This window comes from Butyrivibrio sp. XPD2006 (genome assembly GCF_000420865.1).
In the GTDB taxonomy this organism is placed as follows: Bacteria; Bacillota; Clostridia; order Lachnospirales; family Lachnospiraceae; genus Butyrivibrio.
In genome coordinates this window covers 57,672-173,014 of sequence record NZ_ATVT01000007.1, presented here as the reverse complement: position 1 = coordinate 173,014, position 115,343 = coordinate 57,672, and the positions used below count along the sequence as shown (strand labels likewise).

Genomic DNA, 115,343 nt, shown 5'->3' with positions numbered 1-115,343 from the left:
AGGGGAGAGCTGATAATGCAGGAGGATTTTCATTATTATGCTACATATTGCGCGGCATATCTGGCGGGCTATTCGCATGAGGAGAGCCTTGACATATGCTACTGCGCTCAGTTTGTAGATCTGTGTTCGGTTACCTTTTTGTCCAAGATAAAGGCTCCTACAAAAGCAGCCACCACTCAGCTTCAGCTGGAGATGATGGATGCCAGGACAGATATCATAGGACTTCAGGACATAACAAGGATCTGGGCATCATTTCATTTTCTTCCAAGAGATCTTTATGCAAATAAAGCAAAGCGCTCAAAAAGGTATATGAGCAAATACAGACTTATCTGCGGGCCAAACGGAGACCTTATTGAAAAGACCGTAAGGCTTGCATCTGGTAAGTCTCTTCAGCATGCGGGAATTGCAATGCATGTTTTGGCAGATACCTGGGCACATATGTATTTTGCCGGGACTCCTTCTCTTGTCATCAACAATATCGACAGGTCTTTTTACGAAATACTGGAAAAAGACGGAGAGGAGTACGCAAGGCTTATCAGATTCAGGCACAATCCTTCTGCTCCCGATGATATTGAAAAAGGGCTGTATACAAACAGTTTGTTCCAGACCAATGAAAACTCAATCATGAACCTTGGCCATGGCAGAGCGGGACACTTCCCCGATTACTCTTTTGCCAAATATAAATACATGCCTGCCTGGGGCGATTACATGGAGGTCTTAAAGGATAATCCTTCAGATTACGAAAAGGCATTTACGCAGATGGTATATGCACTCAGATACTTAAGGGGCGATGTGGACTCTTTTGAAAAAGACACCTATGACACCTCTGTTATGGAAAAATACGGCGACAGGATCAGGGGAATCATCAGAAAGAGACAGCTAAGTGCCAGTGAGGACTGGAAGAGCTTTGGAGAGGAACTCTCGGGCGAGATTATAGAAGATTTTGATATTACAAAATATGAAGATGAGTACGAGCTGATACCGGATGACTCCAAGAATAAATCCTTCATAGGTAAATTCATTGAAGGAGCCCTTCAGCAGAAGGGAATGGTGACGGATGAGATATCAAAGGCCGGCATAAATCACGCCGGATTTGTAATACCTATAGAACTTGATCTGAGGAAATCGGGATGACAAAACTACAGAAACTAAGAACTGCAGCATTTGGCATAATTATGGTCATAACTTCAGTTATCCTGGCAAGATATCCCAGGGATGCATATAAATATATAATTGTCTTTATGGCTACGGGCCTTTTTATTTCGGGAGTCGAAACCCTTATCTATTACTTTACCATGGCAAAATACATGGTAGGAGGTAAGCTTATCCTGTACAGAGGCGTAGTCCTGTTTGACTTTGCACTTGTTACAGGGGCACTGGCAGATGTTCCGAGGATTTATGTGCTGATATATCTGGCTGTGATCCATCTTTTCTCCGGACTTGTGGAGATACTGAGGTCAAATGAGGCCAGGGACAACGGCGGAAAATCCTGGAGACTTAAACTGTTTCATGGCCTTGTAGATGTGGTGGTCGCTATAGGTTGTATAGTATTTGCCAGAAGAACCAATACCGCAGTATATATGTACTGCTTTGGTATATTCTATTCCGGGATCATCAGGATAATTCAGTCTTTCAGAAAGACGACTTTTGTTTATATAAGATGATTACAGCCGCTTACCTTATTGAGGGTAAGCGGCTTTTTTTGTGAGCAAAAATATATAAAAAGAGGCTTGGATTTTATAAATACAAGAGGAGAAGACAATGATAGAATATATTCAAAAACGTTTTTGGGGGATTTTATGAAATACAGAACTCTTGTTGCAGATGATGAACCTATGATAAGAAGAGGCATCGTCAGTTTCCTTAAGGCCTATGATGATTTTGAAGTTGTGGCTGAGGCGGAAGACGGTGAGATGGCTCTTGAGAAGTCCAAATCAACAGTTATCGACGTGTTCTTTGTGGACATCAACATGCCCTTCCTCAACGGACTGGATTTCATAAAAGAGCTTAAAAAGCTCTACCCTCAGGCACTTGTTGTGATAATAACCGGGTATGATCTCTTTGAATACGCGAGAAAGGCTGTGGGCCTTGGAGTTTTTGATTATGTACTTAAGCCTCTTATGGAGGATCCTTTCGATGAACTCATTGGAAGGATCAGGGAGGCGCTTAGTAGGCGCAGCGGCGAAGAGATGGAAAAGAAGTACCTGGAATGGGCCAGGGACAAGATGATCGAGAGCAGAGATCTGCTTGTGGCTGAGCTTGTAAAAAAGATAATTGACGGAAGACTCTCGGAAGATGAGATATCTCAGGAGTGTAATTACTTAAACTTAAGGATTCCGGAGAACTACTCTATGATCCTGGTGAGGATGGACACAAGGCCCACCGAGGAACTGAACGGAGACTGGAACGATGATCTCTTGTATTTTGTATCGGAAAACATTGCGCTGGAGATGTTTGCATCACTTGCCCTTGAGAGCAGATGCCGGGATGAATCGGGAAATCTTGTGCTCATAACAGGCCGGATGGATGACAGCGTACTTGCTGAAAAGGCCGATGAGTACATTACTTATATCTCGGGAATACTTCCTGTAAAATGCGTTATTGAGACAGCTCAGGGATCGGGATTTGGTTCCATAGCCGGAACATATCAGGAAGCACTGTCGCGGGCTTCAGAGAACACCGGATTTTCTTCTATAATGGAATCAGTGCTTGAACTTATGCAGGAGAACTATTCAAGAGAGGAGTTCTCACTTCAGGAGGCGGCAGACAAGGTAGGACTCTCAGTCCCGTATCTTAGCCGCATATTCAGAAAGGAAGCAGGATGTACATTCGTTGATTACCTCACAAATCTCAGAATGCGAAAGGCTAGTATCCTTCTGCATGATGAGGAGATGAAGATCTACGAAGTTGCTGAGAGCGTCGGTTACACGTCACAGCAGTACTTCAGCCTGGTATTCAAGAAAAAACTGGGAATCAGCCCGGCAGAGTACAGGCAATCAATTAAAGATAATAAGTGAATTTGCTGCAACCTATCTGCCCCGCAGATTAGGGATTGTAGCACAAAAAAAGAAGGATGTAACGGCTGCCCGAGCGCCAAAAAGCGGCGCTCAGCGTACTGTCCGCTGCATCCTTCTTTTTTTGTGCAATCCCTGTGCTGCGGGGCATAACTGTTCCGACTCAATGAGAAAATGTCACCTGCTTCCCCAAAGTCAAAAAAGTATAAACTTCGGACAAATCAGTCTAAATACTTTTAAGTTTTCCTCCTCTAGAATAAAGCATGTAAACAACGAAAGGGCCTGAAGGAAAGGGCCAAATAAGGAGGATAATATGAAGAAAAGATTAGTTAGTTCGATTCTGTGTGCAGCTATGGTTGCTGCTACAATCGCAGGCTGTGGAAGCGCTGCTCCCGAGACTGCAGCTACAACAGCTCCTGCTACAACAGTAGAAGAGACTGAGACACCCAAGGCAGATGCGCCTGCTACAGATGTAGGAAGTGAGAAGCTTGTAGTCGGCTTTGCACAGATCGGACAGGAATCCGGATGGAGAGATGCTGAGACAATGTCAATCCAGACATATGCATCTGAGCACACAGATACAGTTGAACTTAAGTTTGCTGATGCTCAGCAGAAGCAGGAAAACCAGATCAAGGCTATTAAGAGCTTCATAGAGCAGGATGTTGATGTTATCGGACTTGCACCTGTTGTTGAGACAGGATGGGATCAGGTTTTTGCTGAGGCACAGGATGCAGGAATCCCTATCATTCTTCTTGACAGAACAGCTGATGTAGATGAGAGCCTTTATGCTACATTTATCGGTTCAGACTTCATCGAAGAGGGTAAGGAAGCTGCCAGGCAGATGGCTGAGCTCATCGGTGGAAAGGGTAAGATCGTAGAGCTTGAGGGAACAGTCGGTGCTTCTGCTGCTACAGACAGAAAGACAGGTTTCGACGAAGAGATCGCTGCAAACTATCCTGATATTGAGATCGTTGCTTCTCAGACAGGTGATTTCACAAGAGCACAGGGTAAGGAAGTTATGGAGTCATTCCTTAAGTCAAATCCTGACATCGTAGGCGTATATGCTCACAACGACGATATGGCACTTGGTGCAATCGAAGCTATCAAAGAAGCAGGCCTTAAGCCCGGCGAAGATATCGTGACAGTATCTGTTGACGGTGTTAAGGGAATCTTTGAGGCAATGGTAGCAGGCGAGGCTAACTGCACAGTAGAGTGCAACCCTCTCCTTGGACCACTTTTCTTTGAGACAGCTGCAAAGCTTAAGAACGGTGAGAGCGTTGAGAAGTGGGTTAAGTCAGTTGACGGTGTATTCACATCAGATATTGCTGCGGACGTTATCGATTCTAGAGCTTATTGATCAGTAAAGAGTTAGTAAGAATAATCCGCTCCGTTACACTTCGGAGCGGATTTTTTAAAGGAGGAGAAGGGTGAGCGGTCAGACAAAACTCTTAACAATGGAAGGCATATCCAAGACTTTTGGAAAAGCGGTTATTGCCTTAAATAACGTACAGTTCGAACTTGAGGCCGGAGAAATCCATGCTCTTCTGGGTGAGAACGGTGCAGGAAAATCCACACTTATAAAAGTACTTACGGGTGTTGAGGAGAGAGATGAGGGAGAGATTTTACTTGAGGGGAAAAAGATCCATCCCAAATCTACAAATGAGGCTCAGCAGGTGGGAATCTCAACGGTTTATCAGGAGGTAAATCTTTGCCCCAACCTGTCTGTTGCAGAAAATATCTATATCGGAAGAGCTCCGAAGACAAAGATGGGAGCAATTGACTGGGCAGCTATGAGCAGAGATGCAAAAGAGCTACTTAAGAAATTTGATCTGCACCTTGATGTAAGTAAGAGGCTCGACAACTATTCCGTAGCCATTCAGCAGATGGTTGCCATAGCAAGAGCCAGTGATATTCAGGCCAAGGTGCTTATATTGGACGAGCCGACAAGCTCTTTGTCCAAGGTGGAAGTAGATAAGCTCTTTGAGATCATGCGAAGACTTAAAGCAGAAGGCATGGGAATCATCTTTGTAACCCATTTCCTTGACCAGGTATATGAGGTTACAGACCGGATCACAGTCCTTAGAAACGGCACTTATGTAGGTACATACAAGACTGCTGAACTTCCAAGAATGGAGCTGGTATCAAAGATGATCGGCAAGGACTACGCTGTCCTTAACCAGTCTCTTAAGGAAGGTCAGGTAGAAAAAGAGGGAACAAAAACAGGCGATGAGCTGATTTCCATGAAAGGTGTATCACATCAGGGAAGCATAACCGGAATGGACCTCTCAATCGCAAAAGGAGAGGTGCTTGGTCTTTCAGGCCTCCTTGGCTCGGGAAGATCGGAAACAGCAAGAGTACTGTTTGGAATAGATCAGGTAAATAGCGGTGAACTGTATATCAATGGGGAAAAAGTGCACCTAAAGCACCCTATCGATGCTATCAGAAAAGACCTTGCATTTTGCCCTGAAAACAGAAAGACCGAAGGAATTATCGGGGACCTTTCCATCAGGGACAATATGGCACTGGCTCTGCAGGCTAAGAAAGGTCTCTTTAAAAAGATATCCAAAAAAGAGGCTCAAAGAATCGCAGATGAGTACATAGAAAAACTCGAGATAAAGACACCGGATGCGGATCAGCTAATAAAGAATCTCTCCGGAGGAAATCAGCAAAAGGTAATCCTGGCAAGATGGCTGGCTACCAATCCGCAGCTTCTAATGCTGGATGAGCCCACAAGAGGTATCGATATCGGTACAAAGGCTGAAATCCAGAAGATAGTAATAGACCTGGCAGCACAGGGGATGGCTGTACTCTTCATATCATCAGAGCTTGATGAGGAACTCAGATGCTGCAGAAGGATCGTTGTGTTAAAAGACATGGAGAAAGCAGGCGAAGTAGTAGGAGATAACATCTCAGAGGGAGCTGTAATGCAGATCATGGCAGGAGGAGAAAAGTAATGAAAAATAAGCAGTATAAAATAACGCAGAATCAGGCATTCTGGCCTGTTATCATTTTCCTGACCATCATATTGTTTAACACTGTTATGACAAGGGGAGAATTTCTTTCAATCTCCATTGTAGACGGTCACTTCTACGGCAGGATCATAGATATATTCAGAAACGGCGGTAAGCTGATGATCCTGGCAGCAGGTATGACCATGGTTCTTGCTACAGGTGGAACCGACATATCGGTAGGTTCGGTCATGGCCATAAGCGGAGCCATAGCCTGCAGTATCATAAGAGGCAACCTTCTTCCGGGGCTTGGAGGAAGTGTGGCGGCTGCAATTATCTTTGCTGTGTGTGCAGGAATATTATGCGGACTCTGGAACGGATTTCTGGTAGCGCAGATAAAGATCCAGCCAATCGTTGCAACCATGATACTTCTTGTTGCAGGAAGGGGAATAGCACAGCTTATCACCAGCGGAAAGATCATAACCATCAATTCCGATGCGTACTATTTCATCAACGGCGGGTATATTTTGGGACTCCCGTTCCCGCTGTATATAGTTCTTTTCCTTGTCGGAATACTGCTGCTGTTCGTCCACAGAACATCCTTTGGACTCTTTCTTGAGTCTATCGGCTGTAACTCGCTGGCTTCAAAGTTTGCAGGTATCAAGGTCAACAGATACCTTCTTGCAATCTATACAATTTCCGGAGCATTTGCTTCAGTTGCAGGTCTTATAGAGAGCGCGGGAATCAAAGGCGCAGATTGTAACAATGCAGGTCTTAATATTGAGCTTGATGCCATTTTGGCGGTTGCCATCGGCGGAACCAACCTTATGGGCGGAAGATTTTCAATATTTGCCAGCGTAATAGGAGCACTTATAGTACAGAGTATCACTACAACAGTTCTTGCACTGGGAGTGCCTGCAGCATACATCAGGGTTTTAAAGGCTCTTTTGATAATCGTTATATGCCTTTCCCAGTCAGGCAAGTTTAAGGTGCTTTTTGGCAGAAAGCTTGAAAGTAAGAAGAAGGAGGCAGTTGTACTATGAAGGAAAAACTGCGCATCAAAAACATATCACTTACCATGACAATAGTTCTTTTCCTGGTCATGTTTATATTCGGCTCTGTCAGGTACGAACATTTCTTTTCATTGTCAACATTCCTTAATCTGTTCAATGACAATGCATATCTGATGATTGCCGGAATCGGAATTACATTTGTGCTTATTACAGGCGGAATCGATATTTCCATTTCATCAACGATTGCTTTTACCGGAGTGTTTATGGCATACAGCCTGCAACGTGGGATTCCTTCCTATGTGGTGATACCAATGGCACTTATAATCGGTATCGTAGTGGGTGCGGTTCAGGGAAGTCTGATCCATTATTTCAGACTTCAGCCCTTTATCGTTACACTTGCGGGACAGTTCCTTATGAGGGGACTCTGCGTAGTAATTAGTGAGGCTTCCATACCGATCACAGATCCGTTCTTTAAGTTTATGGCACTCGGCAGGATACAGATAAAGCTTGGGGACTCCAAGGCACTAAACGGGAAGATATACTATTACGTTCTCATCTTTGTGGCGGTCCTTCTGATAGGTCTTTATGTGCTTAAAAAGACACCTTTCGGAAGAGCAGTGTATGCCATCGGAGGAAGCGAACAGTCTGCGGAGCTCATGGGACTGAATGTTGCAAGAACCAAGATTGGAGCGTATATTATAAGCAGTTTCTGCGCATCACTTGCAGGTGTCGTATTCAGTTTCTATACACTGGCAGGATATGGTCTGCAGAACATGGGAATGGAACTGGATGCCATTTCTTCAGCGGTTATAGGGGGAACACTCCTTACAGGAGGTGTTGGTTCCGTATTCGGAACAGCTGTTGGAGCAATGATCCAGGGAATTATTCAGACAATTGTTACTTATGAGAATCTCAATACATGGTGGACCAAGGTAACTATCGCAGGTCTTCTTTGCTTCTTTATTGTGGTTCAGAGAATTATAGCTGTAAGGGCTGAAGCCATGAAGGGCAAAGAGCTGGCAGCAGCGTAAAATATACCGGTACAAAATGGGGATGAGAGTGATGAATATAAGAAGAATAGGATCCGGAATAACCAAGATACGTACAAAGCTGATCCTGTCTCAGATATTCATTGCCCTCATCCCTTTTGTGCTTCTTGGAATCGTCGGCGGACTCTTTTCTATAAGGGAGGCCAGGAAAAATGTGACGCAGCGCACCTCCCAGACCGTCACACAGGTAAGCCAGACACTGGATACCTATATGGAAGATCTTGAAAAGCTTGTACTTACCGTATCCGATGAGATAGAAGCTTCGGATCTGGGACATGACTGGGAGACTGAGACCTTGAGAGTCAGAAGCTCAATGCAGAGCATCATGGGAAGATACGATGAGATCGCAGGTATGCTGTATGCGGATTCACAGGACCGTTATATCAGCACCGGCATCACCAGGATATCCAGGGACTCTTTTCAGAAAGAGAACTGGTACAAGGCTGCTCTTGAAGATCCTGACAGGATACATATGATCAGTACGGTCACAGGAAGGAACATTGCTACAGATGTTGGATATTCGGTGGACGATGTCTTTTCCATAGTAAAAGCAGTTAAAGATAAGAAAACAGGTAAGGTTGAGGGAGTCCTTCTGATGGATATAGGGCACAGTATCATATCCTCAGCAATAACTGATTCTCAGCTTGGCGCTGAGGGATTTGTCTTTGTCCTTGATGAAGAGGATCATATGGTCTACACTCCGATAAATCCTGTGGTTTACAGAATTAAGCCGCAGTGGCTTACGGATGAGGATGAGACTCTCACTGTGAATATCGGCGGCGGAAGATATCTTATCCGCTACAAGACATCAAACAAGACGGGATGGAAGACGGTCAGCGTCAAGTCATACGATGAACTCATGGGTGACTTTAACAGGATGATAGGTATTTTTGCGGTCATTCTTGTAGCAACGCTTATCCTTGTTCAGTATCTGTCCGTCAGGGTTTCCGATAATATCACAAGGCCGATAAAACATTTAAGGGACCTTATGATGCAGACTGAAGATGGAAATCTGTCTCTTAGATTTGAGAGTGAGGGACATGATGAGATTGCGGATCTTGGCATGAGCTTTAACCACATGATAAAGAGGATCCGTGAGCTTTTGGACAGAGTAAGACAGGAGGAAGATCTTAAGAGAAAGGCTGAGCTTAAGATTGTTCAGGAGCAGTTCAAACCGCACTTTTTATATAATACACTGGATACCATTAACTGGATGGCAAGGGAACATGGGGCAAAAGACATTGTCAGTCTCGTCGATGCACTGACAAACGTGTTCAGGATAAGCCTAAGTCACGGCAAGGATTATATTACCATCAGGGAAGAGATTAACTATATATCCAGTTATCTCTATGTTCAAAAGACAAGATATGAAGATAAGCTTTTATTTGAAATAGATGCCGATGAGGACTGCATGCAGAGGCAGGTGCCCAAACTAATTCTGCAGCCTCTTGTTGAGAATGCCATCTATCATGGAATCAAATTAAAGAGAGGTACCGGACATATCGGGATATCTGTTCACAGAGTGGATGACAGGATTTGCATGACTGTTGAGGATGACGGCAAAGGAATGGATGAAAACACCAGGGATTCACTGCGGGATCTTTTAAGGACCGGGGAGAGGACCGATGACGTAAAGGTGGATGACAACCAGAGCTTCGGACTTTTCTATGTAAAAGAAAGACTCCAGCAAAGATACAGGGATAATTACAGCGTTGAAGTTGAAAGCACTCAGGATATAGGTACAAGGATATCCATTTATATACCTTTTTTTGAAGAGGAGAGCATGTCGATTTGACAAAGGTTATAAAGACAAAATGGCACATATTATGTGTGCTGGCGATGGTGCTCATAATGGCGATGACCATTGGGGGCTGCCACTTTATTCCGATAAGTGACGGCGGAAGCAAAAAGGGCGTTGCGTCAATAATAGGAGTTTCCCAGGCCAATATGCGCGAAGAGTGGAGAGTGGCTCTTATTAATGAGCTCAGGGAAGAGACTGCCAAGTATGAGGATATCAGGATTGTCACGACAGATGCCACGGGAAGTGCAGCCAAGCAGATCCAGGATATAGACAATCTCATAGGCTTTGGAATGGACCTTCTTATCATTTCGCCCTGTGATGAGAAAATGATGGGCGACAAGATAAAAGAGGTATACGACAGCGGGATTCCTGTAATTGTTATGGACAGGGCTGTCGAGGGATTTGATTACACCCTTTACATAGGTCCCGACAATGAAGTTATCGGGCAGCAGGCCGGCTCATACATCATTGACCTTCTTGGAGAAAAGGGTGGAGATGTTGTTGTGCTTCAGGGAAATCCAGCATCTGTGCAGGGAACCGAGAGGCTGTCCGGCTTTAAGAGCGCTATTGAGAAGGCTTCGGGGATAAATCTCCATGAAGTGTATATGGGAGCGGAGTCCAAAGACGCTGCCTACGATATGGTGATAACTGCCAGGAAAATCGTAGAAGAGGCAGACATCATTTTTACCTACAGTGATAACATGGCTCTTGGAGCATGCGATGCGCTGCGGGAACTCGGCCTTGAAAGCAAAGTAATGATAGTGGACTGCGACGGCTTTAAGGGAGCAGATGAAGGCATTGATCTGGTGTCGCAGGGAAGGCTTAAGGCAACAGTGTCATGTCCTATCGGAGGCAAGGAAGCTATTGATTACGCATTATCCATCCTTAATAACGAGAGCGGTGTTCCCAAACAGGTCATACTCAGGAGCAACATCATAGACAAGGGCAACGTGGAGGAGAACCTAAACCGCATCAACGCTGACACTGTTGATGACGGTCGTAAGATAAAAGTGGGCTATTCCCAGGTCGGACAGGAGAGTAACTGGAGACTGGCAAATACCAAGTCTATTGAGGAGTCAGCCAAGGACTTTAATATTGAACTGCATATGGAGATTGCCGATCAGTCTCAGGAAAAGCAGTTCGAAGCCATAAGGTCTTTTATCAAAGAAGGCGTTGATGTTATAGTTGTCTCTCCTGTTGTTGAGACCGGATGGGATGAGGTTTTAAGGGAGGCTAAGGCAGCAGGCATTCCTGTTATAATGTCTGACAGAAACGTACTCGTGGAGAACAGGGAAGAGAATCTGACTACCACGTATCTTGGCGCTGATTTCGTCGAAGAGGGGCGCAGGGCTATGCGCTGGGTCAGAGACAATGTTGATGCGGGTGACGGTGACAAGCACATTATGGAGATCATGGGAAATGTCGGAGCATCTCCCACAGAGGAGAGAGACAGAGGCTTCAGGGAGATTCTGGCTGAGAACCCCGGATACGATATTACATATTCCGCGTACGGTGATTTCACTTTTGATGGTGGCAGGAAGGTTGTACGTGAATATCTTGAGAATAATGAGTGGGACATTGACATTATCTTTTCCCAGAATGATGACATGGCGCTTGGAGCCATTGAGGAGCTTAAGGCTCATGGAATTAAGCCTGATGATGACGTGAAGATAATCTCAGTTGATGCGACAACTGAGGCTTTTGAGGCTATGGTCAGGGGAGAGCTCAGCTGTGCTGTTGAGTGTAACCCGATCATCGGACCACAGCTCATGAAGGCCATAAGGGACCTGTGTAGTGGCAAGCAGATGCCGTTCCGTATCATCACGGATGAGAAGGTTTATGACCAGAGCGTGGCAGAGGATTACATAAGAAAGAGATTGTATTGATATGATAATTAATACCGGACAGAGGACCGATATTCCGGCTTTTTATCCAAAGTGGCTGGCAAACAGGTTTAAAGAGAAAGAAGTGTGTGTCCGAAACCCGTTTAATCCCGAACAGGTCAGCAGATACAGGCTTAGTCCCGATACTGTGGATGTTGTGGGATTCTGTTCCAAGAATCCTGCACCCTTTTTTGAGTATATGGATGTGATAAGGGACTACGGCCAGTACTGGTTTGTGACAATAACGCCCTATGGCAGGGATATCGAGCCCGGAGTGCCCGATAAGCACAAGATTCTGGAGGACTTTAAGGCACTGTCGGGGATGGTTGGCATCAATAGTATTGGGTGGAGATATGACCCGATACTGGTTAATGACAGGTATACGGTTGAGTACCATTTAAGAGCTTTTGAGCAGATGGCTGCTGCGCTTGACGGGTATACCCGGACTGTTGTTATAAGCTTTATCGATCTTTATGAGAAGGTCAAAAGAAATTTCCCCGAGGCCTGCGCGGTTTCAAGAGAGAATAAACATTTTCTGGGAAAAGAGATCATAAAGATTGCCGGAGAACACGGCATGGTGGTAAAGCCCTGCGGAGAGGGAGAGTTCCTTTCGGAGTACGGCGCTGACTGCAGGGGCTGCATGACGGTGGAGACATACGAAAAGGCAATCGGAGCAAAGCTCATTGTTCCTAACAAAAAGCCTGCCAGAAAAGAATGCGCCTGCTACCTTTCCGGCGACATCGGCGCCTACGACAGCTGCGGACATCTCTGCAGATACTGCTACGCCAACAACGACACAGAGGCAGTTAAGCGTAATATGAAGCTCCACGACCCGGACTCACCCTTCCTTATCGGCGGTTATCGCGAAGGAGATATAATCCACGACGTCGAGATGAAATCCTACATCGACAATCAACTGAGCCTTTTCTAAAAATAAGTGGTATAATATAGACAGAAATTAATATTTTTTCTTTTTGGGAGGGCAGGATTATGGCGGATTTAGAAAAGATCGAAACTCGTGTCACAAAAGAAGAGGAAATATACGCTGACCCTGAGAAGGCTGCATTGTTTGCAGATGATATCAGCGAAAAGGAGATAAAACCGGAAATATCAAAACAGTCTACGGTTGTTTTCACAGAAAAAGAGCGGTTCTGGGAAGGAATGAAATAAATAAAGAGTAATAACTGAATATAGGATAGATTATCAAGGCTTCGGAGTGATCCGGAGCCTTTTTTATAAAAATTTGATAACAGGTATTAACAATTAACAGATGTTAACCGATAATAATAATGAAATAGAAAAAGGGGGACTATTATGCCAAAAGAAGAGATGCTTCCAAGTGAAAGTGAATGGATGATCATGGAGACGCTTTGGAGATGCGGGCATGATCTTACCTCTGCGGAGATAGCTGATGCACTGCCAAAATCTTCCAAGATGAACCAGAGGATGGTAAGGGTTTTGATAAACAGGCTGTGCAAAAAAGGAATGCTTAAGTTTACTGTCGATCCCGATGATGCCAGGGTTTATCACTACAGTGCTGCAAGAGGCAGAGATGAGTGCAGGAGAGCCAAGAGCAGCGCTTTTGTGGAGAATTATTTTGAGGGAAACAGACTCTCAGCCGCTTTTACTTTGTTGGAGGGAGGCAAGCTCTCGGCGGAACAGATAAAAGAGCTTGAGGACATCCTCAAAAAAGCCAGGAAAGATATATAAGTCTCATGGATGAGCGAGGTAGCAGTTATGCAGGGAATGCAAATGTTCTTTGAACAACTGCATATGGTCTTTGAATTTGTATGCGTTTATTATTCGACCATACTTGGTTTTTGTGCGATCATATCGTTTTTTGTAATGGGAATTATTATGGCCTTAAGGAGCAGTGTGTTTGCCGGGCATGTCTTTGGCAGAGCTGCTTTGTGGTGCATGCTGATTCCTGTTTTATTTTGCGGAAAACTAAGAGCCTATTTCGAGACAAGAATTGGAGTGCATACCATATTCAGGTGGTATAGCTTTTTGTCAGAGCATAGATGGATATGCGCAGTGTATATGGCTGGGATTATAGCATTTGCAGCACTGCTTATTTATAGGCGCGTCAGACTAAAACGCCTTATCAGGTTCATGACCGATTCAGAAGATCATTTATCCGTGTACCCTGTCAAAGTGTTTGCGGGGAAAACATCGTCTTTCTGCTTTGGATGCTTTAAGCCGGTTATTGTAGTGCCGGATAGCTTACAAGGTGCAGAAAGAGGCGTTGTGATAAAGCATGAAGAGACGCATATAAAGCTCGGACATCTGTGGATATTGCTGGCTTACGATATACTGCGGACTCTCCTCTGGCCCAATGCTTTGCTTCATTTAGGTGTTCGATATTTGAAAAGAGATCTCGAAGATATTTGTGATCTGGTGACGATACAGAGAAACAACATCAATACGGGATTTTACGGGCGCGTAATTCTCGACTGTGCAAAAGACATGTCTGATAGCGGGAGAAAGGTTGGATATGAAAGCGGAATGTCTTTTACCACGGATGATAATTACAGGGCCTTGAGAAAGAGACTTGAGCTGATAGTAAGGGAAAGGGCATACAATCCGAAAGCTGTGCTGAGCGGGACTGTAATCCTAGTGATGGTGGTTTGTGCTGCGATCGGACTTATAAAGGCTAATTCCTATAAGAGAACCAATGACATGGGACAGGTCTGTTCCATGTGTTATACAGGCGATCCGGACTCTATATTTGTAGATGATGACCAGACTATTGTGACATATTATGACGACGAGTATATATCAATAAACGCCCAAGCCCTTCTTGAGCAGTACCCTGAAGCCAAGAGTGGCGATGGATGGTTCTATTTCTCAGTGGGTGGCTACTACAAAATCCCGGGAATCGGTGGCAGCGTAAGCTGGGGAGAGCTCAATGCAAAAGATATCAACGAGAACATCATCATTATCCCCAATCACTCAGACATCGACATCTTTGAGCGCCTCATCATGTGGTTATGACCCCTGGGGACGGAGGTAAGGGATCATTTTTTGAATCCTCGGAACAGGAGGTGGTTACGTGAACGGATGGGAAGTTACTGTGAGTGGCAACACAACTCATTACAGAAAAAGACTTTATGATGCATATGGTAATCATGTCGGAACCATCGGAATCTGCAGACCTACCAAGCAGACCGGTAAGAAAAAGAAGCCTGCGCTGTACAGCTTTAAGCAGGTTTCATCCCAGGTTTTGCAGGCCAAGACCTCCACAAAAGCCATGCAGGTATCAAACAGTATCAGGGCTAAGATAGGTCTTTTGAAAAAGCAGCTTAAGAACGGGGATGTGGATGAAGAAGAGGTACTGCGGGCAATCCTTCACGCAGAGATGGTTCAAAGAGCATGTGATAAGAAAAAGAAGAACCTGAAAATGGAAGAAACTGCAGAGAGAAATATCAAGGCTGAGGAGGAAATGCCTGTAGAGCCGGAGGAAGCGCCGGATGAAGCAGCCTCGGAAGAGGAGATAAAAGAGCTTGAGCAGGCCGAGTTTGAAGCCCTTATGGAAAAGTTGGAGCTCAGCGCCGATGAGATGATGGAAATGGCGGAAGAGACGGTAGAGCTGGACGAGGAGCTTGATGAAATGGCAGAGGCACTTTCAGGATCCATGACGCCGGAGGACTTAGAGCAGCTCAAGGTCAAGCACAGATCGGATGAAGCCAGAGACATATTGAAGGCAGATCTAAAGTATTTGAAGGCACTGTTTGACAGGCTCCAGTCGGAGAAAGAAAATGCAGGAAAAAGCTCTTTTGCAGGAGCAGGGGCATATGACAGCGGAGTGATGCTATCGCTGGGAGGTGTGGACATGACAGTGACAGATGCAGGAACGACAAGCGCACCGGCAGAAACAGGCGGTACGTTTGATATAGAGGTGTGAGATATTTTTTTTGATAAATAGATTAACAGATGTTAACAAATACAAGGAGGTAACATTTATGAGCATAGGAATCAACACAAATTATGGAACGAATAATTTAGTTGGCATTAGTGGTAATACCGAGCCGGCGTGGATCAAGGATGATGATAAGGAAAAGGAGAAAGCATCTTCTGTCGCACAGCCGGGAGTTATCTATGAAAAGCAGGATGCCAATGCGCAATTGGCAAAGAGCGAGAAGGATGACGAAAAGGCTATCTATAAGAAGTCCAAAGAAGACCGGGCAGCTATAGTCCGGCAGCTCAAGGCCGCCGAGGAGCAGCAGAGAAACAATCTGATCTCAATTGTGCAAAAGACGCTGCAAGGCCAGGTGGGAGCTTATGGAACAGCCAAGGGTGATGACTTCTGGAGGCAGCTTGCAGGAGGCAACTTCAAGGTTGATGCTGCGACTAAGGCTCAGGCGCAAAAAGATATTTCAGAAGACGGCTATTACGGCGTAAAGCAGACTTCCCAAAGGCTCTTTGATTTCGCATCAGCTCTTGCCGGCGATGACGTTGACAAGATGAAGGAGATGCAAAAGGCCATGGAGAAGGGCTTCAAGCAGGCAAAAAAGACCTGGGGAAGAGAGCTTCCGGCAATCTGCAAGGAAACTTTGAATGCAGCAAACAAGCTGTTTGAGGACTACTACAGCTCAAAAGAGAAAGGAACAGAAGTATGAAGATTGCAGGCCTATCCGATAGGTACCCGGTGACCGGGAATGAATTAACCCGGAAGAAGCCAAATACAGTTAAAGAGTATTCTAACTATCTGACGCAGAAATTCGGGTGTCTGACTCCGGGACCAAATTCAGCTGTCTCTGTCACGGGTGGACTTCTAAAAAAGGCTATGGCAGACGAGAAGACAGGCGCATGGCTTGAAAGAGAGCTGGCGAAAGCCCCGGATTACATCAAAGCAGCTCAGGAGTCCGCAAAAGCACATGGGGCTACACTTAAGTCTGTAACTATCGAATTTGGTGAAGAGTACAGCACTATGTGCACACTTACTGTGACGGATGGCGGGGGAAACGATCATGAGATAGACAAATGGCTTGAAAGGGTTAAAGAGAAAAAAGCTGAGCAGAAGAAAGCGGAAAAGAGGCTTGAGAAGGAACAAAAAGCCTTGGAAGCGCAAGGAAGTATGCGTTCTATGGAGATACATGGAAAAGACTTAGAGGACCTGACCAAAAAGTTATCCGAAAGGTTGTTTGAACAAACGCAATTTAATTCATTTGGAAATTTTGATGCCAGAGCCTGAGGAAGCTATTCATGACATTAAAGAATCTATTGGTGACATTTCTATAAGCTGCGAAAGCTTTTTTGCCGATATAACAGATAAGGATAATTGTCAGTAATACACGGAGGTGATGGTTATGACTGGAATAAATATTTCCTCGCTTGACAGGCAGGTAAAAGACATTGGTCAGGAAATCTACGCAGCAAAACAGCAGCGAGATGAGATGCTTGCTAAGTCTGCGCCTGAAAGCAAAGCCGGTGGTTTGCAGAAAGCCATCCATGAAAAACTCAGTGACAAATCAAACGTGGCTTTTGGTGACATGGCAGCTACGCTTTCTATCTCTGCGCTTGGAGCTGAAGAGCTCGAAAAAGTCAGGGATTCCTGGAATAACCATCCGGTGAGTTCCTTATATAATACAGAGATTCCGGTTAGCAAGAATGCAGAAGGTGCGTACAAGATAGGCGGAGTTTCTTTTACCGAAGAAGAATTTACTGCGGCAAGGGAGCTTGTGACGGATACAAGCAGTCAGCTCAAGACCGGATACCTGAGCTACAGGGACTATGCCAAGATGGAAGTGGCGCAGAAGGTCGTGGATGAGCGTGCTGCTAAAGGCTTTAGAGCAGAACAGGCGCAGGTGATCAGCCGGGCTATGAAAGATTACAACAATGGTCTGGTGGAAAGACAGAGTGAAATGCTTTCGGGCAGATCCATACGTACAAATGAGGATCCTGCGTCGGATAGATTCTTTGGCGTGGAAGTTCTTGTACCGGGAAGTGCTACTGACGATGGAAGCCCAAGATATGCCAGTACCGACATTGCTACTGATAAGGAGCTGATAAAGACACTCCGCGACAGCATAAAGTCAGTGGATATTACAGGCAGAGACGCTGCTTCTGAGCTTAAAGCTTTGTATCAGAATATTATGAAGCCCGTATATGGTGCTCAGTACCCATTCCAGCGAGAATCGGATGTTAATGATGCTTTGGACAGAGATCTGAAAGAGCTTATTGCGCTTATAGATTTAGAGAAGTGATATGTGAGATTTGCTCATGAAAAAATGAGCCCCTGACTCCGTCCCTAGGGACCAAAATGAGCCTCGGGACGGAGTCAAGGGACCATTTCGGAGGTAACAGATTATGAGGATACAGCAGAACCCCTTTCAGGGAAATGATAATACACAGATAATTTCAGGCGCTGCAAATGCTCAGAATAAGAATGGCAACATGAATTCGATTTCCGGCGCAAACTTAAAGGGCGAGAGCCTTATTGCTCAGCGTCAGGGGCTTGCAAGGAAACAAGCACTTAAGGTTGTCTCCGATGCCTTTGGCGGCGAGAAAAAGCTCGATGCGCAGATGCAGGGAATTAAGGATGAGATTAAGCGTCTGCAGGACGTGATTAACGAGAAACGTTCTGACACCAGGGACAATGATGCCAGGTTAAAAGAGCTACAGGAACAATATGGGATTGATCCTGATAGCGAGGAGAATAAGAATCTGGAGCAACTTGCCCTTAAAATGAATTACTCCAAAGACGGGCTATCCGATGAAGAGAAGGGAAGGCTGTCAGAGTATCAGCAGCAGGCTCTTTACTACGTGGCGAAGAATCAGCAGAATGAGCTTGATATCGATCAGGCCAAAGCACAGCAGGCCGGAAATGTCCAGGGATATGCAGATATGAAAAGAGAGCGTCTCAAATCGCAGGATATGCTCAAAGCACAGGATGCAGCTGAGGAGATCATGGAGGCATCGAATGATGAGACGATAGCTCTTTTGACACAGGAAATGATCGAGCATGTGGATGAAGAGCAGAAGGAGCGCGAAGAAGAGACAAAAGAGGCTGCGGAAAAGAAGAAAGAAGAGAAGAAGGAAGAGGCGAAGAAGCTGGAAAAAGAGGCTATGCAGCAGGAAATGATAGAGAACATCAAGGAACATGCTGCTGAGAGCCAGAGGACGAGCGCCGATGCAAAAAGAGCTATCGCACGGCGTGAGCGAGCTGAAGCAGAGCGGATGGATGCAGAAGGCGCTCAGAAGACTATTATTTCTGAGGGTGCTTCCATGGAGGACACACAGAATGCGGTCAATTCCGAGATTACCAATATTCTCAATAAGCTCAGCCTTCTTTCGAACGACGTAAAGGGCAGTGCAATAGATAATCAGATATGAGCCCCGGGGATGGAGTCAGGGGACCAAAATCAAGGATGCGCATTATTTCAATGGAGTGAAAACATTGGAATGATGCGCTTTTTAATTGTCCATTCGTAACATGAAAATAGCTATTCATGACATGGATAAAGCCTACGCAAATGTTCTGATGCTATGATTTATGCATAAACAGACAAGAGGATGAAATATGAATAAGTACAGTATAGCAATTTGTGATGATGAAGAGCCAGTGAGATGTCTTTTACGCGAATGGACAAGGACAAGTACACCCGGGGCAGAGGTTAGGGAATACTCGGGTGGCAAAGAGCTGCTAAGGGATATCGATGAAGGCCTTAGGTTTGATGTGTTGTTCCTTGATATTGCCCTGGAGGAGAGTGATGGCTTTGAGACAGCAAAAGAGCTGGAAAAGAAAATAGAGGCAACCGGTAAGAGTATGCGCGCTTCGAGGCCTCTTATCATTTTTGTTACCGGAATCCCTGACAGAATGGGAGATGCGTTTGAGGTAAAGGCTTTTGATTATCTGATAAAGCCGGTTTCAAAAGATATATTTGAGAGTGATCTGCATCGTGCAATTGAGGAGCTGAAGAGGCTTGATGCACAGCTTATATGCGAAACTTCATATCACAACAAAGAAGATTTCATCACAGTTCAGATCGGAAAAGAGTCTGTGACTTTGAGGGTAAAAGACATTCTCTATGTTGAAAGCTCCGGCAGAAAAGCAGTAGTGCGTATGAAGGATAAACGCTATGAAATCTACAGACAGATGTCCGGACTTGAAGAGGAACTTGGAAAAGAATTTTTCAGAATCCACAGGGGATATCTGGTTAATATGGAGCATATTAAAGGGTACTCGAGGTCTGAGGTTCAGGTAGATAACGGGGATTTACTCATCATCTCCAAATATAAATACCAGGAATTTGTAAAAGCATATATGGATTACATATCCTAAAAAGCGGAGGGGTTATGACCGAAGAACAGATAAGGATAGCTCAGCAGTTATACGGAATGATCATGATTCTTATCAGGGGAGCGTTTCTGGGATTGTTTCTGGATCTTTTTCTGGAAAAAGAGATATTGAACAGAGCAAAGATAATTATGATATCAGCAGTCATGACTGTTATCGGGCTAATTCTCTTTGCCATACCGTTCTCCACAAGAGGACTGTACAGCCTCATCGGACTTATCGTCATAGCCATAGTCTTTTGGCTGATCAATCCCAAAGTGCTGCCTCACTCGATATTTGTTTTCTTTTTGTGGAACAATGTCTTTTACGTATGGTATCTTGCAAACTTCGCAATCTTCAATGAAATTACAGATAAGATCACAGGAGCAATTGATTATTCAAAGGAAGGTGCCATAGAGCGTTTGTGGCTTTGGATGTTTGCGCTTATAGTGGCGCAGATTGTCTTTATGGCACTTACACTTTTGGGCGAATATCTGGTAGTAAGAAAACTCTGTCAAAAGAAATATGACATGTCCTGGACGGAAGCTCTTTATCTGTCAGTTTATTCGGCGGTCTCGTACATTATCTGTTACATGATTGCCGATGTCATGGTTGTTCCTTTGGAAAAAGAGGTATTCTTTTTATTGGACGAAAAGAGAGGAATGGTATTTACACTTCCTCTGCTTGCACTGCTACTATTCATAGGCGAGATATCTGCCATTGCTATCTGGCAGAGGTATAGACGGCTCAAGGAAGAGGAACTGCGACTTCAGGAGGAACTTAAACAGCAGGAATTTATCAGGAAGAAGATAGAGTACACAGAAAAATATCATGACCGTATCAGGACGCTCAGGCATGATATGGCCGGAAAACTAATGATACTAAAGAGCTTTTTGGAAAATGAAAGATATGAAGATGCTTCGAAGTTTCTTGGTGAAATGAACATAGAACTGAGCACGAATAGCATGCAGAATTCTACAGGAAACGCAGTCACCGATATAGTGATAAACGAGGCAGCAGGTCAGGCGGACAATCTAAAATGTGAATTTCGGGCGGACTTCTCTTTTCCCAAAGAAAGTGGTATTGGCGCTACAGACGTGGGAATCATATTGAATAACCTGCTTGACAATGCACTGGAAGCTGTGACACTGATCCCGGAAAACGAAAGGTACATAAAACTAACGGGAGAGTTTAAGGAGAACTTTTTCCTGATTAGAGCCGAGAACTCTTTTGACGGAGTGCTGAAAAGAGATGTGGATGGCAATTTAGTGAGCAGGAAGAGACAGCAAACCGATGGAGAGCTTCATGGAATTGGGCTAAAGAGTATGATGAGTATTGCGGATAAATATCTTGGGACAATGGATATCAGTTCAGAGAATAAGGTATTCAAGGTCAGAGTTATGCTCCAAAGCAGAGAAGATGACTATTCACTACATTAAAATGTCCGTTGATGCATCAGCTATTTATCCGGATATATTCATAGTCGATACCTGTAATGTAACAGTAAAGCGCTGGAAGTGTGAGGTGAACAGAATATGAAGATAGCGAGTAGTGATGTTTATTCCAAGGCAAATTACAGCTATCAAAAGGAATTGAAAAGCAGCGGCGCAGGGACAAGCGGATTTTTTGCAGGAATAGTAGAAAAGCATGTAGAGAATGAAAAGGCGGATTATCAGGCAACGGGCAGGATCACAACTGAGGATGGCAGGGAAATCAAGGTGGATGTAGATGTTGCAATGGCGAGGAAGAAAGAGCGCGATACATTTATTGCAATGTCTTCACCAATGGATAGCCTCTTTGACCCACTGATAATAAATACTGGGCAGCAGGCAACTTCACTTAGTGATAAGAAATTTAAGTTTGACCTGGATGCTGACGGAAAGCAGGATGAGATTTCCATGACAAAGGCAGGAAGCGGATTTCTTGCTCTTGATAAAAATGGAGATGGCAAGATAAATGATGGCACGGAGTTGTTTGGTGTTAAGAGCGGTGATGGCTTTAAGGATCTTTCTGAGTATGACAGCGATGGCAATGGATGGATTGATGAGAGTGACGAGGTCTTCGAAAAGCTGCAGGTTTGGAGTAAGACCGATGATGGAAAAGAGGAATTAAAGAGCCTTAAGGAATCGGGAGTAGGCGCGATTTATCTGGGTGCTGAGGATACTGAATTTACAATAGACGGGACGGATGGCGCCCTCGATGGAAAGGTAAGAAAGACCGGCTTTTATCTGAAAGAAGACGGTGGAGCAGGAACTATACAGCATGTTGATCTTGCCATAAAGGGCAGGGAGCCCGAGCTTTTGAGCGCAGCTGAGAAGCTTGACGAATTGCTCGAGAAAATGCGAAGTGAGCGATCTTCGAGAAGGCGGAATAGTAATAATGATAACGCAAGGCGCAGAGCACAGAGAGCAGCAAGGCAAAAGAAGCAGATCGAGGAATGCCAGAAGCGCAAGGAACTCAATAAAGAACTAACGGATAAGGCAATCGAACATAGAAAAATGTTGTACAGTCAACAAAAATGAACCCTGGAGACGGAGTCAGTGGTCCATTTTTGAGCCCTGGGGACGGAGGTGAGGGACCATTTTCAAAATTTTCTGAAAATGGTCCCTCACCTCCGTCCCCAGGGCTCAAAATAGTATAGAATAGATTGTATATAGATGTAGACTTAAAGGGAGGATCAGGCATGCAGATTTCAGACATCGATAACGGCAAGGCATTTGATTGGGGAAATACATCAAAAGACTATGCTAAATACCGTGACATTTATCCTAAGGAGTTCTATGAGTGCATTCTGGATATGGGACTGTGCAAAGACGGCCAGAAAGTGCTTGATATCGGGACGGGAACAGGAGTCCTTCCGCGCAATATGTATAGGTACGGCGCTAAGTGGATTGGGACAGATATCTCGGAGAATCAGATAGAACAGGCAAAAGAGCTTGCAGATCAGCAGGGGATGGACATTGAGTTTTACAAATGTCCTGCGGAAGAAGTCAGCTATCCGGACAATACGTTTGATGTCATCACCGTGTGCCAGTGCATCTGGTATCTGAATGCTGAGATAATAACTGACAGGTTTGCAAAGATGCTTAAACCCGGAGGAAAGCTCCTTATCCTGTATATGGGATGGCTCCCATACGAAGATCCGATTGCCGGTAAGAGTGAGGAAATCATCCTAAAGCACAATCCGAACTGGTCCTCTTACGGAGATACTGTTCATCCGGTTTATGTTCCGGATGCACTATTGTCATCTTTTGACTTGGTGAAAAGAGATGAATTCAGAGTCGATGTGTCTTTTACCAGGGAAGGGTGGCATGGCAGAATGCGTGCGTGCAGAGGAGTTGGAGCGGCTATGAATGAGCAACAGCTTAAGGCTTGGAATAACGAGCATATGCAGATGCTTGAAGAAAATGCTGGGGAAGAATTTGTGGTTAAGCACTATGTGTCTTTTGCGGAACTTCAGGTGAAAAAGAGATAATCAGAGATGAAGTTTGAACTGGACTTGCCGGCAGGGCGTGAAGCTCTGTCGGTTTTTTGTTATAATAAACATGACATACAGATGTCATGTTTGGATTGATATCATATATTCAGAGAGCAGGAAGAGAGCAAAAATGAAGATAGACAGGCTGATCGGGATACTGTCCGTGCTGCTTCGGCAGGAGAAGACTACAGCTCCGGAGTTGGCAGAACGGTTTGAAGTATCAAAGAGAACCATAAACAGAGATATAGAGGATCTGTGTAGAGCCGGGATTCCGATACAAACTACCCAGGGCGCCAACGGCGGAATCAGCATCATGGATGGATACCGGATGGACAGGACTCTTCTTACGTCAAAAGATATGCAGATGATCCTTGCGGGACTCAGGAGCCTTGACAGTATCAGTGGCAGCAGGTACTACGGACAGCTCATGGAAAAGATCAGTGCAGGTTCATCTGAGTTTGTGAGCGGCCGTGATTCCATTCTAATCGATCTCTCGTCCTGGTACCGGGATACGCTTGCTCCCAAGATAGAAACTATACAGAGCGCTATTGAAAACAGGCACATACTGACCTTTAAGTATTACAGCCAGACCGGAGAGAGCAGTCGTAGGATTGAGCCATACTATGTGGTGTTCAAGTGGTCCAGCTGGTACGTTTGGGGATGGTGCCTTAAAAGAAAGGACTTTCGCCTGTTTAAGTTAAACCGAATGGATAAGGTGGGGGAGTCGGCTGCTGAGTTTAAGTGCAGAAGCGTTCCTGCACCGGATCTATCAACTGAAAAGGTGTTTCCGGGTGGAATAAAGGTGAAAGCTCTTTTTACAAAAGACGTGAAGTGGCGCCTGGTAGAAGAGTTTGGCCCTGAGTGCTTCAAAGAGCAGGAGGACGGAAGACTGCTGTTTACGGCGGATTACACGGATATGGAGAACCTTGTGACGTGGATTTTGACCTTTGGAGAAAAGGCAGAGCTTCTTGAACCGAAGGAGGCGCGGGAGAGGCTGGCTACAATTGTCAGGAATATGAATGATGTTTATAAGGAGGTTAAAAGATAATGAGGCTTGATGGATTTGGACTTTTGGTGGAAGACATGGGGAAGATGGTCAGATTCTACAGAGATGTTCTGGGATTTGAGATAAAAGAGGCAGAGGATACCTCCAATGTGTATCTGGTTAAGGATGGGACTCTTTTCCTGCTGTACGGAAGAGGGGACTTCGAGAAGATGACAAACAGGAAGTATGAGTATGTCAAAGGACTTAACGGACATTCTGAGATTGCACTCTATGTGGATACCTTTGAGGAGGTTGATGCTGCATTTAAGAAAGCAGTAGAAGGTGGCGCAACAGTGGTGCTTGAGCCTGAGCTTGAGCCCTGGGGCCAGAGAACCTGCTACATTGCAGACCCGGAAGGCAATCTAATCGAAATCGGCTCCTGGAACAAACCCTACGAAGAGAAGGATAAATAATGGTCCCTGGGGACGGGGGTTAGGGGTCATTTTTTGGCCTTTGGGGACGGAGGTTAGGGACCATTTTGTGGCGAGGATAAAACATGGCATTTGACTATAAAAAAGAATTCAAAGAATTTTATATGCCGGCATCAAAACCTGAAATTGTAACTGTGCCTAAGATGAATTATGTTGCCGTCCGCGGTACGGGCGACCCGAATGAGGAAGACGGTGATTATAAAAGAGCAATTGGTATGCTTTACGCAATTTCTTTTACCATCAAGATGAGTAAAAAGGGTGACCATAGAATTGAAGGATATTTCGATTATGTAGTGCCTCCGCTTGAAGGCTTTTGGTGGCAAGATGGAATTGAAGGCGTGGATTACGCGCAAAAGGAAACGTTCAACTGGATTTCTGTGATACGGCTTCCGGACTTTGTGACAAGAGCTGATTTTGACTGGGCAGTTGCAGAGGCGACGGAAAAGAAAAAGCAGGATTTTTCAAAGGTGGAGTTTATGATTTTGGAAGAGGGCCTCTGCGTCCAATGCATGCATGTCGGACCATACGATGATGAGCCTGCTACAGTTGCGATGATGCATGAGTATATGGAGAAGCAGGGATATGCGCTGGATATCACAGACAAAAGACTTCATCACGAGATCTATTTGAGCGATGCCAGAAAGGTAGCACCTGAGAAACTCAGAACTGTGATCAGACATCCTATAAAACCTAAGGAGGGTTGAACATATGGAATTCATCCGTGTGACAAAAGATAATCTGGAAGAAGAGCACATTTGCTGTGCAATCTCAAACAATAAGGACGTGCAGGTGTCATCCAAGAAGGCTTGGCTGGCAGACAGGTTTGATGAAGGGCTTGTCTTTCTGAAAAGCGCAGAGCGAGGCAAGTGTTTCATTGAATATATTCCTGCTGAGTATGCATGGGTCCCGATTCAGGCGGCCGACTTCATGTACATTGACTGTCTGTGGGTTTCCGGTTCGCTTAAGGGACATGGATACTCAACGGAGCTGCTTGATGCATGTGTCAAGGACAGCAAGGAGAAAGGCAGGGCAGGATTGTGCATTTTGTCTGCTTCGAAGAAAAAGCCGTTCCTGGCTGATCCTAAGTTCCTTACATACAAGGGTTTTAAGGTTTGCGATGAAGCTGACAATGGGATCCAGTTGTGGTATCTGCCTTTTGCTGAAGGCAGCGTGGCACCACAATTCAAAGAAAGCGCAAGGCATCCGCATACAGATGAGACGGGCTATGTTCTGTACTACACGAATCAGTGCCCGTTCAATGCTAAGTATGTACCGGTGCTGGAGCAAACTGCCTCTGAACATAATATCCCATTCAAGGCAATTAGGATAACAACCAGGGAAGAAGCGCAGAACGCACCGACGCCGATTACAACTTATGCATTTTTTTGCGACGGTGAATATGTCACCAATGAGCAGATGAATGACAAAAAGTTTTTGAAGCTGGTAAATGAACCCTAGGGACGGGGGTTAGGGACCATTTTACTCAGACGTTTTACTGTTGTTTCAGAAATGTCCATTAACCTTGCAACCTGTTTAACAGTTAAACCCAAGTTTCTCAACTTGAAGACCAGTCGGTTTCGTTGTGTTTTGTCAAGATTGTTCACTTCAGATGTTGAAGACAGTTTGGATGTAGATAAAAATAAATCCAAAGCTTTTTCATCAGTAAAAAAGAGCTTTTGTTTCTTGTGATCATCAGCGAATAATTCGTCCTCGGCTGGACCTGATTCTTTTGAAAAGAACTTGTGAAGCTCATGTCTGGAACCTGCGATGCTGTCAGCAAGGTCGGTATCAATCAGAGCACTCTTTTGACCATAATACACGTTGTAACTGCTCCAACGATATTCTGAAGGATAACGGCATATGTTAGCCTTGACTGGATTATCGTGAATATACACAAGAGCTGCAAGAAAGGCTCTTTCGTTTTCAATTGTCGTGCTACGGTAACGATCCTGAAAAAGATGTCCTGTACGCAAATATTTATTGTTATACCATTTAACAAATTTTGCCCCAAGGCTTTGGAAGAAACTTGGAAGCTCATCCGAAGGAGAATTTAACAATAAGTGGATATGATTGTCCATTAAACAATATGCATATATCTTAATGTCATATTTCATTTTGCAATCGGAAAGAATATAGATAAACTTTTGATAATCAGAATCTTCTTCGAAGATAAGATGTTGATTAACAGAACGAAGTATGATGTGATATATGCCGGTCGAACTCAAAGTTCTGGGTCTTCTTGGCATTTTTCACTCCTTTGTTCACAGAAGAATTCTGTGATTGATTTATTTAAAGATGCATTATACATTTGTTGAAAAAGAAAAGCAATACATAAAGTAAAAATGGTCCCTACCCCCCGTCCCTAGGGTTCATTTTTTGGCCCAGGGGACGGGGGTTAGGGACCATTTTACGGAGGAGCACGATGCACTTTGTTGAGGCAAAAGGAATACTGACAGAAAATCATGGACGCCATGGAATGAATATTTATCGTGGATGCACTCACGGATGCATATACTGTGATAGCAGGAGCAAGTGCTATCAGTTCAAGCATCCCTTTGAAGATATAGAAGTTAAGCGTAACGCGCCGGAGTTACTTGAAAAGGCGCTCAAATCCAAAAGGCAAAAGTGCATGATAGGAACCGGGGCTATGTCGGATCCGTATATGCACTGCGAAGAGGAACTGAGACTTACCAGGAAATGCCTGGAGATTATAAGACAATATGGATTTGGACTGGCAATCCAAACAAAATCTGATCGCATCCTCCGCGACATAGATATTCTGGATGAAATAAACCATAGCGCCAAATGTGTAGTGCAGATGACTCTCACTACCTACGATGATGATCTGTGCAGGATTTTGGAACCCAATGTCTGCAATACCAAACGAAGGATAGAAGTCATTGAAGAAATGCAGAAAAGAGGCATTCCCACGATAGTATGGATCACACCGATTCTTCCGTTCATCAATGATACCCGGGAAAATATCACAACTATACTTAGCGAGTGCGTTCGCGTAGGTGTTAAAGGCATCATTGATTTTGGCATGGGGCTGACGCTGCGCGAAGGCGACCGGGAGTACTACTACGCAGCTCTTGATAAGCATTTCCCGGGAATGAAGGAGCGTTACATAAGAACCTACGGAAACGCCTATGAATTACCGAGCCCTAACGCAAAAGAGCTGTTTAAGATCTTTAAAAAGATTTGCAATGAAAACAACATCATGTCGAGACCGGAAGACTGCTTTCAGTATATGAATGAATTACCCGACAAGTACGAGCAGATGAGTTTGTTTGACTTGTGAAAATGATGTTTTTTATAACGATTACATATTTACTTAATACAATTTTTATAATCATTTTGTATAATTATAAATAGTGTAGCCGTTGTAAGAAATTTCATGTTTCAATGTGGAGGTATGTCATGAGTGACAATTCGTCTAAAAAAGCAGGCGCATCACCTAAGGCAATCAGTGCCAAGATTTCTGTACTGTTTGTTGCAATGCTTATTATCACAATTTTGGTTGCTGAGGGAATCATTTTTTCTCTTGGTTATTCTATGATCAAGGACCTTATTTACAATTCTTTGGAAAACGAGGTTTCTGTAGATGCCAGTAAGGTAAACAGAGAACTCAATTCTACATTCTATTACCTTAATGCTGTAGCAGATGCTGTTGAGCAGAATGAATTTGCCTCCAATGAAGAGCTGATGGGATATCTTGCGGGAACAGTCGGAAGATATGCACTTCTTCCGACCGGTACGTATGTAATGCTTAATGATAAGACATTTTTGTATCCGGCTGATCCAACATATGAAATAGAAGATTGTACAGAAAATGTTATGTACAAGGAAGCAATGACGTACACTAACAGCTGGTTCTATTACTATGATGTTCCTTACTTTGATAAGGTTACAGGTGGGCTATGTGCATCTGTTATAAGACGTGTTCATCTTAAAGATGGCAGAGAAGGTGCATTTGCAGCAGATATGTTCTTATCCAGCGTTCAGGAAGATCTTGGTAACGTTAAGATATATCAGACAGGCGGAGCCATGATGATCACAGGTCAGGGGCTTTTGCTTACTTATAAAAATGCAGAAGCTTGCGGAAGTAATGTGGCAGATATTAAGGATGACCCATTCCTTACCGCTATTGGCAAGTATGTAGCAACAGAAGCGGGAAAAGAAACTCATGAAGTAGTTAATACTAAGATAAACGGAGAACAGTATTATCTTGCCGCTTCCCAAGTAAGCGGAACAGACTGGTTCGTAATTGCATATGTTAAGCAAAAAGAGGTACTCTCAGCACTTATCAGCCTTGTTGCAATTCTTGCGGTTGTCACAGTTATTGCAGTAGCTGTTGTGATCATTGTAATGAACATAGTTCTTAGAAAACTTATTAAGAACCCTGTTACAAGCCTTACAGGTAATATTGAAAAGATTTCAGGCGGTGACTTTACTGTTGATATTTCCTCCAACGGAAATGATGAGATTGCTTATATGAACAATGCTATGGGCAATTTCGTCAATGGTATGAGGACGTCCCTGAGTGAGATAAAAGATGTTTCCGGCAGACTTCTTGATGATGCACAAAATTCCAAGAGTACAGCTGAAAATCTTGAGGGAGCGGCTAATGAGCAGTCAGCCAGCATGAATCAGATCCGTGAGAATATTGAAAACATGGCTAAGGCTGTAAATGAAGTTGCAGAAAATGCTACAGTTCTTGCTCAGACAGTTGCCAATGTAACAGAGCAGGAAGAGCAGATAGAAGAAACCATGAATGAGCTTGTAACAAAGGCTGATTCCGGACAGCATGAGATGGCAGGCGTTGCTAATGGAATGAACGATATAGTTGATTCCATGAAGGATATGGCGGATGCGGTTTCAAGTGTTGATGAGGCAGCTGAGAAGATCAATCAGATTGTTGACCTTATTAATTCCATTTCTTCGCAGACAAATCTTTTGTCACTTAATGCAAGTATTGAGGCTGCAAGAGCCGGAGAAGCAGGAAAAGGCTTTGCTGTTGTTGCTCAGGAAATCGGTCAGCTTGCTCAGAACTCCGCAGATGCCACAAAGCAGATTGCAGATATTATCAAAGACATGTCTGCAAGAGTTCAGCAGCTTTCGGAAAAATCCGAGACCAATACTCAGATGATCAACTCAAGTGCAGAATCTGTCAATAATGCTGCTTCTACATTTAAGGAAATCACACAGCAGCTGTCAGAAGCCAATGATACACTTATTACAATGGCAGGACAGATGGAAAAGGTTAATGATGTAGCAACAAATATGGCATCAGTTTCTGAAGAACAGTCAGCATCCACTCAGGAGATCGCCGATAATGTTGAAAGAGTTACAGAAGCAGCCAGAGGAGTTGCATCATCCTCAGAGCTTGTTGCAAGTGCAGCGTCCTCAGTATCGGAGGCAGTTGATACCATTAACGGAAACCTTGAGAGATTTACAATTCAGTAAAACAGACGATGATTTCAGCTTAACAAAAGATCCGCGGCATTTGTCGCGGATCTTCTTTTGTACCAAAACTTTCCAATCAGGAAAAAAATATCTTTATAAACTCGAAAAACAGTGTATTAATATAGATAGTTCCTTCTTTTAGAATCATTTATAGAAATGATGAAGATTGGAAGGGACTTTGAAATGAAAGACAAAAAGATCACATACAAAGAGATATGGAAAATCCGAAATTGCAGGAAACTGCTGGCATCAAATCTCATTAACAGATTTGGAGACTCGATTGATAGTATCGCATTTACCTGGCTTGTTTATCAGATCACGGGAAGTGCAGCATGGTCAGCGCTTATATTCGGACTTAATCAGCTTCCCGGCATATTTGTACAACCATTGGCGGGACCTTTTGTAGAGGGCAGGAATAAGAAACGGATAGTCATTGTTACCGACATCTTGCGAGGTCTTACAATTTCAGCATTTGTGGCTTTGTATTATATGAATTTGGTGACACCTGTTCTTATGGCTGCGTTCACAATGCTCATTACAACCGTTGAGTCTTTTAACATACCTGCTTCCTCTGCATTTATTCCGAAACTTATAGATGAGAAACATTATGCGACTGCAACCGGCCTTAACATGACTGCTTCAAAGATATTTGAACTTATAGGAATGGGAGCAGCGGGCGTTATCATTGCTTCACTGGGCGCCGGATGGGCAATGCTCATCGATGCAGCGACATTCTTTATCGGAGCGGCTATCATCGCAACTATCGAATATAAGGGATGCGTGCTTAAAGACAAAGCTATAGAAAACCAGAGCTATGGAACCAAATTTACGGAAGGCTTTAAATATCTCATAGGTAATAAGACAGTACTGTATTTTTGCCTGCTCTGTGTTTTACTTAATTTCATGCTGACACCGCTTAACGGCTTTCTCGCGCCGATCGCTTCAGAAGTTTACGGCATGGACAGTAATTTTATGAGCATCTGCGTAATGCTCATGTCGGGAGCTACGATCATTGCATCACTTGTAATGCCTAAGGTTATCGAGAAGTTCTCTTTTGACTTTCTGGCTATTATGCTGGGATCTGTCATAGGCCTTACCTGCGCAGCACTTTCGATGGGAGGTTTTGTAAAAGGAAATGCAGTTGGAGCATACATGCTGGGAGGCGCATGCTTTATAGTGCTTGGCTTTACTTCAGGCCTTCTCTCGGGCTGCCTTAATGTCACTTTTGTAAAAGCAGTGGATCATGACTACCTCGCCAGGATCGGAGCTGTGTTTAATGCAATTGCCGTCGCAAGTGCCCCTGTTGCTACTTTCATAGTGGGAATACTTGCAGTGTCGATGAGCGTAGCAAAGATCGTTTTTTGCTTTGGCATATTTGGAACACTTATGTTTATAGGGCTTTTCTTTTTCCGAAATCAGAAATCATCAATAGGAGTTTTAGGAAATGAGACATAATCTCTGCGAGAACATCAAGAAATATCGAAAAGACAAAATGCTTACGCAGGAACAGCTGGCTGAGGCGGTTGGAGTAACTGTGGGCACGGTGTCGAAGTGGGAGAACGGGAACTGCATTCCTGACATATCAATGATCATGGAACTTGCCGATTTCTTTGAGATTTCTGTAGATGTCCTTGTTGGTTTTGATACTCCTGCGAAAAAAGTCCCGGAGATGCTAGAGAGGATCAAGGAGCATTACAAAAAGCATGAGATGGATGAAGCTATTATGGAGTGTTCCAAGGCACTGGCCAAGTATCCCAACGATTTTGAGCTCCTTATGATTGCTGCGAACATTCGCTATGTGCTTTGGTATGAGACCGGCGATGAGTCAATGCGGAATCAGGCAAAAGAGCTTTTTCAGAAAGCCAAACTTAACATCCCGGATGACAATCAGAAAAACCGCCATGAATTTGCAATTCTTCACGATCTTGCTGCGCTTGAAAAAGACAAAAAGAAGAAAATCGAGCTTTTGGAATCAATTAACATAAAGGCAATCTGTGACGCGGAAATAGGGGAAGTCTACCGCGATAACAAAGACAATAAAAAAGCTTACGAGCTCTTTTCCGAAGGACTTTATATCAGAAGTATGGATGTGATAAATGTCACGGGGCGCTGGATCGGGCCGCTTATCGATGAGAAGAAGTATGATACTGCCCTTGAACTGATCCTGTATTCTGAGCACATATTGAAAACTCTTTACGAAGAAGATAGAGGCAGCTTCGGGACGAAAATGCTCTCGCACCTGGAGGTGATCAAGGCAGTCGTATACGAAATACTTTCTGAGCATGCTGATATGAAAAAGTCTGTGGACACTGCGATCAGATATGCAAAAGCTTTCGACGAAGCGCCTGCCTATGAACTCAGAAAAGGTGCCAGGTTATGGCTTGGTAAATCGACTAAGGACAATGCTGTTGCTTTCGATGATCAGGGCCCGTCTGCCATAAATGCAATTGAGAATCTGGTAAAAGACTTTGAGAAAGAACACAAGGGCGCCGGAAGGGCGGCAGCGAAAAATGTGCATAAGTACTTGATGGAGAAGGCATATCGATAAAAGGTATGTCTTTTTCTTTTGCTATTGACAATACGCAATGTGTATAATAATATGTGTATACGCAATGAGTATAGAAGATGGATTGAATATTGGCCAAAGGGGGATTGAGGATGGATAGTAAGGATTATCTTATAGAATTAAGAAACAGCACAGGAATGTCCAGGAAGGAGTTCTGCACATATTTCGATATACCGTATCGCACGCTTCAGGACTGGGAACTGGGAAATAGGAAGATGCCGGATTATCTCCTAAGATTGATGGCATATAAGATTGAAATGGAAAAACTTGCGAGGAACAATGAGGAAAATAAAAGAAATGGAGATTGATTATTAGTGGAAAGATTTGATTTAGAAAAACTTGAAAATGCAATTATATATGTAGAGCGCATTGCTGAGGGTAAGAATCCTGTAAATAATACTATAGCTGATAGTGACGACGTGATGAATGATCCCATTATTATCAGAAGCATGTTTTTTATAAAAGATGTACTGGTAGAACTCAAGAATAATAACGGAATTATTGGGAAATCTAAAGGTAGTAAGAAAAAGGAATTCCCGATTGAAACTCTTTCTGACTTCCAATATGTTGAGGTTAAGACAATTACAAGACTGACTGAACAGCTGAATTCCGGAATTGATGAAACGGTATACAAGAAATTATCATACAGGCCAATAACAGACTGGCTTAAGAGAAATGGTTATCTGATCGAAACAGAAGATACTAGGCTTGGCAAGAAAGTTACTTTCACCACAGAGAAAGCTCAGGCTGTAGGTATTACGCATTCGCTTCAGACCAGTATGAGCGGAAACTCATATTACAGAGTTGTATATGATAAAAACGGACAGGAATTTGTTGTACGGAATTTGCCGTCAATGCTTTGAGTGGTTCTTGCTCTGAGTGCTTTATGATTGACTAAAAATTGAGATTATGTTATATATAGCATAAAGAAAGGAGGCGGGCATATATGAGTGATTTACAAGAACTTACCAATGAACTGATGCAGGATCCTGATTTTAAAAAGGAGTATGAAGCGCTTCAGCCGGAAATGAATATAACAAGAGCTATATTAGATGCGCGTATACGAGCCGGAATGACGCAAACGGAATTGGCGGAGAAAAGTGGTATTAGTCAGGCTGATATATGCCGTCTCGAGAAGGGAACAAGGAATCCAAGTATCGCTCTTTTGAAACGCCTTGCGGATGCGATGGACAGTACTCTCAGGATAGAGTTTGTTCCGAAAAAGCTATAGTAAAGAACTATGTATATCATTTGCCTTCTAATACTGCATATGTTAGTATTAGAAGGTCTTAAATATACAGAAAGAACGCTTTGCGTATAGGTGAAGAAATGTTTATCAGATAATTTGGCTTAGGTGAACACGATGTTTTTGATAGCTGCTTACTGCAGCTGTTTTGTGTACGCTTAATCTGGATTATCATGCATTTCATGTCCTATGATATAGGTCTATTTGTGTGAGTCTATTTTGCGTATGCAGAATAGGCTTTTTTGTTTGCAGTGGCAGATGAAACGGGAGGAATTTGATGACAAACAGAAAAATCAGGATTATTCCTTTTGATATGAAATATCTTGAGGACTATTACAAGAACTTTAACGAGGAGATTACCAAATATCAGTGGCCTGACCCCTTTGAGACCATTGAGGATGCAAGAGCCCTTCTTCAGGATTTTCTTGATGAGATGGAAAAAGAGGAAACTCTTGTTTTTGCCGTTGTTGATACTGATGAGAGATTCGTCGGAAGCGTCGAAACGCACGGGCTTTCAGGAGACTGCCCGGAACTTGGAGTGTGGATCATAGAATCCGAGCAGGGAAAGGGCTATGCGTATGAAGCGCTGAAATACATTTTGGACTATGCTAACAGTAAGTACGGCAAGACAGAATTTTTCTACGAAGCCGATGTTCGAAATGCAGGTAGTAACAAGTTACTGAGCAAATTCGCTGACAGTTACGAGATTGAAGCTCTTGATACGGAGGAGCTTGTAACGGATTCCGGAAAAGAGCTAAAACTTCGGGGGAATAGGTTGACCAGAAAGGGGATTGCATGAATTATTTTGTTGAAGGATTACAGGGAAGTGGCAAAAGCACACTTGTAAGGCGGCTCTCGGAGAAGTATCATGACTACAAGGCTGTTTGCGAGGGCGATTATTCTCCTGTGGAGCTTGCGTGGTGTGCTTATGTTGATAAGAAAACTTATGCAGGAATCCTTGATAAGTACAGCGATATCCGCAGTGAGATCATGGAAAAGAGCTATGAAGAAGACGACCACATAATCATCTGCTACACTAAGATCATTACTGACATCCCGGGATTTCACAAGGATCTTGAAAGGTATGAAATTTATAACGGGAATCTTGCACCGGATAGTTTCAGAGAAATTGTTCTAAGAAGGCTTCGGAGCTGGAGCGGAGATAAGTATATTTTTGAGTGTTCTCTTTTTCAAAATATAGTAGAGGACATGATACTGTTCCAAAAATGCAGCGATCAGGAGATTATTGATTTTTACAGGAAAGTGAAAGAAGCTCTTGCCGGCAAGGAATATCAGATCATGTATATCAGGACCGATGACATAGCATCAAACATTGATGTTATAAGGAAGGAAAGGTCGGATGACAAGGGGAATGAGATGTGGTTTCCGCTGATGATGAGCTATTTTGATAATTCTCCTTATGCCCGGGAAAAGAACTTGTCAGGACCAAAGGCATTACTTGACCATTTCAGGCACAGGCAGGAGCTGGAACTTAGGATCTGCAGAGAAGTATTTGAGGGGAAATACTTGGAACTCAAGTCAAAGGAATATTAAAGAAGGTATAGCTAGGTATGCTTACAATTACGAAAGAACAGGGAACTGGAGCGGGCTCTTGGCCGTTTTGCCAAATTCAATGACTGCAAGAGTTTTCAGAAATGATATATCAAAATTCGGAGGAGAGATTGTGACTTATACAGAGATATTCCGTGAGATAGGTAGCATCATGGAGCATGATTCCGCTACATATCCTGATTACGGCGCGGGGGAATATGAAAAGTACTCAGTAATGATAACCAACGACATGGACAGAAAAGAGTTTGTTCATGCTGTTCAGCAGTATTTGGCAGGGTTTAAGGTTTTTGCCCATATTGGCTTTTCAGATGCTGAATTGAAGAACGCCCACTTTTCTGTTATGCGATACGAAGATGTACTTTATGTTACAGAGGCAGATGGTGAAACCGGACTTGTTCCGGGAGACAGAATAACGAAGATTGACGGAATGACTATTCCGAAGATGGCAGATAAAGAAAAGATCATGCTCATGGGTGAGTCTTTGGAACGTCAGGGTATGCTGTGGCCGGCGGTCATTAAGTTTTATAGCACCTTGACGGTAGAGCATGGGGATGGATCCTGCGCAGAGATTCCGGTTAGACTTGGAACAAAACCCGAACCGGCAGAGAGCTATTATTATAAAAGTTATGATAAGGACACTCTGTATTTAAGACTGGCAGATTTTGTTGATGCTGAGGCTATCAGTAAATTGTATGACGAATGCAGGCAGCAGCTCGACAGCTGCAGGAATCTGATAATTGACGTCCGTGATAATGGTGGAGGGGCTGATGGAGCTTTTTTCCCGCTTTTCGAATACTGCTTTCCTGAGGGCGAGCCTGTAAGTAAATATATCAGGCAGGAGTATCCGATTGCCATAAACTATTCAGCAAGAAACTGCGATGACAGACGCAGGCTCCTTAAAAGCTTTTTTGGAGATGCGATTCCCGATGATCTGAAGCCGATGGTTGATAAGATGCTGTCAGACCTTGAGGAAAAATACGGGAAAGGTCTGATTGAGGAGAAGGATGAACCACCGCTTGATATGTGCGGAAGAAAGGATCCCGAAAGGGTCTTTGTCATTACTGATGAGAGATGCGGCTCCTCGGGAGATGCTTTCGTGGAAGCAATGTCTTTTTCACCGAAGGTAACCGTAGTGGGCAGGCCGACAAGTGGAATCACTGATTATTCCAACGTAAATATGGTTGAATTTGGTGACTTTAAGCTGACTTATCCAACCTCCAGAGATACACGGATCGATCATGGCAAAGGCCTTGGTCAAAAGGGTGTTCCGGTTGATGTTTATATACCGTGGAAGCCTGAGAATATCGGAAAAGACGTTGAACTTGAATATGTTCTGGATCAGATAGAAGCAGCAAGAGCATGATCTTTTCTGAAAAGATGATATTGGAGGATGTTTAAAGCTATGGGAAGAGTAGTTGCCATCAGTGGTGGGGAACTTGATACTACTGAAAAACTAAATATATACGCACTAAAGCTATCCGGAAAGGAAGCACCAAATGTGCTGTTTATCGGGACAGCCAGCATGGATTCGGATGGTTATTTCATAGGCATCAAGACTGCATTTGGCAAGCTGAATTGTAATGTAAAAAACCTGCCGTTGACTAAGGGTGAGCTGAGCTCTGATGAAATCGACAGCAGACTTGAATGGGCTGATGTTATTTATGTAGGTGGTGGCGATACAAGAACAATGATGGGAATCTGGAAACAGCATTCATTGGATAAGAAGTTAAAAGAAATATATGAGAACGACACAGCTGTTTTGACCGGCCTCAGTGCAGGTGCCATATGCTGGTTTAAATCCGGACACAGTGACAGCGACAGCTTTACCGGAGGCGAAGATTGGAAATACACGATTGTGGATGGAATGCTGGGAATATTTCCATATTGCTTTTGCCCTCATTACAATGAGGAGGGAAGAGAATCTTTTGACATAATGATCTCAGACACCGAGTATGACGGACTGGCTCTGGAAAATGAAACTGCATTCGTGGAAGCCTCCGGGCAGCAGTTTATTATTGGATCGCGCCCAGGTGCAAAAGCATGGCTGTTTTCAGATCATACAAAGAAGGAGCTGGAAGTGATTCCTGTTGAAAAAATGGTCCCTTGACTCCGTCCCCAGGGACCAAAAAGGAGCAAAGATAAATGATAAGAATACTATTCGTCTGCCACGGCAGGATTTAATGCCAAAGCAAAGAATGGCGGAAATAAGCCATTTGTGGGCAGAGTAGTATCTGATTTACACCTTGTTTACACCTTTTAAGGTGAACTACTCGATGAATGATGAGAGCACTCTGTGTGATGCAGAGTGCTTTTTCTTAGGTTAGTAGCAAATAAAGTAGCAAAAAGAGAACAGATATGATGCCTAACTATTTTATAGATAAACTATTTAATTACATCATCAATTGCTTAATTGCATCATTTTCGCAAAAATGATGCAATTAACGTTGACGATGAGTATAATGAGTGTTATTATTTAAATGCATCATTATATCCGCTTATGAGTAAATTGATGTATAAATGAGGATATTAAAATGAGAAATTTTGATTACAGTAAAAAATGGGAAAAACTACTGACACCGGAAATAGTGGCACTTCTTACACAGATTCATGAGTATAAAGGCGAGCAGTCTCTTTTTATAGAAGCGAAGGCAGATACGCTGACACAGCTTGTGGAGATTGCAAAGATTCAGAGTACAGAGGCATCCAACAAGATTGAAGGTATCTATACTTCCGATGCGAGACTGAAAGCACTAGTTAAAGATAAGACTACGCCTAAGACGAGAAACGAGCGCGAAATAGCCGGATACAGGGATGTGCTTAATACAATCCATGAGAGTCATGATTATATTTCGATAAGACCAAATATGATCCTACAGCTTCATAGAGATCTTTATAAATTTGAAGGTTATGATATTGGCGGAAAGTATAAAGCAGCTGATAACGTTATTGAGGAAGAGGACGAACATGGCAACAAATTTGTAAGATTCAGGCCGGTTCCTGCATGGGAAACGCCCGAGGCAATCGAGAATCTTTGTAATGAATTTGACAAAGCTCTCGGGATCGGAACAATAGATCCGCTTCTTCTGATACCAATGTTTATACTGGATTTTTTATGCATCCATCCGTTTAATGACGGCAACGGAAGAATGAGCAGACTGCTTACATTGCTGACGCTGTATAGGGCTGGATACATCGTAGGAAAGTACATCAGTATCGAGCATCTGATTGAAAAGACTAAAACATCATATTATGAGTGCCTGCAGGAAAGTTCTCTTAACTGGCATGAGGAAGAGAATAATTATGTTCCGTTTGTACAGTATATGCTTGGTGTTGTAGTGGCCGCATACAGAGATTTCTCTGACAGAGTAGAGACATTGGTTGCAAGCGGACTTTCAAAACCGGAGCGCGTGGCTGAATTGATAAAAAATACTTACGGCGAGATCACGAAGTCGCAGATCATGGAAAAATGCCCTGACATAAGCCGCATAACTGTTGAGAGGGCACTGTCAGAACTTCTGTCATCGGAAAGCATAATAAAGATTGGTGGCGGCAGATATACAAAATACGTTTGGAACAGAGATAAGGAATAAAGGAGAACGATAATGACCGGAGAACTTGGTAATAAGATTGATAGTTTGTGGGAAATCTTTTGGAACGGCGGAATCACAAATCCGCTCGATGTTGTTGAGCAGATGACATACCTCATGTTTATAAAGGATCTGGATGATACAGATAACCTCCGCGCAAAGGAAGCTGCCATGCTTGGGCTTTCTTACAAGAGCATATTTGCAGATGAAGTTGAGATCGGAGACCGTAAGGTTGATGGTAATCAGCTTAAGTGGTCTACCTTCCACGACTTCCCGGCACAGAGAATGTATTCAGTTGTCCAGGAATGGGTATTCCCTTTTATAAAGAATCTTCACGGAGACAAGAACTCTGCCTATAGCAAATACATGGATGACGCAATCTTTAAGGTGAACACTCCTTTGATGCTCTCCAAGATTGTTGATGCTATGGATGAAATATATTCCATGATGGAAGAACTACACCAGACAGACATCCGTGGTGATGTATATGAGTACCTTCTTTCTAAGATTGCTCAGTCCGGTGTTAACGGCCAGTTCAGAACACCGAGACACATCATCCGTATGATGGTAGAGATGATGGATCCGAAGCCTACAGACTTTATTTGCGATCCGGCTTGCGGAACTTCAGGATTCCTTGTTACCAGCGGAGACTACTTAAGAGAAAAATACAAGAAGGAAGTACTTCTTGATAAACAGAACAGAAATCATTTCATGAACGACATGTTCCATGGATATGATATGGACAGAACCATGCTCCGTATCGGTGCCATGAATATGATGACTCATGGAGTAGAAAATCCGTTTATCGAGTATCGTGACAGTTTGTCTGACCAGAACCCTGATAAGGATATGTATTCCCTTATTCTGGCAAATCCACCGTTTAAGGGCAACCTCGATGCAGATACCGTATCAACAGACCTTCAGAAGGTATGTAAGACCAAGAAGACAGAGCTTTTGTTCCTTGCGCTGTTTGTAAGAATGCTTAAGATTGGTGGAAGGTGTGCTTGCATCGTTCCTGACGGAGTACTCTTTGGATCTTCCAATGCTCATAGGGCTATAAGAAAGGAAATCGTAGAAAATCAGCGACTTGAAGCAGTAATCTCTATGCCCTCCGGTGTGTTTAAGCCATATGCCGGTGTTTCTACAGGAATACTTATCTTTACTAAGACAGGACATGGCGGAACAGACGATGTATGGTTCTATGATATGACTGCTGACGGCTTCAGTCTTGATGATAAGCGTACTGAAATCAAGGATAACGATATCCCTGATATCATCAGCCGCTTCAAGAATCTTGAAGCTGAAAAAAACAGAAAACGTACGGACAAGTCCTTTATGGTTTCCAAGAAGGAAATTGCTGATAATGATTATGATCTCTCTATTAACAAGTACAAAGAAGTTGAATATGTAGCGGTAGAGTATCCGCCTACATCAGAGATTATGGCAAATATCAGAGAAATTGAGAAGCAGATTAGCCAAGAAATGGATGAGCTTGAAAAACTTCTTACTGTGTAACTGTAGTGTCCTTCGGGACAAGAATAAATTGAGATTTGTAGGGATGATCGATGGAAAAAATACTATTAGAAGATTGCTGTGAAATACTGGATTCGATGCGTGTTCCAATTACATCATCCGATAGAGTTGAAGGTCCATATCCATATTATGGAGCAAATGGGATTCAAGATCACGTAGCAGAATATATATTTGATGATGAACTTGTACTTCTTGCAGAAGATGGTGGGAATTTCGGATCCAAGGAACGATCTATAGCATACAGAGTATCAGGAAAGTGTTGGGTTAATAATCATGCTCATGTACTTAAACCCAAAGACGGCTTAGACGTTGATTATTTGTGCTATTCTTTAATGTTTTATGACGTGGGAGGCATGGTTAATGGTGCGACAAGGCAAAAGTTAACACAAGCAGCTATGCGTCAGATGCTGATACCCAAGAGATCAATAACGGAACAGCAGTACATTGTTAAGCTGCTTGGAAAAGTTGTTTCAATAAAAGAAGAACGTAAGCATCAGTTAGAAGAACTTGATAACCTCATCAAAGCCCGATTTGTCGAGCTCTTTGGTGATTTGGAAAAAAATGATAAAGGATGGGATGAAAGACCGCTGTTGGATGTATGTAATCAATTAAAGAGATATCCGACATTTTGTAATATGGATTATTTGGAACAGGGGACAAGGGTTATCAGAATCGGCAACATTCTTTTAGATGGGCACATGGATGCAGATGATAATAACTATGTTTTTGTGTATGACACTGTTAATGAGGACTTTCCGGATACAGTAATATCAATAAACGATATAGTCATGGCTGTACGAGGAGATGGATCAGCAGCAAAAAGAATAGGAATTATCCAAGAAGAAAAACTAGTAGGTGCGAATATTAGCCCTAATCTTATAAGGATTCAAGCAAATTCAGGGGTGGTGGCACCATTGTTTTTATTTCATTATCTTATTAGCGAAGTTGGACAAAAAAGGCTTGATTCGTATGTAAATAAGACTGCTAAGAAAAATATTGCTGCTAAAGATATAGCCAAAGTTAAGACACCTGTCCCAGAGATGAGGCTACAAAATGAGTATGTTGAGTTCGTAAAACAAGTCGATAAATCAAAAGTTGTAGTACAGAAATCATTAGACGAAACACAGAAACTATTTGATAGTTTAATGCAAGAGTATTTTGGTTGATCAAAATGAAAAAAAGAGAACACTATGTTCCCAGAATGGTTTTAAAGAATTTTTGTATCGAAGATGAACCGGGTAAATGTTGGGAATATAATCTACATAATAAATCTTTTTCAAAGAAGAGGATTGAAGAACTATGTGCACAGAATTATCTATATGAGATAAGAGATGATAAAGGTGACTTTTTTTATGACAAAGGGAAAAATGCAGTAGAGAATGGCTTTGGCCAACTCGAATCAGAATTTACTCCCTTTCTAGACACTCTTATAAACCGGCTAGAGTATGAGAATACTCTTACAATTTCAAATAATGATTTAGAGTTATTGTATACTTGGATTTCTTTTTTACTGATACGCAATCCGATAATATTTCATGCTTTACCGTTTGCCGCTAAAGAGATAGGGATAAACATAGAAAATAAGCTTAGTAAATCATACAGCTTTATTGAAGTGATGCCGTATTTATTAGAAAGATTCACAAACGACTTAAAAAACGGGCATATAGAATTCTATAAAGCAGTTAACGAGTTCAATTTTGTGATGTCAGACATACCAATAATAATAAAAGAATTTCCGTTACATCATTATTGTTATTATCCATTATCCTCGAGATTTGCTATGGCCATAAAAAAACCAGTAACTGTTGTTACAGACATTCATAAATGTAATGTTAAAATGCTTAATAATTATGAAGTGATGAAACGGAATTATATGATGTTTGACGCCTTGATGAATTCTTATGAAAGTGATCTTGCTTTTGGGAATTCACTGATAGCAAACAATGAAATTGTTTTAAGACAAATGATATTGCCCGGTGTTTAATTTGAGATTTGTAGGGATGATAGATGGATGATATTAAACGTGTTCGGCTAGGTGATATTGCTGAATTAATAACTAAGGGAACTACTCCAACAACATTAGGATTCGACTTTCAAGATGAAGGTATTAACTTTTTAAAAATAGAGTGTTTTGATGAAAACGGTAGCTTTCTTCCTAAAAAGGTAGCTTTTATTTCTGAAGAATGCAATGAGAAACTAAAAAGATCTCAGCTTAAAGCAGGTGATGTTTTATTCTCTATAGCCGGAGCTATAGGAAGAGTGGCAATTGTTACTGAGGAAATGCTCCCTGCCAATACAAATCAAGCGCTTGCAATTATCAGAATTACTGACGAAAATGTATACCTGCCATATATCAAACTGATTTTAACGTCACCGATTGTAAAAAAGCAGTTTGAAAAGAAAAAGCAAGGAGTAGCTCAGCTTAATCTTTCACTTAAGGATATAAATGAAATAGTAATTCCATTACCTGATAAAAAGAGACAGATAGAGTATGCAGAGCTATTTGGCAAGCTTTATGGTGTCATTACTTTAAGAAATACACAGCTATCAGATATGGATAACATCATCAAAGCCCGATTTGTCGAGCTCTTTGGAACACTGGATAATCCGGCACAAGAGTTTGCAAAATCAACATTAAAAGAGCTTTGTAATAAAATAACAGATGGAAAGCATGGGGGATGCATTCAAGAAGACGGGACTGGGCGTTATTTTGTTGGAGCACGAGAGATTTTCGATGATGAGATTCATTATGATACTGCGCCTCAGATAAATACTGAAGAATTTGAAAAAGATTATAAACGCTGCAATGTTGATATTGGCGATTTTTTGATAGTAAATACTGGAGCAACGATAGGAAAATCAGCTATTGCTTCCGATGCCAGAACAACACATACACTTTTACAAAAAAGCGTGGCTTTGCTTAAAGTAAAACAAGATGTACTGAATCCAGTCTTCCTAAAATGGTGTTACAGGGTTAATACGAAGATGTATTTGGTTGAAAGTGCCTCAGCGCAACCGAATCTATTACTATCAAAGATAAATTCAACGGTTATATATGTGCCGGATATAGATTTGCAAAATCGATTTGCAGATTTTGCAAAACAAGTCGACAAATCAAAAGTTGTCGTACAGAAGGCTTTGGATGAAACACAGACACTTTTTGATAGTCTGATGCAGGAGTATTTTGGATAGGAGCAAACCTATGACACAGAAACAACAAGTCATTGAAACCATGAGGAATAATGGTGGATATGCTACATTTCAACAATTGAATCGCTTGATGGATTTCAGTACTTGGAAAACAAAGACGCCGCAGGCGAGTGTAAGGCAGATTGTTCAAGTTAATAATGAATTTTTCAGGATAAAACCGGGACTTTGGGCTCTTGCGGATTTCAAGGAGGAAGTGCTACGAAAATTTGATATCCAAGAGAACAATAAGGATAACGATGAGATTTTTACACATTCTTATTACCAGGGAATGATAGTCGAGCTTGGAAATATGCATAATTACAGGACTTATGTTCCGAATCAAGATAAGAATCGATTGTTCTTGGAAAAGCGATTGTCTGAGATCACAACGGAAACTGAACTTCCGCCATTCACTTATGAAAGTATTACAAGCAGGGCAAAAACGGTGGATGTAATCTGGTTTAATGAACGCAAAATGCCTTGCAGATTCTATGAGGTCGAGCATTCAACGAACATCTCTAACTCTTTGGACAAATTCTATGAACTTCAGGATTTTCGCGCTGATTTTTATATTATTGCAGATGAGAGCAGGCGCAGGCAATTTGAATCGCTTATGGAACGATCAATGTATAGCAGGATTGTTAAATATGTGAAGTTCTTCAATTATGATAACCTTGCGATGCAATATGAGAGGGAATGCTCTCTTGCAAGCATGGATAGGTTATAAATACGAGGTATGCCATTGGAGAACCCTTAACAAAGCTATGTGCTAATGCCATTTCTAACTGGGAATCAAAGAATAACAAAAAGAGATAACGGATTGTGTGTTTTACAATTTCTGCAAGTATTTCAATGGGAGGTAGCTACATGACCAATTTCGATTATTTGAAAAAGGAGCCGAAGTTTGACACGTTTTCAGATGTGGCTATTGCGGCTGAGAAAATATTATATATAGATTCTACCTCCTGCATCATAAACTGCCGCAGGGCGATGGAGTTTGCAATAAAGTGGATGTATTCGGTCGATGCTTCCCTATCTATGCCTTACCAGGATAATCTGATAAGTCTAATGAGCACAGAGGAATTCAGAGATATCATCGATGAAGACCTTATGAAACGTATGGATTTTATTCGTAAGATGGGTAACAATGCTGCTCATTCCGGTAAGAAGATTACGGAGGATCAGGCGATTCTTTGCCTTGAGAATCTGCAGATTTTCTTCGATTTCGTATGCTATTGCTATGCTGATGAATACGAAGAGCATACCTTTGACAAGTCTTTACTTGCAAAGGATGAAACGGAGCAGATTAAAAAAGATTTCCCTGATGTTGATATAGAAAAGCTGATTGCAGAGAATTCGGCACTGAAGAAAGAACTGACATCACGACGTGAAGAACAGGCAGAAACCTATGTTCCAAAGCCGCTGGATCTTTCCGAGTATAAAACACGAAAGATTTATATTGATGCCATGCTTATGGATGCCGGATGGAAAGAGGGCTCCGATTGGATCAATGAAGTAGAACTTCCGGGAATGCCAAATAAATCTGAAGTCGGCTATGCGGACTATGTTCTTTATGATAATTCACATAAGCCACTTGCCGTTGTTGAAGCCAAGAGAACCTGCGTTGACGTATCTAAGGGACGCCAGCAGGCAAAGCTTTATGCAGATCTTTTGGAAAAACAATACAAGAGAAGACCGTGCGTTTTCTTAACCAATGGTTTTGAAACAAGAATTATTGATGGACAGTATCCGGAGAGAAAGGTTGCCTGCATTTACTCCAAGGCAGACCTTGAAAAGATGTTCAATCTCAGAAGGATGCGGACATCCCTTGATCATATAAATGTAGATAAGAAGATCGCTGGACGATACTATCAGGAGGCTGCCATTAAGGCGGTATGCGACAGCTTTGATAAGAAGAATCGCAGAAAAGCCCTTCTTGTCATGGCGACAGGTTCCGGTAAGACAAGAACTGTAATCGAACTGTGCCATGTACTTCTTGATGCAGGATGGATTAAGAATATCCTTTTTCTTGCTGACAGAACATCTCTTGTAACTCAGGCAAAGAGGGCGTTTGTGAACAACTATTCATCCCTTTCAGTGACAAACCTTTGTGAAGAGAAGGATAACTATAATGCTCACTGCGTTTTCTCTACGTATCAGACTATGATGAACTGCATTGATTCTGTAAAGGTTGAGGATCAGAAACTGTTTACCAGTGGACATTTTGACCTTGTAATATGCGACGAGGCGCACAGGTCCATTTATAACAAATACAGAGATATCTTTACATACTTTGATGCTCCACTGGTAGGCCTTACGGCTACACCTAAGGATGATATCGATAAGAATACATATGAGATATTTGAATTGGAACCCGGCGTTCCTACATACGGTTATGAACTCGGTCAGGCTGTAACCGACGGATATCTTGTTGATTTCTTGTCTGTAGAAACTAAGCTTAAGTTTATAGAACAGGGAATCGTGTATGCGGATCTTTCCGAGGAAGATAAAGCAATTTATGAAAGTACCTTTGAGATGGAAGACGGAGATGTTCCGGAAGCCATAAGTTCATCATCGCTTAACTCATGGATTTTTAACGAAGATACCATACGCCAGGTACTTCACACCGTTATGACAGAGGGTATTAAGATAGATTATGGTCAGAAGCTTGGTAAGACGATCATTTTTGCAAAGAACCATGACCATGCGGAGAAGATTCTTGAAATCTTTAATAAGGATTACCCGCATTTGAATGGATTTGCTCAGGTAATCGACAATAGGATCAACTATGCCCAGACTCTTATTGATGAGTTCTCTGAGCCTAATAAGCTGCCTCAGATTGCGATATCTGTTGATATGATGGATACCGGTATCGATGTACCGGAAGTATTAAACCTTGTCTTCTTTAAGAAGGTAATGAGCTATGCCAAGTTCTGGCAGATGATTGGACGTGGTACCAGACTTTGTCCGGGGCTTATTGATGGAGAAGACAAGAGCAAGTTTTACATTTTTGATTTCTGCGGCAACTTTGAGTTCTTCCGCATGAGCAAGGGAAAACCTACTGCTAATATGATTGCGCTTCAAGGAGCAATCTTTAATCTGCAGTTCGAGATTACATATAAGCTACAGGATCTGGAATATCAGGTAGACAGGCTTATAGCATATCGTAATGCTTTGGTAGAAATGATGACCGGTAAGGTGCAGGAACTTCCGCGTGAAAATTTTGCGGTAAGGCAGCACCTGAAATATGTTGACTTGTATTCAAATGAGGCGAATTATCAGACTCTGACGTATGAAGATACTTTGATAGTACGTGAAGAACTTGCTCCTCTGATTCTACCGAACGATGACGATGCGAGTGCGGTACGTTTCGATGCACTTATGTATGGCATAGAACTTGCATACCTTGTGGGTAAGAAATACGGAAAAGCCCGCAGCGATTTGTATAAGCGCGTTAGGGGTATAGCCAGCGTTGCAAACGTACCGGAAATAAAGGTGCAGGCAGAACTTATCGATAAGATACTTCATACGGATTACATCGATAACTGTGGCATTAATGAGTTTGAGGAAATCAGAGAAAAACTTCGTAATCTTATGAAATATATTCCTCATACTAAGCTTCGTTATGACACAAACTTTGAGGATGATATCCTTGATGTTTCCTGGAATGAGTCGGAACTTGAGAACGATGACCTGAAGAATTACAAGGCAAAAGCAGAGTACTACATCCGTGAACATCAGGATAACGAGGCAATTAAAAAACTTAAGTCCAACATTCCTTTGTCGCACGACGATATAGAGGCATTGGAAAAAGTTCTCTGGTCTGAGCTTGGCACAAAGGAAGAATATGAGCAGGAGTACGGTTCTAAGCCTTTGGGTGAGCTCGTGCGTGAGATCGTTGGACTTGATATGAATGCGGCCAAAGCGGCGTTTTCAGAGTACTTGGAAGGCGCTAATCTTGACAGCCGGCAGATATACTTTGTTAACCAGATAGTTGAGTATATCGTACATAACGGTATGATGAAGGATCTGTCCGTGCTTCAAGAATCTCCGTTTACGGATCAGGGAAGCGTGGTCGAGATATTTACAGATATTAATGTCTGGATGGGAATTCGGAAGATTATAGAAAGCATAAATGATAACGCAATAGCAGCGTAAGAATACAGAGCGGATATGAATGGAAAAATGTACTGGGGTCTGCGAAAAACTATACAGAATATAGTGTTTCGGGTAAAAAAGTTAATATACTGTCTGATTGATGGTACTACGGGGATAAGTGAATACAAACCTTTCAGACAAAGGGTAATCAAGGATTCCTTGCTTGAGATAGTTAAGGGATTGCTGATATCGTCTGTTGTTTTGGGGACGGATTATTACTTTGTAAAAAAGGGTATATTGTCTGTTGTAGACAATACTATTTTCGCTCCTTTCATAATAGGAGGCATTGGTATTGCAGGGCTGATTCTCGGTTTGTATTGTTCTAATGTGTCTACAATTTTTTCTACAAGATATGTGAATGCTCCGAGATGTATTTCAAATGCATTTCAAGATGACAGGTTAATTAGAAAATGTGTATCTGGAATAGTTGATTATATTGCTTTCGGGATAGTTATCCTATCAGCAACCATGATAAAGGCGAGGATCAGTTGGATAGTGGTTATTTCATCTGCAGTATGGTCAGTTGTTGTGATTGTATCCTACAGTATTGCAGGGAATAGAGCGTACCAGCTATCTGATGTTTATAGCATTGCCGATGACTCTAATCGCATACTTTATCGGATTGTAACCAAAAGATTACATCAAGCGATGTTTTCAACAGATGCCAGTTTTCAAAATTATTTTATGAAGGCAACTGAGAAACAGATAGATATTTTGAAAGCAATCCAAAAATATGGTGAGCATCTGGGCGGAAACGACCATACAACCTTGACTGAGTTCATGTGCAAGAACCTTGTGATTGTTTCTGTATATTGGAGAAATAAAAAAGATATAAGCAGATTATCTATGTGGTTCCGTGATACTCCCAAATATCAGAAATGGCATATGACAAATGATTCTGAATCTTCATTGGCTTTACGAACGGGAACTGCATTAAGGGCAAAGGGAGAACATGATTATTGGTGGTTTGAAAATGAATTATTCTCCATAAATCGAGCTTCAGTTAGAATTCTTACTGAAAGTCAAGATTATTCATCGCTATATACTTATCTGCTTGCAGTTGATGGAATATGTAGAATGGCTATTGAGAGTAAGGAGGCAAATTATTATGTGGCACAGGTGGATGCACTAAGACAGGCAATTGAAGATAGTGTGCCTAAAGAGAAGATAAATGAAGAAATGAGAAAAACATTTGCGGGTTTGGTTGAAATAATTTCCTTACTTTATCTTAATTTGATTCTTGAAACAAGCAAATTGTATCAGGAGTTCAATTTTCAGTCGATAGTTTCATCAGTCTTGAAATCTATTGATAAAGGTTGTGATTATGAGAAAAGCATAGTTCTTCGGAGAAGAGGAAATAAAGAATTTTACGAAAAAGTAATCACGGTAATAAAAGTTGAGGGAAAGAGAATTACTCCAGACTGGGTTATAAAGCAACAAGTCGCAAAGGAAGAGTACGTATATTTGAATTCTTTGCTGGATATTGTTCGAGAAGGGCTTGATCATGCATTCGGTTTAGGGAAGCTATTCTCGGATAATGAATTATACTTTGAAGCTTGCATCATTTTTACAAGGTTTTATGAGTATGAGTCGAAACTATCCAGATTTATATATGTTGTAAATAATCGAAAGTCGGAACTTGAAGAATTTCATATTGATAATGCACTGCTTTGGGATAACTTTCGCTTAAAACAGTTACAGGAAACTATGGCGGAATGGAAAAAGAAAACGCCAACATTACTTTCTGAGTGTTCATGCCATTTTGCTTTAGATAATTGGAAAAACAGCGAAGATTTCCCTGATTTTCTCGGGGAAAGCTACAACCATATCTGCGAGGATGCGGTAGATGCTATTATTTGCAATGATATAGAACAGTTTTCGGTAGATTATGAAAATCTCTCAAAAATAATGCTTTTGTATCAGGAGTATATTAGATCTGACTTTGTGAAGAAAAACAACCTATATAGGGCAGAATATGCTTATTACATGTTTACTTCCCCAATTGTTGAATGGGCTCAAATTGGAGGACTTGCAATTTTATGGGGCGAGTTTCATGGCAATATGGAATGGAAGAATCGTGTGTCAGATGGCTCCGATGCAATATTTGTAAAGAATGGGGAAAAGAGTAATCTTCCAGAGAAACTCATTGAGTATATCCAAAATAGAAATAGTTTTATGATGGGAATAGGAAGTAGGGATATCCTTGAAACAGGGTGGCAGCTGAATGTTGCGAATGCTATTAGAGAAAGCGGTATGTGCGAGACGGAATACGGTATTTATGGTTCGGTATTAAAGACCGATAGTAAACTTTTGAAAGCTTTTTGCTCAAATATTATGGATTTGGGCTTTACTACTGATCCGGCAGAGGTGTTCTGGGTAATGTGTGTCAATCCGCATCTTCCTTCGGAAAAAAGATTTAAAACCACAAATTCATGGGATGAGGTAATGTTGGATGTTTAGTGATCAAAGCAGATTAAAAAGAAAGTACCGCTCGCCTAAGAATAGTATTTATTCGCATCGCTTTTTTAATGATTTAGCCTCCAGGTATTCTTTCTTTTTGGGTAAAAAAGGAGAAAATCGAGATTTTTTTACATTTGAGCCCAATGGATGTAAAATAAAGAATCTTTTAAAGGGACGATACCACTACTACAGTAGCTATGATATTGAACAGATTGTAAGCAGAATTGCCTATAGCCTTATGGCATATGGTAAAGCGTATTTTTATATTCATCCTGAATATTCGATAAAGAAAGCTGATGACGGAACGACGACACAGGTTCTTTCATCATTTGAAATTGGGGAAATAGAGGGGATTATAAAAAAGAGGACTAAAGAAGGCATTGTATTTTGCCAGAAAGGGTTTAATTCTGATGTTAAAGAAATTAAGATGATTAAAAATCAACTTGTAATACTGGATATAAAGGAATTGGGGTTTTCAAAGAGGTATTTTCCTGGTGTTTTAAGAAAACTGTCTAAATGCGATATTACTGCCAAAAGCACGGATATGATTACCAACCATTCAGATGTTTATGATTTCATGTATCATTCTGAAAGGAAAAAACTTGCTGAACTAAGAGCTATAAGAAAAATCGGTTGGTCATTTGGGGCTGAGAAACTGTCGAATAGTTACATCATGTACAAGAAGATTCAAGAAGACGAGTTAAGGCTTCGTTTTCTTGAGTATATAGTTAAGAAAATCAATGATGGCTTGCACGAATTCTTAGGTGATAATTCAGGAGAATTAGTAGCACATATTAACAGAAAAGAGTATAGGCAACTTTGGAATGACTATAAAGAGGGAAAAATAACGGGCACGGAATTGACAAAGATTTTGTTTAGAGAATAGTGGTTGTTAAGCCCTGATAAAACAAGGAAAAACGATATGATTAAGATACTATTCGTCTGCCACGGCAACATTTGCCGTTCAACAATGGCAGAGTTTGTAATGAAAGACATAGTTAACAAACAGGGGCTGTGGGATGCCTTCCACATAGAATCCTCCGCAACCCACACGGATGAGATCTGGAATGGAACGGGAAGCCCGGTATATCCGCCGGCGAGAGCCAAGCTCAGAGAACACGGGATCGGTACCCCGGACAATGAGCTGGGCGTCAGCGCAAAGCGCGCGAGGCTTACATCCAGGACAGACTATGACAAGTTTGACTATATTATAGGTATGGACTCGGCCAATATGAGGAACTTAAACGGACTCTTTGGCGGAGATCCGGACCACAAGCTGTACAAGATGCTGGATTTTGCAGACAGGGACGGGGATGTGGCAGACCCCTGGTATACCGGGAACTTCGATGCCACCTGGCGAGATGTTTCTGAAGGGTGCCATGGTCTGTTCAGGAGTATACTCAGTGATCCCGATATGGCAAAAGAGCTCTCTGACTATGTCACGGACGACGATGAAACCTCAGATACCGAATACAGAAACTCAGGCATCAACTACGATGACTTCCCGAGGGGGTAAATACACATATACGTAGTTATCTATACTACATTGCTTTACTACGATGAATTATGATATGCTACTGTCTATGTTTGGAAACTGCAAATTTCAAACGTATGGCAGTAGCATATTTTGTGCGCAAAAACGGAAACGCATTTTGCTTGGAGGAGATTACAATGGCAGTAAGGATAATAACGGATTCGGCAAGCGATATATCGCAGGAGAGGGCCGGGCAGTGGGGAATCACGGTAATGCCCCTGAAGGTCAGATTTGGTGATGAGGAGTTTTTGGACGGCGTAACACTTTCTTGTGCGGACTTCTACAAAAAGCTAATAGAAACAGATGAAGTACCAAAGACCAGTCAGATAACACCTTATGATTATTCACAGAAATATCAGAAGGCTGAGGATGCAGGAGATGAGCTTATCTGCTTTACACTCTCATCCGGAGTATCGGGTTCATACCAGAGCGCATGTATGGCCGCCGATGATTTCTCTGAAAACATCTATGTTGTAGATACCAGGCAGTTCTGCATATCTGAGTACATTATTGTTCAGAGAGCGGTGGAACTTAGGGACAAAGGCCTTTCGGCAAAAGAAATCGTGGAGACCATTACGGAAGAGATGAAGCGCGCGCATGTCATCGCTGTTTTTGACACACTTGAATATCTTAAACTCGGCGGAAGACTTTCCTCGGCAGCAGCTTTTGCAGGGAATCTGCTCATGATAAAGCCGGTAATTACAATAGAAGATGGAGAGGTCAGAGTAATCGGCAAGGCAAGAGGCTCCAGGAACAGCCACAACATGCTGATCGAGTTTGTAAACAAGACAGGTGGTATCGACATGGATATGCCTGTATGCCTGGGATACACCGGATTTTCAGACGAGATGCTCAAAAAATATGTAGAAGATTCCAAGTGCCTTTACGAGGGACACGAAGAAAAGCTTCAGTATGCCACTGTTGGAGCCACTATAGGAACTTATGCAGGACCCGGAGCAATTGCACTTGCCTACTTCGAAAAACCGTAAACTGTGGTAAAATAGATTCAGTGTTTTAATTCGATTTTTTTGTTGGAGGAGGGTATTCATGTTAAGAGATAACAAGATTTGGGTTGCCAACACAGAAAACGGGGAGAATGTATTTCTTTTACCCAGGATGGCCAATCGTCACGGCCTTATCGCAGGTGCAACCGGAACAGGTAAAACAATCACTTTGAAAGTCCTTGCTGAGTCTTTCAGCGACATGGGAGTTCCTGTATTTCTTGCAGACGTTAAGGGTGACCTCTCAGGTATGGTAGAGGAAGGCAGAGACTCTGAGGATATGCAGAAGCGTATCCAGAAGTTCGGTCTTGCAGAAGCAGGATTTGAATACAAGAAATATCCTGCAACTTTCTGGGATGTGTTCGGAGAGCAGGGAATTCCGCTCCGCACTACAATTTCTGAGATGGGACCGCTTCTTTTGTCAAGAATTCTCGGTCTTAACGATCTTCAGAGAGATATTCTCACAATTGCTTTCAAGATCGCTGATGACAATGAGCTTCTCCTTATAGATACCAAGGATTTAAAAGCTCTTCTTAACTATGTTTCGGAGAACAGAAATGATTTTGCTGCAGACTACGGCAATATCAGCCCTGTATCGGTAGCAGCTATTGTAAGGTCTATCGTATCTCTGGAGATGTCAGGAGCAGATAAGTTCTTCTTTGAGCCTGCACTTGATATTCATGACTGGTTTGCAACAGGCTCTGATGGCAGAGGAATGATCAACATCCTCGATTCCACAAGCCTTATCAATAACGGAACACTCTATGCAACCTTCCTTCTTTGGATGATGTCAGAGCTCTTTGAGACACTTCCTGAGGTGGGAGACCTTGATAAGCCCAAGATGGTATTCTTCTTTGATGAAGCACACCTTCTCTTCAAGGATTCACCCAAGATGCTTATGGACAAGATCGAGCAGGTAGTCAAGCTCATCAGATCAAAGGGTGTTGGCATCTACTTTGTAACACAGAATCCGAGGGATATCCCGGATGGCGTTCTTGCTCAGCTTGGTAATAAGATCCAGCATGCGCTTCATGCTTATACTCCTTCCGATATGAAGGCTGTTAAGGCGGCAGCTGATTCATTCCGTGAAAATCCTGCATTTAAGACTGCAGATGTTATCCAGGAGCTGGGTACAGGAGAGGCTGTTATTTCATTATTAGATGAGACGGGAACACCTTCTGTATGTGAGAAAGTTAAGATTCTTCCTCCACAGTCTCTTATGGGCGGAATCGATTCCTCCACAAGAAACCGTGAGATCAACGGAAGTAAGCTCTACGACAAGTATTTTGAACCACATGATCCTGATTCTGCTTATGAATTCCTTGAGAGAAAGGGAATTGCTGATGCCAAAGCCAAGGCTGAACTTGAAGCTGCAGAGGCAGAGCGTAAGGCAAAAGAGAAGGAAGAGGCCGCTGCAGCTAAGGCTGCCGAGAAGGAAAAGGCAGCAGCTGACAGAAAGAAGAAACAGACAGCCAAGACAATCGGTAACTCAGTTGTTGGTACGGTCGGACGTGAAGTTGGAAAGACTGTCGGCGGAACTTTCGGAAAGTTCGGTAAGACATTGGGTGGAAACCTTGGTGCAAGCCTTGGAAGAGGACTTTTCTCAACTCTGTTCAAGTCATGATATTAAGGCTCAAATATTAAAATTTTAAAAAATTGTAATAATTCAAAATTAAAAAATCGCTTATTTAGTGGGTGATAAAAATCAAAACCACTAGATAGGCGATTTTTTTGTCCCCCACTTTCCACCCACTTCTGAAATGCTGATAAAACCTGAGAAAAGGCTATTGTTAAATGGCATTTTTTTGTTTATAATGGTTTCAGGTGGTAAAAAGTGTTAAAAAGTGGTAATTAGTGGTATAAAAAGTGAGAGCTGCGTTTAAGGGAGAATACAGCCATTCCATCGATGCTAAGGGAAGGCTCATAGTTCCAGCAAAGTTCCGTGAGCTTCTCGGTGATCAGTTTGTGGTGACCAAGGGGTTTGACGGATGCCTTTTTGTGTTTGCTCAGGAAGGCTGGGACCAGTTCGAGGAAAAGCTCCAGGCACTTCCGATGGATAAGCCGGAAGCCCGTATGCTGGGACGTTTCTTTATCTCAGGTGCCATTGATGCAGAAGTGGACAAACAGGGAAGAATTCTTTTACCATCAAATCTCCTACAACATGCCAAGATTGAGAAGGAAGCTGTTATTGCCGGTGTAGGTAACAGGGCTGAAATCTGGAGCAAGGCAGAGTGGGAGAAGGCAAGTACCTTTGAAGATATCAATGGAATCGCTGCTAAGATGAGCGAGTACGGATTGAGTATTTAAGCCTATGGAATTCAAGCATTATTCGGTACTTCTTAATGAGTGCCTAGATAATCTGAATATAAAGCCTGACGGGATATATCTCGACGGAACCCTTGGAGGAGCCGGGCACTCTTTTCATATTGCGGAAAGACTGACAGAGGGCGGACATCTCTACGGGACCGATCAGGATGAGGATGCTATAGCAGCTGCGACGAAGAGGCTGGAGCCCTTTGCTGACAGAGTCACGATCATCCGTGACAACTATGAAAATGCAGTGACAAGGCTTAAAAATCTCGGAGTAAGCGGCGTAGATGGGATTTTGCTTGACCTTGGAGTATCATCCTTCCAGCTTGATAACGCTGAGAGAGGCTTTACCTACAAAGAAGACGTTCCTCTGGATATGAGAATGGATCAGAGACAGACCCTGACGGCCAGAGATATTGTAAACGAGTATTCGGAAACAGAGATATTTCATATTATAAGAGACTTCGGCGAAGACAAATTTGCCAAGAACATAGCTAAACATATCTGCATTGAAAGGCAGAAGGCACCTATTGAGACCACGGGACAGCTGAACGACATAATAAAGGCTGCCATTCCGGCCAAGATGAGAGAAAAGGGAGGACATCCTTCCAAGAGAACTTATCAGGCTATCAGGATTGCTTTAAACAGAGAACTGGATGTGCTTCAGAATTCTCTGGATGGATTCATCGATTTTTTGAATCCGGGAGGAAGGCTGTGTGTGATTACATTCCATTCGTTGGAAGACCGCATAACCAAGAACAATTTTAAAACCAACGAAAATCCTTGCACATGCCCGCCGGACTTTCCGGTATGTGTATGTGGCAAGAAATCAAAAGGAAAGGTTATAACAAGAAAACCTATCCTGCCAAGCGAAGAGGAGCTGGCGGAGAACAAGAGATCTCAGAGCGCTAAGCTCAGAGTATTCGAAAAAACAATGTAAAAAGGAGGTGTGAACATGGCAAGAAGTGAATATATACGCGGAACTACCGTAAGAAAGCCAAACAGAGTTCGTAGAGACATGCCTTACCATGTTCATGAGACCGGAAGGCAGCATAAGAGACATAACATGAGCCTTGGCTATCTTCTGTTTTTATCATTGGCCATGGTGCTTATGGTGGGCACTCTTGCATGGTACATTTCTCTCCAGTCACAGGTTAAGAACAGCGTTAAAAACATCGCTGCACTGGAGAGTCAGTTAAATAATTTGAAACAGGACAATGATGAGGCGTATAATAGAGCCAATGGCAACGTGGACCTTGAGGAAGTGAAGCGTATTGCCATACAGGAATACGGCATGACTTATGCTACAGAAGGCCAGGTCGTAACGTATTCCGATGGTGGTGGTAACGATTATGTAAGACAGCTTGCACCAATCCCTGAGGTTGGGAAGAATTAGCGGACCATCATCATGAGTTAGTTTGGAAGGAAATGAAATGGTTTAATGAAACGCAGAAGATCGGGGAACGTTCAGAAATTCACAATAGGAATGAAGAAAAAGCTGGTAGTACTTTTTGTATTGGTACTACTGGCTTTCGTTGGGTTAGGGGTAAGACTTATCTATATAACCAAGAATAACGGTGAGGAGTATGAGAAGCAGGTTCTTTCTCAGCAGCAATATGACTCGACTGCGCTGCCTTTCAGAAGAGGAGAGATACTTGATGCCAACGGTACAGTGCTGGCTTACAGTGAGAAGGTTTATAATGTTATCCTTGATGCCAAGCTTCTTTTGAGAGACGAGAAATTTGTGGATCCCACAGTTAAAGCCCTTGTCAAGGAGTTCAGCCTTGATGCGGGAGAGATAAGATCATATCTGTCTGATCATCCGACATCACAGTATTATATATTGGCCAAAAAACTTTCATATGATGAGATCAAGAATTTCCAGGATATGATAACTCCCGGAATGGATGGCTACGACGCCAATATCCAGGGAATCTGGTTTGAACCAAGCTATATCAGGAAATACCCGAACGGCTCGCTGGCCTGCGATATCATCGGATTCACATCCAGTGACAATAACGGTATGTATGGTCTTGAGGAGTATTACAATAATACGCTTTCGGGAACCATGGGAAGGGAGTACGGCTATCTGGATGAGGATTCAAACCTTGAGAGAACCACAATTCCCGCAACTGACGGAGACAGCATCGTTACCACAATAGACGGTAACCTTCAGAATATAGTAGAGAAGCATTTAAAAGAGTTTAACGATCAGTATGCCAATAACTTCAGGCAGGGTAACGGCGCCAACAATGTGGGCTGCATCATGATGGATGTCCATACGGGCGATATCCTTGCTATGGCGAGTTATCCGAGCTTTGATCTTAACAATCCCAGAGATACTGCAAATCTCATCGGAATGCCTGCAGTGGATGAGAAGGGTAACAAGGTCAAGGGAGAATCGGTGTTTGACTCCGGAGTTTATATTACAGAAGAGATGCTTTCAGAGTTTACCGATGAAGAACTCTACCAGAATTACAACGCTCTTTGGAAGAATTTCTGTATCTCAGATACATACGAGCCCGGATCTGTAGCTAAGCCGTTTACTGTTGCGACAGGACTTGAGAGCGGATCTATAACGGGTAATGAAGTATATAACTGTACAGGTAAGCTTGATGTCGGAGGATGGGAGATCAAGTGTCATAACACATATGGTGACGGACAGGTTTCTGTGGAAAGAGGCGTCGAGATTTCCTGCAACGTTGCTATGATGTATGTGGCTCAGGCAACGGGAATCAGTACTTTTACCAAGTTCCAGAAGGATTTCGGGTTCGGACTCAAGACCAATGTGGATCTTGCCGGAGAAGCAAGAACTGAGGGTCTCACATACAGTGCAGCCAACATGACACCTACCGATCTGGCCACGAACTCGTTCGGACAGGGTTTTAATGTGGATATGATCGAGATGATCACCAGTTTCTGCTCACTTATAAATGGTGGATACTACTATGAACCTCATGTGGTGAAAAGAATTGTATCCAGCAGCGGAGCAACTATCAAGAACATTGAACCAAGGGTTTTAAGACAGACAGTATCACAGAGTACATCTGACAAGATAATAGAGTATTGTAACCAGGTTGTTGCCGGAGCGGAAGGTACCGGTAAAACCGCAAGGCCTGCAGGCTACATGATAGGCGGCAAAACGGGAACGGCGCAGACTCTCCCTCGTGGAAACAGGCAGTATGTTGTTTCGTTCATGGGATATGCTCCCGCCAATGATCCTGATATTGCAATCTATGTAGTCGTTGACAGATGCAATGTCCAGTATCAGGATGATGCCAAGTTCGCCACGAGAATAGTAAGGGCGGTCCTTACAGAGGCACTTCCTTATCTCAACTATCCTATGACTGAGGAGCTTTCGGAGAAGGAACAGGCTGAACTTGCAGAGCTGCGTGAGCAGATGGTTACAACAGCTACTGCTGAGGGAGAGGAAACAGAAACTGAAGCAGAAGGCGAGGAGGAGACATCGGAAGAAGAAACCCAGCCGGAGGAGGAAACTGCCGAGGCTGCAGAGCAAAGTACAATATGGGAGTCATTTGACGTAGATCCTGCAACGGGGTATTATATTGACCCGAACACAGGTGATCTTATCGATCCGGAAAGCGGACATGCTTTTGGAGGAGATGATTTGCCTGATTTTGGCTCAGAGAGCATATTTGAGCCTGTTCCGGATGGTAATGGTAACTAAAGCGTTATGAAAACGGAGAATTTGTTATGGACAGTTATGTTTTAAGGACCCTTCTTCCTGTTGCTGTATCTTTCTTTATCGCAGTACTGATCGGCCCTAAGGTAATTGAAATGCTGCGAAGGCTCAAGGCCGGACAGACAGAGCGTGTGGAGGGACTTGAATCTCACCAGAAAAAGACAGGTACGCCTACTATGGGAGGTATTATCTTCCTTATACCGGTCGTTATTATAGGAATCTTTTACGGAAGAACTCACAAAGAGGTCATTCCTGTGCTGATCCTTACAATCGGATTCGGCATAATCGGTTTCCTTGATGACTATATCAAAGTGGTGAGAAAACATAACCTTGGACTTCGTGCCTGGCAGAAGATTCTCGGACAGTTTATCGTGGCAGTGCTTTTTGCTCTGTACGTTGAGAACTTTACCGATATTTCACTGGCAATGAAGGTTCCTTTTACGGATATTGTTTTGGATTTTGGATTTTGGAATATACCTGTTTTGTTCTTTATTGCGCTTGGTACAGCCAATGGAACAAACTTTACCGATGGTGTTGACGGTCTTTGCGCTTCTGTTACAGCTGTTGTTGCTGCGTTTTTTGCAGTTGCAGGAATGCACTATGGCGCCACAGGTGCTGAGGTAATGTCAAGTGCCATGGTAGGAGCGCTTTTGGGATATCTGGTCTACAACGTATATCCCGGTAAAGTAATGATGGGAGATACCGGCTCTCTTGCAATCGGAGGATTTGTGACCGGTGTGGCATATGTTATGCAGATGCCGATATTTATTGCTATTGCCGGATTTATATATGCTCTTGAAGTAATCTCTGTTATCATGCAGGTTTCATACTTTAAGATCACACATGGTAAAAGAATCTTCAGAATGGCCCCGATTCATCATCACTTTGAGAAGGGCGGATGGTCTGAGACCAAGGTGGTAAACGTATTTACAACAATAACAATTTTGCTTTGCCTGCTCTCTTACGCGGGTCTTTAACAAGTTATAGCTTATTATAAAGAGGTTTTTGGTATGAAGGCAGATTTAGAAGGAAAAAGAGTTCTCGTAATAGGTTCCGGTTTATCGGGAGTAGGGTCTGTGAACCTTCTTCATAAGGTCGGAGCTGTTCCTGTGATCCTTGAAGAGAACACAAAGGTTACGGAAGATGATATAAGAGCCAAGCTTCATGATGGAGACAAGGCCACTGAGATCATCATCGGAGAGATTACGGATGAAGTGCTTGATACAATCGCACTTACTGTTCCAAGTCCTGCTGTTCCCCTTGATGCACCTACAGTAATGCGCATAAAGGGCAAAAATATTCCAATCTGGAGCGAGATTGAGCTTGCTTATAACTATTCCAAGGGAACAATGGTAGCTATTACCGGAACAAACGGCAAGACGACCACCACGACTCTTGTGGGTGAGATCATGAAGGCTCATTATAATTCTGTCTATGTTGTGGGCAATATCGGAGTGTCTTTTGCCGAAAGCGCTCTTGAGATGAAGGATGATACTGTGATAGTCGGAGAGATAAGCTCCTTCCAGCTTGAGGCAGTGGATAATTTCCATGCCAAGGTGTCGGCGATACTTAATATTACTCCGGACCATCTCAACAGACATCATACAATGGAATGCTATGTCTCCATGAAGGAGAATATTACCAATAATCAGACTACTGATGATACCTGCGTGCTTAACTATGACAATGAGTACACAAGGGACTTCGGAAAAAGATGTCCGGCGAGGGTGGTTTTCTTTTCAACAAAAGAGAAGCTCGAAGACGGATTCTATCTTGACAATGACGAAATTATCATGGCGACGGCCGGAAAGCCTATGTCTATCATGAACATTCATGATATGAACCTGGTGGGACTGTGCAACGTTGAGAATGTGATGGCTGCTATAGCCATGTCGCTTGCCATGGGAGTTCCGCTTTCTACAATTCTCAGTGTTATCAGAGATTTTAAGGCTGTTGAGCACAGAATTGAGTTTGTAGCTACCAAGAGAGGTGTTGATTACTACAACGACTCCAAGGGCACCAATCCCGATGCTGCAATCCAGGGTATACGAGCTATGTCAAGGCCTACAATTCTCATCGGTGGCGGTTATGACAAGGGCAGTGAGTACGATGAGTGGATAGAGAGCTTTGGAGATACTGTTAAACTTCTGGTACTCATCGGACAGACAAAAGAAAAGATAGCAGAGTGTGCACAAAAGCACGGCTTTACTGATTATGTATTCAAAGATACCTATGAGGAAGCTCTTGAGTTCTGCACAGAGAGTGCACAGCCCGGAGATGCGGTTCTTCTTTCACCTGCATGTGCAAGCTGGGATATGTTCCCGAATTACGAGACCAGGGGCAAGAGATTCAAAGAGTACGTAAACAAGATTTCTGAGTAAGGAGTTACAGATTTGGAGAGACCTGCGTTTTTGAGAAGAGAAAGAGAAGAGTCCTATATAGACTACAGCATGATTTTCATCATACTGTTTCTTTTGGCGTTTGGACTTATCATGCTCTATTCGACCAGCTCATACGAAGCAAATCTCGACTTTGGCGACTCCGCTTACTATTTCAAGCATCAGCTTATTCCGTCTCTTATGGGACTGGCGGGAATGGTTGTGCTTTCCTACATCCCGTACAAGATTTACTACAGGCTGGCAATGCCAATCTACATGGTGGCTGCAGCACTTCTCGTCGCCATCATTCCTTTCGGTAAGACTGTTAACGGTGCCAAGAGATGGATCATCATTAAGGGTGTATCGATTCAGCCTGCTGAGGTAGCCAAAGTGGCGGCTATCATCTTTACGGCGACCATGATCATCAAACTGAAAAAGAACCTTACAACAGGAAAAGGTTTTTTGACAGCGCTTGCGTTCCCTGCAGTACTTGCGGGAATGGTGTATACAATCACAAGAAACCTGAGTTCTGCCATTATCATTATGGGAATCACGGTAGTCATGCTGTTTATCTCAACTCCCGGCTACAGAATGTATATCGCTGTGGCGCTGGCTCTTGCGGCTTTTGTTGCGGCGTTGGTTGTTATTATTGCCAATTCTAATCAGACAAGTGGTATGAACTACAGATTTGAGCGTGTTCTTGCCTGGCTCGATCCGCAGGCTCATGCTTCGGGTAAAGGTTTCCAGACCCTACAGGCGCTCTATGCAATAGGCTCCGGCGGAATATTTGGAAAGGGACTTGGAGAGAGTATGCAGAAGATGGGATTTATCCCTGAGGCTCAGAATGACATGATCTTCTCCATTATTTGCGAAGAACTTGGGCTCTTTGGGGCGATAGCTGTTATGCTTATGTTCCTGCTTCTGATATGGAGACTTATGGTTGTGGCCAACAATGCGCCTGATATGTTCGGAGCGCTTTTGGTAATTGGAGTTATGGGCCACATCGCAATTCAGGTTATCCTGAATATTGCGGTTGTCACCAATACTATCCCAAATACAGGAATTACACTGCCTTTCATCAGTTACGGAGGATCTGCTGTTATCATCCAGCTGGCTGAAATTGGAATTGCGCTGAATGTGGCGAGAAATATAGGCAGAGAATGATCACAATATGGCAAAGAGGAAGAGAAGAGTTAAAAAGAGGCGTATAGAATACAGACCGTCGCTGAGGGAGAGAATTGAAGATTTTCATCCCCTGAGGGATTTTCATCCTGTCAGGGACTTTCATCCGATCCGCGGACTTATCAGAGCTATGAGAATGCATAAAAGCCTGTATATCATAGCAATTGTACTTCTGGTCATTATTTTGGCCGGTGGTATAGCCTATAAATATATAAACGATAATTACACGGTTACAAACATATATGTCACAGGGAATACACACTATACCAACGATGAGATCATTGATATGGTTCTGGATGATAAAGCCAGCCATAACTCCCTGTTTTTATCACTAAAATACAGAGACAAGAGCATTGAGGACATTCCTTTCATTGAGAAGGTGGATGTGGATATAGTATCCAAGGACACCATCAGGATAAATGTTTATGAGAAGGCTATTGCCGGATACTTTGCACATTTGGGCAGATATATGTACTTTGACAGGGACGGAATAGTGGTAGAGAGCTCCTATGAGACCTCTGACGATGTGCCTGAGGTTATGGGGCTGAGCTTTGATTACATTATCATGTACGAGAAGCTTCCCACTCCAAATGAAGAGATATTCGAGGAAATTCTTGATATCACACAGCTTTTGTCCAAATATAACCTCAGAGCAGACAAAATCTTCTTTGACAGTGAATATAATGTGTATTTGTATTTTGGCGGAGTTGAGGTCAGTTTGGGCACCAGAGACTTCATTGACGAGAAAATTATCCAACTTCAGTACATTTTACCTGAGCTCGAAGGAAAAACTGGTATTTTGGAAATGAAAGATTTTGACGACAGTACAAAAAACGTCACTTTTGAAGAGAAAAATCAATAAATTGTAGTAAAAATGGTGAAAATTTTATCTAGAAAAATGGGTTGATAATTGGTTTAAAAAATTATATCATAGCTATTAGGAGTCTATGAGGTATATGAAGGAGGAGTTGTTTTGCTGGAGATTAAGTCTAATGAAGCAGAAAACGCCTGCAAGATCATCGTCGTTGGGGTTGGCGGTGCAGGTAATAATGCTGTAAATAGAATGGTAGATGAAAATATTACCGGTGTTGAATTTATCGGTATAAATACAGATAAACAGGCACTTCAGCTCTGCAAGGCACCTAAGCTTTTGCAGATCGGTGAGAAGCTCACCAAGGGCCTTGGAGCAGGCGCTAAGCCTGAGATCGGTCAGAAAGCGGCTGAAGAGAGCGCAGAAGAGATTTCTGCAGCACTTAAGGGTGCAGACATGGTATTCGTTACCTGTGGTATGGGTGGCGGAACAGGTACCGGTGCAGCTCCTGTAGTAGCCAAGCTTGCCAAGGATATGGGTATCCTTACAGTTGGCGTAGTTACCAAGCCTTTTAGTTTCGAGGCTCGTGTTCGTATGCAGAACGCTATGCTCGGAATTTCCAATATCAGAACAAATGTAGATACACTTATCGTTATCCCTAATGATAAGCTTCTTCAGATTGTTGACAGACGTACAACAATGCCTGATGCTCTTAAGAAGGCTGATGAGGTTCTTCAGCAGGCCGTACAGGGAATCACAGATCTTATCAATGTTCCTGCTGTTATCAATCTTGACTTTGCCGATGTATCTACAGTTATGAAGGATAAGGGTATTGCCCACATCGGTATCGGTAGCGGCAAGGGCGATGACAAGGCAACAGACGCTGTCAAGATGGCTGTTGAGTCACCTCTTCTTGAGACTAAGGTCAACGGAGCTACTGATGTTATCATCAACATTTCCGGTGACATCACCCTTACAGATGCATCCGATGCATCTGAGTATGTTCGTCAGCTGGCAGGAGATAACGTAAATGTTATCTTTGGTGCTATGTATGATGAGAGCAAGACAGACACATGTACCGTAACAGTTATTGCTACAGGTATTGAGGATAAGATTAACACAACTAACAACCAGGCAGTGCTTCAGGCACAGAATGCTGCAGCAGCTAAGGCTGCTCAGACAGTAGTACAGACCAATACAGCTACTGTAACACCTAATCCTACAGTTCAGCCTGTTGTTACTCCTATCACTCCTGTACAGCCTACAATATCAACTATTGGAACACCTGCTTCAGACAATCAGCCTGCTACATCATCAGCTACAAGGCCGCTTTCTCTGAACAGACCTACCAATATCACAAGTACTGTAGAGCCTAAATCTCTCAAGATACCGGACTTCTTACAGAGAAAATAATTCAGAAATATGATGCCCTCTGCGTAAGCAGAGGGCTTTTTTTCGTTTAATTGCAATAATGTGTAGAAAAAGGCGATAAACCATGCTACAATAATTTGTGGAGTGAAATAGTTTTTATACAATATGCGGTGGACTTATCACTATTAAACGGAGGGAAACTTATGAAATGCCCATTTTGTGGGAAAGATGACACTAGAGTAATTGATTCAAGGCCTGCAGACGAGAACACTTCCATCAGACGCAGAAGGGTCTGCGATTCATGTGGTAAAAGGTTCACAACGTATGAGAAGGTCGAAACTATTCCGCTTATCGTTATTAAGAAGGGCGATGTAAGAGAACCTTATGACCGCGCCAAGATTGAAGCCGGCGTATTCAGAGCATGTCATAAGAGACCTGTAAGTGCAGAACAGATTACCAAGATTGTTGATGCTGTAGAGACAGAAGTATTCAACATGGAACAGAAGGAGATTCCGAGCCGTGCCATCGGTGAGATTGTCATGGACAAGATGAAGAACCTCGATCCTGTTGCTTATGTACGTTTTGCCTCAGTATACAGGGAGTTCAAGGATGTCAACACCTTCATGGACGAGCTCAAGACCGTCCTCAAGAAGGAAGCAGAGGGCACCATTACCGACACCACAGACAAAAACACACCGCTTCTCAAAGATCACTGATCCTATCGCCCCGGACATTTTCCGGGGCTTTTTTATTCCTTGACTTTTAGGGGGAGGGGCTTTATATTGTAGAATGTGATATGGCTAAGGGCCATATCTCGTAATTAAATATCGAGGAGGATTTAGACATGATGAGAAAAAGCTTTAGAAAGGTTAGCGTAAGCTTTTTGCTGATCGTGTTGACAACGCTGACTATTGCATTGAGCGGATGCTCAAGCGACAAGGCAGGAGATGATTCTTCTAAGATTACAATCGGAATACCTCAGGACATTGACAGTCTTGACCCCCACTATGCAACAGGGGCAGGAACTAAAGAGGTGCTTTTCAATGTGTTCGAAGGTTTGGTTAAACCTGACGAAAATGGTAATCTTAATCCTGCTGTAGCCAGCGAGTACACGATCTCAGATGACAACAAGACCTATACTTTCAAGCTGAGAGACGGAATCAAGTTCCATGACGGAAACGCAGTTACAGTAGAGGATATCAAATATTCTTTAGAGCGTAACATGGGCGTAGACGGCAGTGAGCCCCTGATCTCTTCTTTTTCCAAGATTGAAAGTGTGAATATTGTTGACGACAAGACAGTAGATGTTGTTTTGAACGAGGAGGATTCAGAGTTCCTTACTCAGCTCACAGTAGCTATCATTCCCGCTTCAAACACAGACCCTGCTACAAACTGCATTGGTACAGGACCATACAAGTATGTATCAAGCTCACCTCAGGAGAACTTTGTTGTTACAAGGTTTGATGATTACTGGGGAGATAAGGCATTTATCAAGGACGTAACATTCAAGATTGAGTCAAACTCAGATGCAGTTGTTATGGACCTTAAGGGCGGTTCAATCGATATGTATGCCCGTATTACAAGCACACAGGTTTCACAGCTGGATGACCAGTTTGAAATCTATGAGGGAACAATGAACCTTGTACAGGCTATGTACATCAACAATGCTGAGAAGCCTTTTGATGATGTAAGAGTTCGTCAGGCTCTGTGCTATGCAATCAACCCTCAGGAGATCATGGACTATGTATCTGATGGTGCCGGCACTGAGATCGGAAGTGCTATGTTCCCTTCATTTACCAAGTATTTCATGCCTGAGCTCAATGACACATACAATACAGATACAGCTAAGGCTAAAGAGCTTCTGGCTGAGGCCGGATATCCTGACGGATTTGAATTCACTATCACAGTTCCTTCAAACTACACACAGCATGTAGATACAGCACAGGTTATTTCAGAGGAACTTAAGGCTATCGGTGTTACAGCCAACATTCAGGAAGTTGAGTGGAATACATGGCTTTCAGATGTTTATTCAGACAGGAAGTATCAGGCAACAGTAGTCGGAGTTGATGCTTCAACACTTTCAGCATCATCACTTCTTGCAAGATATGCATCTGATGCAGGAAGAAACTTTGTAAACTTCAACAGCCCTGCATATGATGAGGCTTATGCAAACGCTCAGAGCACATCTGATGACGCTGCTAAGACCGAGTATTACAAGGAATGTGAGAAGATTCTTTCAGAGGAAGCAGCAAGTGTATATATTCAGGACCTTCCTGAGTTTGTTGCACTGAACAAGAAGTACACAGGATATGTATTCTATCCTCTTTATGTACAGGATATCAGCAAGATCAAACTTGCAGATCAGTAATACAGTAGTTTAAAAACTTAGATAGGCGAGGAACGCATATGAAATACATCATTAAAAAGCTTGGAATGATGATAGTTACCTTATTGGTGGTTTCTATATGTGTTTTCCTCGCCTTTAATGTTATTCCGGGAGATCCTGCCCTCAGAATGCTGGGTACGGAGGCATCACCGGAACTTGTAGAACAGACGAGACAGCAGATGGGACTTAATGATCCGCTGCTGGTCAGATACGGAAGATGGTTTATAGCTTTTATTCAGGGAGATTTCGGTACATCCTACAACTACAAGGTACCTGTAAAGGGCATGATCAGCAGTAAGATTCCAATCACACTGACCATGGCGATTATAGCGTTCCTTCTCACAATTTTGATATCAATTCCCCTGGGGATATTTACGGCTAAGCATGAAAATGGTGTTCTGGACAGGATAATCATTGTAATCAACCAGATCATCATGGCAATTCCGCCGTTCTTTTCCGGAATACTCATAACCTTTATCTTTGGTATGATATTCAGATTATTTACCCCCGGAGGCTTCGTTTCATATACAGCTGATTTTGGTAAATTCCTGCAATATCTCTTTTTCCCATCTCTTGCGATAGCACTTCCCAAGATTGCCATGACGGTCAAGATGTTAAGGGGCAGCCTTATCGATGAAGCCGGCAAGGACTATGCAAGAACAGCTTACAGCAGAGGAAACAAGACAGACGGAGTCTTGTACAGACACGTCCTTAAAAATGCCATGATACCGGTCATCACATTTCTTGGAATGGCTCTGGCGGACATGGTTGCAGGAAGTATTGTAATAGAGCAGGTATTCAGTATTCCGGGTATCAGCAGAATACTGCTTACAAGTATCAGTAACAGAGATTATCCCGTTGTAGAGGCGATAATCATGGGAATTGCCATAATTGTTTTACTGGTTAATTTCCTGGTAGATGTGATCTACCGCATTGTGGATCCAAGGATAGGTATGGAAGATGAGTAAGGCCGGACAGGATTTAAAAAGAAATATAAAAGACAATCCCTATCTGCTGTCAGGCGCCATAATCACCGGAATAATGGTGCTGGTTATCATAATCGGCGTTTTTTGGACGCCTTATGATCCTACGGCAATGAATTCTGCTGACAAGCTTCAGGGTATGTCCTTAAGGCACCCTATGGGCACTGACAACATGGGAAGAGATGTCCTAAGCCGTGTTATGTACGGTAGCAGGATCACGCTTCTTATAGCAATAGGAACAGTGGCCATCGGCTCTGTCGTTGGAACAATTATCGGTGCTCTGACAGGGTATTTCGGCGGAATGTTTGATGAGGTAACGATGAGGATCATTGATGCTCTTTTCGCCTTCCCCAGCATTCTTCTGGCACTGGTCATTGTCAGTGTGTTCGGAACAGGATGGGTACAGCTTCTGATATCTCTCGGAATAGCATTTGTTCCGAGCTATGCCAGAATTGTAAGAGGAGAGGTGCTCCGCTGCAGAAACATGGATTATGTTGAAAATGCCAGACTCCAAGGGGTTTCCAATCTTCGAATGATATTTGTCCATATCCTGCCTAATATCAAGGGAGTTATGGCTTCTTCAATAATGATAGGATTTAACAACGCAGTACTGGCTGAGGCAGGACTTAGCTATCTGGGAGTTGGATCACAGCCTCCGTATGCCAGCCTCGGCAAGATGCTATCTGATGCACAACAGTATATGTTTACTACACCCAGCTACGTTCTTTGTCCCGGTATTGTGATAGTTCTGATGGTTCTGGGATTTGCGTTTCTGGGAGAGGGAATCAGCAGATGGAAATAATTCTTGATGTAACCGATCTTCATATAGAATTTCATGATCATGAAGCACCTGAAGTTGCTGTGGAAGACTTTGATCTCATGCTGGGAAAAGGTGAGATCGTAGGTATTGTTGGTGAGTCCGGAAGCGGAAAGAGCATGAGTGCACTGGCAATTGCAGGTCTTCTTAACAGAAAGAGCCTGACAAAGAGTGGCAGGATCATGTTTGACGGCCATGACCTTCTGACTTGTGACAGAAAAATATTAAGGTCATATCAGGGAGATGAGATATCCATAATCTTCCAGGAGCCAATGACAAGTCTTAATCCTGTAAAGAGGATAGGATGGCAGGTGGAGGAGCCTCTTTATATCCACCACCCCGAAGTCACAAAGGCCGAGAGGAAGCAGCGTGCCATAGAAATGCTTAAGGCTGTCGGACTTGATAATGCTGAGGATGTATATTTTATGTATCCTCATGAGCTTTCGGGCGGTATGAGACAGAGGGTAATGATAGCTGCGGCCATGATTGGAAATCCCAAGATCCTGATAGCGGATGAACCCACAACAGCTCTGGATGTAACGGTACAGGCCCAGATAGTGGAACTGCTCAAGAAGCTCAATAAGGAGATGGGCACTTCCATCATATTCATTTCACACGACTTAAGCCTTGTGAACCAGATATGCCAGAGAGTCATAGTAATGCAGAAGGGCAATATCGTTGAATCCGGAAGGACTGTTGATGTATTTTCAAGGCCGAGGGATCCCTATACCAAGAAGCTTATAGCAGCAATTCCCAAGATCGATCTTAGCGAAGACAGGTAATTTTTATGGATAGAGATGAGGTTTTAAGAGTCAGTAATCTGAATGTCTTTTATAAGAACAGGAAGCGAAAGCTCTTTTCCAAAAAGAAAAAAATACAGGCTCTCTTTGATGTAAGCGTATCGATGGAAGAGGGAGAGGTTCTGGCAATAGCCGGAGAATCCGGAAGCGGTAAATCCACACTTGCCAGGGCTATTGTCGGCATCAACAAGGACTATACCGGCGAGATATGGCAGAAGTATGAGAGGCCGCAGATGGTCTTTCAGGACCCGTACAGCTCCCTTAATCCGGCCAAGAAGATAGGCTGGCTTTTGGAGGAACCCTTAAGAGTAGATAAGACCAGGGATTGGACCAAAGAAGAGATTGCAGAGCGGGTTAAGGAAGTTATGGAGGATATTGAGCTTCCCTTAAGTATGCTGGACAGATATCCGGCACAGCTCTCAGGCGGACAGAGACAGAGAGTCTGCATAGGTATAGCTCTTATGAGATCTCCCAAGCTCCTTATAGCGGATGAGCCGGTTTCTGCTCTTGATGTAACCATTCAGGCACAGATATTGGAACTGCTTGAGAATCTTCATAAGAAGCATGGTATTTCCATTATTTTCATATCCCATGACCTCAGAGTCGTCTACAAGATCAGCGATCATGTCATGATCATGAAAAACGGAAGAGTAGTGGAATACGGTGCCACCAAAGAGCTTTACAGAAAGCCTCAGGAAGAATATACCAAACAGCTGTTAAAAGCTGCTGGGATTGCATGATTTTTTATGTTAAAATGGGTTAAGTTTTTAGGGGACATATCCGAAATATAGACTGATAGGATATGATTGAACTTGATTAGAAGTTTGAAAGGAGGCGTATACTATGGCATTAAACAGTGTTAATTCATTTGTTTCCGGTTATAATGCATATAATATTCCCTCTGTCAAAGATAATCCCCAGATAGCACCACAGCCCGAGCTTAAGCAGCAGCCTTCTCCTCAGCAGCAACAGCAGGAGAGCAAGGGGCTTGATCTGACTGTAACACCTGCCAGAGAGAACGCATCCATCGAGAATGTGGCGATTTCCTTTGGCCAGTACGACAGTTCGTCTCTTGATTTCTACAGTGATATGGGACTTGCTTCAAGGGATATGAAACAGGCAATCTCAGGAATGCAGAAAGACCGCATTCTTCATGAATATCAGTACTTTGTAGGAGGCAAGGACCTCACAGGCAAGCCAAGCAACATAATAGCCGGAACAGAAGATGGTATCGTAATCAAACTTTGATAAACATGACAGTATGTATCCCCGTCACATATAAGTGGCGGGGATTTTTAAATTTTCAAAAAAGCTTCATCGTGGTAAAATGTAGGTTGGTATGTTAGGGGAAAAAATAAAAAAAGACAAACTCAATAAATATCACGCACTTGTTTCTGCGGCCTGCATTTTGGTCATGTATCTGGCTGTTCTTGTAGTGTGCCAGATTACGCCTTTTGGTGAAAAGACATTTCTCATGTTTGATCTCAAGCGCCAGTATGTGGATTACTATGCATATCTGCGCACGGTGTATTCGGGCAAAAACAGTGTGTTTTACTCTTTTAATGCAGCACTTGGCTCAGGCACTCTGGGCTTCTTTGCGTATTATCTGACAAGCCCGTTCCTATTGATATTATCCCTGTTTAACAGAAGTATAATGCCTCTCGGAATTACAGTTGTGATCGGTATCAAGCTTATGCTTGCTGCGGTTATAATGGATCTTTTCCTGCAGAGATTTATTGTGGATGTGACGGGTGTTTCACCCACAGCAACAGAAAATGCAACGGTCTATATCGGCGCTGTTTCCTGGGCTTTTTCCGGATTTCTTTTTGCCCACAGCATGAACATGATGTGGATGGATGTAGTTATGCTTCTTCCGCTCTATATTTGGAGTCTGGATCGCCTGTTTAGAGAAAACAAAAAGCTGCCCTTCATTGTCACATTGTTCCTGATGCTGATGCTCAACTATTACATCACTTATCAGGTGATTTTGTTCACTGTGTTCTGGACCATAGCCGATCTGATTGTACGTAAGGACAGGCATCCCTTTGCTCAGATAGCAAAGGCTGTGTTTTCGGCACTTATATCCGTTCTGCTTTCGGCTTTCGTAATGGTACCCACATTCCTTGAACTCATGGACAGCCCCAAGGATGTAACTCTTCTTGGAATGAAGCTTACAGGTAATAACCTCGGCCTGCTTGATATTTTTTCCAAGCTTCCGACATTTTCCTATGATTATATAGAGGCAAGGTTTGGATATCCTCAGATTTTCTGCGGCGTTTTGGCGCTGTTTATGATACTTTTGTTCTTTTTCTGCAAGGAGATTTCTCTGAGGCAGAAACTAGGGTATCTTGCGCTGTTTCTGGTCTTTGGAATATCCTTTAGCCGCGACATCATAAATCTTGTGTGGCATGCAGGAATGGAGCCGTCGGGACATCCTTACAGGCAGGCTTTTATGTGTGTGTTTCTCATGATAGTCTGTGGATGCAGCGCTCTGGCCAAATTGGACAAGGAACTGTCGGTTCTTAAGACGGTTATAGCCGGTGCAGTAATTCTGGGATTCCTTATTCTGCTCAGAAGAGGATATTACGACCATTTCTCTGATATCACATGGTATGCCAATCTGGCTCTGATAGCGGTTTATATGATCATCCTTTTGGGATTTGCAATGCTTTCCAAAAAACAGAAGAAGGTATCTGTATTGATCATTATTCTTATTGCGGTTAATATGGCAGACCTTTCTGCAAATGCAGCATATACTTATTATTGGCAGTCTATGAAGTGTGAGAACGCTGCTGAGTACAAAGCAACCATATCCAAGACTCAGGAGGCTGTTAAGTCTGTTAAGAGCAGCGAGGATAACACTGTTCTGTACAGAATGGAGAATTTAAATCCAAGACAGCAGAACGATGCATTTCAGTATGATTACAACGGTATCACTCAGTACAGCTCCGCAGGACTTGTTTATGTCAGGTACTTCCTTCAGAGACTGGGACTTAATGATGACGGACTTTATACTCATTACGGCCATGACAATACCGAGACTCTGGATTCACTTCTCGGAATCAAGTACATCATGACAGACGGTACATATCAGGTTCATCCGGGCTATGAGCTTACTTTTGACGGCGATGAGAAGGTTTACAAAAATCCATATGCCCTTTCGGCGGCTGTGTTTACAAACGGATTTAACTATTCGGATATCTGTGATATAGAGAACAACATTCCTGAGGCATCTATGGAACATGTACCTCAGAAGGATGCATTTTCTCTGCAGGAGGATATCTATGGAAGACTTCTGGGAAAAGAGGTATCTATTTTTAAACCTGCTGAGGTGGAACAGAGTGATATGTATATGGCTGACGACAAACCTCGTTACGACTACAAGGTCACAGCAGCCATGGACGGCGAACTGTACTTTTACCTGGACGGGCTTATTAATGCAGGAGAGAGTCTTTCTATACTTATAGGTGATGAGTTCCTTACCACGTATGGTAATGCTGCCTGTGTTAAGATATTAAACCTTGGCTATCACAAGGCCGGTGATGTGATCTCTATGACTGTTCAGGGAGAGGCGACGGATGACAACTTCGGAAGAGCTATATTTGTTACCGAAGATACCGGGGCCTTAGAGGCAGCATACAATGAGTTATCTGTCAGAAAATGTGATGTTAGGGTAAAGTCTTTCTGGAATGAAATGAATATAACTGTTCCGGAAGGTGCTGATGGCATTTTCCTTACAGTCCCTTACGAAACAGCATGGAAGATTACGGTTAACGGCAAGAAGACAGAGGCGATCGCAGTTTATGATTCTTTTACATACATTCCTCTTAATGGAATAACCGGTGAATGTCATATAAAGATGGACTACGTCTCAAAAGGACTTTTTGTCGGCATAATCCTGAGCGTTATCGGTGTTCTGCTTTTTGTATATGTAGTGATATCCGAGAAAAAGAGGGCTGAACTATGAGTAAGATAAAAGGCCTTCTTATAAGATTGCTTGTATTAGTTGCTTGTGCCGGTGCGCTTGTATTAATAGAGAAGATTGACAGCAAGCAGAAGAACCTCAACGATACGTATTTTATGTATGCAACAGTGGACGGACACAAGATACAGGTTCATGAACAGGATGGAAGTTACTATCTCTTTTTACCGGGCTACGTTTCGGAAAAAGACATTAAGCTTTCTGCGGAGGCTCAAAAACACGACATAAAAATAATGAAGTCTGGCGGTATTGCTACCGTCTATATCACCACCAATTCGGGAAACCTTGATAAGGTTCTTGCCAACAAGGATTATAAAGAATCCGGCAAGATAACAGTGGTCGATGAAAACGGCATACAAAACGTCAATCTTGGCCTTGATTATATCAAGGGAAGAGGCAACTATTCCTGGAATACCTGGGACAAGAAGCCCTTTAAGATAAAGCTCTCCAAAAATGCTTCAATACTTGGTATGGGAAGCGGCAAGGATTATGCTCTTATCGCCAATGCTTCCGATGCGACACTGATAAGAAATGATATTGCAAGAAAGCTTGAGGTTGCTGTGGGTATACCTTATGCCACCACTGGCAGATTTGCGGATCTTTATATAAACGGTGATTATATGGGCAACTACTACATGTGTGCAAGCATAGAGGTAGGAGAAGAACGTATAAATATCACCGATATTGAAAAAGACCAGTCCAAGGTCTTTTCCCGACTTAATCAGGAAGCATTTGAGGTTTATGAGACAAGGAATATGAAGGGTTGGAAGCTTCCGGAGGTTGTCTCGGATATCTCAGGCGGATACCTGGTGGAGAGAGAATTTGTCGACAGGTATAACCTGGAGTATGATGATTTCAATAATGGATTTGTTACTGACAATGATGAGCATTTCATAGTTCTTTCTCCAAAGTATTGTACAGCCGGTGAGATAAGCTATATTACACAGTTTTTCAATGAAGCTGAAAAAGAAATACTAAGCGCTTCACCATACGGGAGATACATAGATATTGAGTCTTTTGCTAAGAGATACATGGTAGAGGAGCTTATAAAGAACTATGACGGTGGAGTCAGCAGCGCGTATTATTATAAGGATAAAGACAGTGTTGATGAGAAACTCTATGCCGGTCCCGGATGGGATTTTGATATGAGCCTTGGCAACTATCTTGACTGGATGGAGTTTGCTGCGGATGATGCCACAGGAATTACTGAGCTTTATCTCTCGGAGCATAACAGCATTTATTATAAGAATATGCTGACCCATGAGGAGTTTAATGCACTTGTTCATGAGTTTTATAAGGACTATGCTCTGGATTATATGAATGAGCTGGTTGAGAGCGGAATTGATGAGTACCGCGACAGGCTTTCTGCTTCTGCTGAGATGGACAGTATAAGATGGGCTTACATGTATAAAGAGTGGGGGTATTCCACGGGCGATAGTATTCATTATGAAGAACTCAAAGATTTTATAAAAGAGAGAGTCGCCTTTTTGAGCGGAGAATGGCTTGAGTAATGTATTACAGAGTTGAAGACAAATACATTGTCTACGATGATCAAATTGCATATTTAAGAGAGCGCCTTAAGGATATCATGGAGAGGGACTCTCACAGCCAAAACGGAAGTTACCTGATCCGAAGCATCTACTTTGACGACATAAGGAATAGTGCACTGTATGAGATAGAGTCCGGAATTGACGACAGGACCAAGATCAGGATCAGGAGTTACAATGCAGATGACTCATTTATAAGGCTTGAGGAAAAGAGTAAAAAGAGCGGATTTACACACAAAGAATCTGCTATGATTTCGAAGGAAACTGTAATGGGCCTGATAGAAAATCCTTCACTGGCTCAGGCGCATCAAGCTTCCGGATATCTTTTGAAGGAGGATGGATTTCTTTTCCGCAAGGTCTATGCGAGCATGAATACAAGGCTGCTCCACCCTGTGAACATCGTGGAGTATGAGAGGGAGGCCTTTGTCGAGAAAAACGGAAACGTAAGGATAACCTTTGACAGGAACATCGGAGCGTCGACGGATGTCGGAAGCTTTTTTGATAAAAATATAAGAGCTGTTCCTACCATGGAGGCCGGAGCACATGTACTGGAAGTTAAGTACGATGAACTTTTGCCGGATTACATCAGAAAGATAGTAGATTTCGGCTCGCTGCAGAGATGTGCTTTTTCAAAGTACTATTATGCAAGACAGATTAAAGAAGGAAATGGAGATATATTATGAGTTTTCAGGATGCTATTAAAAAATCGGTAATGGAAGGTTTTGCTGCCAATGATATTCCGGTAAGCCAGATAATATCAATTCTTGCTGTTACATTTGTAATCGGACTGTATATTTACCTGATTTACAAGCTGGTGAACAGAACATCAATCTACAGTAAGAACTATCATATATCAATGGCGATGATATCTGTTATAACCGCAGGTATAATCATAGCGATGCAGTCCAGTATTGTTATATCTCTCGGTATGGTCGGTGCGCTTTCCATCGTTCGTTTCAGAACAGCAATCAAGGATACCATGGATCTTTTGTTCCTGTTCTGGTCAATAGGAGAGGGAATTATCTGCGGAGCCGGTCTCTTTGAACTGGCTATAGTCGTTGCGATCATGGTTACAATAGGCCTTTTGCTGCTTCAGTTTATTCCCACGAACAGAAAACCCTATGTACTTATTGTTAACAGCAGCGATACGGACGGAGAGGATGATATCATCAAGGCAGTTTCCGCACATTCCAAAGGCTATAAGGTCAAATCAAGAAACCTTAAGAAGACAGGGCTTGATATGATAATTGAAGTAAGAACAACTCAGGAAAAAGAGCTTTTAAAGAGCCTTAACAAGATTGAAAGTGTAGACAATACCTCACTCCTTACACAACAGGGAGAAATAAGGATCTGACCGGGACATAAGAAAACCACCTGCCGATGCAGGTGGTGTTTTTTTGGGAGGAGGGGTTGTCTAGTGGGGAACCAGACAACCCGTGTATGAAAAAAAGTATTGTTGGGGGTTCAGAAGTTGTTTCCTTCTGATGAGATTATAATAACGGGTAAATTTTGCCAAATTGTGTCAGAACTCTAAAAGAAATATAACGTATTATTAAAACAAAAATAAACGTATTTTCTTTTCATTTTATGGTATCTGAGATTGCAATAATGTTTCGTTTTGCCCATAAATAAGCCATTTTGGGTATGGTCTTTTTATTAACACTGAAATACTATTATGGTAGATGGGAGTATTATAATTTCGTTTCACAAGGTTTGCGGACACTTAGTTTCGCAAGAAGGAGGCAACATGAGTAGTGTTTCAGCAATTTCCGGTTACGGTAACTACTCAGCGTATTCCGTCATTTCAAATGGTGGTCAGTACACACAGGCTGCCCAGGGAGCATCAGAACTTGCTATTCAGGAAAAGACAGAAGCTCAGGTAAGAGGGCTTGAAGTAGGTAAAGAGAATCTTGAATCTGCAAAGTCTGCTCTTAATATTGAAGACGGAGCCATGGAAGGCATCACTGATTATCTTCAGAACATAAAGGAACTTTCAGTTAAGGCTTCGAACGGTACTTTATCTGACGATGATAAGAAGTCAATACAGTCGCAGATCAAGGAGTACCTTAAAGGTATAAATGACAGCGCTAACCAGGCTAAATACAATGAGAAGGATCTTTTAAACGGCACTACCGGTGATCTTAAGATCGCAACCGACAGCAACGGTTCACTCGTAAATGTATCAACTTACAACAGCACTACAAAAGCTCTTGGAATTGATGATTACGATGTGACCAAGGAAGACTTTGATATGAGCAGGATCGACGAAGCACTTGAAAAGGTTACTGCTAACAGAAGTAAGGCCGGTTCCGAAACTAACAGTGTTGAGCATGCACTGACATACAACTCACATGCAGCCATGGAACTCAACGGATATCAGATGGATAAGGAAGAGGACAACTCCATGAGAGCTGTAATCGAAGCCAAGCAAAAAGAGCTCATGGATACATATCAGAATACTCTTCTGGCTCAGAAGATGAAGAATGATGAGCAGCAAGCCATGAACATTTTTGCATGACCGTCTGACAAAATGGAAATCAAAAAAGTGTCCGCCCCGGAAAGACAAGTGTCTTTTGGGGCGGTTTTCTTGATTTATATTAATCAGTTGTAGCGATTTTATGGTCAAATACTTGACATAAAGTAATATAAATTCTACACTAAACAAGGCTTGCACGTTTCGTTTTTTGAAGCGTGTGTAATAGGAGATTTATCTTCAGTGCAATGACGTACGGGCAAGTATGTGATTGCATTTATTTTGTTATAATTTAGCGATTTAGCACGTTGAAGTTGCAACGCTTTGTGGGGATAAATATTTTATTGCCGTAACAATTATTTATTAACAGTTTGGAGATGCTATGAATACTAAGACATTAATGTACGTAGTAAAGAGAGTTCTGCTTGCAATCGTTACAGTTTGGGTAGTTATTACTGTTACCTTCTTCGTAATGCACGCAGTTCCTGGTGGCCCATTTATCGGCGAGAAGGCCGTAAGTGAGTCGGTTATGAAGGCTATGGAAGCCAAATACGGACTGGATAAACCACTTGGTGTCCAGTACCTTACATATCTTTCTGATGTTGTTACCAAGTTTGATTTTGGCCCATCACTCAAGCAGAAGGGTAGAAGTGTAAATGACATTATCTTTGATGGAATGAAGACATCAGCCAAGCTCGGTCTTATCGCTGCAGTAATTGCCCTTATAAGCGGCGTTATTCTGGGATCCGTTGCTGCTCTTCGCAGAAACAAGATAATCGACAGAATTATCATGATCATTACAACAGCATTCGTTTCAATGCCTTCATTTATTATGGGATCTCTTTTACTGATTGCATTTGCCATAAATCTTAAGTGGTTCCCGGCAAACGGAGCTTCCAAGAACGGACTTGTTCTTCCTGTTCTTACATTATCACTGTATCCTATGGCTTATATTACAAGGCTTACAAGATCTTCGATGCTTGAAGTTCTTGGACAGGATTACATCAGAACAGCCAAGGCTAAGGGTGTATCCGGAATGAAGATCATTTTCGGACATGCACTTAAGAATTCACTGATTCCGGTTATTACATATTTCGGACCTATGCTTGCAGGTATCGTAACAGGTTCCCTGGTTGTAGAGCAGATATTTGCAGTTCCCGGAATAGGAAGAGCTTTCGTAAACAGTATCACAGGTCGTGATTATCCGCTTATCATGGGCACTACGATCGTTCTTGCAACACTTATCGTAATCATGAACCTTGTAGGCGATATTATGTATAAGGTAGTTGACCCGAGAATTACACTCGAATAATTTCCGCAGAATATAGATTAGGAGAAATAGAAAATGGATATCAGCAAGTTAAGTGCACAGGTTAATATGGATGATTTCATCCCTGCAACCGATGAAGAAAAAGAATATATGGTGCAGATGCGTCCTTCATCTACATTCTTTAAGGACTCTGTAAAGAGACTTCTTAAGAATAAGGTTGCGACGGTTTGCTTCTTTATTATAGTAATAATAGCTCTGGCAGCTATATTTATCCCGATGTTCTGGCCGTATTCCTACGACAGCATGCTGGGTATGACCCCCGGTAAGCCAGTAGACAACAGCTTCAAGGACCTTCGTCCTTTTGAGTACGGTAAGTCAGAGCTTAAGAGGATTGAGGCCGGTGAGTCTGTTGTACCTCATATCTTTGGTACAGACTCTCAGGGTCGTGATTACTTTATCCGTGTTGTATACGGAACACGTATTTCACTGGCAGTTGGTTTCTTTGCCAGCCTTATCGTACTTATTATCGGTATGACTATCGGATCTGTAGCCGGTTATGCCGGAGGAGCCGTGGATCTGGTCATAATGCGAATAGTCGACATCATATATTCGCTGCCTGACATGCTGATGGTTATTCTTTTGTCATCAGTGCTCAAGGTGGTGATGGAAGGTGCTTTGGACGGAACAGTCCTGGCTAAGATCGGTTCCAACATCATAAGTTTGTTCATTGTCTTTGGTGTACTGTACTGGGTATCAATGGCAAGACTTATAAGAGGACAGATTTTATCACTGCGTGAGCAGGAATACGTACTTGCGGCTGAGGCTGCAGGCGCTAAGGGAAAGTGGATCATTTTAAAGCATCTTATTCCTAACTGCTTCTCAGTTATCATTATTTCAACAGCACTTCAGATCCCCAGTGCGATCTTTACCGAGAGTTACCTTTCATTCCTGGGACTTGGTGTAAATGCGCCTATGCCTTCACTTGGCTCACTTGCTTCTGATGCGCTCAACGGAATTTCATCTTATCCATACAGACTGATCATTCCGGCAATTGTTATTTCACTGATCGTTCTTTCACTGAACCTTTTCGGTGACGGACTTCGCGACGCATTTGATCCTAAGCTTGATACTTGATTCGGAGGCAATATAAAAATGAGATTATTAGAAGTAAGAGATCTGCATACCTCATTCTTCACAGATGCCGGTGAGGTAAAGGCAGTTAACGGTATATCTTTTAACCTGGACAGGGGTAAGGTACTTGGCATCGTTGGAGAGTCCGGAAGTGGTAAGTCAGTAACCGCATATTCAATCATGCAGATTCTGGCAGGAACAGGTAAGATCGTATCAGGATCTATCAAGCTTGACGGACAGGAGCTTGTAGGCGCCGGTGAAAAAGTTATGAAGACGGTTCGCGGAAATAAGGTTTCCATTATTTTCCAGGATCCCATGACATCACTTAATCCTACTTATACAATTGGACATCAGCTGATGGAGGCAATTCTCCTCCATACAGACAGAAATAAAGAGCAGGCCAGAGAAAGAGCTATTGAGATGCTCAGGCTCGTAAACGTAAACGAACCTGAAAAGAGAATGAATCAGTATCCACATGAGTTCTCAGGCGGAATGAGACAGCGTGTTATGATCGCCATGGCTCTTGCCTGTGAACCGGATATCCTCATTGCTGATGAGCCTACAACAGCGCTTGATGTTACTATTCAGGCTCAGATCCTTGACCTTATGAAGTCACTTCAGGAAGAGCTTGGAATGGCCATCATCATGATAACTCATGACCTTGGAGTAGTAGCTCAGATGTGTGACGAGGTTATTGTAATGTACGCAGGTTCTATCTGCGAGCAGGGAACTGCTGATGAGATTTTCTACAATCCATGTCACGAATACACAAAGGGACTTCTTCGTTCAATTCCTACAGAGGGTAATGACGGTCAGAAGCTTGAACCTATCACAGGTACACCTATTGACCTCCTCAATATGCCCAAGGGATGTCCTTTTGCACCCAGATGTGATAATGCCATGAAGATCTGCCTTCGCGAGAGAGCAGAGCGTATGCAGATTAATGACGATCATGCGGCAGGCTGCTGGATGAATGTTAAAAAGCAGATGGAAGGCGGTGAAAAAGCATGAGCGAGAACAAAAATCTTGTTGAGATAAAGCACCTTAAAGAATACTTCAATGTAAACGTTGGATTTTTCAAGAGTAAGCCACTTAAGGCTGTTGACGATGTGTCTTTTACAATTAAGAAAGGTGAGACACTGGGCCTTGTCGGAGAGTCAGGCTGTGGTAAGACTACAGTTGGACGTACCATCCTTAATCTCTATAAGCCCACAGCCGGTGAAATCTGGTACGACGGCAAGCTTATCAAGACCAAAGAGGACATCAACGAGTTCAGAAAGAAAGCCACAATGGTTTTCCAGGATCCATATTCATCACTGAACCCCAGAATGACTGTATCCGATATTATCGGAGAGCCTTTGGATGTACATAATCTTTGCAGCTCCAAGGAGGAGAGAAGAGAGAGAATCCTTGAGCTTATGAATTATGTAGGACTCAACTCAGAGCATGCTTCAAGATATGCTCACGAGTTCTCCGGCGGACAGAGACAGAGAATCGGTATTGCAAGAGCTCTTGCTGTTAATCCTGAATTCATTGTCTGCGATGAGCCTGTATCAGCTCTGGATGTTTCAATCCAGGCTCAGGTTATCAACATGTTTGACGAACTCCAGGATAAGCTTGGACTTACATATCTGTTTATTGCGCATGACCTTCTGGTTGTAAGACATATCAGTGACAGAATCGCAGTTATGTACCTTGGCAAGATGGTTGAGCTTGCTGATGCAAATGAGATCTATGACAATCCTCTGCATCCTTACAGCAAGTCACTTATATCATCAGTTCCGATTCCGGATCCCAAGATTGCAAGGGCCAATAAGCGTATTGTCCTTTCAGGAGATATACCAAGCCCTCTCAATGCACCTTCAGGATGTCCTTTCAGAACCAGATGTCCTTATGCTGATGAGCAGTGTGCAGCTACAATGCCTGAGTTTAAAGAGGTTAGCTCCGGACATTTTGTTGCTTGTCACCATATTGAAGATGTTTCAAAGATCTAGAACAAGATTGTGCTAAATTAAATTTTATTTCAAGAAGTGCAGAATATATGTTAAAATGGTAAAGAATATGGTAATAACCGTATTTTTTATAAAAACTCATTCATAATAAGGAGGAAAATTATGAAAAAGAAGTTAGTTTCTTTAGTACTTGCATCTTGCATGGTACTGAGCCTTGCTGCTTGCGGCAACACAACTCCTGCTGAGACACCTGCTGATACAACAGCTGATACTCAGGCAGAGGCACCTGCTGATACAGCAGCTGACACTCAGGCAGAAGCTCCTGCAGCTGAGCCTGTTGGTGAGCAGAAGATCAATGTATGTCTTGCTTCAGAGCCTGCATCACTTGATCCCGCACTTAACTCTGCAGTTGACGGTGCTACACTTATCAACCACCTTTTCTCAGGTCTTGCTAAATGGGGCCTTGATGCAAATGGTAATCTTGAGCTTCAGCCTGACTGTGCTGAGGAACTCGTTGAAGGTGTAACAAATGACGACGGAACAGTAACCTACACTTACACACTTAGAGATGGTCTTACATGGTCAGACGGACAGCCTGTAACAGCAGGTGACTTCGTATTTGCATGGAACAGAGCAATCGCTCCTGAGACAGCAGCTGACTATGGCTACATGTTCGAGGTTGTTGACGGATATGCTGATGGTAAGCTTAACGTTAACGCAATTGACGACAAGACTCTCGAGGTTACTCTTGCAAACACAGTTGCTTACTGGGATGAACTTCTTGCATTCCCTACATACATGCCTGTTCGTGAGGACGTAGTTGCTAACGAGGCATGGGCTACAGATCCTTCTACATATGTATGTAACGGTGCATACACAATGACAAGCTGGGATCACAACTCACTTATCACAATCACCAAGAACGACAACTTCTATGATGCTGATAAGATCACAATGGAAGAGATCAACTTCTACCTTTCAGATGATGCTAACAACCAGCTCGCTAACTTCGAGAATGGTGACTGGCAGATGATCGATGACGTTCCTACAAACGAGATCGCTACACTTAAGGAGACATATCCTGATGAGTTCGTAACAGCAGGTCAGCTTGGAACATACTATGTATGCTGGAACATCAACGAGAACATTCTTCCTGCTTCAAACACTCTTACAGGTGCTGACAAGGCAGCTGCTGAGAACGAAGTTCGTAACGCACTTGCACTTCTTATCGACAGAAACTACATTGTAAACGACGTAGCACAGGGTGGACAGGTTCCTGCTTCTTCATTCGTAGCTATGGGTCTTACAGATGCTGACGGATCACAGTTCTATCAGAATGCAGGCGGAAACAGCTTCGCCGGATACTACGATGTATCTGAGGATGCTTACGAGGCAAACTGGGGTGCTGCTCTTGAGACACTCAAGAAGTACTACACATTTGATGAAGCAACACAGCAGTTCACAGATTTCCCTACACTTACATACCTCTACAACACATCAGAGGGACACAAGGCAATTGCTGAGGCTATTCAGGCTACATTCGCTGGAATCGGCATCACAATGAACCTTGAGAACCAGGAGTGGGCTACATTCCTTGATACACGTAAGGCAGGTAACTACTCAATCGCACGTAACGGATGGCTCGGTGACTACAACGATCCTATTTCATTCCTTGATATGTGGACAACACAGTCAGGTAACAACGATGTTCAGTTTGGTAAGGGCGACAACGCTAAGGTTCAGGCTTACTCACTCGACATCACAGATCTTGGCTATGACACAAAGGTTGAGAACGGAACATGGTCAGAGACATATGATGTACTTATTGCTGACATCAAGACCTGCACAGACGTAAATACACGTTATGAGCTTATGCACAGAGCAGAAGATCTTCTTATGTCAACAGGCTGCATCTGCCCTATCTACTACTACACAGACCTTTACATGATCAGCAACAAAGTACAGGGATTCTTCTCAAGTCCTCTTGGATACAAGTACTTCATGTACTGCACAATCACAGGTTAATTGCGAGAACAGAACTACCTTGTGAAAACAAGCTGTGAAATAAAAGAGAGCCGATACCATTTGGTATCGGCTCTTTTATTAGTTTGTTTATTTAAAGATTTCCGGTCTTAGAAAGCCTTTCTTACAGTCATGTGTACCTTGCCACCGCGGATAGCAATCTTTACATCGTCAGCGAGCTTCTTAAGTACAGATGCCTCATACTGATCATACTCAGGATCATCTACGAAGTGACCAACAACATCTGAAGCGACGTCATCCGGAAGCTCATAGAAAACCTTGTCGGAATCAGCTGTCATAGCCTGCTCAAAAGCATCTCTGAGCATTCCGAGGAAACTTCCTGCAGCTTCGTTCTTTCTTGAGCTGGATGCGGAGATGAGAGTAGCTCTCTTATCCTTGTCCATAACGGTCTCAGTTGTAAGATTGAGATCATAGGTCTTATCTTCCTGATCAACCCAGAAGGAAGCTTTAACTTCACCTGTTACGATCCTTACCATGCTGAGCATTTCTTCTGTAAAGAGCTGAAGATGAAGTGAATCTGTAGCATTAAGGCCATTGAATTCAGCAAGCTTCTTGGTTGCTTCAACTGCCTCTTTAAATCCGGTACCCTTGTTATCAATAGCGATTACGTCTGATTTCATAGTCTCTGCTCCTTTCAACCCTCGATGTCAAATATGTTGCTGAATCCGGTTACGGTAAAGACTTCCTTAACGATATCGTTAGGGTTGACAATCTTAATTGTACCCTTGTTGTAAAGAGCCTTCTTAGCAGAGAGAAGAGTTCTAAGTCCTGCAGAAGAGATGTACTCAAGAGCGGACATATCAATTGTAAGTGCCTTAACCTGATCAAGAGACTCATTCAGTACCTTTTCAAGCTCAGGTGCTGTCCCTGTATCAAGTCTTCCATCCAACGCGATGTTAAGCTGATCTCCATTAACGGTTTTTGTGATATTCATAGCATTCCTCCTAATAGTGTGTAGGTGAAACAATAATATGATTTATTGTTTTTATTTTATCATAATAATGCATGATTTGTGCGATTATTATTGAGTAACAAATCTAAAAAATCAGTTAATTCACTTGCCTTGTGATAATAAAAGAATAGCATTTGCTTTATCACAGTAATGTCACACTAAATATTTCTTTACTTTTTAGCAGATGGTAATATAATTAAAAACTGTGTATTTATATAGATGATGTTAGTATTAGCGGAGGATGTTAGTAACATGCAATCAAAAGACAAATTAAAGCCAATGCTGTTTTCAAACCTTAAGCATTACAGTGTAAAGCAGTTTGGCAGTGATGTTGTATCCGGAATCATAGTTGCCATAATTGCGCTTCCTTTGTCAATCGCCCTTGCTCTTGCATCGGGTGTTGGCCCTGAGGAAGGTCTTTATACAGCTATTGTAGCGGGCTTTATCATTTCATTTTTGGGTGGTTCAAGAGTTCAGATAGCCGGACCTACAGCTGCTTTTGCGACAATAGTTGCCGGAATCGTGGCAACCAAGGGAATGGAAGGACTGGCAATGGCTACTATATTTGCCGGTATTCTCCTTATTCTGATGGGAGTATTCAGACTTGGCTCACTTATCAAGTTCATTCCTTATACTATAACAACCGGATTTACAGCAGGTATTGCTGTGACAATCCTTGTGGGACAGATCAAGGACTTCCTGGGATTAACATATCCTGCAGGAACCAAGACAGTTGAGACCATGGAGAAGGTGAAGGCCATAGGTGCAAACATCGGAACCATCAACGTGTGGGCTCTTGTAGTCGGTGTTGTTTGCCTTCTTATTCAGATTGTATGGCCCAAGGTAAGCAAAAAGATTCCCGGATCTCTCGTGGCAGTTATCGTTGGAATCCTAATGGTGAAGCTTCTTAATCTTAACGTTAACACCATAGGAGACCTTTATGAGATAAAGGGAACACTTCCACAGCTTCATGTTCCTGCCTTTGATTTTGAGACAATCAGATCGGTAGCAGGAGACGGCTTTACCATTGCAATTCTTGCAGCTATTGAATCATTGTTATCCTGTGTTGTAGCTGACTCCATGATCAACTCTCACCACAGATCAAACATGGAGCTTATCGCTCAGGGTGCAGGTAATATCGGTTCTGCACTTTTTGGTGGTATCCCTGCAACAGGTGCTATTGCCAGAACTGCTGCAAACATTAAAAACGGTGGTAGAACACCTATAGCCGGAATGGTACATTCTTTGTGCCTGGTTCTTGTACTTGTAGTACTGATGCCGTTTGCTAAGCTTATTCCTATGCCTACCATAGCAGCAATCCTATTTATGGTTGCATATAACATGTGCCAGTGGAGAACTTTCGTACATCTTTGCAAGACAGCGCCAAAGAGCGATGTATTTGTTCTTGTCATCACATTTGTGCTGACTATTGTATTTGACCTTGTTGTAGCTATTGAGATTGGTATGGTTCTTGCATGCCTCCTGTTTATGAAGAGAATGAGCGACGAGTCAGGTATCACAGGATGGAAGTATTACGATCCTGATGAGGATCCCGATGGACCCGAGCTTAAAGATATTCCTAAACACGTAAGAGTTTATGAGATCAGCGGACCTATGTTCTTTGGTGATGCTGACATGATCGCAGAGATCGGATTTAAGGACTTTACAAGAGCTCTTGTAATCCGTATGCGTGGAGTTCCTGCAATCGATGCGACAGCAATGCACTCCTTTGAACAGCTCTATGAAAGATGCAAAGAAAACGGCGTTCAGCTTGTCTTTTCCCATGTAAATGAGCAGCCTATGGCTACCATGGAAAAGGACGGATTTGTGGACCTTGTCGGAAGAGAGAATTTTAAACCTCACATTGATGATGCCCTAAAGCGCGCTGCTGAAATCTGAATGAAGATAAGACCATAAATAATGGTGCAATCATCCCCAAGAATCGGGATGGTTGCACTTTTTTATTTGGTAAGAGTAAATTTGATATAATGGTAAAAAAACTATAAAATTACGTTTTTTAGAAGAAAAATATATTACACTATATGTATAAAATTGGGGATGAAAGGACCATCTGTTGGATAAAAGCTACTTTATTGACAATCTGGACAGGGCAATCAAAGAGGAATGGATAAAGGCTTATCATCAGCCTCTTGTTCGTGCTGCAAGTGGTAAGGTTTCCGATGAGGAAGCCTATTCGAGGTGGATAGACCCCCAAATGGGAACCTTTACAGCTTCAGAATTTGTTCCTGCACTTGATGAGGCAAAGCTGACCTACAAACTTGACCTTTATATGGTTGAGAGAGTCCTTAAGAAAATGAAGGAGCAGTCCGAACAGGGCTACTATGTTGTGTCTGAATCCATAAATCTTGCTGCCTCAGACTTTGAGTGCTGTGACATGGTTTCGGAGATCACAGCCTTAATAGATTCCTATGGCTTTACAAGGGACAAGATTTCTATTGAAATTTCGGAGAGGACAATGTCTTTGGACATTGATCGCATGAAAAAGGTGGTGGATCGCTTCAGAGCCGGAGGAGTAAAGGTATGGATGGATGACTACGGAAGCGGATATGCTTCAATGCTTATTCTTCTTAAGGTGCACTTTGATCTTCTGAAGATAGACAAGATATTTATAGAGGAAATAGATAAGTCTGATGCCGGAAAGATCATTGTTACTGAGCTGGTAAAGACAGCATTGGCACTCGGTATGGACACTGTGGCTGAGGGCGTTGAAACAAAGACTCAAGTGGATTTCCTGAAAGAAATAGGCTGCGTCAAATTGCAGGGGAATTACTATACCAGGCCTATTTCTTTTGCAGATATTGTTGACAGAAATATCAGGGGAATACAGATTGGGTTTGAGAATCCTGCAGAGGCGGGATATTTTGAAACCCTTGGCAGAATTAATCTATACGATCTTGCAGCTTCGAAAACCGATGAAAAGGATTTAAATAAATACTTTGATACCATCCCTATGGTTATTTTTGCACTTGATGATAAGAAGGCAACCTTCGTCAGATGTAACAGAAGCTACAGACGTTTTGCCCTGGATTATTTTCCTGACGGCAAAAACAGGAAGGAAATCTTTTACGATACTGTAAGTAAAGGCCCGGGAAATTACTCTTATAATGCTATAAGACAGTGTGCTAAAAACGGAGAGAGGGTAATAATAGACGACATTACAGCCAGTGGTCATACCATACAGATGTTCATCAGAAGGGTGGCGGTAAATCCTGTTACAGGTGTTGCAGCTGTAGCGGTGGCCATATTATCGGCTTCTGATATAGCAAGTAATGAGGGGCTTACCTATAACTATGTGGCAAGGGCTCTTTCTGAGGACTATATCAAGCTGTATTTTGTAGATCTGGATACAGAGACTTTTGCAGAATATACTCCTGACGGAGATAGCAGGGATATAACCTTTGAAAGGCTTGGAAATGACTATTTTGACCTTGAGAAGAATACTATAGATTTTGAGATATATTCTGAGGATGTTGAGAACTTCAAAGCTGAGTTTACCAAGGATAACTTCATAAAGCAGATCAGGGAGAATGGTCTCTTTTCAATGGTTACTCGAATGATGCTGGGCGGTGCTCCAACATATGTAAGCATCAAGGGAGTAAAGACAAAGGACGCAGCCAATCATGCTATTATCGGAATCAACAATGTCGACAATCAGATAAAAAGCAGGGAGATTGTTGAAAGAGCTAAGGAAGAGAGCATTGTTTATTCCAGAATAGGTGCGCTGACCGGAAACTTTATTTTTATCTTCACGATTGATCCAAGAACTCAGGAATACTACATGTATAATCCGGGTGGAAATTCTACGGATTTGAATATAGAAAGTGAAGGAAAAGATTTCTTTGTAGATATCATAAAGAATGCCGACAAGGGTATCTATCATGAAGATCTGGATGCATTCCTGACTGCTTTTACCAAAGAAAATGTCTATGAGCAGATACTTAAGGCAGGCATGTTTGAGAATGAACACAGAGCAATCATTAATGGAGAGCCCAAATATGTTCAGTTAAGGGCTACTTTGACCATGGAGGACGGCGAAGAAAAGCTTATAGTCGGTATCTTTGATATCGATGAAAAGATAAGACGCGAGCAGGAATATGCCATAAGCCTTAATGCAGCAGAGGTAAAGGCAAACCTTGATGAGCTTACCGGCATCAAGAATAAGCATGCCTATGTTGAGATGGAAAAGATATTAAATACAAGAATAGAGGAGAAATACACACCTTCTTTTGCAATCTGTGTCTTTGACTTGAATGGCCTTAAACAGATAAATGATACTTACGGCCATCAGGAGGGAGATAAGTATATTAAGCATGGATGCGATACCATCTGTCGTATTTTCAAACACAGCCCGGCTTACAGAGTTGGCGGTGATGAGTTTGTGGTTATAGCGCAAGGCTATGATTACCTAAATATTGATGCTCTGATGCTTAAAATGAGAAAGCACAACATGAGGAACAAACAAAAGGGCGATGTCGTAATAGCTGCCGGAATGAGCAGATTTAAGGGGAATGAAACTGTAGCAGATGTATTTAAACGTGCTGATGAGGAAATGTACAGGAACAAGAAAGAACTTAAGAAATAAGTTTGATAAGGGAGATGATCCGGACGGATACAACGCCAAATGGCAACAATAAAATGAAGTTTGATCAATATCTGTATCCCATTCATATATGGGCGCTTTCCTTTGGATGTGCCGTGGGATGGGGTGCTTTTGTCATGCCCGGAACTACGTTCCTTCCAAAGGCAGGTCCTGTCGGAACTGTTGTAGGCCTTATAATCGGCGCCGTTGTCATGTTCATAATCGGTGCCAATTACCACTATCTGATGAACAAGTTCCCGGATGGAGGTGGAACTCTCACCTATACGCTTAGAACCTTTGGCCATGACCATGGCTTTATGAGTGCGTGGTTTCTGGTCCTTGTGTATATTGCAATCCTTTGGGCCAATGCATCTGCCCTTGGCCTTATCAGTAAATTTCTCTTAGGAAGTACTTTTCAGTTCGGTTTCCACTATGTGATCCTTGGATATGACGTATATCTTGGAGAAGTGCTCCTATCAGTGGCAGCGGTACTTATTTGCGGAATATGCTGCATCAGAGGAAAAAGAATTGCCTTTACTTTGCAGGTGATCTTTGCGCTTATTCTCATCTTTGGAATTATCATTTGCGCAGCATTTGTTGCAGGTGTGGACGGCAATATCCTTATTCCTTCAAGACCTTATTTTGTAAGTAATCAGGGCAGCAAGATCAACCAGATATTTATAATTGCGGCTCTTTCACCCTGGGCTTTTGTGGGATTTGAATCCATCTCAAACTCAGCTGCAGGCTTCAAGTTCCCTGCCAAAAGAAGCCTTCGCATCATGGCGATAGCTCTTTTTACGGCAGTATTATCTTATCTGCTATTGGCTCAGATAGCTGTGGCGCATGTTGATGATGGGTACACTACCTGGCTTGATTATATAAGGGATATTGGTAATCTCTCCGGTATAGAGGGACTTCCTACCTTTTATGTTGTTTCTGATACCATGGGAAGCAGTGGCGTATTTATACTGGGACTTGCTGCTTTTGCAGGAATAATAACAGGTCTTATCGGCAACTTTATCGCTGCCAGCAGGCTGATGTTCTACATGGCTGATGAGGGAATGCTTCCGCCGTGGTTTGCAAAGCTCAATGAGGAAAAGAATCCTAAAAATGCCCTTGTTTTTATCATGTGCATATCTCTTTTTATCCCGCTTCTTGGCAGGACTGCCATAGGATGGATCGTTGACGTAACAACGATCGGAGCCACAATAGCATACGCCTATACTTCAGCAGCGGCTCTTGCCAATGCCAAAAAAGAGGACAATAAGAAGGTTGAGATAACAGGTATAGTCGGTATTGTCATGAGCGGCTTGTTCTTCCTGTTCTTTATGATGTCATCGGCAGAAGCTATGTCCACAGAGTCCTATCTGATACTGGCAACCTGGAGTATCCTGGGATTCTTGTGGTTCAGGTTCGTGTTTGAAAAGGACACGGAAAGAAGATACGGCAAATCAACGGTTGTCTGGGTAACCCTGTTGTTTCTGATATTTTTCACATCCCTCATGTGGGTTAAAAGAGCTACCGACGATATGACAAAAGATGTTGTCGGAAACATAAAGGATTACTATGAGAGTCAGAGCAGTGGCAAGGACATTGACACCATTGAAAGAACAGAAGCCTATATACAGGAACAGCTGGTAAATGTAGATCATGTCCTTACCAGAAACAGCCTGATCCAGATGAGCCTTATCATAATCGCTCTTGTCATCATGTTCAGCATTTACAGGATCATGTCAAGGAGAGAGAAGGCGGCTTCCATTGAGTCCATCAAGGCCAATGAGAGGAGCCGGGCCAAGACGGTATTCTTGTCCAATATGTCCCATGACATAAGGACTCCTATGAATGCCATTATCGGCTATATCAATTTAGCTGAGGATGAAGCTGTTACCCATGAAGAACTAAAGGATTACCTGCATAAGATAAAAGGATCCAGCCATCATCTGCTTGCACTTATAAATGACGTACTAGAGATGAGCAGAATTGAGAGTGGAAGAATGGACCTCGAGCCTGTTCCCGTAAATTTAAGCAAAACCTTTGAGGATGTCAGAGATCTTTTTGAACTGCAGATGCATGAGAAGAATATTGAGTTTAAGGTGGAATGCATAGATCTTAAGGATCCTCATGTTTACTGTGATATAAACAGACTTAACAGGGTACTGCTCAACCTTATCAGTAATGCCTATAAATTTACCCCTGAGGGCGGAAGTATATCCGTTACTCTAAAGCAGACTACAGCAGTTGTGAATGGCTGTGCAGACTATGTGATAAGCGTTAAAGACAACGGAATCGGTATGTCCGAAGAGTTTACAAAGAAGGTATTTGAAGCCTTTGAGAGAGAAAAAGATGCAACTGTAAGTGGCATTCAGGGAACAGGCCTCGGAATGAGCATTGTAAAGAATATAGTTGATCTCATGGGCGGAACCATTGCGGTTAATTCCAGGAAAAACAAGGGCTCTGAGTTTATTGTAAAGCTCTCATTAGATAGACAGAGCCAGGAAGATATACAGAAAGAAACAGAGGCGATTGAAGCAAAGAATAAGGCAGGAGTTGCAGACTTCAGTTCCATGAGACTTCTTCTTACAGATGACATGCCCATAAACAGGCAGATTGCGATCAAGCTTTTGGAAAAACAGGGCTTTACGGTAGAGACTGCAGAGAACGGAAAAGAAGCTGTGGACAAAGTAAAGGCAGCTGAGCCGGGGTACTACAACGCAGTTCTTATGGATATTCAGATGCCTGTAATGGATGGCTATGAAGCAACGAAGGCCATAAGAGAACTCGATGATGAAGCAAGAAGAAAGATACCTGTTATCGCCATGACGGCCAATGCCTTTGCAGAAGATGTTAAAAAAGCCAAAGATGCGGGCATGAATGCCCATATAGCAAAGCCCATAGATGTAAAGAACATGATAGACGTCCTTACGGATGTCCTTACTTAAGGAACTGTTTTCTCTTTCTTGACAGGTGTGTTATTATAGCAAAGTAAGTTAAATAAAGCGGATGGTGTCTGCAGGCCGTTTGGCCGTGCAGGTGAAAAGGGAAGCAGGTGTAAGTCCTGCGCGATCTCGTCACCGTGTTTCGAGAGCTCTTTATGTATGCCACTGGAGAAATCCGGGAAGGCTTAAAGAGCGCAGCCGTAAGGCTACTCGATAAGTCGGGAGACCTGCCAGTCGCTGTACATGGGAGAAATCCTAAGTCACGAGGAATTGACGGTACGAAGAAATAAAGGCAGGAGCATGGATCTTGCTTTGTTTTGCTGTGTAATAGAAGCCAATCCCTTGTGAAAACAAGGGATTTTTTATTGCCCATGAATAAATATCAGGAGGGTATTATGAAAAAGAAATTTCTAGGAATGTTCATGGTGGCAGCTTTGTCAGTAAGTATGCTGGCAGGTTGTGCAGGAGCAGCAGAGCAGAGCGTACCGGAGGCTCCGGCAGAAGAGACAACACAGGAGGCAGCTGAAGAAGTAACTGAAGCAGCACCTGAAGAAACTACTGCTGAGGCAGCTTTGGAGGATGGTGTTTACAGCGCAAAGTTCACAACAGACGGAAGCATGTTCCATGTCAATGAGGTTTACAAAGACAGAGGAACTCTTACTGTTAAGGATGGTCAGATGACTATCCACATAACACTTCCTTCAAAGAATACAGTTAATCTTTTTATGGGATCAGCTGAGGATGCACAGAAGGACGGAGCTGAGCTCCTTGAGCCTACAATTGATACTGTAAATTACGATGACGGTACAACCGAGGAAGTTCACGGTTTTGATATTCCTGTTCCTTACCTCGATGAGGAATTTGATGTTGCCCTTGTTGGAACAAAGGGCAAGTGGTATGACCACAAGGTTGTTGTATCAGATGTTCAGGAAGATGCGGGAGATGATGATCAGGCGATGGCAGATAAGGTAGCTGAGCTTATAGATGCAATTTATGTTCAGAACTATACAGATGACACCTATGCAAACTGCGAGGCAGCAAAGAAAGCATGGGATGAACTTACCGATGAGCAGAAAGAGCTGGTTGAAGGCGAGTTTGCAGATCCCGACTACTTCGGAAATGATACAGGAGATGCTTCAAAGGACGATCCTCTAAACGGTGATGAGATCGGAGAAAAAGAGCTTTTGGTAGTAAGCTTTGGTACAAGCTTTAACGAGAGCAGAGCTGAGGATATCGGAGGAATTGAAAAGGCACTTGCAGCTGCCTATCCCGATTACAGCGTAAGAAGAGCTTTCACAGCACAGATCATCATAAATCACGTCTATGCAAGAGATGGTGAGAAGATCGACAACGTTGAGCAGGCTCTTGAGAGAGCAGTAGCAAACGGTGTAAAAGAGCTTGTGGTTCAGCCTACACACCTTATGCACGGCGCAGAGTATGACGAGCTCATGGATACCCTCTCCAAGTACGAAGATAAGTTTGAAAAGGTAGTTGTTTCAGAGCCTCTTCTTGGAGAAGTAGGAAAGGATGCTACAGTTATCAACTCTGATAAAGAGACAGTTGCCAAGGCTGTAACTGCAGCAGCAGTTAAGGATGCAGGCTTTGCAGACATTGATGCGGCAGAAAAAGACGGTGTTGCATTTGTATTTATGGGACATGGAACCTCTCACACAGCAAAGGTTACATACTCTCAGATGCAGACACAGATGGATACACTTGGCTATAAAAATGTATTTATCGGAACTGTAGAGGGTGAGCCTGAGGAGACTGAGCTTTCAGAGGTTATAAACAAAGTTAAGGAAGCCAGATATAAGAAGGTTGTACTCAGACCTCTTATGGTTGTTGCAGGTGATCACGCAAACAACGATATGGCAGGAGATGACGAGGATTCCTGGAAGAGCGGTTTTGAAGCCGATGGCTCTTTTGATGAAGTTACATGCCAGATTTCAGGACTTGGAAGAATTGACGATGTACAGAAACTTTATGTGGAGCATGTAGAGAGTGCACTTAAATAAGACTATTAACATAAGGCATTATTTGCTGATCCTGATAATGCTCCTGTTATTGTCCGGATGCGGCAGAATTCCTGACGGGGATTATGCCGCTTCCGTTTCTTTAACGGGAGGCAGCGGGAAGGCATACATAGAGAGTCCGTGCAAAGTAAGCGTCACGGACGGCAAGGCTGTTGCAGATATTATCTGGAGCAGTTCAAACTATGATTATATGATAGTAGGTGGAAAGACCTATTATCCCATAAGTACGGAAGACGGATCTAAGTTCCGGATTCCTGTCACTTTGAATAAAGAGATGAAGGTACAGGCGGATACTACCGCCATGGGAACACCTCATCTTATTGAATACACCCTTTTATTTGATATTGGAGATGAAAACAATCTGCCGGAAGATGAGGTGGAAGTGTCATATGACAAATCTGACATGGAACCCATTGAGATTCCGGGTTTTACATACATTTCAACAGATGCTAGCTCTTTTGCAAAAGAATATAAGATACACAGATATGACAACGGTCTTTTGGTGGTGGCAGTAAGTGATGGCAGGAACTATGTAGTTGTGCCCAAAGGCATGGATGCTCCTGGGATAAATGCTCAAGGAACATACATCATCAAAAAGCCGCTTAATAGTATCTATCTGGCGGCTTCAGCTGTTATGTGCCAGTTTGACTCAATAGGAGCAATGGATAAGGTTACGCTCTCAGGGACAAAGCAGGAGGACTGGTATATCAATGCGGCAAAAGATGCCATGGAGGCAGGAACTCTTGTTTATGGCGGAAAGTACAGCGCCCCTGACTATGAGATGATGATGGAAAAGGGTACTGACCTTGCCATCGAAAATACCATGATACTGCACACTCCAAAGGTCTTGGAAAAGCTTGAAAAGCTGGGAATAACAGCTTTCATAGACAGATCAAGTTACGAGGAGGATCCTCTTGGAAGACTGGAATGGATCAAGGTTTACGGAGTTTTATGTGACAAAGAAGATGCTGCTAAGGATGCCTTTTTAGCGCAGACAAAGCTGGTGGAAGACATCGACCTTTCCGGCGTGGAAGGAAAAAGTGTTGCTGTATTTGCTGTTAATTCAAGCCACCAGATCGTCACCAAAAAGAAAAATGATTACTTTGTTAAAATGATAGAAAAGGCAGGCGGAACCTATGCTTCTCCGGATGCAGGCAGCGATGAAAAGTCTGCGTCATCGGTTACTGTCAGCATTGAGGCGTTCTATGACTACGCAAAGGATGCGGATATACTGATCTATAACGGAACAATACAGGATGCGCCGGCGGACCTTGACGCGCTTGCGGATATGGACGTGACCTTCAAGGACTTTAAGGCAGTTCAAAGCGGCAATGTATGGGCCTGTGACAAATCGCTGTATCAGTTTACCAATAAAGCAGGAACAATTATTTCTGACCTCTACGAGGTTATTGCAGAGGGAAAAGAGACTACGGAGTTTTTCTACAAACTGAAGTGAGGACATACTTGGCTAAAAATCTGATGATACAGGGCACCATGAGTGGCGCCGGAAAGAGCATACTGACGGCCGGAATCCTTCGTCTTTTAAGGCAGGAGGGCTTTAGAGTTGCACCTTTTAAGTCCCAGAACATGGCCCTTAATTCCTATGTTACCCAGGACGGGAGAGAGATCGGAAGAGCTCAGGCATTGCAGGCTCTGGCTGCAGGAAGAATTGTATCTTCCGACATGAATCCCATACTTCTAAAGCCGACAGGGGAGAGGGCTTCACAGGTTATCGTGAACGGACTTCCCATAGGGGACATGGATGCAAGGGAGTACTTTAAGAATAAGAGAAAATATGTGCCGGATATAATGGCAGCCTATGAGAGGCTCTCACAGGATACGGATATCATTGTCATAGAAGGCGCAGGAAGCCCCGTGGAGATCAATCTGAGGTCCGAGGATATCGTGAACATGGGACTTGCAGAGCTTGTGGATGCACCTGTCCTTTTGGTGGGTAACATAGATCCCGGCGGCGTTTTTGCGCAGCTGCTCGGAACTGTGAATCTTATGCCGAAAGAGGAAAGAGACAGGATAAAGGGACTTATCATCAACAAGTTCAGAGGAGATGTTTCGCTCCTTACACCGGGGCTTACGATGTTCAAGGAGTACTGCGATATTCCCTTTGCCGGAGTGGTACCTTACATGGAGCTTTCTCTTGATGAGGAGGATTCACTTTCTGAAGTGTTAAAAGAAAGAGATGGATTTGGGAGTGATGGCAAGGTAAAAATAACCGTAATAAGACTTCCCTTTATCAGTAATTATACAGATTACTCGATATTTGAGAATATCGAAGCTGTGGAATTTATCTATACCCGTGAAGCAAAGGCTGTTGAAGAAGCCGATCTTGTCATAATACCGGGAACGAAGAACACATTATCCGATCTTAAGTGGATGAAGGAGAAAGGGCTTGATAGTGCCGTAAGGGCAGCGGCTCTGAAAGGAGCCTTGGTGGTTGGAATCTGCGGCGGTTTCCAGATTCTTGGAAGGAGCCTTAAGGAGACGGATGGCGGGAATTGTGAAGATAAGGGACTTTGTCTTTTGCCTGTGGATACGACATTTGAGAATGAAAAAGACTTAAAGCAGGTGGAAGGCGTTCTTTCGGGAATTCAGGGAATCTATGCAGCCTTAAACGGCAGAGAATATAAAGGCTATGAGATCCATATGGGAAGGACCAAAGCTGAGAATTCTAACACCCCGGTCATAACTGAGGGAAATGTGCTGGGAACTTACATACACGGATTCTTTGACAGGACAGAAATTGCGGAAGGAGTTCTTTCGCTGCTCTTTGAGAGAAAAGGGATCAAAAGACCTGTTCCAAAGATGGAGAGCCGCATGGAGACCCAGGAAAAAGACCTTGATAAACTTGCTGATTGTCTTAGAGAGAATCTTGATATGGACCTGATCTACAGGGCCATCGGAATATAGGAAAAACAATGGGATTTAAGGAAATATTGCCATCTGAAATTGAAAAAGAAAGCTTTCGCATTATCAGAAAAGAGCTTGCGGAGGCCGGGAAGGTTATTCCCAAGGACGCAGAGCCTACCGTGGTAAGAGTTATTCATACCACGGCTGACTTTGAGTATGCTGATACGCTGGAGTTTTCTGAAGGCGTGATAGAAAAAGCCAAGTCTGCCATCAGGAGCGGAGCACATATCGTAACCGACACCAACATGGCACTTGCAGGCATCAATAAGAAAACTCTTGCCGGGTACGGCGGAGAGGTTCACTGCTTTATGGCAGATGAAGAGGTGGCAAAGCTGGCTAAGGAGAGAGGCGTAACCAGAGCCTATGTCAGCATGGAAAAAGCGATAGAGATCAATGCTCCTCTGATATTTGCCATCGGCAATGCACCAACTGCTCTTGCAAGCCTTAACAGATTATGGCAGGAAAAGGGCTTTAGACCTGAGCTCATAATCGCAGTCCCGGTGGGCTTTGTAAACGTGGTCGAAGGCAAAGACCTTATTAGAAACATGGACGTTCCCTACATAATAAACGCGGGAAGAAAGGGCGGAAGCGGAGTTGCAGCAGCAATCTGCAATTCGATTCTATATAACATGTGATTCATTGGGGTCAGCTTTGGCAATTTTGGTCCCTGGGGACGGGGGTTAGGGACCATTTTTAGATAATTATTAATAGCATATATTTCAATTTGAAAAATGGTCCCTAACCCCCGTCCCCAGGGACCAAAATTGCCAATGATTCGGACAGAATAAATGGAAGAGCTTTATACCTTCAAGGATGACAAGAAGTTAAGATGCGGATATACAACGGGAAGCTGTGCTGCAGCTGCAGCAAAGGCTGCCCTTTTGATGCTCATTGAAGGTACAGATATAAGTCAGGTCAGCATTGTTACGCCAAAGGGCATAACCTATATAGCTGAGATCGTAGATATTGAGAGGACAGAAGCTGGCGTATCCTGCTGCGTTATAAAGGATGGCGGAGACGATATCGACGCTACAAACGGAATGAAGATAAGGGCATTGGTGTCTCTAAGGGATGACGGTGAAATCTTTATTGACGGCGGAGAAGGCATTGGAAGAATAACCAAGCCCGGGCTCGATCAGCCCATTGGCGAAGCTGCCATCAACTCTGTGCCCAGGAAGATGATAAGAGAGAACATAGAAGAGGTTCTTGCAGCAAATGGAGCAAAATCCCGCGGAGCTACAGTTATCATCAGTGCACCTGAAGGAGAGATGATCGCGCAAAAGACCTTTAACCCAAAGCTTGGTATAGTTGGCGGAATCTCAATCCTGGGCACCACGGGAATCGTTGAACCCATGAGTGATGAAGGAATCCTTGGTACCATTAAGGCGCAGATAAACATGCAGAAGGCCCTGGGGAAAAAGGTACTGCTTATGGCGCCCGGAAACTATGGTCTGAAATTTATAACAGACGAATACCGGATAGACGAGGACAGGGCGGTTCTGTGCTCGAATTTTGTATATGACACCCTGATGATGGCGCTAAATGCAGGGTTTGAGAAGCTTTTATTTGTGGGGCATCTGGGGAAACTTGTTAAGGTTGCCGGAGGCATAAAAAATACTCACTCAAAATACGGAGACAACAGGATGGAGATCCTCGCAGACGCGGTCTCGAAATTCGCACAGGGAGAGAGCTTGGCAGAGATTAAAAGACAGCTCGATGAGTGCGTGATGACAGATGAAGCCTTAAGGATCATCGATGAATTTGGATATAAGGAAAAGGTCTTTTGCCATATAGCAGAGTGCATAAAGGAAAATATGGAGAGCTGGGCAGAGGGCAGGATCACCTGCGAGATCATCATATTTGCCGATGGATACAGACTGCTCACAGAAACCTCCGGCGCAAAAGACATGCTTTTTGAGATACAAGGAGAAGACTGATGGTACATTTTGTTGGTGCAGGTCCTGGAGCTGTGGACCTTATAACAATCAGAGGGCAGAAATACATAGAAGAAGCGGATGTTATCATCTATGCCGGCTCTTTGGTCAATCCTGAGCTCTTGAGCAAGGCAAGGCCGGACTGTCAGGTCTACGACTCCTCCAGACTGAGTCTTGAAGAAGTCATAGATCTTATGAAGGATACGGAGAAAAGTGGCGAAAAGATTGTTCGCCTTCACACCGGAGACCCAAGCATTTACGGTGCAATCCGTGAGCAGATGGATGAGCTGGATAAGCTTGGCATCTCGTATGATTACACTCCGGGAGTCAGCTCTTTTTGCGGAGCTGCTGCAGCGCTGAATCTTGAATATACGCTTCCGGGGATAAGTCAGAGCGTACTTCTTACCAGAATGCCGGGCAGGACACCGGTCCCTGATAAGGAGCCAACCATGGTGTTCTTCTTATCTGCCGGTAACATCGATGGACTTGTAATAGAACTCTTGGAGGCAGGAAGAAGTAAGGATACTCCCTGCGCCATTGTCTATAAGGCCACCTGGCCGGATGAAGAGAAGTACGTAACAACACTGGAAAACCTTGCTTTAGTTGCAGAGCAGCATAATATAACAAAAACGGCTCTTATTATTGTCGGAGATGTAGTGGCGCCAAAGGGCTATGATAAGTCCAAGCTTTACGATGCTACTTTTACAACCGGATTCAGAGAAGGAAGCAGCACTAATGAATAGAGAAAGATCTCTAAGAGGGGTGATAGTATACATATCCCTCGCGGTTCTGATACTTATTGGGTTCTTTTTAAGTGTCGGGATTGGAAATGTTCATATCGGATTTACAGAGGTCCTGCGGGCTATCACGGGAGGCGCGTGTGATGAGAAGACAAGAGCCATCATCATGGATATAAGGCTTCCCAGGGTGATCATGACCGTTATTCTTGGCGGAGGCCTTGCTACTTCAGGATTTCTTTTGCAGACCTACTTTTCAAACCCCATCGCAGGCCCCTATATTCTGGGAATTTCATCGGGAGCCAAGATGATGGTGGCACTGGTGCTGATCTTTATTGTCGGAAGTACAGGCAGATCCTCATCACTTCTTTTGATACTGGCTGCCTTTGCCGGAGCAATCCTCACAACGGGATTTATCATCATTATTTCAAAAGCCGTAAGGAACATGATGGTCCTTCTTGCTGCCGGTATCATGGTTGGCTATATTTGCAGCGCAGTTACGGATTTTCTCATTGCCTTTGCCGATGACTCGGACATTGTAAATCTCCACGGCTGGTCACAGGGAAGCTTTTCCGGAGTTGACATGGAGAGCGTTAAATACGCACTGGTCATCGTGGGAGTAGCATTTGTCTTGGTGATGCTTCTTGGTAAGTCCTTAGATGCCTTCAGGCTTGGAGAGGGCTATGCAAGGAGCGTGGGAGTAAACGTGAGGGTAACAAGAAGTGAAGTCATACTGTTATCAAGTGTACTCTCTGCCTGTGTGACGGCCTTTGTCGGACCAGTTTCCTTTATAGGAATTGCCGTTCCCTTTCTTATGAGGGGGCTATTAAAGTCCTCAAAACCAATAGTACTGTTGCCGGCGGCATTTATGTCGGGCGCAGTATTTTGTATGTTCAGTGACCTTCTGGCCAGGAGCCTTTTTGCACCGACTGAGCTGAACATTTCCGCTGTAACTTCGCTCTTTGGAGCGCCTATCGTTATCTTTATGATAATCAGGAGAAATATAAATAATGAAACTTGATAAGGTCGTAGCCGGATATCACAAAAAAATAGTGGTTCGCGATGTGGACCTTTGTTTAGCACCGGGCGAGATCATTGGCATAATTGGCCCAAACGGCGGCGGTAAATCCACAATCTTAAAGAGCATAAACGGGAGCCTTTCGCTTATCGGAGGAAGTGTCCTTTTAGATGACCTGGACGTTTCCAAGGCTCTGCCAAAAGAGATATCGAAGGTCATGTCCGTTGTCACCACCGAGAGAGTAAAGCCGATCCTTATGACCTGCAGGGATGTGGTAGCTGCCGGAAGGATTCCTTTTACCGATGGATTTGGAAGGCTGAGAGAGGAAGACAATGCTCAGATAGACAGGGCAATGGAGCTGATGAAGATAAAAGAACTCTCGGATGTCTCCTACTCAGATGTAAGTGACGGTCAGAAGCAAAGGACCCTGATTGCCAGAGCAATCGCTCAAAACCCCAAGTATCTCGTGATGGATGAGCCGACTTCCTACATGGATATAAGGCACAGATATGAACTTATGGAGACGCTAAAGAAGCTCTCTGGCGAAGGTGTAACAATAGTGGCTTCACTCCACGAACTTGAGCTTGCGCTTTCTTATTGCGACAGACTTCTTCTTGTCTATGACGATGGGCATGTTCTTGTTAAGACGCCGAAAGAGGTCCTCTCAGAAGACTTGTTAAAAGAGCTGTTTGACTTAAGGGACGATATGTACGAGAAGGTTCTGCGAAGCGTAATGGGTGAAAAGAGAGAGGGCGGAACAAGCTTTTTTATCAACAGAGCCTGCAAGTCTTTTCCGTGTCATGACGTGCCGGAAGATGAGTTTAACTGTATGTTCTGCTATTGCCCTCTGTATGACATGAAGGATTGCGGAGGAGATTACACCTATAACGACAAGGGTATCAAGAACTGCAAGAATTGTTCTTTCCCGCATTTTAAGGACAACTATCCGGTGGTGATCAAAAAGCTTAAGGAAAAAATGTATGGTTCAGGCATCAAAGAATAATTACAAGTTCATAAGCTTTACAGCGACCGGAAAAGAACTGATGATGAGGTTTGCATCGCTCCTTTCGGAATCTGATGGTGACACGACTTGGGCACCTGTACCTGAGGGAGGACTTTCGGAATGGACAAGGGAGAACTTTAAGAAAGGCAATATTTTAGTTTATATCGGCGCCTGTGGAATAGCTGTAAGAGCCATCGCTCCCTTTGTCCGGGACAAGAGCGCAGATGCAGCGGTGATCGTGATCGATGAAGAGGGCAGGTTTGTAATTCCCGTTCTCTCAGGTCATCTTGGCGGCGGAGTCGCGGCTGCAAAAGAGCTGTCGGTCCTTATCGGGGCAACGCCTGTGATCACCACAGCCAGTGATGTCAGAGGCGAATTTGCAGTGGATGTTTTTGCAAAAGACAATGACCTGTGCATAAATGATTTGAAAAAGGCCAAGTCTTTTTCTGCTTATCTGCTTGAAAACGGACAGGCGTTTTACCTGGTGGATCCTGAATTTGCAGATGTGCTGGAGGTTATATCCGAGAGAAAAAATCTCTGCAGAGCTGATGAGAAGTCTGCTAAATACGAGGCAGCCGAAGGCTCTTTTACCATATCACCAAGGATCGGGGACGGAGAAAGACTGCAGCTCATCCCCAGGTGTATAGTGCTTGGAGTGGGATGCAGAAAAGGTAAGGAAGGACTTGAACTGATAGAGTTTGCAGACAGAGTTCTTGATGAACTTTCAATTGATAAAAGAAGTGTTGCAGCTGTTGTCTCCATTGATCTTAAACAGGACGAGAAGGGAATAACGGAACTTGCAGATGAGCTTGGAGCAGAGTTTAAGACATTTTCCGGAGAAGAGCTTATGAAGCAGGAGGGAGAGTTTTCAGCGTCTGAATTTGTCAAAGAGACGGTGGGATCTGACAATGTATGCGAGAGGTCGCTTATGGCCTATGGCTGCAAGAGGATCATTATGAAAAAGAGGGCAGAAAACGGTATGACATTGGCGGTGGGAGCCGCCCGGAGGATTCTGAGAGATGAGTGAAAAGTGTTTGTATGTGGTTGGTTTTGGACCGGGACAGTATTCGGATATGACAATAAGGAGCGCCAAGGTGCTAAACTGCTGCGATGTTATCGTTGGGTATACCGTCTACTGCGATCTGGTGCGCCCTATGTTTGAGGATAAAGAGTTTATCAGCACTCCGATGATGAAGGAGGAGGAGAGGGTAAGGCTTGCCTTAAAAGAGGCGGATACAGGCAAAAAGGTTGCCCTTATTTGCAGCGGAGATGCGGGAATATACGGGCTTATGGGACTTGTCTATGAGATGGGCGTTGATTTTCCGGAGGTTTCCATAAAGGCTACGACAGGAGTCACAGCGGCCATCAGTGGAGGAGCCGTTTTGGGTGCTCCGCTTATACATGACTTTTGCTGCATCAGTTTAAGCAACAGGCTCACGCCCTTCGAGCTCATTGAAAAAAGGCTCCGGGCTGCAGCGCAGACGGATATGGTCATTGTGCTCTATAACCCCGAGAGTAAGTCAAGAGCCGGATTTTTAAGGAAGGCCTGCGAGATACTGCTTGAGGAGATCGAAGAGGAGAGAGTGTGCGGAATTGCAAGGAACATCGGAAGAGACGGTGAGAACTCAGAAGTACTTACCCTTGGGGAGCTGAAAGAAGCTTCCGCAGATATGTTCTCGACGGTGTTTATCGGCAATTCATCAACCAGAAATATAATGGGACTTATGGTCACAGCCAGAGGATATCAAAGTGAGAGATAAGATTCTTGTTTTCGGCGGAACCACTGAAGGAAGACTGTTTGCAAGTAAATTAGAGGAACTGGGAATTCCGCATGTGGTCAGCGTTGCAACAGAATATGGAAAGACAGTTGAAGAGGAAAGCGGAGAAGCATCTCTACTTGTGGGACGCATGGACAGCAGCGCAATTGCAGACCTTCTTAGAAGCGGCGAATTTGCTGCAGTTGTCGATGCAACGCACCCCTATGCGATAAAGGCCTCCCAGGAGATAAAGAGCGCCTGTGAAAAAGAGTCTTTTACCTATTTAAGGCTGCTCAGAAAAACTGCAGATTCTGAGGCAAATGAAGGAAACGTGACATATGTTGAAGATGTGACAGATGCAGCAAAAGAGCTTGAGAAGAGAGCAGGAAACATATTGCTCCTTACGGGTAGCAGGGATTTAAAAGAGATTACAAGCAAAATTTCCGATATATCCAGAGTTTATGTCAGGATCATCCCGGATGTTGCAAGCATCGAAAAGTGCCATGAAGCGGGGCTACGGGGACGTCAGATAATTGCAATGCAGGGACCTTTTTCTGCGGCCATGAATGAGGCTCTGATAAGAGAGATAAATGCATCGGTCATCCTTACCAAGGAAAGCGGAGAGGCAGGGGGATTTTCGGAGAAACTAAGGGCTGCTGATAACTGTAATGCAGAGACAATCGTTATAAGAAATCCTGAGAAGAATGATACCACTCAGGATGGTCTTGAAGCCGGAGAAATACTTGAGAAGATACTTGCTATCCTGGGAAAAGAGCCTTTAGAAGAAACAAGCAAAACCATTACTTTAGGAGGCGTAGGCCCCGGGGATGAGAGGTTCTATACCGCTGAATTATCAAAAGCTTTGAAGGAAGCTGATATTGTCTTTGGCGCAAAGACGGTTCTTGAGAGAATAAACGGTATTTCCGCTCCTCAAAAGGACTGGTATGAGGGAGAGAAGATCCTGGAATTCTTAAAAGAACATCAGGAGTATAAAGCTCCTCTTGTGGTGTATTCGGGAGACATAAGCCTTTGCAGCGGAGCAAAGAAAGCCTCTGCAATATTTGAAGAGGTTGGCTATACAGTAAAAAAGATAACCGGAATATCTTCGGTATCACTCTTTGCAGCAAGGATCGGAGCTGCTCTTGAAGATGTAACGATAATCTCAAACCATGGCAGAGATTGCGATGTGTGCGGTTTTGTAAGGAAAAATGAGAAAGTAATTCTTCTTGTAAATAGCGCAGAAGCAGCACTTGAAACAGCAAAGAGATTGCCTGAAGAATGCAGAGTGACATTTGGATGTGAGCTTGGAACAGATATAGAGAAGATAAGCGTGTATGGGGCAGAAGGTTTTTTGGAAAGTGATGTCAAGGGCAAGACCTTAATGTATATCGAGAATCCTGCCGCCATAGAAAACAAGCTGATACCGGCGCTTTCGGATGATGAGATAATAAGGGGCGATGTGCCCATGACCAAGGAGGAAGTAAGGTCACTGTCTATAAGAAAACTTGGTCTTACCAAAGACAGTATTCTTTTTGATGTTGGTGCCGGAACAGGCTCAATATCGCTGGAAGCTGCACTTACTGATCCGGGCGTAAAGGTCTTTTCCATAGAGAAAAGCGAAAAGGCCATAGAGCTCCTTTATAAGAACAGAGATAAATTTGGACTTGAGAATATGGAGATAGTTGAGGGAAAAGCACCCGAAGCTCTATCCGGCCTTCCAAGACCAAGCCATGTTTTTATTGGCGGAAGCAGTGGAAATCTTGAAGAGATCATAAGGAGCTGCAAGAGGGATAACGGGCCTGTAAGGTTCGTGGTCAACTGCGTGACTCTTGAGACCCTTGGAAAGACCATGGAAGTGATCAGTGCCATGGGAGCAGCAAACACTGAGGTGGTTCAGCTTAGCGCAGCAAGGTTTAAAGAGGTCGGATCCTATCACATGGCAGATGGGATGAATCCGGTGTTTGTTATAGCTTTTGAAGTTTAGGTGGATGGTAATGGAAAGAGAAAAAGTACTGCCAAGAGTTCTTTTGTGCGCGCCAAAAAGCGGCAGCGGAAAGACTCTTATAACCTGTGCACTTTTGCGTGCCCTTGTAAAAAAGGGCTTTAATCCCTGCGCCTTTAAATGCGGACCTGACTTTATAGATCCGATGTTTCACAAAAGCGTATTATCGGTTCCTTCAAGAAATCTGGATCTTATAATGGCCGGGGAAGAGGGAGTAGAAAGAAGCCTCATCGAAGGCTCAAAGGGGTGCGATATCGGCATTATTGAGGGCGTCATGGGCTTTTATGACGGCCTTGGAGTCGAGGAAGGGATTGGATCTTCATATGACCTGTGCGTAAGGACAAAGACCCCGGCGATACTTATTGTTGATGCAAAGGGCATGAGCAAATCCGTGGTTGCCATGATTAAGGGATATCTTGAGTACGGCAGCGATCGCGTGATAAAGGGTGTTATTCTTAACAGGGTATCAGCGGCTCTTGTTTCCGAGCTTTCAACCCTTATCAAAAAAGATATTGGAATCCCTGTAATAGCAGCGCTTCCTGCACTAAAGGACGGCGTTCTTGAGAGCAGACACCTGGGGCTGGTTATGCCATCGGAGGTTCCGGAGCTCCTTTCAAGAGTTGACAGTGTTTCGGATGAGCTTTTAAAGAGCCTTGATATGGACGGCCTTATGCAGATAGCAAAAGGGGCCGGAGCCATAAACGTCCCGGAAGAGAAGCCGTATCCGCAGTTTGACGTGACTGTGGGCGTTGCAAGGGATGAAGCATTTTGTTTTTACTATGAGGAAAACCTTGAGCTCCTTGAGAAAATGGGGGCGCGTATAAAGTTCTTTTCCCCGATCCATGATAGAAAAATTCCGGAGATATCAAGGCTGATCATAGGCGGAGGCTATCCTGAACTCTACGCAAAAGAGCTCTCGGAAAATGTAAGCATGCGTGACAGCATTAAAAAGGCTGCGGACTTTGGAATACCAATTCTTGCAGAGTGCGGAGGCTTTCTCTACCTGCAGGAGAAACTCAAAGATAAAGAAGGCAGCGAATACGATATGGCGGGAGCGCTTAGTGGCAGCTCATTCATGACAGATAAGCTCTCGCACTTTGGTTATGTTTCTGTAAGCAGAGCTTTAGACAATCCCTATCTGATGGAACAAGATCGCGTAAGAGGGCATGAATTCCATTACTACGACACCACGGATAACGGCGAAGCTGCTACAGTTACAAAGCTAAGCAGTGGCAGGTCCTGGAGCGGATATCAGTCAAAGGGAAATGTCTTTGCGGGATTTGCTCACCTTTACTATCCTTCCTGCAGGAAGGTTATAGAGAGATTTTTAGGAATGTAGGAATTTGGTATGACACAGGAAGAACTGTTTGATCTTAAAATAGATAAGCCTGACGAAAAGGTCTTTATGCAGGTGAAGAGAAACTGGGATAAGATCTCAAAGCCCCTGGATTCTCTGGGAGATTTTGAGGATGTGATCTGCAGGATCGGTGCGATCCAAAACAGCGAACACCCTGAGATTGATAAAAAGACCCTGGTTGTCATGTGCGCAGACAACGGAATTGTAAAAGAGGGCGTATCCCAAAGCGGGAGCGATATCACTAAGGCAGTTGCAATAGCTCTCGGAAAGGGTATCAGCAGTGCAAGCACCATAGCAAGGAAAGTGAATGCTGAAGTTGTGACTGTTGATATCGGTATTGACTGCAGCGAAGAGATTGCAGGAGTCCTAAGCAGGAAGGTCAGCAGGGGAACAAAGAGTTTTCTTGATGAGCCTGCCATGAGCGAGAGTGAGGTACTCTCCGCAATAGAGACAGGAATAGGCCTGGTAAAAGAGCTTTCAGAGAAAGGTACAGATATCCTTGCAACAGGAGAGATGGGGATCGGCAATACCACTACATCCTGTGCTGTGATATGCGCAATGCTTGAACTTGACCCTTCTGATGTGGCCGGGCGAGGAGCAGGACTTTCGCATGAGGGACTGTTCAGGAAAATAGACGTTTTGAGAAAGGCACTTTCCGGGTATTCATTTGACGGATTTAGCGGTTCTAAGAGGGCCTTTGAGATACTAAGGACTTTTGGAGGACTGGATATTGCAGGCCTTGTGGGAGTCTGCATAGGTGCCGGGATTTATCATGTGCCGGTGATGCTTGATGGTGTCATAAGCACCGGCGCAGCAATGGTGGCAAATGCCATTGTCCCCGGGGCGTCTGACTACATGATCGCATCCCACGCAGGAAGAGAGAAGGGCAATGTCTTTACACTAAGCGAGCTGGGACTTAAGCCTCTTATGAACGGAAATCTTGCGCTTGGTGAGGGAACAGGAGCTTTAATGGCTTTTTCGCTTCTTGATGTGGCAATGGATTTCTACTATAACGCGGCGAAGTTTGCTGATTATGATATTGAGGATTATGAGAGGTTTGACTGATGGTGACACTGGTTGTCGGAGTGCCGGACAGCGGAAAGAGCGCACTGGCTGAAGAGCTGGCGATAAAGCTGTCAGGTGATACAAAAAGAATATATCTTGCCACTATGGAGATTTTGGACGAAGCGGGAGAAGAGAGGGTTAAAAAGCACAGAAAGAAACGGGAAGGAAAAGGCTTTTTTACCATAGAAGAGCCCGTAAAAGTCTGGGATGCAGTGGCGAAGGTGCAAGAGCTTGAAAAAGCGACTGTGCTTGTTGAATGCATTTCCAACCTTGTCGGAAATGTGATGCATGATGATGGCAGTACTTTGGAAAGTGCGCTGGAAGATATTTCGAAGATCTGCAAAGAGGCCAAAAACACTGTTTTAGTCACAAACTCTTTTGCCTGCGAAGAAGGTTTTGATGAAGAGACAAAAGAGTATGTAAGTAGCCTTGATGAGGTGAACGGAAAGCTGCGCAGCTTAGCTGATACAGTCTATGAATTTGTCGAAGGAGAATGGCAAAAGAGTGAGAATAATTAAGAGTATACTAATTGCATTTTCCATGTACTCAAGGATCCCTGTTCCGCAGTTTAAGTGGGAAGAGGAGGAGTACAGCCATGCCATAACATTCCTTCCTCTGATTGGGATGGTGATCGGAGGACTTGAAATAGGCCTGTGGTTTTTATGTTGCCGATTTGATGTTCCCGTGTTTGTGACATCGCTCCTATTGTGCCTTGTGCCTGTTGTTATAACCGGCGGATTTCACTTAGACGGCTATATGGATGTCTGTGATGCCCTCTCTTCATATTCGGGGAGGGAGAGAAGCCTTGAGATCATGAAGGATCCGCATATCGGAGCCTTTGCAGTGATCGGGTTTGCAAGATATTCTCTTTTGTTTATCCTTGGAGCTTATCTGCTTGCCTACGCAGGTGCCGGCGATACGGATTACATGGGAATATATCTTTTTGCGCTTCTGTTCGTGTTTGTAAGAGCTCTTTGCGGAGTTTTGAGCCTTGTCCTTCCAAAGGCTAAGAGTGACGGTATGCTCAGCAGAGAAGCGGGAAAGACGGGAAGCGCCGACTTTATGTTTTTGACATTTCTTGCTTCTGTCTCCGGCCTTTTTATGATATACATAAATCTGATGGCAGGAGCTTTGGCCTTTCTGGCTCTTATCATTTTTTGTTTTTACTATGCATATCTTTGCAATAAGAAATTCGGCGGAGTTACAGGAGATACGGCAGGCATGTTTGTTGCAAGAGGAGAGCTGATCGGCCTTCTTGTGCTTGCTGTATGCCTCTTTGTGGTCAGATTATGATAGAACATTTTATAGCTTTTTTTATTGGATTTTTAATAGACAGGATCGTCGGAGATCCGCACCGGATGCCTCATCCCGTAAGGCTTATGGGGAGAGTCATAGGCCTTTTGGAGAGGGCTTTTCTGGGAAAAGACTCAGAGCAAAAGCAAAGGAATGAAGAGAGGGAGCTCTTTTTGGGAGCTCTTTTATGGGTGATCGTTGTCTCGCTTACCTTTGCAGTCGGCTTTGCAATCTGGTTCTTTACACACCTATACAGCAGCTACCTTGGAATTGCAGTAGAGGCAGTGCTCACGGCATATTGTCTCGCAGCAAAGAGCCTTAAGGATGAGAGCATGAAAGTGTATGATGCGCTGGAAAAAGACGGACTTGATGCCGGAAGAGCCGCAGTTTCCATGATTGTAGGAAGAGATACAGACGTGCTGGATGAAGACGGAGTCGTGAGAGCAGCGGTTGAAACCGTGGCAGAGAATACTTCCGACGGAGTCATTGCACCTCTTGTTTACTGTTTCCTTGGCGGATCTGTTTTTGGACTGGTATATAAGGCGGTGAACACCATGGATTCCATGCTGGGCTATCACAATGACAGGTATGAGTATTTTGGGAAGTTTGCAGCCAAGATGGATGACGTCTTTAATTATATTCCCGCAAGGATAAGTGCACTTTTGGCGATAGGTGCATCGCTTTTTATGGGAAAAGAGTACTCGGCAAAGGGAGCTGCCCGGATATTTGGCAGGGATCGCTATAACCACAAATCCCCGAACTCCGCTCAGACCGAGAGTGCTTTTGCGGGAGCGCTCTCTGTAAGGCTTGCAGGAGATGCCAGTTATTTTGGCAAGGTGGTCAAAAAGCCTTATATAGGGGATGACACAAGACCCATTGAGAGAAAAGACATAAAAAGAGCCTGCAGGCTTATGTATGCCACGGAAACTCTTTGCGTTATGCTGATGCTGTTTCTTGCTTTGGTTATCAGCATTCTGTATTATAGATAATTAGTGACTTTAAGGAGGAGAAAGATTATGAAAAACAACAACAAAAAGGGGATTATCATTGGTAGCATTGTTCTGGTGACCGATGGCAGGAGAGCAGAGATCTGATCAGGAGCTTGTATGTTACACGGCGGAGAGATTTATGACAAGAAAATAGAACTGGATTTTTCGGTGAGCTTAAATCCGCTACCATGTCCGGTGCAGGTTATTGATGAGATCAAAGCTGCTGCGGATCAGGCTTTTAATTATCCTGATATTATGCAGAGCGAATTTGCAGCAGCTGTAGCAAAAGCAGAGAACAGGCTTTCTCAGAAGAATGCGAAGCTTACGGCAGAAAACATTGTAGGTGGTAATGGTGCATCAGAGCTCCTTATGGCTATAGTAAATATGTTAAGGTCGAAAAAAGCTCTTTTGACCATCCCGAGCTTCTATGGCTACGAGCATGCACTCGGCGCTGCAAAAGACTGTGCTACTGGGCGCTTTCTGCTTCGAGAGACAGATGGCTTTGTCCTAAATGAGGACTTTGCAGATGCAATAACAGAGGACATTGACCTTGTTATTCTTGGAAATCCCAACAATCCGACAGGCAGACTGATACCCGAAAGTGTACTCGTTAAGACAATGGAAAAATGCAGGGCAGTCGGTGCTGCGCTTATTGTAGATGAATGCTTCTTTAGATTATCAGGAAAAAGAGATTGTGAAGAAATACCGGTAAGCGCGAGGAATTTCACCGGTGAATATCCGAATCTCTTTGTTGTAGATGCCTATACAAAGCTCTTTTCCATACCGGGAGTAAGAGTGGGATTTGCCATAACCTCAGCAGAGAACGCAGGGAGACTGAGGCACTTTTTGCCTGAGTGGAATATGTCGGTATTTGCGGATCGCGCCGGAATCAAGTGTGCTGAAATTTCAGGAGAAAGCTCTTTTACAAAAGAATCTCTTGAAGTGATCCAAAGAGAAAGAGAATATCTTGTTAATGAACTTGAGCAGATCGGAATAAGCACATATCGGTCTGACACTAATTTCATTCTGATAAGGAGCGATGAAGATCTGTATAACAGGCTGCTGGAGCAGAAAATACTGATCAGGGACTGCAAAACTTTTGGCGGTCTTGATAAGGGGTATTATCGGATTGCGATCAAGGACCACAATGCAAATGAAAGGCTGATAACTGCTATTAAAACTCTTTGCAATATTCGCGAAAGGTGATAATATTTCTTAATAGTATTATTTTGAGGAGAAAAAAAGATGAGGACTAAAATCAGGGAGTTATTTACTAAAACATCTGAGTATGCATCAAAGGAAGTGACTGTATGCGCATGGGTAAGGACCAACAGAGCACAGTCAAATTTTGGATTCCTTAATATTAACGATGGCTCATTTTTCGAGAATTTACAGGTAGTATACGACAAGGAGCTGTCTAATTTTGCTGATGCTTCCAAGATTGGTGTCGGTGCAAGTGTTAAGGTTGTCGGAACACTGGTACTTACTCCCGAGAATAAACAGCCTTTTGAAGTAAAAGCTACAAGCGTTGAACTTTTGGGCGATTGCCCGGAGGATTATCCGATCCAGCCCAAGAGACATACAAGAGAGTTCCTTAGAACCGTTGCACATCTTCGTCCACGTACCAACTTTTTCAGTGCGGTATTCAGAGTAAGAAGCGTTGCTGCTATGGCTATTCACAGCTATTTCCAGGAGAGAGGATATGTATATGTTCATACACCTCTTATCACCTGCGCTGACTGTGAAGGTTCAGATCAGATGTTCAAGATCACAACTCTTAACATGAATGATCTTCCAAAGACTGAGGACGGCAAGGTTGATTTCAAGAAGGATCTGTTCGGTAAGCAGGCATTTATCACAGGTTCCGGTCAGCTTCAGGGTGAGACCTTTGCTATGGCCTTCGGAGATATCTATACATTCGGACCTACATTCAGAACAGAGAACTCAAACACACAGACACATGCCAACGAATTCTGGATGATTGAGCCCGAAATGGCATTCTGTGATCTTGACGGCCTTATGGATATCGAAGAAGAGATGCTTAAGTATGTTGTTAAGTATGTCTGCGACAAGTGCCCTGAGGAAATTGATTTCTGTGACAAATTCGTTGCCAAGGGACTTAAAGAGAAGCTCGACAACATCGTAAATACTGACTTTACAAGAATCAAGCACCACGATGTCATTGATATTCTTAAAAAAGCTGATGTTAAGTGGGATTTCAAGCCCGATTACGAAGAAGATCTTGCAAAAGAGCATGAGAAATATATCGTAGATTACTTCGGCGGACCTGTATTTGTAACTGACTGGCCCAAGGATATCAAGGCTTACTACATGAAGGTAAATCCCGACAACAAGACTGTTGCAGCTGTTGACCTTCTTGTACCTCAGGCAGGTGAGCTCATGGGCGGCAGCCAGAGAGAAGAGAATCTTGATAAGCTTATCGAGAGAATGGACGAGATGGGCGTTGATAAGGAAGGCATTGACTGGTACCTCGATACCAGAAGATACGGAGGATGCATCCATAGCGGCTTCGGTATGGGCTTTGAGCGTCTTATCATGTATTTAACAGGCGTAGAGAACATCCGTGACGTAATACCTTATCCAAGAACACCACAGTCCTGCGAGTTCTAATTCAATATTGATCACAAGAGTCTTGTACCCATCAGGATACAAGGCTCTTTTTTAATTTTATGTTGTATTACCACAATATATGGTATAATGAATTCAAAGTCATACAAATAGAGGGGGACCTACGCATGAAGAAGATCTACGTACTGGACACCAACGTTTTGATTCAAGCACCCCATGCTCTCAAGTGTTTTGATGATAACGAGGTCGTTCTTCCGCTGGTAGTCTTGGAGGAGCTGGACACGCACAAGAGAGATGAAGGTGAGCGTGGAGCCAATGTAAGAGAAGCTATAAGGATTCTCGAACAGCTCAGAGGACAAGGGGATCTGGTTGCGGGTGTAGAGCTTGACAACGGAGGACTTCTCAGAGTTGAGAAGAACTTTAAGGATGTTGAGCTTCCCAAAGACATGTCAGAGTACAAGTCTGACAACCGCATACTCAAGGTATGCAAAGGACTTAAGGAGAGCAACAAGGAACAGGTTATTCTGGTAACTAAGGACATTCTGATGCGTATTAAGGCTCAGCTTCTTAATATCAAGTCAGAAGATTTCACAACCGAGCAGGTTGCAGGAGGCGGCGAGCAGTACATGGGCAGGATTGATGTCTATGCTCCTGAGGATCTCTTTAAGGATTTCAAGAAAAAAGGAATCCCTGTTGACGCCGTTTACTGTTGTGATGAGGAGGGGAAACAGTACAAGCCTGATTTATATGAAAATGAGTTTGTTGTAGTAAGAGCTGACCAGTCAGTTGGCAAGACCCAGATGGGTCGTGTCTGCAAGGGCTTTATCAAGAAGCTTGAGTATGAAAAGAGCCAGCCTTACGGTGTTAAACCAAGGAACGCCGGACAGTACTTCCTTCAGGAGGCACTTATGCAGCCGGCAGATGTCGCACCGCTTGTTATCGTCAAGGGTATGGCAGGAACCGCCAAGACATTCTATTCACTGGCAGTAGGTCTTGAGAAGATGATCAATCGTCCTACCGGAGAATACAGGAGGATCCTGGTGTGCAGACCCAATTCACAGTTCGATGATGACATCGGATTTTTACCCGGTGATGAGCAAGAGAAGATATCACCGCTCATGAGACCTATCATTGATAATCTTGAACAGCTCATAGACTCCAATGAAGAGGAGCGTTACAAAGATGAGAAGGAGCTGCAGGGCAAGACGGATGAGGTATTTGAGAGAGGAATAGTTCAGTGCGAGGCACTCAACTTTATCAGAGGAAGATCGATCCTCAAGACATTCCTCATCATTGATGAGGCTCAGAACATGACACCTACTCAGGCTAAGGGTATCATCACCAGAGCAGGTAAGGACACCAAGATCATTCTCCTTGGAGATCCGAACCAGATTGACAGGCCTTTCCTGGATGAGAGGACAAACGGTCTTTCCTATGCTTCAGAGCATATGAAGGGTAGCCCGCTTGCATGGCAGATTTCTCTTTCCGCTTCAGAGTGTGAGAGAAGCAGACTGGCAATGGATGCTATCGAGAGAATGCGTGATAAATAGTATCAAGCATATTAGTTAAGACTAACAAAATATAATTGCGCAAAACCAGTACTGATGCAGATTGTACAAAAATATCCGCATCAGTACTTTTTATTATTACAAAAATGATAAAATTGATAAAAATTATCTGTTAGCAATTGACAACAAGCGGAACACGGAATATCCTAATAATGAATTAGTTAGCTGCTGATAACATAAGATACCTGGAGCTA

Annotated in this window: 101 protein-coding genes and 1 riboswitch (1 of these 102 only partly in view); of the genes, 98 read left to right on the top strand and 3 right to left on the bottom strand. The window is 43.2% G+C overall.

From position 1 onward, the window contains the following. The 27 genes from G590_RS0110035 to G590_RS0109895 form a co-directional block, all read left to right on the top strand. Positions 1-13, top strand: partial view of a GGDEF domain-containing protein gene (locus tag G590_RS0110035; protein WP_022765532.1) — the final stretch only. The gene continues 1,139 nt to the left of window position 1, outside the view; the window shows 13 of its 1,152 coding nt (coding positions 1,140-1,152); its start codon lies off the left edge, out of view; it ends in the stop codon at positions 11-13. Between the two features lie 2 nt (positions 14-15). Next, on the top strand, positions 16-1,134 hold the full coding sequence (locus G590_RS0110030) for a DUF6765 family protein (RefSeq protein ID WP_022765531.1): 1,119 nt from the start codon (positions 16-18) through the stop codon (positions 1,132-1,134). Then, positions 1,131-1,664 carry a DUF308 domain-containing protein gene (locus tag G590_RS0110025; protein WP_022765530.1) on the top strand — a complete coding sequence of 178 codons (534 nt, stop codon included), beginning with the start codon at positions 1,131-1,133 and terminating at the stop codon, positions 1,662-1,664. Before G590_RS0110030 ends, G590_RS0110025 begins: the two co-directional genes overlap by 4 nt. 135 nt (positions 1,665-1,799) lie before the next feature. Then, positions 1,800-3,017, top strand: a complete 1,218-nt coding sequence (locus G590_RS0110020) for a response regulator transcription factor (protein ID WP_022765529.1) — start codon at positions 1,800-1,802, stop codon at positions 3,015-3,017. 310 nt (positions 3,018-3,327) lie between these two features. Then, the gene (locus G590_RS0110015) at positions 3,328-4,371 is read left to right on the top strand and encodes an ABC transporter substrate-binding protein (RefSeq protein WP_022765528.1); all 1,044 of its coding nucleotides are present in this window, start codon (positions 3,328-3,330) and stop codon (positions 4,369-4,371) included. A gap of 97 nt (positions 4,372-4,468) precedes the next feature. Next, the gene (locus G590_RS0110010; RefSeq protein WP_035763044.1) at positions 4,469-5,968 is read left to right on the top strand and encodes a sugar ABC transporter ATP-binding protein; all 1,500 of its coding nucleotides are present in this window, start codon (positions 4,469-4,471) and stop codon (positions 5,966-5,968) included. Then, a complete protein-coding gene (locus G590_RS0110005) occupies positions 5,968-7,005 on the top strand; it encodes an ABC transporter permease (RefSeq protein WP_022765526.1) in 1,038 nt (345 codons plus the stop codon). The genes G590_RS0110010 and G590_RS0110005 overlap by 1 nt, the downstream gene beginning before the upstream one ends. Continuing rightward, positions 7,002-8,006, top strand: a complete 1,005-nt coding sequence (gene yjfF, locus G590_RS0110000; RefSeq protein WP_022765525.1) for a galactofuranose ABC transporter, permease protein YjfF — start codon at positions 7,002-7,004, stop codon at positions 8,004-8,006. The genes G590_RS0110005 and yjfF overlap by 4 nt, the downstream gene beginning before the upstream one ends. 31 nt (positions 8,007-8,037) lie before the next feature. Beyond that, a complete protein-coding gene (locus G590_RS0109995; RefSeq protein ID WP_022765524.1) occupies positions 8,038-9,819 on the top strand; it encodes a cache domain-containing sensor histidine kinase in 1,782 nt (593 codons plus the stop codon). After that, the gene (locus tag G590_RS0109990) at positions 9,816-11,711 is read left to right on the top strand and encodes a substrate-binding domain-containing protein (protein ID WP_022765523.1); all 1,896 of its coding nucleotides are present in this window, start codon (positions 9,816-9,818) and stop codon (positions 11,709-11,711) included. Before G590_RS0109995 ends, G590_RS0109990 begins: the two co-directional genes overlap by 4 nt. A 1-nt stretch (position 11,712) precedes the next feature. Further along, the gene (locus G590_RS0109985) at positions 11,713-12,639 is read left to right on the top strand and encodes a DUF1848 domain-containing protein (protein ID WP_022765522.1); all 927 of its coding nucleotides are present in this window, start codon (positions 11,713-11,715) and stop codon (positions 12,637-12,639) included. Between the two features lie 59 nt (positions 12,640-12,698). Further along, positions 12,699-12,878 carry a hypothetical protein gene (locus G590_RS0109980; RefSeq protein WP_022765521.1) on the top strand — a complete coding sequence of 60 codons (180 nt, stop codon included), beginning with the start codon at positions 12,699-12,701 and terminating at the stop codon, positions 12,876-12,878. A 144-nt stretch (positions 12,879-13,022) separates the two neighbouring features. Continuing rightward, entirely contained in the window at positions 13,023-13,418 is a 396-nt protein-coding gene (locus G590_RS0109975) for a BlaI/MecI/CopY family transcriptional regulator (protein ID WP_022765520.1), read from the top strand. A gap of 27 nt (positions 13,419-13,445) precedes the next feature. Beyond that, positions 13,446-14,702 (top strand): M56 family metallopeptidase, encoded by a 1,257-nt coding sequence (locus tag G590_RS0109970; protein WP_196802482.1) that lies wholly within the window; start codon positions 13,446-13,448, stop codon positions 14,700-14,702. A gap of 58 nt (positions 14,703-14,760) precedes the next feature. After that, positions 14,761-15,612 (top strand): hypothetical protein, encoded by an 852-nt coding sequence (locus G590_RS0109965; protein WP_022765518.1) that lies wholly within the window; start codon positions 14,761-14,763, stop codon positions 15,610-15,612. Between the two features lie 58 nt (positions 15,613-15,670). Beyond that, positions 15,671-16,327, top strand: a complete 657-nt coding sequence (locus G590_RS19110; protein WP_022765517.1) for a hypothetical protein — start codon at positions 15,671-15,673, stop codon at positions 16,325-16,327. Beyond that, positions 16,324-16,902 (top strand): DUF6033 family protein, encoded by a 579-nt coding sequence (locus G590_RS19105; RefSeq protein WP_022765516.1) that lies wholly within the window; start codon positions 16,324-16,326, stop codon positions 16,900-16,902. The genes G590_RS19110 and G590_RS19105 overlap by 4 nt, the downstream gene beginning before the upstream one ends. 115 nt (positions 16,903-17,017) lie before the next feature. Next, positions 17,018-17,914, top strand: coding sequence for a hypothetical protein (locus G590_RS0109945; RefSeq protein ID WP_022765514.1), 897 nt, complete (start codon positions 17,018-17,020; stop codon positions 17,912-17,914). A 103-nt stretch (positions 17,915-18,017) separates the two neighbouring features. Next, positions 18,018-19,043, top strand: a complete 1,026-nt coding sequence (locus G590_RS0109940) for a hypothetical protein (RefSeq protein WP_022765513.1) — start codon at positions 18,018-18,020, stop codon at positions 19,041-19,043. A gap of 187 nt (positions 19,044-19,230) precedes the next feature. Beyond that, positions 19,231-19,992 (top strand): LytR/AlgR family response regulator transcription factor, encoded by a 762-nt coding sequence (locus G590_RS0109935; protein WP_022765512.1) that lies wholly within the window; start codon positions 19,231-19,233, stop codon positions 19,990-19,992. A gap of 14 nt (positions 19,993-20,006) precedes the next feature. Beyond that, on the top strand, positions 20,007-21,425 hold the full coding sequence (locus tag G590_RS0109930) for an ATP-binding protein (RefSeq protein WP_022765511.1): 1,419 nt from the start codon (positions 20,007-20,009) through the stop codon (positions 21,423-21,425). Positions 21,426-21,521: 96 nt separating this feature from the next. Continuing rightward, entirely contained in the window at positions 21,522-22,508 is a 987-nt protein-coding gene (locus G590_RS20605) for a hypothetical protein (RefSeq protein WP_022765509.1), read from the top strand. A 161-nt stretch (positions 22,509-22,669) separates the two neighbouring features. Then, complete coding sequence (locus tag G590_RS0109915; protein ID WP_022765508.1) at positions 22,670-23,461, top strand: class I SAM-dependent methyltransferase; 792 nt, start codon at positions 22,670-22,672, stop codon at positions 23,459-23,461. Between the two features lie 133 nt (positions 23,462-23,594). After that, the gene (locus G590_RS0109910; RefSeq protein WP_022765507.1) at positions 23,595-24,512 is read left to right on the top strand and encodes a helix-turn-helix transcriptional regulator; all 918 of its coding nucleotides are present in this window, start codon (positions 23,595-23,597) and stop codon (positions 24,510-24,512) included. Continuing rightward, complete coding sequence (locus tag G590_RS0109905; RefSeq protein ID WP_022765506.1) at positions 24,512-24,922, top strand: VOC family protein; 411 nt, start codon at positions 24,512-24,514, stop codon at positions 24,920-24,922. The genes G590_RS0109910 and G590_RS0109905 overlap by 1 nt, the downstream gene beginning before the upstream one ends. 83 nt (positions 24,923-25,005) lie before the next feature. Next, the gene (locus G590_RS0109900; protein WP_022765505.1) at positions 25,006-25,644 is read left to right on the top strand and encodes a GyrI-like domain-containing protein; all 639 of its coding nucleotides are present in this window, start codon (positions 25,006-25,008) and stop codon (positions 25,642-25,644) included. 4 nt (positions 25,645-25,648) lie between these two features. Beyond that, entirely contained in the window at positions 25,649-26,398 is a 750-nt protein-coding gene (locus G590_RS0109895) for a GNAT family N-acetyltransferase (protein WP_022765504.1), read from the top strand. Here the strand turns inward: G590_RS0109895 and G590_RS0109890 are convergent. Then, the gene (locus G590_RS0109890; RefSeq protein WP_022765503.1) at positions 26,395-27,186 is read right to left on the bottom strand and encodes a transposase; all 792 of its coding nucleotides are present in this window, start codon (positions 27,184-27,186) and stop codon (positions 26,395-26,397) included. The genes G590_RS0109895 and G590_RS0109890 overlap by 4 nt on opposite strands. Before the next feature lie 176 nt (positions 27,187-27,362). On the opposite strand from G590_RS0109890, the gene G590_RS0109885 reads away from it, so the two are divergent. From G590_RS0109885 to G590_RS0109645, 49 genes are all read left to right on the top strand, one after another. Continuing rightward, the gene (locus G590_RS0109885; RefSeq protein WP_022765502.1) at positions 27,363-28,241 is read left to right on the top strand and encodes an SPL family radical SAM protein; all 879 of its coding nucleotides are present in this window, start codon (positions 27,363-27,365) and stop codon (positions 28,239-28,241) included. 119 nt (positions 28,242-28,360) lie between these two features. Beyond that, positions 28,361-30,406 carry a methyl-accepting chemotaxis protein gene (locus G590_RS0109880; protein ID WP_022765501.1) on the top strand — a complete coding sequence of 682 codons (2,046 nt, stop codon included), beginning with the start codon at positions 28,361-28,363 and terminating at the stop codon, positions 30,404-30,406. A gap of 183 nt (positions 30,407-30,589) precedes the next feature. Next, positions 30,590-31,861, top strand: coding sequence for an MFS transporter (locus G590_RS0109875; protein ID WP_022765500.1), 1,272 nt, complete (start codon positions 30,590-30,592; stop codon positions 31,859-31,861). Then, entirely contained in the window at positions 31,851-32,954 is a 1,104-nt protein-coding gene (locus G590_RS19095; protein ID WP_022765499.1) for a helix-turn-helix transcriptional regulator, read from the top strand. The genes G590_RS0109875 and G590_RS19095 overlap by 11 nt, the downstream gene beginning before the upstream one ends. Positions 32,955-33,064: 110 nt before the next feature. Further along, the gene (locus tag G590_RS0109865; protein WP_022765498.1) at positions 33,065-33,280 is read left to right on the top strand and encodes a helix-turn-helix domain-containing protein; all 216 of its coding nucleotides are present in this window, start codon (positions 33,065-33,067) and stop codon (positions 33,278-33,280) included. Between the two features lie 6 nt (positions 33,281-33,286). Beyond that, positions 33,287-33,835 carry a hypothetical protein gene (locus tag G590_RS0109860; RefSeq protein ID WP_022765497.1) on the top strand — a complete coding sequence of 183 codons (549 nt, stop codon included), beginning with the start codon at positions 33,287-33,289 and terminating at the stop codon, positions 33,833-33,835. 83 nt (positions 33,836-33,918) lie between these two features. Then, positions 33,919-34,203: a helix-turn-helix domain-containing protein gene (locus tag G590_RS0109855; RefSeq protein WP_022765496.1), complete on the top strand. Its 285-nt coding sequence runs from the start codon at positions 33,919-33,921 to the stop codon at positions 34,201-34,203. Between the two features lie 292 nt (positions 34,204-34,495). After that, positions 34,496-35,017 carry a GNAT family N-acetyltransferase gene (locus tag G590_RS19090; protein ID WP_051142134.1) on the top strand — a complete coding sequence of 174 codons (522 nt, stop codon included), beginning with the start codon at positions 34,496-34,498 and terminating at the stop codon, positions 35,015-35,017. Beyond that, positions 35,014-35,772 carry a hypothetical protein gene (locus G590_RS21540; protein WP_022765494.1) on the top strand — a complete coding sequence of 253 codons (759 nt, stop codon included), beginning with the start codon at positions 35,014-35,016 and terminating at the stop codon, positions 35,770-35,772. The genes G590_RS19090 and G590_RS21540 overlap by 4 nt, the downstream gene beginning before the upstream one ends. Before the next feature lie 130 nt (positions 35,773-35,902). Further along, the gene (locus G590_RS0109840) at positions 35,903-37,153 is read left to right on the top strand and encodes a S41 family peptidase (RefSeq protein WP_196802481.1); all 1,251 of its coding nucleotides are present in this window, start codon (positions 35,903-35,905) and stop codon (positions 37,151-37,153) included. A 39-nt stretch (positions 37,154-37,192) separates the two neighbouring features. Continuing rightward, positions 37,193-37,897 (top strand): peptidase E, encoded by a 705-nt coding sequence (locus tag G590_RS0109835; RefSeq protein ID WP_022765492.1) that lies wholly within the window; start codon positions 37,193-37,195, stop codon positions 37,895-37,897. Positions 37,898-38,321: 424 nt separating this feature from the next. Next, positions 38,322-39,380 carry a Fic family protein gene (locus G590_RS0109830; protein WP_026494066.1) on the top strand — a complete coding sequence of 353 codons (1,059 nt, stop codon included), beginning with the start codon at positions 38,322-38,324 and terminating at the stop codon, positions 39,378-39,380. 12 nt (positions 39,381-39,392) lie between these two features. Next, positions 39,393-40,892: a class I SAM-dependent DNA methyltransferase gene (locus G590_RS0109825; RefSeq protein ID WP_330361673.1), complete on the top strand. Its 1,500-nt coding sequence runs from the start codon at positions 39,393-39,395 to the stop codon at positions 40,890-40,892. Between the two features lie 50 nt (positions 40,893-40,942). Continuing rightward, a complete protein-coding gene (locus G590_RS21075; protein WP_081641046.1) occupies positions 40,943-42,076 on the top strand; it encodes a restriction endonuclease subunit S in 1,134 nt (377 codons plus the stop codon). A 5-nt stretch (positions 42,077-42,081) separates the two neighbouring features. Then, a complete protein-coding gene (locus G590_RS0109815; protein ID WP_155828743.1) occupies positions 42,082-42,894 on the top strand; it encodes a DUF4238 domain-containing protein in 813 nt (270 codons plus the stop codon). 23 nt (positions 42,895-42,917) lie between these two features. Further along, the gene (locus G590_RS20600; protein ID WP_022765490.1) at positions 42,918-44,102 is read left to right on the top strand and encodes a restriction endonuclease subunit S; all 1,185 of its coding nucleotides are present in this window, start codon (positions 42,918-42,920) and stop codon (positions 44,100-44,102) included. Positions 44,103-44,112: 10 nt separating this feature from the next. Next, on the top strand, positions 44,113-44,826 hold the full coding sequence (locus tag G590_RS0109805) for a hypothetical protein (RefSeq protein ID WP_022765489.1): 714 nt from the start codon (positions 44,113-44,115) through the stop codon (positions 44,824-44,826). Between the two features lie 140 nt (positions 44,827-44,966). Next, positions 44,967-48,257, top strand: coding sequence for a DEAD/DEAH box helicase family protein (locus G590_RS0109800; protein WP_022765488.1), 3,291 nt, complete (start codon positions 44,967-44,969; stop codon positions 48,255-48,257). A 15-nt stretch (positions 48,258-48,272) separates the two neighbouring features. Next, positions 48,273-50,717 (top strand): hypothetical protein, encoded by a 2,445-nt coding sequence (locus tag G590_RS0109795; RefSeq protein WP_022765487.1) that lies wholly within the window; start codon positions 48,273-48,275, stop codon positions 50,715-50,717. After that, on the top strand, positions 50,710-51,603 hold the full coding sequence (locus tag G590_RS0109790) for a hypothetical protein (protein ID WP_022765486.1): 894 nt from the start codon (positions 50,710-50,712) through the stop codon (positions 51,601-51,603). The genes G590_RS0109795 and G590_RS0109790 overlap by 8 nt, the downstream gene beginning before the upstream one ends. Before the next feature lie 36 nt (positions 51,604-51,639). Further along, positions 51,640-52,233, top strand: coding sequence for a low molecular weight protein-tyrosine-phosphatase (locus G590_RS0109785; protein ID WP_022765485.1), 594 nt, complete (start codon positions 51,640-51,642; stop codon positions 52,231-52,233). A 155-nt stretch (positions 52,234-52,388) separates the two neighbouring features. Continuing rightward, positions 52,389-53,240, top strand: coding sequence for a DegV family protein (locus tag G590_RS0109780; protein WP_022765484.1), 852 nt, complete (start codon positions 52,389-52,391; stop codon positions 53,238-53,240). 58 nt (positions 53,241-53,298) lie between these two features. Further along, positions 53,299-54,876, top strand: coding sequence for a helicase HerA-like domain-containing protein (locus tag G590_RS0109775; protein WP_022765483.1), 1,578 nt, complete (start codon positions 53,299-53,301; stop codon positions 54,874-54,876). Between the two features lie 242 nt (positions 54,877-55,118). Beyond that, positions 55,119-55,559 carry a division/cell wall cluster transcriptional repressor MraZ gene (gene mraZ, locus G590_RS0109770; RefSeq protein ID WP_022765482.1) on the top strand — a complete coding sequence of 147 codons (441 nt, stop codon included), beginning with the start codon at positions 55,119-55,121 and terminating at the stop codon, positions 55,557-55,559. A 4-nt stretch (positions 55,560-55,563) separates the two neighbouring features. Beyond that, on the top strand, positions 55,564-56,502 hold the full coding sequence (rsmH, locus tag G590_RS0109765; protein ID WP_022765481.1) for a 16S rRNA (cytosine(1402)-N(4))-methyltransferase RsmH: 939 nt from the start codon (positions 55,564-55,566) through the stop codon (positions 56,500-56,502). Positions 56,503-56,517: 15 nt separating this feature from the next. Beyond that, on the top strand, positions 56,518-56,958 hold the full coding sequence (locus G590_RS0109760; RefSeq protein WP_035763017.1) for a cell division protein FtsL: 441 nt from the start codon (positions 56,518-56,520) through the stop codon (positions 56,956-56,958). A 45-nt stretch (positions 56,959-57,003) separates the two neighbouring features. Further along, complete coding sequence (locus G590_RS19070) at positions 57,004-59,250, top strand: penicillin-binding transpeptidase domain-containing protein (protein WP_022765479.1); 2,247 nt, start codon at positions 57,004-57,006, stop codon at positions 59,248-59,250. 26 nt (positions 59,251-59,276) lie between these two features. Beyond that, a complete protein-coding gene (gene mraY, locus G590_RS0109750) occupies positions 59,277-60,242 on the top strand; it encodes a phospho-N-acetylmuramoyl-pentapeptide-transferase (RefSeq protein ID WP_022765478.1) in 966 nt (321 codons plus the stop codon). Positions 60,243-60,275: 33 nt separating this feature from the next. Beyond that, positions 60,276-61,646, top strand: a complete 1,371-nt coding sequence (gene murD / locus G590_RS0109745) for a UDP-N-acetylmuramoyl-L-alanine--D-glutamate ligase (protein ID WP_022765477.1) — start codon at positions 60,276-60,278, stop codon at positions 61,644-61,646. A gap of 30 nt (positions 61,647-61,676) precedes the next feature. After that, a complete protein-coding gene (locus tag G590_RS0109740; RefSeq protein WP_026494063.1) occupies positions 61,677-62,807 on the top strand; it encodes an FtsW/RodA/SpoVE family cell cycle protein in 1,131 nt (376 codons plus the stop codon). Positions 62,808-62,814: 7 nt separating this feature from the next. After that, positions 62,815-63,687, top strand: a complete 873-nt coding sequence (locus G590_RS0109735; protein ID WP_022765475.1) for a cell division protein FtsQ/DivIB — start codon at positions 62,815-62,817, stop codon at positions 63,685-63,687. Between the two features lie 111 nt (positions 63,688-63,798). After that, positions 63,799-65,049, top strand: coding sequence for a cell division protein FtsZ (gene ftsZ, locus G590_RS0109730; RefSeq protein ID WP_022765474.1), 1,251 nt, complete (start codon positions 63,799-63,801; stop codon positions 65,047-65,049). Between the two features lie 161 nt (positions 65,050-65,210). Beyond that, positions 65,211-65,723 carry a transcriptional regulator NrdR gene (nrdR, locus tag G590_RS0109725; protein WP_022765473.1) on the top strand — a complete coding sequence of 171 codons (513 nt, stop codon included), beginning with the start codon at positions 65,211-65,213 and terminating at the stop codon, positions 65,721-65,723. Between the two features lie 128 nt (positions 65,724-65,851). Continuing rightward, positions 65,852-67,375, top strand: coding sequence for an ABC transporter substrate-binding protein (locus G590_RS0109720; RefSeq protein ID WP_022765472.1), 1,524 nt, complete (start codon positions 65,852-65,854; stop codon positions 67,373-67,375). 38 nt (positions 67,376-67,413) lie between these two features. After that, positions 67,414-68,361, top strand: coding sequence for an ABC transporter permease (locus G590_RS0109715; RefSeq protein WP_022765471.1), 948 nt, complete (start codon positions 67,414-67,416; stop codon positions 68,359-68,361). Beyond that, positions 68,354-69,178: an ABC transporter permease gene (locus G590_RS0109710; protein WP_022765470.1), complete on the top strand. Its 825-nt coding sequence runs from the start codon at positions 68,354-68,356 to the stop codon at positions 69,176-69,178. The genes G590_RS0109715 and G590_RS0109710 overlap by 8 nt, the downstream gene beginning before the upstream one ends. Next, a complete protein-coding gene (locus G590_RS19065) occupies positions 69,169-69,975 on the top strand; it encodes an ABC transporter ATP-binding protein (RefSeq protein WP_035763036.1) in 807 nt (268 codons plus the stop codon). Before G590_RS0109710 ends, G590_RS19065 begins: the two co-directional genes overlap by 10 nt. Positions 69,976-69,980: 5 nt before the next feature. Beyond that, the gene (locus G590_RS0109700; protein ID WP_026494061.1) at positions 69,981-70,733 is read left to right on the top strand and encodes an ABC transporter ATP-binding protein; all 753 of its coding nucleotides are present in this window, start codon (positions 69,981-69,983) and stop codon (positions 70,731-70,733) included. A gap of 103 nt (positions 70,734-70,836) precedes the next feature. Next, complete coding sequence (locus G590_RS0109695) at positions 70,837-71,241, top strand: hypothetical protein (RefSeq protein ID WP_022765469.1); 405 nt, start codon at positions 70,837-70,839, stop codon at positions 71,239-71,241. Positions 71,242-71,332: 91 nt separating this feature from the next. Continuing rightward, a complete protein-coding gene (locus G590_RS0109690; protein WP_022765468.1) occupies positions 71,333-73,960 on the top strand; it encodes a YfhO family protein in 2,628 nt (875 codons plus the stop codon). After that, positions 73,957-75,486 carry a CotH kinase family protein gene (locus G590_RS0109685; RefSeq protein WP_022765467.1) on the top strand — a complete coding sequence of 510 codons (1,530 nt, stop codon included), beginning with the start codon at positions 73,957-73,959 and terminating at the stop codon, positions 75,484-75,486. The genes G590_RS0109690 and G590_RS0109685 overlap by 4 nt, the downstream gene beginning before the upstream one ends. Beyond that, positions 75,486-76,205: a polyphosphate polymerase domain-containing protein gene (locus G590_RS0109680; RefSeq protein WP_022765466.1), complete on the top strand. Its 720-nt coding sequence runs from the start codon at positions 75,486-75,488 to the stop codon at positions 76,203-76,205. The genes G590_RS0109685 and G590_RS0109680 overlap by 1 nt, the downstream gene beginning before the upstream one ends. Next, on the top strand, positions 76,202-76,876 hold the full coding sequence (locus G590_RS0109675; protein ID WP_022765465.1) for a DUF4956 domain-containing protein: 675 nt from the start codon (positions 76,202-76,204) through the stop codon (positions 76,874-76,876). The genes G590_RS0109680 and G590_RS0109675 overlap by 4 nt, the downstream gene beginning before the upstream one ends. A gap of 393 nt (positions 76,877-77,269) precedes the next feature. After that, positions 77,270-78,040 (top strand): flagellin, encoded by a 771-nt coding sequence (locus G590_RS0109670; RefSeq protein ID WP_022765464.1) that lies wholly within the window; start codon positions 77,270-77,272, stop codon positions 78,038-78,040. Positions 78,041-78,377: 337 nt separating this feature from the next. Further along, complete coding sequence (locus G590_RS21340; RefSeq protein ID WP_022765463.1) at positions 78,378-79,307, top strand: ABC transporter permease; 930 nt, start codon at positions 78,378-78,380, stop codon at positions 79,305-79,307. Positions 79,308-79,340: 33 nt separating this feature from the next. Then, positions 79,341-80,399 (top strand): ABC transporter permease, encoded by a 1,059-nt coding sequence (locus G590_RS21335; RefSeq protein ID WP_022765462.1) that lies wholly within the window; start codon positions 79,341-79,343, stop codon positions 80,397-80,399. Between the two features lie 18 nt (positions 80,400-80,417). Continuing rightward, complete coding sequence (locus G590_RS0109655) at positions 80,418-81,407, top strand: ABC transporter ATP-binding protein (protein WP_022765461.1); 990 nt, start codon at positions 80,418-80,420, stop codon at positions 81,405-81,407. Further along, positions 81,404-82,390 carry an ABC transporter ATP-binding protein gene (locus G590_RS0109650; RefSeq protein WP_022765460.1) on the top strand — a complete coding sequence of 329 codons (987 nt, stop codon included), beginning with the start codon at positions 81,404-81,406 and terminating at the stop codon, positions 82,388-82,390. Before G590_RS0109655 ends, G590_RS0109650 begins: the two co-directional genes overlap by 4 nt. A gap of 120 nt (positions 82,391-82,510) precedes the next feature. Beyond that, entirely contained in the window at positions 82,511-84,373 is a 1,863-nt protein-coding gene (locus G590_RS0109645) for a peptide ABC transporter substrate-binding protein (RefSeq protein WP_022765459.1), read from the top strand. Positions 84,374-84,480: 107 nt separating this feature from the next. Here G590_RS0109645 and G590_RS0109640 read toward each other — a convergent pair whose 3' ends face one another. Beyond that, a complete protein-coding gene (locus G590_RS0109640) occupies positions 84,481-85,011 on the bottom strand; it encodes a hypothetical protein (protein WP_022765458.1) in 531 nt (176 codons plus the stop codon). A 14-nt stretch (positions 85,012-85,025) separates the two neighbouring features. Continuing rightward, a complete protein-coding gene (locus G590_RS0109635) occupies positions 85,026-85,325 on the bottom strand; it encodes an STAS domain-containing protein (protein ID WP_022765457.1) in 300 nt (99 codons plus the stop codon). A gap of 270 nt (positions 85,326-85,595) precedes the next feature. Between G590_RS0109635 and G590_RS0109630 the strand changes: the two genes are divergently transcribed. From G590_RS0109630 to G590_RS0109520, 22 genes are all read left to right on the top strand, one after another. Beyond that, positions 85,596-87,242: a SulP family inorganic anion transporter gene (locus tag G590_RS0109630; RefSeq protein WP_022765456.1), complete on the top strand. Its 1,647-nt coding sequence runs from the start codon at positions 85,596-85,598 to the stop codon at positions 87,240-87,242. Positions 87,243-87,417: 175 nt separating this feature from the next. Then, complete coding sequence (locus tag G590_RS19060; protein ID WP_022765455.1) at positions 87,418-89,946, top strand: bifunctional diguanylate cyclase/phosphodiesterase; 2,529 nt, start codon at positions 87,418-87,420, stop codon at positions 89,944-89,946. Positions 89,947-89,999: 53 nt separating this feature from the next. Beyond that, on the top strand, positions 90,000-92,882 hold the full coding sequence (locus G590_RS20595) for an ATP-binding response regulator (RefSeq protein WP_196802480.1): 2,883 nt from the start codon (positions 90,000-90,002) through the stop codon (positions 92,880-92,882). Between the two features lie 45 nt (positions 92,883-92,927). After that, a riboswitch (cobalamin riboswitch) is annotated at positions 92,928-93,128 on the top strand. A 146-nt stretch (positions 93,129-93,274) separates the two neighbouring features. Next, entirely contained in the window at positions 93,275-94,894 is a 1,620-nt protein-coding gene (locus G590_RS19045) for a sirohydrochlorin cobaltochelatase (RefSeq protein ID WP_022765454.1), read from the top strand. Further along, positions 94,881-96,368 (top strand): ABC transporter substrate-binding protein, encoded by a 1,488-nt coding sequence (locus G590_RS19040; protein ID WP_022765453.1) that lies wholly within the window; start codon positions 94,881-94,883, stop codon positions 96,366-96,368. Before G590_RS19045 ends, G590_RS19040 begins: the two co-directional genes overlap by 14 nt. An 8-nt stretch (positions 96,369-96,376) precedes the next feature. Next, positions 96,377-97,837: a cobyric acid synthase gene (locus G590_RS0109600; RefSeq protein WP_022765452.1), complete on the top strand. Its 1,461-nt coding sequence runs from the start codon at positions 96,377-96,379 to the stop codon at positions 97,835-97,837. An 8-nt stretch (positions 97,838-97,845) separates the two neighbouring features. Then, entirely contained in the window at positions 97,846-98,472 is a 627-nt protein-coding gene (locus G590_RS0109595) for a precorrin-8X methylmutase (RefSeq protein WP_022765451.1), read from the top strand. Between the two features lie 153 nt (positions 98,473-98,625). Beyond that, entirely contained in the window at positions 98,626-99,774 is a 1,149-nt protein-coding gene (gene cbiD / locus G590_RS0109590) for a cobalt-precorrin-5B (C(1))-methyltransferase CbiD (protein ID WP_022765450.1), read from the top strand. After that, positions 99,774-100,514 carry a precorrin-4 C(11)-methyltransferase gene (cobM, locus tag G590_RS0109585; RefSeq protein ID WP_022765449.1) on the top strand — a complete coding sequence of 247 codons (741 nt, stop codon included), beginning with the start codon at positions 99,774-99,776 and terminating at the stop codon, positions 100,512-100,514. The genes cbiD and cobM overlap by 1 nt, the downstream gene beginning before the upstream one ends. Beyond that, a complete protein-coding gene (locus tag G590_RS0109580) occupies positions 100,507-101,529 on the top strand; it encodes a FecCD family ABC transporter permease (RefSeq protein WP_022765448.1) in 1,023 nt (340 codons plus the stop codon). The genes cobM and G590_RS0109580 overlap by 8 nt, the downstream gene beginning before the upstream one ends. Then, entirely contained in the window at positions 101,519-102,529 is a 1,011-nt protein-coding gene (locus G590_RS19035; protein ID WP_022765447.1) for an ATP-binding cassette domain-containing protein, read from the top strand. The genes G590_RS0109580 and G590_RS19035 overlap by 11 nt, the downstream gene beginning before the upstream one ends. Beyond that, a complete protein-coding gene (locus tag G590_RS19030; RefSeq protein WP_022765446.1) occupies positions 102,507-103,556 on the top strand; it encodes a cobalt-precorrin 5A hydrolase in 1,050 nt (349 codons plus the stop codon). The genes G590_RS19035 and G590_RS19030 overlap by 23 nt, the downstream gene beginning before the upstream one ends. Beyond that, positions 103,549-104,289 (top strand): precorrin-3B C(17)-methyltransferase, encoded by a 741-nt coding sequence (gene cobJ / locus G590_RS0109565; RefSeq protein WP_022765445.1) that lies wholly within the window; start codon positions 103,549-103,551, stop codon positions 104,287-104,289. The genes G590_RS19030 and cobJ overlap by 8 nt, the downstream gene beginning before the upstream one ends. After that, positions 104,279-106,270: a precorrin-6A reductase gene (gene cobK / locus G590_RS0109560; protein ID WP_026494060.1), complete on the top strand. Its 1,992-nt coding sequence runs from the start codon at positions 104,279-104,281 to the stop codon at positions 106,268-106,270. Before cobJ ends, cobK begins: the two co-directional genes overlap by 11 nt. A 10-nt stretch (positions 106,271-106,280) precedes the next feature. After that, positions 106,281-107,627 carry a cobyrinate a,c-diamide synthase gene (locus G590_RS0109555; RefSeq protein ID WP_022765444.1) on the top strand — a complete coding sequence of 449 codons (1,347 nt, stop codon included), beginning with the start codon at positions 106,281-106,283 and terminating at the stop codon, positions 107,625-107,627. A 9-nt stretch (positions 107,628-107,636) separates the two neighbouring features. Further along, positions 107,637-108,710, top strand: a complete 1,074-nt coding sequence (cobT, locus tag G590_RS0109550) for a nicotinate-nucleotide--dimethylbenzimidazole phosphoribosyltransferase (protein ID WP_022765443.1) — start codon at positions 107,637-107,639, stop codon at positions 108,708-108,710. Beyond that, positions 108,710-109,228 carry a bifunctional adenosylcobinamide kinase/adenosylcobinamide-phosphate guanylyltransferase gene (locus G590_RS0109545; RefSeq protein WP_022765442.1) on the top strand — a complete coding sequence of 173 codons (519 nt, stop codon included), beginning with the start codon at positions 108,710-108,712 and terminating at the stop codon, positions 109,226-109,228. The genes cobT and G590_RS0109545 overlap by 1 nt, the downstream gene beginning before the upstream one ends. Continuing rightward, on the top strand, positions 109,215-110,003 hold the full coding sequence (locus tag G590_RS0109540; protein ID WP_022765441.1) for an adenosylcobinamide-GDP ribazoletransferase: 789 nt from the start codon (positions 109,215-109,217) through the stop codon (positions 110,001-110,003). Before G590_RS0109545 ends, G590_RS0109540 begins: the two co-directional genes overlap by 14 nt. Then, positions 110,000-110,992, top strand: coding sequence for an adenosylcobinamide-phosphate synthase CbiB (gene cbiB, locus G590_RS0109535; protein ID WP_026494058.1), 993 nt, complete (start codon positions 110,000-110,002; stop codon positions 110,990-110,992). Before G590_RS0109540 ends, cbiB begins: the two co-directional genes overlap by 4 nt. Positions 110,993-111,109: 117 nt before the next feature. Then, positions 111,110-112,198: a pyridoxal phosphate-dependent aminotransferase gene (locus G590_RS19025; RefSeq protein WP_022765439.1), complete on the top strand. Its 1,089-nt coding sequence runs from the start codon at positions 111,110-111,112 to the stop codon at positions 112,196-112,198. Between the two features lie 39 nt (positions 112,199-112,237). Next, positions 112,238-113,623 (top strand): asparagine--tRNA ligase, encoded by a 1,386-nt coding sequence (gene asnS, locus G590_RS0109525; protein ID WP_022765438.1) that lies wholly within the window; start codon positions 112,238-112,240, stop codon positions 113,621-113,623. A 125-nt stretch (positions 113,624-113,748) separates the two neighbouring features. Then, entirely contained in the window at positions 113,749-115,131 is a 1,383-nt protein-coding gene (locus tag G590_RS0109520) for a PhoH family protein (RefSeq protein WP_022765437.1), read from the top strand. Positions 115,132-115,343 lie beyond the last annotated feature (212 nt).

What these genes read in the sequence shown, in the direction of transcription:
- G590_RS0109800 (WP_022765488.1), top strand. Translation starts at nt 44,967, where the DNA reads ATGACCAATTTCGATTATTTGAAAAAGGAGCCGAAGTTTGACACGTTT.
- G590_RS0109995 (WP_022765524.1), top strand. Translation starts at nt 8,038, where the DNA reads ATGAATATAAGAAGAATAGGATCCGGAATAACCAAGATACGTACAAAG.
- G590_RS0109905 (WP_022765506.1), top strand. Translation starts at nt 24,512, where the DNA reads ATGAGGCTTGATGGATTTGGACTTTTGGTGGAAGACATGGGGAAGATG.
- nrdR (WP_022765473.1), top strand. Translation starts at nt 65,211, where the DNA reads ATGAAATGCCCATTTTGTGGGAAAGATGACACTAGAGTAATTGATTCA.
- G590_RS0109790 (WP_022765486.1), top strand. Translation starts at nt 50,710, where the DNA reads ATGTTTAGTGATCAAAGCAGATTAAAAAGAAAGTACCGCTCGCCTAAG.
- G590_RS0109880 (WP_022765501.1), top strand. Translation starts at nt 28,361, where the DNA reads ATGAGTGACAATTCGTCTAAAAAAGCAGGCGCATCACCTAAGGCAATC.
- G590_RS0109645 (WP_022765459.1), top strand. Translation starts at nt 82,511, where the DNA reads ATGAAAAAGAAGTTAGTTTCTTTAGTACTTGCATCTTGCATGGTACTG.
- G590_RS21340 (WP_022765463.1), top strand. Translation starts at nt 78,378, where the DNA reads ATGAATACTAAGACATTAATGTACGTAGTAAAGAGAGTTCTGCTTGCA.
- G590_RS21540 (WP_022765494.1), top strand. Translation starts at nt 35,014, where the DNA reads ATGAATTATTTTGTTGAAGGATTACAGGGAAGTGGCAAAAGCACACTT.
- G590_RS0109825 (WP_330361673.1), top strand. Translation starts at nt 39,393, where the DNA reads ATGACCGGAGAACTTGGTAATAAGATTGATAGTTTGTGGGAAATCTTT.
- G590_RS19065 (WP_035763036.1), top strand. Translation starts at nt 69,169, where the DNA reads ATGGAAATAATTCTTGATGTAACCGATCTTCATATAGAATTTCATGAT.
- G590_RS0109685 (WP_022765467.1), top strand. Translation starts at nt 73,957, where the DNA reads ATGAGTAAGATAAAAGGCCTTCTTATAAGATTGCTTGTATTAGTTGCT.
- mraY (WP_022765478.1), top strand. Translation starts at nt 59,277, where the DNA reads ATGGACAGTTATGTTTTAAGGACCCTTCTTCCTGTTGCTGTATCTTTC.
- G590_RS0109895 (WP_022765504.1), top strand. Translation starts at nt 25,649, where the DNA reads ATGGAATTCATCCGTGTGACAAAAGATAATCTGGAAGAAGAGCACATT.
- G590_RS0110015 (WP_022765528.1), top strand. Translation starts at nt 3,328, where the DNA reads ATGAAGAAAAGATTAGTTAGTTCGATTCTGTGTGCAGCTATGGTTGCT.
- G590_RS0109865 (WP_022765498.1), top strand. Translation starts at nt 33,065, where the DNA reads ATGGATAGTAAGGATTATCTTATAGAATTAAGAAACAGCACAGGAATG.
- G590_RS0109655 (WP_022765461.1), top strand. Translation starts at nt 80,418, where the DNA reads ATGAGATTATTAGAAGTAAGAGATCTGCATACCTCATTCTTCACAGAT.
- asnS (WP_022765438.1), top strand. Translation starts at nt 112,238, where the DNA reads ATGAGGACTAAAATCAGGGAGTTATTTACTAAAACATCTGAGTATGCA.
- G590_RS0109555 (WP_022765444.1), top strand. Translation starts at nt 106,281, where the DNA reads ATGGAAAGAGAAAAAGTACTGCCAAGAGTTCTTTTGTGCGCGCCAAAA.
- G590_RS0109720 (WP_022765472.1), top strand. Translation starts at nt 65,852, where the DNA reads ATGATGAGAAAAAGCTTTAGAAAGGTTAGCGTAAGCTTTTTGCTGATC.
- G590_RS19025 (WP_022765439.1), top strand. Translation starts at nt 111,110, where the DNA reads ATGTTACACGGCGGAGAGATTTATGACAAGAAAATAGAACTGGATTTT.
- G590_RS0109545 (WP_022765442.1), top strand. Translation starts at nt 108,710, where the DNA reads ATGGTGACACTGGTTGTCGGAGTGCCGGACAGCGGAAAGAGCGCACTG.
- G590_RS0110010 (WP_035763044.1), top strand. Translation starts at nt 4,469, where the DNA reads ATGGAAGGCATATCCAAGACTTTTGGAAAAGCGGTTATTGCCTTAAAT.
- G590_RS19090 (WP_051142134.1), top strand. Translation starts at nt 34,496, where the DNA reads ATGACAAACAGAAAAATCAGGATTATTCCTTTTGATATGAAATATCTT.
- G590_RS0109675 (WP_022765465.1), top strand. Translation starts at nt 76,202, where the DNA reads ATGAGTTTTCAGGATGCTATTAAAAAATCGGTAATGGAAGGTTTTGCT.
- rsmH (WP_022765481.1), top strand. Translation starts at nt 55,564, where the DNA reads ATGGAATTCAAGCATTATTCGGTACTTCTTAATGAGTGCCTAGATAAT.
- G590_RS0109915 (WP_022765508.1), top strand. Translation starts at nt 22,670, where the DNA reads ATGCAGATTTCAGACATCGATAACGGCAAGGCATTTGATTGGGGAAAT.
- G590_RS0109635 (WP_022765457.1), bottom strand. Translation starts at nt 85,325, where the DNA reads ATGAATATCACAAAAACCGTTAATGGAGATCAGCTTAACATCGCGTTG.
- G590_RS0109670 (WP_022765464.1), top strand. Translation starts at nt 77,270, where the DNA reads ATGAGTAGTGTTTCAGCAATTTCCGGTTACGGTAACTACTCAGCGTAT.
- G590_RS0109595 (WP_022765451.1), top strand. Translation starts at nt 97,846, where the DNA reads ATGGGATTTAAGGAAATATTGCCATCTGAAATTGAAAAAGAAAGCTTT.
- G590_RS20600 (WP_022765490.1), top strand. Translation starts at nt 42,918, where the DNA reads ATGGATGATATTAAACGTGTTCGGCTAGGTGATATTGCTGAATTAATA.
- G590_RS0109815 (WP_155828743.1), top strand. Translation starts at nt 42,082, where the DNA reads ATGAAAAAAAGAGAACACTATGTTCCCAGAATGGTTTTAAAGAATTTT.
- G590_RS21075 (WP_081641046.1), top strand. Translation starts at nt 40,943, where the DNA reads ATGGAAAAAATACTATTAGAAGATTGCTGTGAAATACTGGATTCGATG.
- cbiD (WP_022765450.1), top strand. Translation starts at nt 98,626, where the DNA reads ATGGAAGAGCTTTATACCTTCAAGGATGACAAGAAGTTAAGATGCGGA.
- G590_RS0109935 (WP_022765512.1), top strand. Translation starts at nt 19,231, where the DNA reads ATGAATAAGTACAGTATAGCAATTTGTGATGATGAAGAGCCAGTGAGA.
- G590_RS0109875 (WP_022765500.1), top strand. Translation starts at nt 30,590, where the DNA reads ATGAAAGACAAAAAGATCACATACAAAGAGATATGGAAAATCCGAAAT.
- G590_RS0109970 (WP_196802482.1), top strand. Translation starts at nt 13,446, where the DNA reads ATGCAGGGAATGCAAATGTTCTTTGAACAACTGCATATGGTCTTTGAA.
- G590_RS0109695 (WP_022765469.1), top strand. Translation starts at nt 70,837, where the DNA reads ATGGCATTAAACAGTGTTAATTCATTTGTTTCCGGTTATAATGCATAT.
- G590_RS0110020 (WP_022765529.1), top strand. Translation starts at nt 1,800, where the DNA reads ATGAAATACAGAACTCTTGTTGCAGATGATGAACCTATGATAAGAAGA.
- G590_RS0109805 (WP_022765489.1), top strand. Translation starts at nt 44,113, where the DNA reads ATGACACAGAAACAACAAGTCATTGAAACCATGAGGAATAATGGTGGA.
- cobT (WP_022765443.1), top strand. Translation starts at nt 107,637, where the DNA reads ATGACACAGGAAGAACTGTTTGATCTTAAAATAGATAAGCCTGACGAA.
- G590_RS0109975 (WP_022765520.1), top strand. Translation starts at nt 13,023, where the DNA reads ATGCCAAAAGAAGAGATGCTTCCAAGTGAAAGTGAATGGATGATCATG.
- cobJ (WP_022765445.1), top strand. Translation starts at nt 103,549, where the DNA reads ATGAGTGAAAAGTGTTTGTATGTGGTTGGTTTTGGACCGGGACAGTAT.
- G590_RS0109715 (WP_022765471.1), top strand. Translation starts at nt 67,414, where the DNA reads ATGAAATACATCATTAAAAAGCTTGGAATGATGATAGTTACCTTATTG.
- G590_RS20605 (WP_022765509.1), top strand. Translation starts at nt 21,522, where the DNA reads ATGAAGATAGCGAGTAGTGATGTTTATTCCAAGGCAAATTACAGCTAT.
- G590_RS0109710 (WP_022765470.1), top strand. Translation starts at nt 68,354, where the DNA reads ATGAGTAAGGCCGGACAGGATTTAAAAAGAAATATAAAAGACAATCCC.
- G590_RS0109795 (WP_022765487.1), top strand. Translation starts at nt 48,273, where the DNA reads ATGAATGGAAAAATGTACTGGGGTCTGCGAAAAACTATACAGAATATA.
- G590_RS0109940 (WP_022765513.1), top strand. Translation starts at nt 18,018, where the DNA reads ATGAGGATACAGCAGAACCCCTTTCAGGGAAATGATAATACACAGATA.
- G590_RS0109630 (WP_022765456.1), top strand. Translation starts at nt 85,596, where the DNA reads ATGCAATCAAAAGACAAATTAAAGCCAATGCTGTTTTCAAACCTTAAG.
- G590_RS0109640 (WP_022765458.1), bottom strand. Translation starts at nt 85,011, where the DNA reads ATGAAATCAGACGTAATCGCTATTGATAACAAGGGTACCGGATTTAAA.
- G590_RS0109855 (WP_022765496.1), top strand. Translation starts at nt 33,919, where the DNA reads ATGAGTGATTTACAAGAACTTACCAATGAACTGATGCAGGATCCTGAT.
- cobM (WP_022765449.1), top strand. Translation starts at nt 99,774, where the DNA reads ATGGTACATTTTGTTGGTGCAGGTCCTGGAGCTGTGGACCTTATAACA.
- G590_RS0109775 (WP_022765483.1), top strand. Translation starts at nt 53,299, where the DNA reads ATGTTAAGAGATAACAAGATTTGGGTTGCCAACACAGAAAACGGGGAG.
- G590_RS0109830 (WP_026494066.1), top strand. Translation starts at nt 38,322, where the DNA reads ATGAGAAATTTTGATTACAGTAAAAAATGGGAAAAACTACTGACACCG.
- yjfF (WP_022765525.1), top strand. Translation starts at nt 7,002, where the DNA reads ATGAAGGAAAAACTGCGCATCAAAAACATATCACTTACCATGACAATA.
- G590_RS0109890 (WP_022765503.1), bottom strand. Translation starts at nt 27,186, where the DNA reads ATGCCAAGAAGACCCAGAACTTTGAGTTCGACCGGCATATATCACATC.
- G590_RS0109580 (WP_022765448.1), top strand. Translation starts at nt 100,507, where the DNA reads ATGAATAGAGAAAGATCTCTAAGAGGGGTGATAGTATACATATCCCTC.
- G590_RS0109835 (WP_022765492.1), top strand. Translation starts at nt 37,193, where the DNA reads ATGGGAAGAGTAGTTGCCATCAGTGGTGGGGAACTTGATACTACTGAA.
- G590_RS20595 (WP_196802480.1), top strand. Translation starts at nt 90,000, where the DNA reads ATGAAGTTTGATCAATATCTGTATCCCATTCATATATGGGCGCTTTCC.
- G590_RS0109700 (WP_026494061.1), top strand. Translation starts at nt 69,981, where the DNA reads ATGGATAGAGATGAGGTTTTAAGAGTCAGTAATCTGAATGTCTTTTAT.
- G590_RS0109760 (WP_035763017.1), top strand. Translation starts at nt 56,518, where the DNA reads ATGGCAAGAAGTGAATATATACGCGGAACTACCGTAAGAAAGCCAAAC.
- G590_RS0110025 (WP_022765530.1), top strand. Translation starts at nt 1,131, where the DNA reads ATGACAAAACTACAGAAACTAAGAACTGCAGCATTTGGCATAATTATG.
- G590_RS0110030 (WP_022765531.1), top strand. Translation starts at nt 16, where the DNA reads ATGCAGGAGGATTTTCATTATTATGCTACATATTGCGCGGCATATCTG.
- G590_RS0109680 (WP_022765466.1), top strand. Translation starts at nt 75,486, where the DNA reads ATGTATTACAGAGTTGAAGACAAATACATTGTCTACGATGATCAAATT.
- G590_RS0109930 (WP_022765511.1), top strand. Translation starts at nt 20,007, where the DNA reads ATGACCGAAGAACAGATAAGGATAGCTCAGCAGTTATACGGAATGATC.
- G590_RS0109780 (WP_022765484.1), top strand. Translation starts at nt 52,389, where the DNA reads ATGGCAGTAAGGATAATAACGGATTCGGCAAGCGATATATCGCAGGAG.
- G590_RS0109910 (WP_022765507.1), top strand. Translation starts at nt 23,595, where the DNA reads ATGAAGATAGACAGGCTGATCGGGATACTGTCCGTGCTGCTTCGGCAG.
- G590_RS0109885 (WP_022765502.1), top strand. Translation starts at nt 27,363, where the DNA reads ATGCACTTTGTTGAGGCAAAAGGAATACTGACAGAAAATCATGGACGC.
- G590_RS0109690 (WP_022765468.1), top strand. Translation starts at nt 71,333, where the DNA reads ATGTTAGGGGAAAAAATAAAAAAAGACAAACTCAATAAATATCACGCA.
- murD (WP_022765477.1), top strand. Translation starts at nt 60,276, where the DNA reads ATGAAGGCAGATTTAGAAGGAAAAAGAGTTCTCGTAATAGGTTCCGGT.
- G590_RS0109980 (WP_022765521.1), top strand. Translation starts at nt 12,699, where the DNA reads ATGGCGGATTTAGAAAAGATCGAAACTCGTGTCACAAAAGAAGAGGAA.
- G590_RS19105 (WP_022765516.1), top strand. Translation starts at nt 16,324, where the DNA reads ATGAAGATTGCAGGCCTATCCGATAGGTACCCGGTGACCGGGAATGAA.
- G590_RS19110 (WP_022765517.1), top strand. Translation starts at nt 15,671, where the DNA reads ATGAGCATAGGAATCAACACAAATTATGGAACGAATAATTTAGTTGGC.
- G590_RS19035 (WP_022765447.1), top strand. Translation starts at nt 101,519, where the DNA reads ATGAAACTTGATAAGGTCGTAGCCGGATATCACAAAAAAATAGTGGTT.
- G590_RS0109520 (WP_022765437.1), top strand. Translation starts at nt 113,749, where the DNA reads ATGAAGAAGATCTACGTACTGGACACCAACGTTTTGATTCAAGCACCC.
- G590_RS0109985 (WP_022765522.1), top strand. Translation starts at nt 11,713, where the DNA reads ATGATAATTAATACCGGACAGAGGACCGATATTCCGGCTTTTTATCCA.
- G590_RS0109785 (WP_022765485.1), top strand. Translation starts at nt 51,640, where the DNA reads ATGATTAAGATACTATTCGTCTGCCACGGCAACATTTGCCGTTCAACA.
- G590_RS0109650 (WP_022765460.1), top strand. Translation starts at nt 81,404, where the DNA reads ATGAGCGAGAACAAAAATCTTGTTGAGATAAAGCACCTTAAAGAATAC.
- G590_RS19045 (WP_022765454.1), top strand. Translation starts at nt 93,275, where the DNA reads ATGAAAAAGAAATTTCTAGGAATGTTCATGGTGGCAGCTTTGTCAGTA.
- G590_RS0109900 (WP_022765505.1), top strand. Translation starts at nt 25,006, where the DNA reads ATGGCATTTGACTATAAAAAAGAATTCAAAGAATTTTATATGCCGGCA.
- G590_RS0110005 (WP_022765526.1), top strand. Translation starts at nt 5,968, where the DNA reads ATGAAAAATAAGCAGTATAAAATAACGCAGAATCAGGCATTCTGGCCT.
- G590_RS0109735 (WP_022765475.1), top strand. Translation starts at nt 62,815, where the DNA reads ATGGCAAAGAGGAAGAGAAGAGTTAAAAAGAGGCGTATAGAATACAGA.
- G590_RS19070 (WP_022765479.1), top strand. Translation starts at nt 57,004, where the DNA reads ATGAAACGCAGAAGATCGGGGAACGTTCAGAAATTCACAATAGGAATG.
- G590_RS19030 (WP_022765446.1), top strand. Translation starts at nt 102,507, where the DNA reads ATGGTTCAGGCATCAAAGAATAATTACAAGTTCATAAGCTTTACAGCG.
- G590_RS21335 (WP_022765462.1), top strand. Translation starts at nt 79,341, where the DNA reads ATGGATATCAGCAAGTTAAGTGCACAGGTTAATATGGATGATTTCATC.
- G590_RS0109945 (WP_022765514.1), top strand. Translation starts at nt 17,018, where the DNA reads ATGACTGGAATAAATATTTCCTCGCTTGACAGGCAGGTAAAAGACATT.
- cbiB (WP_026494058.1), top strand. Translation starts at nt 110,000, where the DNA reads ATGATAGAACATTTTATAGCTTTTTTTATTGGATTTTTAATAGACAGG.
- G590_RS19095 (WP_022765499.1), top strand. Translation starts at nt 31,851, where the DNA reads ATGAGACATAATCTCTGCGAGAACATCAAGAAATATCGAAAAGACAAA.